We start from the raw sequence: 115,343 nt of genomic DNA, 5'->3' as shown, positions 1-115,343 counted from the left end.
GGCCAGAGCCGAATCTCACAGTCGACGAGCACGACCGACCGCGACAACCCGGTTTCCGAGGGGCTCCTCGAGGCCGTTCGGCTCACCCGCGCGGGCACCGAAACGGTGGACGGCGAGACCCTCCAGCGGTACTCCGCTGAGAGTACGGACGCGGTCGTCAACCAGTCGTACTTCGGCGGGTCGGTCTCGGACCTCCGGATGGCGGTGCTCGTCGACGCCGACGCCGGCCTCGTCCGGGTGATCGACTACGAGTACGAGGTCGAGAGCGACGACGGCACGACCACGCAGTTCCTCCGTATCCGGTACACGGACGTCGGCACCACGGCCGTCGAACGCCCCGACTGGATGAGCCAGGCCGACAGCTGACCGGCGCTACCACCCCGAGCGAGCCCGTCGCGCGGGGCGAGCCGCGTCCTCGTGCCGAGTCCGGGGCTACGACGGCGGAGCCGTCGGACGACGTTCGCCAGCCACGTCGCGCGCGTCGCGAACCACGTGGAACGGGCGCTTCGGCGCGACGGATCAATCTATCTAGCCCGGGGCGCGAGCGGGATCGACTGACGTAGTGAAACCGCTTCTGGTGGAGCGGCCGGTTGTACCGGGCATGAGCCACCTGCTGCCGCGGAAGCCCCCGGTCGAGCGGTCGGACGGCGAGCCCGAGGTCGTCGGGCTCGACGGGGTCGAATCGGGAGCGGTCTTCTCCGCCCTCGCCCCGGAGCTCGCCCGCTCGATCCTCTCGGAACTGTACCGCGAGCCGTCGACGCAGTCGGAGCTGGCCGACCGGGTCGACACCTCGATCCAGAACGTCAGTTACCACCTCGACAGCCTCGTCGAGGCCGGGCTCGTCACCGTCGTCGACCGCTGGTACTCCGAGAAGGGCACGGAGATGGACGTGTACGCCCCCGACGGTGACCCGCTGGTGCTGGTCGCCGGCGACGAGGGGGCGCTCGACGACGCGCGCCGGGCGGTCGCGGACGGCGCCGCGGTCGGCGACCGGGGAGGGTGATCGCGGTGGCTTCGACAGCCGCGGGAGCGACGACCGTCGAGACGGCCGAGGTGACCGACTCCGAGGCGGCCGAGGCGCCGCTCCCGGCCCCCGAGACGCTCGAGCTGGCGACCGACGAGACGCGGCGGACGATCCTCACGACCCTGTGGCGTGCCGAGGGCCCGCTGGGATTCGCGGTCCTCCGCCGCCGGACGGGCGTCGACGGGAGCGGGCGGTTCAACTACCACCTGCAACGATTGCTCGGACGGTGCGTCCGCGACGCGGGCGAGGGCTACGAGCTGACTCCCCGCGGCGAGCGCTTCGTCGCCGCGCTGGCCGCCGTCCCGCCGGTCGCCGAAGCGGGCGACCGGGATCCCCCGGCCGACTGAGCCGGCTGCCCGGCCGCGCTGCGGGCCGAACCCGGTGTCGATACCGTCGCGGTCGACGCGACGACACCGGGCCGACACTCCTCGCATCGGGATTCCAGTTCGGAGCGAAGCGCGATGTCGGGAGCCTCGAATGCCGACTGGAGGGGGGGTGTCCGACGGTCCGGCGCCGTCCCGCTCAGCTGTAGTCGCCGATGTCGACGACCAGCGCCGCGTCGGCGGTGATCCACGCGGCCGTCTGCTCGGCGTCGTCGCGCCGTTCGACGAAGGTGACTGTCTCGGCGTCGGGGACCGCCTCGATCCGGGACGGGTCGTCGGACGTGCCGGGCCGGGGCGACCGGTCGTCGATCCAGGGCGCAGTGCGGTCGGGGTCACCAGGGTCGCTCATGTCCGATTGAAGGCCCGTCGGCATAATAAACCGGGGGCCGGAGCTTCGGGCTCGGAAACTCGGCCCGACGACCTCGGCACGGGGGCCGGCAACGACAGCCCGTCGGCTCCGGAGTCGGGTCGAGTCGGCGGCCGCGACGGCGTCGAGACCGCGTCGGGGCCGAAGCGGGCGGGGACCCGGCTCGGGGCGGCCGCCGGGGGAACGGACGGGGGAACCGAACGACAGCGGGCGTAGCCTGACAGCGGAGCGGGGCCGACCCCGGTGGGGACGGGGCGCCCCGGTGGTGGGTGGTGGTGGGTGGTCCGGTGGGGCGGAGCCCATCGGGTTCGCCCGGCGGAACCGGGTAGGTTCTGCCTCACGGAGGGGTGACGGCGGCCGGATACTGCGCCCGCCTCCGGCCCGGGCGGGTGATCGACGATACTGCCCCGGACGTATTCAATCGGCGTCCAGTGTTTCAGGGGCTGAAACACGCGGGCCGGAGCGGGACCGTCGGGAGCGAGGGTATCGGTAGCGGGCGACAGGTGGACGAGGTCGGTCCGGAGCGACACGCATCCACGGTCGGGGAGTCAGCGCGAGCGGGCCGGCGCCGGCTCGTTCGCGCTGGCCTCGAAGCCGGCGCCGTCGCCGGTGGCCGTCACCGCGAGGCCGTCGTCGGTGAACTCGATGGTCACCGACTCGAAGGCGGCCGCGAACACCGTCCGGTGGTGGCCGTCCGCGTCACAGGCGAGGTCGGTGTCGACGAGACCGGCCTCCTGCAGTCGGTTCAGTCGCCGGTACACCGTCGCACGGGACGCCCCGCACGCGTCCGCGATCGTCCGCGCGGGTTTCGCCTCCGTCCGGATGACTTCGAGAATCGCGCGCGTGTACGCCGCGTCCAGCAGTTCCAGGAGTTCGTCGGTCGAGAGGTCCCCCGACGCGTCGTCGGGCGTCCGGGCGGGCCCCGACCGCGTGGATTCGGTGAGTGACATCGGTCCGTCTCGTCCGTACTGTCTCCCCTCGTCCCCCTCGGTGTACTGGCAACTGGCGTTGTCCGGCCCACTCGCGGAGGCAATACACGTTGTGATGGCAACTGTTCACACGGTCGCCGGTGTCGACCGCACGGTCGGGGTCCCGGCGACGGCGCCTCGGGCGGTCGTACTGTTTCCCGGCCTGAAACACGGTTCGCCCGCTTAGGTACGGGGGCCGCGAACGGCCACCGAATGCAGGACCGTCGACCGTCGCATCCGAGTGGCCGTTCCGCCTCGGGGACCCGCCGACCGCTCGGTCGCCACTGGCTGGACGGCCCCGGCCGAAGCCACGGGGAGCCGGATCCGCCGCCAGACAGGGGTCCACGGACAGACGGGGACCCGCCGCCCGACGGCCCCACCCAGTCCGCCGACCGGGTCCGACGGATCGACGCCGCCGACGCCGACAGGTTCGGCGACCCGGCGGTCCCGGTACCGACCGACGACGCGATCGGGGGCCACCCCGACAGGCAGGTTCTGGTCGTCGGGGCCACCGTGGTCGGCACGGCGCTCGCGCTGGTTCTCCGGCGGGCGGGGTACGACCCGCTGGTCGTGGCGGGGGGCGACGCGTCGCCGCCGTCGGGGGTGACCACCCTGCCGCCGCCGGCGCTCGGAGTGCTCGACGCCGTCGGCGTCGGTGCGACGGTACGGCGCTGCGGCGTCGCCGTACGCGCGGTGTCCGTCCGGGGCGTCGACTCGACGGGGGCGACCGACGCCGCGGACAGCGGGGGGACGACGACGGTCGAGGCGTCGTCGGTGCTCGTCCGGACTCGCTCCCTCCGCCGGACGCTCGAAGCGCGCCTCGGCGACCGCCAGCGCCGGCGCGACACGCCCATCGCAGCGCTCGCCCCCCGCGAGGACGGGGTCGCCGTCGAGTTCGCCGACGGCGTCCGCGAGTGGTTCGACGTGGTCGTCGACGCGGGCGGACTGGATCCCTCGGTTCGCCCTGCCGACCGACCCCCGGTCGAGCGAGCGACGCTGGTCCAGTACGAGACCGCGACCGACGGCGACCCCGACGACGACCGGATCCGGGAGCGGTGGCACGACGGAGCGCTCGTCCAGCGGCTTCCCCGTCCCGGCGAGCCCGGCCAGCGCGTCCGGGTCACGGCGCCGGCCCCGGACCGCGGTCCGGGGGCCGACGAAGTGAGCCCCAGGACGGTGCTGCCGGACGACGCCGGGGTCGCGGGCGAGCTCGACGGTGTCGAACCGACGACCGTCCGGCAGGTCCGGGTTGCCGGCGGACCGCCACAGCCCGGGTCGTGGGGGAGCGGACGGGTGGCCGCCTGCGGGCCGGTCGCCTGTCCGGTCGCGCCGGCGACCGGGTTCCGGACCCAGCTCGGGGTCGAGGACGCCATCGCGTTCGCCAGGGCGGTGACGCGCGCGGACCGGTCGGCGTCGGCGGTCGTCGACGCCTACGCGGCGGGGCGCGCCCGCCGGCTCGCGACCCTCTTCCGGACGGCCGCGGCCGCTCGGCCCGACCACGAGTACCCGGTCCCCGATACCGCGTCGCCGCTGGCGCCGGTCGCCCTCCTGCGGACCGTCCCGCTCGGCCCCGCGCTCTGCGAGCGACTGGCTGCAGTCGGGTCGGACGGCGTCCGGTGACCGGTCGCCGATACCGGGTCGTCGCCCCCGTCACGCCTGCTCGTCCACCGGTGCGGCCGCACATGGCGACCGCCGGTCACGTCTCGGTATCGAACAGCAGCCCGAAGACCTCGCGCTCGGCGATCCGGAGGTGTTTGTTGAACGTCGGCTGCGTGATGTCGAGGCGGTCGGCGACCTCGCTGCCGTCGTTCGCCCGCGGCCACTCGAAGTAACCCGCCGAGAGGGCGGTCCGGAGGACCTCGAACTGCCGGTCGGTGAGTTCGCCCCGGACCCGGTCGGCCAGCTCCGCCGGCGTCCGGTCCCGCTGGCGGTGCTGTCGCCGCGCGGCGAGGTCGAGCGACGGCGCGATCCCCGCCAGCCGGTCGACGAACGACCGCACGTCGGCCTGGCGGGGGACCTCGACGACGACCGTCGCCCCGTCGGGGTCGGCCGTCGCCTCCCGCAGGACGCCGCCGTACTCCGCCAGCGGCGCGCCGAACCACTCGTCGGCCCGCGTCTCGACCAGCGTCGACGACGCCTCCTCGGCCACCACGTCGACCGTCCCGGGCAGCATCCGGCGCGCGACCTCCGGGGCGTCGTCGGGCACGTCCCCCTCGAAGCCGTAGTAGACGCTGACGGAGCCGTCCCCGCGGGAGACGGTCCGTTCGAGGGACACCCGGCAGTCGGCGGCCTCCGCCGCGCGGGCGAACGGGAGCGCGTCGCCCGGGCCGGCGAACTCCAGTTCGACCGTCTCGTCGGACTCCAGCGCCCGGCGGCGCTCGACCGCCACGAGCGCGTTCGCGATCGAGGTGCCCAGCTGCGCGAGCACCTCGCGCTCGCGCTCGCCGAACGCCTTCGGCGAGTCCGTGCCGACGGTCAACACGCCGTGGGTGATCCCGTCGTAGGTCAGCGGGACGGCGCACAGCGACTGGAACCCCTCCGAGAGGCCGCGGCGCCGCCAGTCGTCGGCCGGGCCCGCGCCGACGAGCGAGTCGGCGACCCGCACCTCGTCGCGCCGCCAGGCCGCGACCGCCGGGTGGGGGTCGGCCGTGTCGCCGGCCGTCGTCAGGTCCAGCCCCTCGACGTACCCCTCCGGGGCGCCGACGACCGCGCGGGCGGCCAGCCGGTCCGTGCCGACCTCGACGCCGCCGACCCACGCCAGCTCGTAGGGGCCGGAGCTGGCGAGGCGCTCGCAGACCGCCCGCTCGACCTCGCCGGGGTCGGTCGCGTCCGTGATCGCGGCTTCGACCCGCTGGGTGAGTCGGGCGATCCGGTCGAGCCGTTCGGCCCGCTCGGTCTGCGTGCGGAGCTGCTGCTCGCGCGCTTCGAGTCGCTGGCGTCCCTCGAGGTGGTTGAGCGCCGCCTCCAGCGTCGCCGCGAGGACGTGAGCCGCCTGGACCCGCTCGGAGCCGAGCGCGCCGTCGGGCGAACCCACCAGCAGGACCCCGTGGTTGCCCAGCGCGAGCCCGCGCCACGCCGCCAGGTCCGCCAGTATCTCGGGTTCCTCGTCGCCGCCGCTCCCGCCGGCACCGTCCTCGCTGCCGTCGCCTCCGGCCGTGCCGCGCCCGCCGTCGGGGGCTACGACCGTCCCGGTCGCGAACCCCTCCCAGAGGTGTCCGTCCCCCGGGCCGACGGGGTCGACCGCCTCCGCGTCGGGCAGCGGCTCGGTCAGGGCTTCCGGGCGGAGCACGCCGTCGTCGCCGTCGTAGAGGAACGCGGCGACTGCGGGGAGATCGAGCGTCTCGGCGGCCGCCTCGACCGCGGTCCGGGTCGCCTCCGCCGGGGTGTCCGCGGTCGCCAGGTCGTCGGTCGCGTCGTCGAACGACGCCATGCGGCGCTCGCGGGCCTTCCGGTCGGTGACGTCGCGGCTCACGATCACGATCCGGTCGTCGCCGGTCTCCCAGTCGGTCGGGTAGAAGTCCGACTGCACCCACCGCCGGTCCCCGTCGGGTCGCTCGATGCGGTACTCGTGGGAGTAGCTATCGGCCGCCGTCCCCTCGTCGACGTCGTCGGCGATCCCCGCCACGAACGAGCGGTAGGCCCGCTCGTCGTCGGGGTGGAGCGTCCCGAAGAAGCCGTCCTCGTACGTCTCGCGGATCGCCTCCAGCGACTGGCCCCAGATCCGCTCGTAGCCCGAACTCACGTAGTCGGGCGACTGCGACGCGGCGGTGATCTCCCGGGCGCGGGTCATGAAGATGGCCTCGTCGATGCGGTCGAGGATCGCGCCGAGGCGCCGCTCGGTCCGGCGGCGCTCGGTGATGTCGCGCATGATCGCCAGATACCGGCGCTCGCCGTTGATCGTCGCCGGCGTGTCGTTGACCTCGAGCCACCGTCGCTCGCCGTCCGCCCGCTCGATCAGCCACTCGTGGCTCCCCGGCTCGTCGGCGTCCATCACGTCGTCGATAATCGCCCGGGCGCGCTCGCCGGAGTAGCCCTCCGCCGGGACGTTGACCGCGTCCATCCCGGCCGCGAGCAGTGCCTCCCGGTCGTACCCGGTCAGCTCGCACATCCGCTCGTTGCAGTCGAGCAGTTCGCCGGTGTCGGGGTCGTGGACCGCGATCGCGTCGGTGACGCCGTCGAAGATCTGCTCGTACTCCCGCTCGCGGCGCTTGCGCTCGGTCACGTCCCGTTGCATCGAGAGGACCCGCAGCTCCCCGCCGATCTCTGCCGGCGCCAGCGTGACCTCGAGCCAGATCCGCTCGCCCGAGCGGGTCACACCGCGCCACTCGACGGTCTCGGGCTCGCCCGTCTCGGCGACCTCCCGGATGAGGTCCCACCCCCGCTCGCCGGTGTACCCCTCCTCGGTAGCGCTGAGCCCCTCGATCCCCTGCTCCCGGATCGCCTCGAGGTCGTAGCCGAGCATCTCCCGGTAGGTCTCGTTCACGTCGGTTATCTCGCCGGCCGCCGGGTCGAACACCGTGATCGCGTCGTTGACACCGTCGAAGATCTGCTCGTACTCCCGCTCGCGGCGCTTGCGCTCGGTGACGTCCTGGACGCGGCCGACGATGCGGTCGACGGTCCCGTCGTCGCCCTCGACGGGGAACCGGGTGACCGAGACCCACCGCGTCTCCCCGTCCCGCCGGATCCGGTACTCCCCCTCGTAGGCCTCGTCCGGGTCGCCGGCCTCGATGTCCGCGACCAGCCGCTCGACGTCGGCCTCGTACGCCGCCCGGTCGTCGGGGTGGGCCGCCTCGACGAACGCGGTCGGGTCCGCGTCGAGTTCCGTGACGGGGCGGCCGTAGATCTCTTCGTAGGCGTCGTTGATGTAGCGGATCTCGGAGAAGTCGGCCGCCGCCAGGTAGACGATCTCGTCGATATGCTCGGCGATGAGCCGGAAGCGGCGCTCGCTCTCGCGGAGCTCCCGGGCGCGCTCGACGCGGTCCAGCGCGGTGGTGACGTGGCGGGCGAGGATCCCCGCCGCGTCGAGCGTGACCTCGTCGAACCCGTCGCCGTCCCGGTCGACCGCGGCGAACAGCCCGTGCTCGCCGAGCGGCACGAGGACCGCGTCGCCGGGGGGCGTCCCGCCGTCGAGGGCTTCGGGGTCGTAGACGCCCCGCTCGTCCGTCTCGTACACGTTGTACTCCAGGTCGCCGGGTTCGAGCGGGCGCGGCCCCTCGCCGGGCGCGAGGTCGTCGATCTCGTCGCCGGTCGCGACCGGCTCGAGCACGTCGGCGTCGCCGCCCCCGCCGTCGCCGTCGGCGCCCCCGTGGAGCCAGCAGGTTGGCAGCCACAGGTCGAGCACCTCGGTCGCGGCGTCGATGGCGGCCTCGCAGACCGCCCGCGGGGTCGACGCGTGCTGGAGGTCGTCGGTCGCCTCGTGGAGCGCGCGGATCAGCCGCTCGCGGCGCTTGCGCGCGGTGATATCGCGCTGCATCGAGAGGATCCGGTCCTCGCCGCCGATCTCGGCCGTGGCGACCCGCGCCTCGATCCACCGGCGCTCGCCCGACTTCGTCTCCTGTTGCCACTCGACGGTCTCGGGCTCGCCTGTCTCCATGACGCGGTGGCAGATCTCCCGCGCCCGCTCGGTGGTGTAGCCCGCCTCCGTCGCGCTGAGGGCCGCAAACCCCGCCTCGCGGACCGCCGCGACGCTGTCGTAGCCCAGGCGGTCGAGAAACGTCCGGTTCGCGTCGAGCGGCTGGGCCGTCTCGGGGTCCTGGACGACGATCCCGTCGTTGACGCCGTCGAAGATCTGCTCGTACTCCCGCTCGCGGCGCTTGCGCTCGGTGATGTCGCGAACGCTGCCGAGGACCCGTTCCTCGCCGCGGATGTCGACGACGCTGAGGTGGACCTCGACGGGGAAGGTCTCGCCGTCCGCCCGCCGGTTGCGCCACTCGAACAGCTGCGGCCCCTCCTCGCGGGCCGCCCTGATGCGCTCGCGGGCGTCCTCGTATGCGTGGTCCGCCGCCGCGACAACGTCGACCGTCTCCCCGAGGAGCTCCGCGCGGTCGTAGCCGTTCATCTCGCAGAACCGCTCGTTGGCGTCGGTGATCTCGCCCGTCTCGGGGTCGTGGATGACGAGCCCGTCCGAGACGTTCTCGAAGACGCCCCGGTAGGTCTGCTCCAGTTCGCGCCGCTCGGTGACGTCGGTGTACCAGACGTAGGCGTCGGTCGCCCCGTCGGCGCTGACCGCCTCGTCAGCGTCGGCCGACTCGTCGGCGTCGGCCCCCGGGTCCGTACTGAAGTGGATCACCCTGACGAAAAACTCCCGGGTCCCGTCGGCCGTCTGCCGGGTGATCTCGCGTTCGACGGGCTCGCCCCGCGCGACCGTCGCTCGCAGCCGCTCGTACTCCGCACGCTCGCTCTCCGGGACGACCGTCTCACCGACGCCGGAGCCGACGACGTCCGACGCCGCGAACCCGAACACGTCCTCGAAGGCGGCGTTCGCCTCCCGGATTATCGGCTCTTCGCCCTCGAAACGGACCCGGAGCATCGGGTCCGGGTTGTTCTCGAACAGGGCCGACCGCCGGTCGCGCTCCCGTTCGAGCCGGCGCTCGTACTCGCGGCGCTCGGTCACGTCCCGCGACAGCGCCAGGACGCGGTCCTCGCCGGCGATCGTGGCCGGCGCGAGGTTCACCTCCAGCACCCGGCGCTCGCCCCCCGCCGTCTCGACCTCCCACTCGACGGTCTCGGCCTCGCCGGTCGCGGCGACCCGCTGCTGGACCTCGTAGGCGCGCTCGCCGCCCTCGGCGCCGTCGACGGTGAACCCCGCGACGTCCATCTCGACGAGCGCCGCCCGGCTGTACCCGGTCAGCTCGGCCATCGTCTCGTTGACCTCGACCAGCCGCTCGTCCCACGGGTCGTGGACCGTGATCACGTCGTTGACGTTGTCGAACACCTGCTCGTAGGCGCGCTCGCGGCGTCGACGCTCTGTCACGTCGACGGCCGTCGCGAGGACGACCGCCCGCCCGCCCAGCGTGGCCCGCCGGAGCCGCGACTCGACCCACCGGACCGACCCGTCGGCCGTCGCCACCGGCCACTCCAGCTCGATCGGGTCCGCGCCCTCCGACAGGCTCGTGACGGCGTTGACCAGCCGCTCGCCGTCGTACCCGGGCACGTCGGCCGTGAACGCCGCGAGGTCCGTCGACCGCACCGCCTCGCGGTCCTGCCCGACCAGGTCACAGAACGCCCGGTTGGCGTCGAGCAGGGCGCCGGTCTCGGGGTCGTGGACCGCGGCCACCCCCGCGACACCGTCGTACAGCGTCCGGACCGTGTCGCGGGCGCGCTCACGGTCGACCGCCGACCCGATCCGCTCGGCGACCAGCCCCGGGTCGGCCTCGACGAGCCGCCGGGGGAGCGTCTCCGCCGCCCCCGCTGACAGTACCGCCGCCTCCCGGGCGTCGTCCCACCCGTCCGTCAACACCACGGCCGGGTCGTCGGGTCGCTCGGCCGTCCAGCGGTCGAGAATCGCTTCCGCGTCGACGCCGGTCGCGCCGCCGTCGACGACCAGACAGTCCGCCCCGCGCTCGGCCGCCCGCTCGTCCGCGCCTCCCGAGTCGGCTGCTTCGTCCGCGCTCGCCGCCAGGGCGACGACGTCGTCCACGTCCGCTTCCGCGTCGACGGCCGCGACGGTCAGCGACCGCTCGTCGCCCGCTGCCGCATCCGAGAGCGCCTCCGCGACCGCTTCCCCACCCGCGACCACGGACCGCACGGCGCCGGATCCCACCGGAAACATGGGTACCATGTTCGTCTCGACCGCCGTAAATCGTTCGCGGGGGGCCGGCGTCCGTCGGGATCGGGCGGAAACTCGACTCGCGCGCTGATCGCCCGTGAACCGCCGCTCGGCCCTCCCGGACTCGTGCGGCCCTCCCCGGCGCGACCGCGGACTGTTCCTCGGCCGTGGTCGGCGGCGCCGACCGGTCCACGGCCCGGTCGCTGCGTGCCTGTCGGTCGGCGACCTGCGTCCCCGTGGTGGCGGTATGGGTACTCGACTGACGCCGGAACCGCCGACCAGTCACTGGTCCCCGTTCCGGGAACTATTTACGCCGTGGTCGCGGATGCCAACGTAACCGAGACGCGTTGTCCCCGGGAAGGCCGTACCGGACCCGTCACGAATCGCGACCCGTTCTGTGCAATTGCCGACGGCGTCCGTACGGCCTGCTCTCCTTCGCGGGCGGACTCTGAGATGGGTTCTGGGATCGCTCCGATCGGACCTATCATGGAACTCGAAATCACAACTATCGGCGGCTACGAGGAAGTCGGCCGCCAGATGACGGCCGTCCGTGCCGACGACGACATCGTCGTCTTCGACATGGGCCTCAACCTCTCGAAGGTACTGATTCACGACGACGTCCAGACCGAGCGCATGCACAGCCTCGACCTGATCGACATGGACGCGATCCCCGACGACCGCGTCATGGCCGACCTCGACGGCACCGTCCAGGCCATCGTGCCGACCCACGGCCACCTCGACCACATCGGCGCTATCTCCAAGCTGGCCCACCGCTACGACGCGCCCGTCGTCGCGACGCCGTTCACGCTCGCGCTCGTCGAGGAGGAGATCGACGACGAGGGGAAGTTCCAGGTCGACAACGACCTCGTCGAGATGGAGGCGGGCGAGACGATGTCCATCGGCGACGAGACCGAACTGGAGTTCGTCAACGTCACTCACTCGACCATCGACGCGATCAACCCCGTCCTGCACACGCCCGAGGGCGCCGTCGTCTACGGCCTCGACAAGCGCATGGACCACACCCCCGTCGTCGGCGACCCCATCGACATGGACCGGTTCCGCGAGATCGGCCGCGAGGGCGTCCTCTGTTACATCGAGGACTGCACCAACGCCAACAAGAAGGGCCGCACGCCGAGCGAGGCCGTCGCCCGCAGCGAACTGCGGGACCTCATGCACTCGCTGGAGGACTACGACGGCGGTATCGTCGCGACGACGTTCGCCAGCCACATCGCGCGGGTCACCTCGCTGGTCGAGTTCGCCGAGGAGATCGGCCGCCAGCCCGTCCTGCTGGGCCGGTCGATGGAGAAGTACTCCGGCACCGCCGAACGCATCGGCGCCGTGGAGTTCCCGGACGACCTGGGGATGTACGGCCACCGCAACTCCGTCGACCGGACGTTCGAGCGGATCATGAACGAGGGCAAGGAGAACTTCCTGCCCGTCGTGACGGGCCACCAGGGCGAACCGCGGGCGATGCTCACCCGCATGGGTCGCGGCGAGACGCCGTACGAACTGGACAGGGGCGACAAGGTCATCTTCTCGGCGGGGATCATCCCCGAGCCCACCAACGAGGGCCAGCGCTACCAGAGCGAGACGCTGCTCGGAATGCAGGGCGCCCGCATCTACGACGACGTGCACGTCTCCGGTCACCTCTCCCGGGAGGGCCACTACGAGATGCTCGACGCGCTCCAGCCCGAGCACGTCATCCCCGCCCACCAGGACCTTGCCGGGTTCTCCGGGTACGTCGATCTGGCGACGAGCCAGGGGTACGAGCTGGGTGAGGACCTGCACATCACCTCCAACGGGAACACCATCCAGCTGGTCTGACACCCTCTACCGACCACCTCCTGTGGCGAACGGTGGAGGCATTCACCTCACCTATAGGGATAACAGCGCGAAAGTCCGCCCATTTGAGATGGGAGGTAGCGCGGCCGCTCCGTGCTACGCTACATCCCCGTTAAGCGCGGGGTTGGCGGTCAACGGGTCGTAGACGCTCATGTCCGTGACGACCGAGACGCTGTTCTCCGCGTATCTGGCGGTCCGTTCGAGCAGCGTCACCGATCGCTGGAGGGTGAGCAACGGTTCGGGGCGCTTCGCTTCGAGGTGCTCGTTCGTCGATTCGACCTGCTCGTCGATCTGGTCGAAGGTGTCGTGGGCCCGCTTGATCGTCCGTTGGTCGCGAGTTTCGATACACCTGAATGCGATGTCTGACGCCTCGTCGATCGTGTCGTGGAGTGCCCCGATCCGCTCGCTCATCTCCGGATCTAGCAACTGGCCATCCTGTTTGGTGACGATCGACGCGATATCGCACGCCGTGTCGGCCATCGAAAGAATGTCCGAGGCGATCGACCGGAACCCGATGATCGGGAGCTCCGCTTCCAGACCGACGGCCTGTCTGAGCCGTGGGTTCCGATATGTCGCGAACAAGAGCCGCAGGAACAGGAAGTAGAGTTTTTCGACTTGTCGGTAGCGACCGGCGACGGTACGGGCGGCCGCGGCGTTGCCGTCGGTGAGGCCAGACACCGCGCTGGCACGCATCGACGCCTCCGTCCGGTGGAGCCGCTCCAGTAGCGTCGTGATGTCGAAGTCGCTGGGCGCGACGGAACAGCGAATCGTCACGGAGTCGTCGTTCTGTTCGACCACGTTGAGGCCCATCAATCGTTTCTCGGCCTCCGTAACGCCGTCGCAGTGGGCCAGATCCAGCGAGTCCGACCCATCTATGTGGATCAGTTGACGCCCGAGCACGTACTGGCTGACGAGTACTCGTTCGAGACTGTCCTGTTCCAGTGTCTCTGCGTTGATCCGTGTCTCTGGATCTTCGTCCGCAGGACTCTCGGGGATCAAAAGCAGGGAATCTCCGCTTTTGGATTCCCGAACGATCAACTGGTCGCTTTCATCGATGTCCTGGGCCTGTGCCCACTCGGCCGGTACGGAGACGCCGACCGTCGACGACCCGAGCTTCTGGACCTGTCGTTTCATGTTTACTGATGCATCCACAGGGGGTATCGTTGTTGGTTATGAATAGATCGAATAGTCACTTATTATTTTCTTTAGCGCCCATTTATTGGACAATATTAGAAAATTATGGATATTCTAGCCCATGTCGAGGGATTTTTCGCCGTGACTGTTGTTTCGTTGCTGTCGACTCGTGCCGACGGCAACGAACTGGCTGCTGGCGGACGCGGGACGCGAACCCGCTCGCGGCTGGGCCATCGAAGGGCACTGCGGTGGTGAACGCATTGGATACCGCTACGAGTGGTAGTGGGTAATGAACTCCGTGACCGTCGTAGAGAACTCTTCGGGATACTCCAGGAAGATCATGTGGCCACATCGATTGAAGATCTTCATCCGGATGTCCGCGTTCTCCTGACCGATCATATCGAAGGCAGCCAACGCCATCACTGGCGGCACTGTCGGGTCGTCCCGTCCGAACACGTACAGCACTGGCATGTCGAGTACCCCGTCTTTGATCCGCTGGTGGGCCTCGTTCATCTCCTCGTCGAGCGAGGTCTGCCAGTGTTCCATCTGCCCCTCGTCGTCCATGATCCGGGCCGTCTCGCGGGCCTTCTCCCGCCGTTCCATGTACGCCGCGGTCCGACACCGCCGGTCCGTGATGTACTCCTTCTGGTGCGAGTAGTGGTCGTAAAAGTACTCCATCCACTCGGGGTCGGTCTTCTCCAGCCCGAACTCGTCCATCTCGAAGATGATGTCCCGCCGGTGGTTTCCGTCACCCGCGGCGGGACCGAGCGTCGCGCTGTTGCAGATGACGAGCGAGTCGAACAGGTCAGGTTCCTCGACGGCGACCCGCGTCGCCAGCCCGCCGCCCCGCGACCACCCCGCCATGTGGCACGAGTCGAGGTCCAGCGCCTCGATGAACCCCAGCACGTGGTCGATGTCGGACTGGTACCGGAAGTCCTCGGGGTCGTCGGGGTTGTCGGTTAGTCCGCAGCCGATGCGGTCGACCGCCAGCACCCTGAACTCGTCGCTCAGGTACTCGAACGTCTTCGACCATGAGTTCGCGCTACTCGAACCGCTCCAGTTGTTGCCGTGGATCAGGACCAGTGGGTCGCCACTCCCCTCATCGTAGTAACGCGTGCGGATCCCGTCCACGTCGACGAACTCGGGATCGTACCCGTCGATACTCGCGTCCTCCGGGATGTCGGAGAACATCTCGGCCGTCGTATCAGTGTCCGTCGATGCCATCTTACGAACCGTCCTCCGTTTCCCGAATATGGATTACAGACAACACGGTAATCTCGTTATATTACAAAATACATAGTTCTATGGGCGTATATGGTACAGGATTTTAAAGTATTAATACGCGTCATCCCTTCCGCTCGGGGCGAGTGTACGTCGCGGCGACCACACGCTCCCCTGCTGGCGGGCGGAGGCACGGTCGCGACCCAGTGCGAGCCCGGGGTACAACCCCCGAGAGCCGCTCGTCTTCGGGATACCCGGGTTCGAAGTAGAGACAGTGGTCACGGTCACGGACGTGGCGACCCTCGGCAGCCAGGCCGTCGGCCCGACGCTGACATGTTGATAGATTATAATTGTACCAGGTGTTCCCGACGAATACTGTTCAATAATAGGGTTTCGGATGTGTTTGGATGGTGGATTTAAATAAATCGGCCCGCGTTCCAAATACGAATGAATACCCCCGGTCACTGTGTGCGACATGTATAGGCAGGCGACACCCTCTGCGGGGGTCGCCCCGGACGTGAGACGGCTCGCGAGGCGTCGAGTCGTGTCGGCGTTCAACACCAGCCGAGACCGCGCGAGCGTCCCGGAGCGTGTCCGGAACGAAACGACGCTGAGGGGACACTGATCGAATGGGCGCTCTCTCAGTCTTCACCTCCCGCGCACGGCTGTTCGCGAAGTGGCGGGAGATCATCGACCTCGGGTGGCCGATAACCGTCCAGACGGCCGTTCGAACCGGGATGCGGACGACGGACCTGATCGTCACCGGTATCTTCGGGCCCGCGGCTATCGCGGCACTGGGGCTGGCGAACCTGTACGCGCGGGTAGCGCTGTTCACCGGCATCGGCATCGGGACCGGCGCGCTGTCGCTGTCGAGTCAGGATACTGGCAGTGGCGCCGACACCAACAAGAACGAAGCGATCTCGCAGGCACTCGTACTGGGGTTCCTCGTAGGGATACCGCTCACGGTGTTCGCCGTTGTCCTCCCCCGCCCCGCGTTGAGTATCTTTGGCGCGACCGAAGAGGTCATCGCGCTCGGCGTGCCTTACCTCATGATCGTCCTCGGAACCGCGCCCGCACGGCATGTCACACTCATTGGGGAGAAGGCGCTACAGGGAACCGGGGACACGAAGACGCCGATGTATATCCGCGGTGGGTCGAACGTCGTTAACATCGCGGGGACGGTTTCGCTGGGGCTCGGTCTGGGACCGCTGCCGCGACTCGAGGTCGTCGGCGTGGCACTCTCGACGGCCGGCGCGAACGTGCTGGCCGGTGGGGCGGTAGTCGGATTCATGCTGAGCTCTCGAACCGACGTCGAGCTCATCAGACCGAGGGACCTGGTCATCATGAGACAGATCGTCAAAGTCGGCACGCCGCGCACCGTCCAGGGACTCTCGCGGACGGCCGCCTCCTTCCCGCTGAGCGCGATCCTCGTCGGTTTCGGGGTCGAGATCTACGCGGCCTACCAGGTCGGTCGGCGCGTGGCCCAGCAGCTAACGGGGCCGCTGGCTCGGAGCCTCAACGTCGTCTCAAGCATCCAGATCGGCCAGGCACTCGGGGCTCAAGAGGTCGACGACGTGCGGTTCAACACGGCGGCGCTGGCGTCGTTCGGCGTCCTCACGACTGTCGTCCTCAGCACCGGTGTGTTCCTCTGGAGTGAGGCCCTTGCGGGGTTCTTCGGTGACGACCAGGCCACGCTCGCGGCCGCGACGGTGTTCATTCAGGTGTTCGCCATCGCTTCGGTGTTCCGGACGCTCTCACGGATCTACGCGGGAGCGCTCCAGGGCGGCAGCGAGACGATCAAGCCGTTCCTCGCCGAACTGTTCGGCGGGACGGGGCTACTGCTCGGAGTCACCTACGTTGGCGGTGTCGTCCTCGGCTACGGCGTCCTGGCCGCCTACGCGGGGATCGTCCTGTCGGGCGTGTGTCGACTGGCGCTGGTGTTCGGCTGGTACAGCGGGAGCAACTGGATCGAAGCAGCGCTCGACGGCATGGAGACACGGGGAAGCATCAGCAACGATTGACTCCCCGAATGCACCACCGTCTGCTCGTCGCTCCCGGTATGGCGGCTGTATTTTAGATCGTATGATCGGGTTCATACGCAGTATACACGGGTAGATCTGAAATTCGTCCGTTATCAATCGGGGAATCGATTGTTTTCCTTTAATACATATTAACTATTTGCTGACAAGAGTCATATGGCACCTCCCGACACAGGACGTATGGGATCGACACCCGTAGCGGATGCGTACGTACCGGACCACGTATCGGACGACGACCTCGCTTACTTCGAGAAGGGCGGGATGGGAGACGAGGTCGGCTGGGGAGACAACCCCGCGGTCGTCGTCGTCGACATGACGGACGCGTTCGTCGACGGGGAGTACGCCACCGGCCGGACCGACACCGGTCAGGCCGCGGTCGAGGCCAACGAGCGGCTGCTCGATGCCGCTCGAGCGGCCGAGCTCCCCGTGTTCTACACGACGCCCACGAGCGCCGGCGTCTACCCGGAGGACTACCGCAGTTCCGGTGACGACGACGAGATGAGCGAGGAGTACCGCAAGATCCTCACCGAGGGCAACGTCATCTCCGACCCGATCGCTCCCGAACCGGACGACGTCGTCATCGAGAAGCCAGCACCGAGCGCCTTCTTCGACACGCACCTGGCGAACCTGCTTCACCACTACGACATCGACACGCTGATCGTAACGGGGATGACGACCAGCGGCTGCGTCCGTGCTACAGTCGTCGACGGCGACTCCAGCGGGTTCCGCGTGGTCGTTCCGATCGAGTGCGCCGCGGACCGATCGATCAGTTCACACGAGATGTCGCTGTTCGACATGGATATGAAATACGCCGACGTCAGACCCCTCGACACTGTGCTCGAACGGATCGACGAGGTCGTCGAGACCGAGACCGCCACCACCGCGTAGCGGACACGCAGCAGTCCTCTCGGTTTTCCTGCTATTCGACAGTCTTCTCTTTTTCCCTATGATTCTCTCGGTCGCTATACGTCGTAAATATCGAATAAATACCGCCGAAAATGCGGAGTCATAGAATTCTCCGTCAGGAACATCTCTTATCGATGTATACTGTGACCATGTCATGAAGGACTTTGAGGGTCCTGTGGCGGACTCCGGCCGCCGATCCGGTCGCGAACTCGCCCGCACGGGCGCAGACTGCCCCTGACGGCGGATACGCGACGGTCGACGGCCGGAGACCGGATATATTGTGGAATGACAAACAAACAGTTATCTCTAGATAATATACCTATATAAGAAATTACTGCCGAAATCAATCGGCATATGTCTATGTACTTTGTGCGTTGGGTTGATGTCTGACCAATTCAAGGAGGCCTACGTGCCCGACGAGGTCCCGGAGGAAGACCTGGCGTACTTCGGCAAGAGTGACGACCGGGTCGAGTCACTCCGTCGGGAGTGGGGGGACAACCCTGCGCTCCTCGTCGTCGACATGACGAACGCGTTCGTCAGCGACGAGTACTATCTCGGCCGCTCCGACACGGGCCAGCCGGCCATCGAGGCCAACGAGCGGTTGATCGACGCCGCCCGCGAGGCGGATGTCCCGGTGTTCTACACTCATGGGACCGACGCCGAGCACTTCCCTCCGGACTACCAGGGGACGACGAAGTCGGCGGGCGGGACCGACGAGGAGTTCGTCGAGATGTGGGAGACCGGGAACCAGATCCACGAGGACCTGGCGCCCGAACCGGAGGATGTGGTGATCCAGAAGCCGCGCGCGAGTGCCTTCTTCGACACGCACCTGGCGAACCTGCTCCACCACTACGACATCGACACGCTGATCGTGACGGGGATGACGACCAGCGGCTGCGTGCGCGCCACGGCGGTCGACGCCCATTCGTCGAATTTCCACGTCGTGGTCCCGATCGAGGCAGCCGCCGACCGGTCGGTCATTTCCCACAAGATCTCGCTGTTCGACATGGACATGAAATACGCCGACGTGCTGCCCGTTGACGAGGTTCTCGACGAACTCCGGACGACACGGGCTGTCGCTGACGACTGAGGCCACACCGAGATCCACGGAACGAGCGGCGTGGATAGCTCTTGCTCAATAATTTCCTGTTTTAAAGATATTAATACTATTATTGCCTGTTTGTAGGGAAATTTTAAATATAGGGGTGCAGACTGGGTCTGTGTAGAATGAAAAGTGACCGATTCGGGTTCGAGGTGAACGATAATGAGCAGTGACGGAGACAGCAGCTACGACCGGCGGTCGGTACTCAAGGGCGGTGCCGCTGTCACGGCAGGGCTGATCGCGGGTTGTAGCGGCGGAGGCGGAGCCGGTCCGTCGACGGACGACGGGGCTGGCGGCGACGGTGGCGGCGCCGACACGCCCGGCACCGAGGTGACGAGCGAGGACGGCGAGACGGTGCTCAACGTGATGACGAGCCAGCCGAACACGACGCTGGACCCACACGACACCGGCGGGATCCCGGACTCGCACGTCATCTACCACAGCATCGAGAACCTGATCTTCCGCAACGACGAGGGCGAGCTCATCCCCGCGCTGGCGACCGACTGGGGCCGGGAGGAACCGGGCAGGTTCCGGTTCCACCTCCGCGAGGGCGTCGAGTGGCACAACGGCGACAAGTTCACCGCCGAGGACGTCGTGTTCAGCGTCAACCGGATCGTCGACGACGACGTGGGCTACGCTTCGACGCGCAAGTCGTACATCCCCGGGGTCACCGGTGCGGAAGCGGTCGACGACCTGACCGTCGACATCCTCTCGGATTCGATCAACCCGCTGATCATTCCGGGCTTCTCGGCATTCCTCGGCGCCGCTATCATGAACAAGGAGTGGGTGCAGTCCCACGAACGCGAGTACGTCGCCCAGAACATGGTCGGCACTGGTCCGTTCGTCCTGGAGGAGTACGAGTCGGGCGTCCAGGCGACGTTCAGCCGCAACGACAACTACTGGGGCGAAGCGCCGGACATCGACCGGGCGGTGTTCGACTGGTCCGGCGAGGCGGCGACGCGCGTGAACTCGCTGCTCGCCGACGAGACCGACCTGACGGTCAACATCCCGCCGCAGGACGTCCCGCGGGTCGAGGAGAACGAGGGGACGGCGATCAAGAACGTCCCCAGTACGCGCATCTGTTACGCGTTCATGCGTCGGGGCGTCGAGCCCTTCACGAGCAAGAAGTTCCGGAAGGCGCTGAACTACGCGATCGATGTGGAGGCCGTCATCGACGACGTACTCGCCGGGTTCGGGACCCCGACGGGCCAGCCGACGCTCGAGATGATGTTCGGCTACGACCCGGACATCGACCCGTACCCCTACGACCCCGACATGGCCGAGCAGCTCATCGACGAGAGCGGGTTCGCGGGCGTGGAACTGAACCCGCCCTGTCGCCTCGGACGGTACCTCAAGGGCGAGGAGTGGATGACCGCCTGGACCGGCCAGATGGACCAGCTCCCCAACGTCACCGTCGAACCCAACCTGATGGATTCGGCCTCGTTCACGAGCCGTCTCGGCGCCACGGGCGACCAGCAGATGGACTTCGCCATCTGGGGGTACGGCCAGCCGACCTTCGACGCGAGCGCGACGATCCGGTCGACGCTCACCGGCGACGCCATCGGTACCTTCCCGGACCCCGAGCTCATCGACCTCATCGACCAGGCGGACAGCGAGGGCGACCGCGAGGAGCGCGAGCGCCTCCTCCAGGAGATCAACCAGTGGTGTCACGAGGAGTGTCCGTGGGTGTTCATGCACGGCCAGTCCAGTATCTACGGGCAGAACACCGCCGACTACGAGTGGACGCCGCGGTCCGACGAACTGCTGAACGCCAACTTCATCGAAGCGAAGTGAGACAGAGATGGCAAACGTGACTCGATTCCTGGCCAAACGGCTGGGACAAGGCGTGTTCGTCGTGTGGGGGGTGATCACCGCCGTGTTCGCCCTCCGGGCGCTCTCCCCCACGAATCCGGCGAGACTCGCTGCTTCGCCCGACGCACCGGTCGAACGGGTCGAGGCGATCGCCAACGAACTCGGGCTGAACGCCCCGATATATCAGCAGTACGTGAACTACGTCATCGGCGTCGCTCAGGGCGACCTGGGGTACTCCTACATCACGAGTACGCCCGTCGCGCCGCAGATCTGGGTCCGGATGGCCGCGACCATGGAGCTGGCCGTGTTCGGGATCCTGTTCGCGCTCGTGCTGTCGATCCCGCTCGGCGTGATGAGCTCGACCCGTCGAAACGAGCTGCCCGACTACGTCGCGAACCTGTCGTCGCTGGTCGGCGTCTCGACGCCCAACTTCTGGCTCGGGATCATGCTCGTGTTGCTGCTGTCGGTCCAGTACAACGTCCTGCCGACGAGCGGCCGACCGGTCGGGTTCCTCTCGGCCGTCGGGTCGCTGCTGGCGCTCAACGTCGACCCACTGCTGAGCTGGGCGATCCACATGATCCTGCCGACGGTAGCGCTGGGGACGTATCTCATGGCACTGATGACCCGCCTGACTCGCAGCGGGATGATCGAGGAGCTCGGGAAGCCGTACGTCAAGACTAACCAGGCCAAGGGCCTCCCGGACGTGCTCAACCGCTACAAGCACGCGCTACGGAACAGCCTCGCGCCGGTCGTCACGGTCGTCGGCCTCCAGCTCGGTCGCCTGATCGGCGGGTCGGTCGTCATCGAGAGCGTGTTCGCCTGGCCGGGGATCGGCTCGCTGTTCATCAGGGCGGTCAACACTGCCGACTGGCCCATCATCCAGGGCGTCCTGATCGTCGTCGGCATCGCGTACGTCATCGTCAACATCGGTGTCGACGTGGTCTACGCGCAACTCGACCCGCGGGTGGGGGTGAGCTGATGGCGCTGTTATCGCCACGGAGCCTCTCGAATCTCCGCCGGGAACTGCGGTCGAGTCTGCTCGCGAAGGTCGGCCTCGTCATCGTGGCGCTCATCCTGGTGATGGCGCTGTTCGCGCCGCTGATCGCGCCCTACAACCCGTCCGCACAGGACACGAGCAGGGCCCAGCTTCCGCCCGTTGGCGTGACGACCACCGAGGAGACCTCGACGCTGCGCGACGGCGAGATGGTCACCGTCGACGAGAAGATCCAGGGGACCTGGAAACACCCCCTGGGTACCGACGGGCTCGGTCGCGACCTGCTGTCGCGGGCCATCTACGGCGCTCGGACCTCGCTGATGGTCGGGATCTCGGTCATGCTGATATCGGTGTTCGTCGGGTCGGCCGTCGGCCTGACCGCGGGATACTACGGCGGCCGCGTCGACGACAGCCTGATGCGGGTGGTCGACGTCGTCCTCGCGTTCCCGTCGCTCATCGTGACGCTGTCGCTCATCGGCGTCTTCGGCAACGTTGCGATAGAGATCCCCGACCCCATCGTCGCGCTCGGCTTCGCCGAGGGGATGCCGCCGACCTCGACGCTCCCGGCGACGATCACCCTCGCCATCGCGTCGACCGGGTGGGTGTGGATCGCCAGGGTCGCCCGCGGTGAGGCGATCTCGGTCGCCAACGAGGACTACGTCCGGGCGGCCCGCACCACCGGGCAGTCCAACTACCGGACCATCCGCAAACACATCCTGCCCAACAGCGCGACGGCCATCATCGTGCTCGCGACGATCCAGATCGCGACCATCATCATCATCGAGAGCTCGCTGTCGTTCCTCGGGTTCTCCGGGACGACCCTCTCGTGGGGCTTCGACATCGCGCTCGGTCGGCAGTACCTGGCGTCGTCGTGGTGGATCGCCATCGTCCCGGGCCTGATGATCGTCATCGCCGTCGTCGGGATCAACCTCATGGGCGACTGGCTCCGCGACGCGCTCGACCCGGGAATCGACCAGGGGGGTGCCTGATGAGCGACGACGTGCTCCGGGTCCGCGGGCTGACGACCCGATACTTCACCGCCGAGGGACAGATCAACGCCGTCGAAGACGTCTCGTTTGACCTCGCTGCCGGCGAGGTGTTCGGCATCGTCGGCGAGTCCGGGTCCGGCAAGAGCGTCACCGGGCGCTCGGTCATCGACCTCATCGAGTCGCCGCCCGGCCGCATCGTCGACGGCGAGGTCTGGTACCGGAGCGAGGACCTCGCGTCCGCGTTCGCCGACAGCGGCGACGTGGCGGTCGACGGGGAGTTCGTCGACCTGCGGACGGTCCCACAGGGCGAGCGCGACCGGCTCCGCGGGACCGCGTTCAGTATGGTATTCCAGGACCCGCTGACCAGTTTCAACCCGTCGCTGACGGTCGGCGAGCAGATCGCCGAGGCCGTCGAGAGCCAGCGGCGCGCGAGCGCCAACCCGCGCTCGACCCGCTCGAAGACGAGTGACTACGGGATGCTGTCGTTCCTCACCGACGCAGTCGACCCCCGCAGCGGGTACGTCAGCGAGGAGAGCAGGAACCGGGCCGTGGAGCTGCTGGCGCAGGTCGACATCCCCGACCCGGCGCGCCGCGCCGAGGAGTACCCACACGAGTTCAGCGGCGGGATGCTCCAGCGTGCGATGGTCGCGCAGGCGCTGGCGGTCGAGCCGGACGTGCTCATCGCCGACGAGCCGACGACGGCACTTGACGTCACGATCCAGGCCCAGTTGCTCGAACTCCTCTCCGACATCCAGGACGAGACTGGCATGAGCATCCTGCTCATCACGCACAACCTCGGCGTGATCGCCAGGCTGGCGACGCGGATCGGCGTGATGTACGCCGGCGAGATCGTCGAGCGGGGTCGCCGCGAGGACATCCTCCAGCGACCGGCGAACCCCTACACCCAGGGACTGCTCAACAGCATCCCGCGCATCGACACGGACGCGAGCGACCGGCGCTCGCTCGAACCGATCGAGGGGAACGTCCCGGACCTGAACGACGCGAAACTCGGGGACGAGTGTTACTTCGCCGACCGCTGCCCGAAGCGGGAACCGCAGTGTGTCGAACGCAAGCCCGAGGAGCGGTCAGTCCCCGACGAGCCCGGTCACCGGGCGCAGTGTATCCTGGTCGGCGGGGACGGCCCTCCGGGAGGTCCGAACCGCGACAGGGCCGCGGCCGACGGGGCCGAGACCGACGCCGCGCAACTGGAGGAACAGGCCGATGACTGACGGAGAGACGCTGGTCCGCGTCGACAGCCTCTCGAAGTACTTCGTCGACGGCGACGGGCTGATCGACCGCGTCCTCGGTAACGAGGCCGACGAGGTCAAGGCGGTCGACGACATCTCGTTCGGCATCAGGCGGGGCGAGACGCTCGGACTCGTCGGTGAATCCGGGTGCGGAAAGTCGACGACTGCGGAGACGTTACTGGGGATCCACGAACCGACCGACGGCCAGGTCCGGTTCGACAACGAGGACGTCCACGACATGGACAGAGACGAGCGGAAAGCGTTCACCCGGCGGGTCCAGATCGTCTTCCAGGACCCGTCGTCGAGCCTCGATCCCCGGATGACTATCGGCGAGACCATCCGGGAGCCGCTGGACGCCCACCAGACCCAGACCAAACAGGAGCGGAACGAGCGCGTCGAGGAACTGCTCGAACGCGTCGGGCTCTCGGCCGACCAGTTCGACCGGTATCCCCACGAGTTCTCCGGCGGGCAACAGCAGCGGGTCGGCATCGCCCGGGCGCTCGCGCTCGACCCGGAGTTCGTGGTGCTCGACGAGCCGACGAGCGCACTCGACGTGAGCGTCCAGGCGCAGATACTGAACCTCCTCTCGGACATCCAGGAGGAGTTCGGGCTAACCTACCTGTTCATCAGCCACGACCTCTCGGTCGTCCGCCACCTCTGCGACCGGATCGCGGTCATGTATCTCGGGGAGATCGTCGAGACCGGACCGACGACGGCGCTGTTTGAGGACCCCGCGCACCCGTACACCCGCGCGCTGTTGGACAGTGTCCCGCGCGTCACCGTCGAGGAGGCCGACCGCGATGTCGACACGCTGGAGACCGACGTACCCTCGCCCAGAAATCCGCCGTCGGGCTGTCGGTTCCACACCCGGTGTACGGAGGTCATTCCGCCGGAGGAGTCCGGGATCGACGCCGCGGAGTTCCGGGCGGTGCTCGACCTGAAACTCGCGGTGAACGAGGGCGAACTGGCGGCGGAGCCGCTCCGGGACCTCGCCGAGACGCAGGGCGTCGACCCCGACGACCGGGAGGCGGTCTCGTCGCTGCTGCGGGACCTGTACGACATCCCCAGGCCCCTGAGCGACCCCCACGCCGAGGACGCGGTCGAGACCGCGCTCGGGTTCGTCGCGGACGGGGAGCCCGACCGGGCGCGCAACCTGCTGCAGGCCGACTTCACGAGCGTCTGCGAGACCGAGCCGCCGAGCTCGGTCGCCGTCGGGGCCAACCGGCAGGCGTCCTGTCTCCGCCTGAGCGAGGAGGACGGCCCCCAACTGACAGTCGAGGGCGACTAGGTCGTGCGCTCGCTTCCGTTCGGACGCATCACGTCGGTGTGGAAGCGAGTCGTCTCGCTCTCCTGGCCCATCGCCGCCCAGTCGTTTCTCAGGACCGGGATGCGGACCACCGACATCCTCGTCACCGGTCTCATCTCGCCGGCGGCTATCTCGGCGATCGGCATCGCGAACCTCTTCACGCAGTTCCCCCTGTTTCTCGGGATCGGCCTCGGAAGCGGTTCGATGGCGCTCACGAGTCAGGACACCGGACGCGGCTCGGTCGTGACCAGAGACAGGGCCATCTCGACCGCGTGTACGATGGCGCTCGCGCTCGGGCTCCCGTTCGCGCTGTTCGGCCTCTATTTCGCCGAGGCGGCGATGGCGCTCGTTGGTCCGCCGACCGAGGTGATACGGACGGGCGGGCTGTACCTGTCCGTCGTCTTGCTGACTGCGCCCGCGCGACAGGTGACTCTCGTCGTGGCACGCGCGTTGCAGGGAACCGGTGACACGCTCACGCCGATGTACATCCGCGGGGTCACGAACGTGCTGAACATCGCGGGAACCGTCGGACTCGGCCTCGGTGTCGGCTCGCTCCCGCGACTGGGCGTCTTCGGAGTCGGACTCGCGACCGCGTCGGCGAACGTGCTGGCCGCGTCGATCGCCGTCGGAGTGGTCGTCAGTGACCGGACCGAGATCTCGTTCGTCCGTCCCAACGACGTTCGGGTCGCGATTCAGGTGGTCATCATCGCCGCACCGAGGGCAGTACAAGGGTTCACGCGGACGGCCGCGGACTTCCCGCTCAACGCGATCCTCCTGACTTTCGGCGTCAACGTGAACGCGGGCTATCACGTCAGCCGGCGAGTGTTCCAGCAGGTCTCGGCGCCGGTCGCGCGGAGTTTCAGTGTCGTCACGAGCATCGTCGTCGGCCAGGCCGTCGGTGAGCGCGACCCGGGAAAAGCGACCTTTCTCGGTCGCGCCACCGTGCTGCTGGGACTGCTCGTCGCTCTGGCCTTCGGACTCGTCCTGTACGTCGGTGCCACCCCGCTCGCGAGGGTCTTCTCCGACGAACCCGAGACGGTCTCCAGCGCCGCCTTCCTGATCCGGGCCTGGGGGCTCTCGGTACCGTTCGGGATGGTCTACCGGGTCCTCGCCGGCGCACTCGAAGGCGGGAGCGAGACCCGGATCCCGTTCCTGGCGAACCTGACGGGGCTGGCGGTCTGCATGCTCGGAATCCCATACGTTGGCGGTATCGTCCTCGGCTACGGGATCACAGCTGTGGCCGTCGCCATCGTCACCTACAACGTCTGGCGCACGGCGCTGGTCGGACTCTGGTTCGAACGCGACGGCTGGCTCGACCGTGCCGACCGGATGATGGACGCTCGTGACCCCGCGTCCGGGGATTGACCTGCTTCCGACACCTGACCGAACCACATCTACCCAGTGATCGAATCCCCCATATCTACCCGGTGTTCAAATCTCCTTTACCGTCCACCGGATGTTTTAATTCTATCCCACTAGGGGTTTATATTGTAGTTCGTTCCACGTTAATTCGGATCCTATCCATGAAAGAACGAACGTTTCGGACCGTTTCTGGACATTCGACAGATGCCGATCGGGGACGGGTGTGCAACCCGTGAGCGCCTCCGACAAGCCCCACGTCCACATCGTTGCGACCGGCGGGACGATCGCCAACGTTACCGGGGATTACGACAGTCCCGACGGGTTCCTCACCGCCGACGACCTGATCGACGAGATGCCGAAACTCGAGACGGTCGCGGACGTGACCTCGACGGGGATCTCCCGGCTCGGGAGTTCGTCGCTGACGCCGGAGGTCTGGTACGAGACCTACGAAGAGATCATGTCGAAGGCCGAGAGCGAAGACCCCCCCGACGGGTTCGTCGTCACCCACGGCTCGAACACTTCGGAGGAGACGGCGTACTTTCTGAACCTGGCGCTCGAGACGGACATCCCGGTTGTCGTGACGGCCGCCCAGCGCGGCATCAACAAGACCGGCTCGGAGGGGTTCAAGAACCTCTTCGACGCCGTCCGCACGGCGGCCTCGCCTGACGCCGCCGGTCGAGGCACCCTCCTCGTCACCAACGACGAGGTCCACCACGCCCGCGACGTCTCGAAGCTGGCGAGCAATCGGCCCGACGCGTGGGAGTCCTCGAACTTCGGCAAGGTCGGGCTCGCCAGCCCGGGACAGCCGGTCACGTTCTACCGCTCGGTCGACCGGAAGACCGGCACCGACACCGTCTTCGACATCGACGAGACGCCGCTGGAGGAGTTCCCGCTGACGGACATCCACGTCGTCTACGCCGCGCTGGCCGAGGACAACACGATCGTCGACGCGATCGCCGACGACGCCGCGGGAATCGTCGTCGCCGGGTTCCTCACCGGCGGCGGCGCGAGTCCGGACGGCTTGCCGTCCCAGTCGGAGGCGCTGGAGCGCGCCGCCGAAAACGAGGTCCCCGTCGTCATGTGCACCCGCGGCAGTTACGGGAAGATCGAACCGGACATGGACCGGTTCGACAGCGAGTACGCCATCGGCGGGGACACCCTCCGGCCGCAGAAGGCCCGGGTCCTCCTCGCGCTGGGGCTGACCCAGACGTCCGACCCCGAGACGCTCACGGAGTTCTTCGAGACGTACTGAGCGGGGTCGCCACTCCGGGCGGTCGACTACTGCGGTGGGCACCGCGGCCCTCCCGGAGTGGGACCGACGGCGGAGGCGTGCTCGCCGCGAGCGACCGAACACACTCCCAGTCCGTCGGTTCGAACGCTCGTCATCGGGAACTCAGCGCTCGTCCAGCGGCGTCCCTCGACCCCTTCGAGTCTCCGTCACTTAGCCCTTCTACCACCACACACCGCGGTACCGTTACATCATACCGCCCATGCCGCCCATGCCGCCGCCGGGGCCGCCGGGGCCGCCCTCGTCCTCGTCGCCCTCGGTCGAGAGGTCGCCGGCGGCGATGATGTCGTCGATCTTCATGACGAGGTTCGCGGCCTCGGAGGCCGAGGAGACGGCCTGCTCCTTGGCGTGGGCCGGCTCGACGATGCCGGTCTCGAAGGTGTCGACGACCTCGCCCTCGTGGACGTCGAGGCCGGCGTGTTCGTCGCCGTCCTCGTGGGCGGCGCGCAGGTCGACCAGCGTGTCGATGGAGTCGAGGCCGGCGTTCTCGGCGAGCACGCGCGGGACGAGCTCCAGCGAGTCGGCAAAGGCCTCGACGGCCAGCTGCTCGCGGCCCTCGACGGAGTCGGCGTAGTCGCGGACGCGGCCGGCGAGTTCGACCTCGGTGGCGCCGCCGCCCGCGAGGACGCGCCCGTCGGCGACGGTGGAGGCGACGACGTCGAGCGCGTCGTTGACGCCCCGTTCGAGCTCGTCGACGACGTGGTCGGTCGAGCCGCGCAGCAGCAGCGTCGCACCGTGGCCGCTGCCCTCGACGTAGAACAGCTCGTCGTCCTCGTCGCGGGTGACCTTGCCCTCGGTGATGTCGTCGGCGGAGATCGAATCGAAATCACCCACGAGTCTGGTCTCCAGGATCTCGGCGAGGTGTTCGATCTCCGACTTCTTGACGCGGCGGACGGCGAGGATACCTTTCTCAGCCAGGTAGCGGTGTGCCAGTTCGTCGATGCCGTTCTGACAGAAGATCACGTTCGCACCGGAGTCGGCGATCGCGTCGACGAGCGCTTCGAGTTGCTCGTCTTCCCTCGCGACGACCTCCTGCAGCCGCTCCGGGTCGTCGAGCACGAGCTGCGCGTCGGTGTCCGCCTCGGTCATCTTGATGTCCCTGTCGAGCAGCAGTATCTTCGCGTCCTCGACCTCGCTGGGCATCTCCGGGTGGACGGGCTCCTGGTCGACGACGCCGGCGCGGACGAGCGCCGACTCGGAGACCGCGCGGCCCGTCTGGGTCTGGATGTTGAGGAACTGCAGGTCCGGGACGTGGCTGCCGTCGTCGGCCTCGACGGTGACCGCCTGGATGGCCTCGACGACCAGGTCGACGAGCACGTCCTTGTTGAGCTCGGCGCCCTTGCCGGTCATGGAGGTCTCGGCGACCGACTTGAGGATCTCCTCGTCGCTCGGGTCGACCTCGGTGGCGATCTCGCCGATCTCCTCTTTGGCCTTGCTGCTGGCCATGTTGAACCCGCGGATGATCGAGGTGGGGTGGATGTCCTGCTCGAGCAGGTCCTCGGCGTTCTTCAGGAGTTCGCCCGCGATGGCAACTGCCGTCGTCGTGCCGTCGCCGGCCTCGTCCTCCTGGGCCTCGGCGACCTCGACGATCATCTCCGCGGTCGGGTTGTCGATGTCCATTTCCGTGAGGATGGTCACGCCGTCGTTCGTGACGGTTACGTCGCCGAGGTCGTCGACGAGCATCTTGTCCATCCCCTTCGGCCCGAGCGTCGACTGGACCGACTCGGCGACCGCCCGCGCCGCCGAGATGTTGTGGCTCTGCGCGTCCTTGTCTTTCATGCGCTGGGTGTCCTCGCCCAGAATGATCATAGGCTGACCCTGCATTCGCTGCTGACTCATCAGTGACTGTGCCCTGACTATCCACCCATATTATGACTGTGTACAGACGTATGGGAGGGATCGGGGACAGTATAACGCTGATCCGTGTCTTAATACGCGCTGACTGGCGCAAGCCGGGCAGGACGGAGTCGGACTGTCTGCGTCTGCACTAATCTCACCACGCACACGCCCGGGCTGAACCAGCCAGGACGCTTCGAACGACGAACGCTGTCGAGCACAGTTCCCGGCCGGAACTCGTCCGGGTCGTCCTCTACCCTGGTGCGCCTCGCTCGCCATCGCGTTAAGTTTGGCGTGAATTGTGGTAGACGGCGAAGGCTTCGAGCCACGATTGGGATATCTCAAGCGTGATATGGCTAAAACCACTCGCAAACGATGATTTCACGACCGTGTGTACGCGCAAGCAGGGTCTTGAAATGCGGATCTGGCGCGTCTTGCTGCGGTTGTCGGCGGAGTTGCACGACCTCGGCGACGTGCAAGCGATCGACGCAACCGGCATGGATCGGATCGCTGCCAGCCAACACTGCGCAAAACGGACGAACTACACGTTTGTGGCGGTGAAAACGACACTTCTAAGCGACTGCAAAAATAGTAGATACTCGACATACATTGCTCGATGAAACAACCGCACAATTCCAAGATCGGCTGGCAGATTGTCAAACGCAACCTAGACAAACTGAACATTCTTACCGCCGACAAAGGCTACGATTGGTGGTTACTTCGGCAATGACTGGGCTTAGAAGTCTTCAAACCGGTTATCAAGCACCGCGAATTCGGCTGGCACGGCATCGCTAACAATTTCTTGCAAGATGATACGATCTACCATCAACGCTCGAACGCCGAATCCACATTTTTAGCGCTGCGGCGCAAATACGGCGAGATCGTTCGCACTCGAACCTGATTCGGTCAGTTCCGCGAGCCCGTCCTGAAATGTGCTGTCAGAAACATCGAACTAGTCGTCAGCCACTCATAACCGTGAAATCAAGCGTCTAAACAAGGCCCAAATACTCACGAGACAGGGTGTCGTAGAACGGTCATCACACCAGTGAGAGGGAACTCCGAAGCAGGAGCAGTCGATGCTGTCGTCAGCGTATCATAGAAACGTTCGCACGCCCTGCTGTGGCCATCCACGAACAATCGGTACAGAGAGTGTATACAGCAAAACTTAGTATACGGTTGTTCGATATTCAATTATGGCCGAAACTACGCTCGGCACTATAGACGAACTGCTGGAAGGCGCCTTTGACGATGTTGATGATCCAGATGTACGATACAAACTCAGAAGTGCTCGGCAACTGGTTCAGGTACTTCAACAGCGTCAGGATAGCCTGGATGAAGCCGTTCATGATACTATCGATGACGAGGAAATCATGAGCACTCTCCGTGATCTCGGTTATATCGACTGAGATTTATACGCTGAACAGGCGCAATACCACGGCGTTCACGCCGTGGATACGCGCCGTCACTTGTGCTCACAGTCCACCGTTCAAACGCCGTCCCCGAGTTTCCCATAGTGACGTTTAAGTGATAGGACGCCCTACTGAGGAGGAGGAATCGGTCGGAACGGAGCGGATTCCGAACCGTCCTTCGGAGGTGGTCTGTCCACCCACGTAACGAGGCAATATCCGAAAGAGCGGGCGGTGAACGTCACATCCTCGAAGGGTGTGCCCATGTGCCGACTGCTCAAAGCAAACCAGACGATACCCCCAAGTCCGGTGACGCTTGCCGGCGTCCCCGTGGCAAAAACAACACCGGGACGCCGTACACGGTCGAGGAGAGGGGTAACGGCGGCTTGGCACCGCCAGCAGTCCACCAGTCCGATACCGTGGGACTACCCGTGCCCGAAAGGGCTTGGAGTCCGGTGACTGGACTGCAAACCTGAAACTCCCACCGCTCGGGATTCCTCCGCGGTTACGCGGAGGAGGGTGTCAAGTGGATGCGGAGTACACCAGCCAGCCGGTTCGTAGTGGAACTCGCGAACGCGCATCCGGCGACGGATCGCGGGGGAGACCGCTTCGAACCCGTGGGGTGGCCAGTCGTTCACGCGTCCCGACCGCGTGGTGTCGTCCCGTCGACCGGCCACGGACTTCGGGTCGGTGACCGTCGTCGCCGTCGAACCGGCCCGTGGGTTCACGGGGTGAGCGCCGCGAGAGTCAGTCGGTCAGCATACCCCACGCCTGCGAGAGGACGTAGAGGTACGCCACCGGCGCGCCGACGAACGGCAGGACCAGCAGCGTGAGCGGGACGACCAGCAGGAGCGCGATGAAGAGGTCGGCAACGAACGCCCGGAGTGCGTGGCGGATCCCGGGGTCGGCCAGCAAGAAGTAGTATTGTCCGAGCCCGAGCACGACGGCGCCGGCGCCGAGCGCGGTCGCGCCCCCGAGCAGGCGGTTTCCGCGTCTGAGTTGTGCGCCGTCCTGGAACAGCGCACTCGTCACGCGCATCCACTCCATGGGTGCCAGGTCGTCGACGGCCCCCTGTCGGCGAAGCGCACGTAGTTGCTGACACGCGGCGAGCGTCGTCGCCGCCGCGAGCGCGCAACACGTGAACAGCAGCCCGAGGGCGACAGGGCGGTACTGGAGACCGTAGATCCACAGGCCGGGATCGGCCGTCGCTTCCGGAAACTGGGTCGGTCGGGTCAGCAGCCGGACCACCCCGTCGATCGACGAGCGGTCCTGTGCCAGTCCCCGTTCGAACGCCCGGACGAAGATCCGGAGACGGTCGAGGAACGTCTCCCGGACCGAGCGGCCGACCAGCGGGTCAGTCACCGGAGACACCTCCGTGCGTCTCCGTTCCGCCCTCGTCCGCCGTCGACGAGAGGACGAGCACCGCGACCGCACCGAGGAAGCCGAGGACGTACACCGCCTTCGTCGCGAAAAACAGCAGCAGTTCCGTCTCCACCGCGCGGACGTTCCAGAGCTCGGCGCCGACCGCGAGACAGATGACTCCCAGCAGTGCCGCTCCCGGGAACGACCCGCGGACGCTCCAGAACCGCCACCCGAGGCCGAGCACGCCGCCGAACGCGGTCAGGAGCGTCCACGTGATGACGACGTCGGTCGTCAGCGAGGGGATCGTGAGCGGACCGACGGTCGCGAGCCCGAAGCCGACCCAGACGCTCGTGAGCACTGCCAGCAACCCAAGCAGCTGGAAGAGGAGCCACCATCCCACCGTCTCCACGCCGGGGACCGAAGCGCCACCACCGGTACCACCCGTCGGCCCGGACCGAACGAACGCCGCTACTCTGGCCGGGAGCCGCCGGAGTGCGGCGACTGCCCGCCCGGCGTAGTGTCTGATCTTCAGGTAGGCCCTGACCGAGCCGACCCCCTGGAACCAGCTCCCGGTCAGCGACAGCACGGCCACGACCAGCTGACGGTTCTGGAACGCCCACGGGAGCGCCGCGAGCGACGCCAGGAAGACGACGGCACCCAGCGTGACCGTATCGCCCTCGCTGTGACGCACGTACGCCACCGCCAGGAGGACGGCGCCGGCCAGCATGACCGCCGGGCCGAGCCAGGCCGGCTCGTAGTCGACCACCCAGTCGACGGGAACGATCAACGGGTCACGCATACTCGGCGATCAACTCCCGTGAGATCGCGGCGGTGATGATGCCCAGTCCGACGAGCAGCCCCGACAGCGCCATCGGACCGAGGAAGAACAACCCGACGTAGCCCAGCCCGTCGAACAGCCCGAGCACCAGCGGTTCGAACGGACCGGGAAACAGATCCGCGAGCGAGAGCACCGTTAGTACTGGGATCCCGGCCCCACCGATGAGCGCGGTCGCTCTTGCCTCCGACCGCTGCTCACCGTCCTCCGCTGCGCGATACAATACTGCCGACATCACCACGACGAGCGTCCAGAGAAAGGGAATGGCGAGTGCCCGACACAGGCCGATTGGCGGCCAACACATGACCGTTTCAAGACCGGTTACCACTGAAAAAGATTTGGGGTGCGGGGAGCGGTGTGTGATAGCGTCCAGCGACACTGTCGCCCGCTCGGGGGTCTGATCGCGTTCCACGGCGGCCACGCCGGTCCAGTCTCTCTGTCCCCGACGCAGTGATCCCGGAGACGGGTATCGCGGAATCTATTCGCCCCACATCTCACGCGTGGCGAAACACGAACACCACGTGGGTGCAAGATTTTAAAACCCATCACGCGGCCAAACCCTCGTAGATGTCGAACGACCGACTCGAACTCGTCGACCGGGGGGACGGCGGCGCGGTCCCGCCGCCGCTGCCGCCCGACGACCCCGAGGCGTGGTACGCGCCGGACGTGCGGTCCCAGACCGAAGTCTCGCCGGGGGTCGTCGTCACGATCCGCGAGACCACGACGGGGTTCGACTACGAGGTGCGCGAGCCCGGGCTCACGGACGACGGGCGCGGCCAGCTCGACCGCGTCCTCGACTACTTCGGCGACGCGAGTCTGGAACGACCGCGCACCCGCGAGGGCGCGGCCGAGCGGATGGCCGACGGGTTCGACCCGAAACACCGCCGGGTCATCGACCGACTGGTCGACGCCGCACCCGGCGTCCGTCGGCGGATCGAGTACCACGCACTGGCCGAACTGGGGTGTCTCGGCCGGCTGACGCCGTACGCGCTCGACGACCGGATCGACGTGGCCGACGTGACCGGCGACGGCGTCGTCGTCCACACCGAGCGGTTCGCGCCCGCCGAGACCGACCTGCCGGCCGAGCCCGCGTACCTCGACCGGTTCACGAGCGAGCGGCTGGACCACCACACCGTCGAGTTCCACGGGTTCGAGGTGCCGGCCACAATAGGTTCTTCAGTATCGTAGTTCTGTTCAAAAAGGACCCGTGAATGACGAATTGACATCCACTCGCCGTACGGCGAGCATCCGCTGGTAGTGGCCACCACTACAGCGGCATCTTGCGGGTCTGTGCGCAATTCGTTGGGGTTTGCGAGGCGTCTGTGGTCGAACGCCACTCGTGATTGTCCCACTGGAACCGCACGGGCCGTGCCATCGGCCTGACTATCGGTCGGTTGTCGCTCCATCGAGTCAGCAAGTTCCGAGATGCGGCGAGATCGGCATGGCCATCGAACCCACACGGACAGGTCAGCGTTGATCTGTGACGACAAGTCGTGTCCGTGTTTCCGCAGGCTGGACAGCACTGCGAGGTCCCGGCTTCCGAGCATGATTCGACCGCGATCCCATACTCCTCACAGACGTTCCGCAGTTGGTCGGTGAAGTGACCGTAATTCCAGAAGTTATGGACCATCTCGTTGGTGCGAGGATTCCCTGTTGCTGGAAACTCCGCTGGGAGGTCACCGACAACTACCGTTTGAATTCCCTGGTTCACGAGCCGTTCGACAAGGTCGCGAATGCAGGCGTCGACAGCATGATCACGACGCTGGGATCGCGTTCTGTACAGGCGTCGGATTCGGCGACTGCAACTTTGGTCGTCTTTTAGCTTGCTCCTGAGACGAGCGATCTCTTCGGTCGTTTCACTGAACCGCTCGAAGAGGTCTCGGCCGTAGTAGAGATATCGGCGCCCGGTTGTCGTCGTACAAGCCACGAGTGTATTGACCCCAAGATCGAGTGCTGCGATGCCATCACCAATCGAACTGGGTGGTGAATCCGATGACACTGTAACCGACTGGTAGACTCGGAACGTGTCCTCGATATCGTCGTACTCGATTGTGATCCGACCTGGTTTTCCTTCCCAGTGGGGCTTCCCGCGAACTCCGAGTCGAAGCCGCTCGTAGTAGCCCATCCCGAACTCTTCTTTCAGGTCTTGTCCGACCCGGATATCGAGTCGTGATCGCTTTCCCCATTGGATATCGTACGCGTCGTTTCGGACGTACGTCTGAAGTGCCCGACCGTCTTCCTCGTTGCCCCAGTACCCAGGCGGGGATGGATCTTCAGACGGTTCGTCTAGTAGTCCGAAGAACGACTGCCACGCACTTTCGTTTTGCTTGATCATCGCTTGGGCCGTTGCACCGCCGAGGACGCCGACGTACTCGTCGTAGATGCCTTCGACTGCCCAGACATCCTCATCTTCGAAGAACCGTTGTCGACGTTCGTAGTTGACTTCGTTCCAACACGCGGCGGATGCATCGAGGAATCGTCGCAGTAGCTCTCGATCCGATTCTGTCTGTGGCACTGCTTCGAACGTATTTGTCCGTTTCATTGTTGCGACTCACTTCCGGTTACCGGATCCTCTGATGGGAGCGCCGGCGCCCTTCGTCGGCGCGAAAAACACAACCGTGCCCGTGAATCTGGGTCATCACTCCGGGCCTGGTTGGTCCTGTCTCAATATTTCAATCTTAGGTCCGATCGGCTACTCAGCACCGGAGAGACATCCGGTGTATAACACCACCCCAGCCGTCAACTATAGTATCCGGTAGAATTTTTTACTCAGAGTGCGTTACAGCTACTAATGGATCATCTCGACGAGATCTCCGTCAAGGAACTGCAAGACACCCTCGACAACGTGGATGGAAAGAAACCGACACAACGGCTCTTAGCGGCAATTGCGTACAAAAACGGTGTTTCGCAGACTGAACTAGCCGAGTGGTACGACGTTCAACGACGGACGATCTATAGCTGGCTCAAGCGACTCGACACCGACGAGTCGCTTGAGCAAGCCGTCTCTGATGCTCATCGATCCGGAAGAAAACGAAAGCTCTCAGAAACACAGCAAGAAGAATTCGAACAAACCGTCAACGAGTCTCCTGAAGCAGTCGGGATCGACGCGCCGGCGTGGACGCCGGCGCTCGCTCAAGAATACCTCGAAGAAACGTACGGCGTCGAATACTCGATCCCGAGTTGTCGGCGGTTGCTCAAAGAAGCTGGACTCAGTTATCAAAAACCACGTCGAACAGCCGCCGAAGCCGACGAATCTGACCAAGAGGAGTTCCACGACGAGATCAAAAAAAGCGGCGGGAAATGGACGCCACAGTAGTCTGTATCGACCAAACCAAGAAATCTGTGCAGGTCGAGCCGCGTGCCGCGTGGTTTCCGCGCGGCACGCGGCCGAGCGTCGAACTGTCCGGCCAACGCGACTGGACGTGTCTACTCGGCGCGATCACCGAAGATGGTGACTGCTTTTTCTCACGGTTCACCGAGTACGTTACTGCCGATCACGCGAAACATTTCATTCTCGCGTTATGCGAAGAATTCAAAGAAGACTTGATCGTCGTGCTAGACGGAGCGCCGTACTTTCAGGCGTCGGCCGTCACGGACCTGGCGGCCCGTGACGACCTCGCCTTCGTCACGTTGCCTGCGTATTCGCCGGAACTCAATCCTGTCGAAGAGTGCTGGCGACAACTCCAAGATGCTCTCAGCAACCGGTTCTTCGACTCGCTTGAGCAACTGACCACCGCGATCGATACCGCTCTCGACCAACTGTCGCTCCCAAAAGTGAGTAATTACTCCTGACGAATACTATAGCTGAAAGATCTTGATTCAGCTACGATCTTCAACCGACTCAGTCAGACTATCGACGCCCAGATCAAAGCTACGCGTCGACGGACAAGCGGGTCTCACGGAAAATCGAGCGAGGGGAACACAACGTGTAGACTTCAACGAGCACGGCTATCGAGTTAAACCTCGAATCACAGCAAAGCAGTTCCAGAACTTGGTGAGTAGCGTCCTCACCGTATACGGATAATCAGATAAATCGCGCCGGAAGTCTTGTGGACAGTCTCAACTCTATCGGTCCCGCACAGTAGTTGAGACCGGTCGTCTCAATGCATACGTCTTATAGTGATTATTGTCGCGATGTACCGGTACGACCGCACGACAGCGTTCGGTCGTCCGTCACGGACCCCTGGATGAGGATCTCCGCAGTGGATAGGTCCCGTAACGGACGAAGTTCCCGTTGAAGAAGACGACGTTCTCGTACAGCCAGTACTCGCTCGGAGAGAACGGCTCCGGAAGCGCGCCCATCCAGTCCAAGACATCCCACGGCAGGAAGTCCACCTTGTTCGGCGAAGTGTCGATATCCGTCGCAGCGTTGCCGCCGCCCGCACTCACGACCAGGGTGACGACGGCCGCGTCGGTCGTCGAGGCTATCTGTGCAGTGACGTCACCGTCGTCGTACTGCACCGTGATGTCGCCATCGACGTCCCCGATTGCCAGGTCGAGATCGCCGCCATATACGCTTATATACTCGATTATCGCCGGTTCAGTTATCTCCAGGCTCCCGTCGTCGACGGTTAGGTCAAGACGCCCGTCGACCGGGCCGACCTCGACACTGCCGTCTTCCACGTCGAGAGCGATATCATTCTCAACTTCCGTCACCCACCCGGATCCGTCGTCGATATCGAGGCGTCCGCCGTCACCTCGCGAGTGACCGCGGCTCGTTCGTCGATACGTCGGTGGTCGACTCGTTGGGTTCCACACCCTTCCTCCGTCGGCCGGAACACCCGACAGTACAACCTGTCGTTAAATATCTTTTCGCGCGTCTCAATGACGGCGACGGCGATGTCCGGTACAAGACGCCACCGGTCGAACACCGGAGTGCAATGGTCCCTGACAACTTGCGTGGTGCCCTCGTGGCAGTCACGCTCGGTTCGCTGGTCGCCCTCTCCGGTATCGGTATCGGTGGAGTAGTCGCCGCCCAGCAACCCTCCGACAACGTACCGTCTACACAACTCGCACACGCGCCGTCCGATGACCCGGACGAAACGAATGACTCGTCGACTCCCACCGGTGACGAGGTCGTCGACCGGTTCGAAGAGCGTATCGAGTCGCTCGACTCGCTCGTGATGACCTACGAGACGAACACGACGCTAAACGGCAACACGACGATAACGAGCGAGCGGCGAATGTGGGTCGACTACGAGAACGACCGCGTCCGTACCGAATGGGAGACCAATCGGACGCACGTAATCACCGTTCGCAACGAGAGCGGGACAGTGTCCTACGACGTGAAGAACAACCAGGTCAACCGGTTCAACGTGTCAGCCGACATGGCCCACGCGACACCGGTCGACAGCCTCGTCACCGAGAACGAGATTACCTACGAGGGACGAGACCGCGTCGATGGCGAGGAAGCCTATCGGCTGATGGTGACGCCGACGAACACGAGCGCCTCTCTCGGTTCCGTCAACGTGACCGTCTGGCTGGACACGGACACGTACTTCCCGACTGTGGCGACGAGCGAACTCGACGACGGCGAGACGGACTTCGAGCAGACCACCCGCCTCCGGAACGTCAGTCTGAACGCATCGATCGCCGACGACCGGTTCACGATAGACGTCCCCGACAACGCCACCGAGCCGGAGCCATCGCTCCCGAACGTGACGGAGTACGAGTCCCTGTCGTCGCTCCGGGAAGACACGAACCGGTCGGTGCCCTCCCCCGATGTCCCCGACGCGTACACCTTTGAGGAAGGGTACGTGATTGCGGACGACGACTCCCACTCGATCACGCTCCACTACGCGACCGACGACGACGAGAGTCTCACCGTCGTGAAACACACACCGATGGAGTACAACTTCAGCGAGAGCGACAGATACGAGACGATAGATGTCGGTAACCACACCGGGTACTACACCGAGTACGAGTACGCTGGAAACACGACATCGGTCGTCGTCGTTCCCTGTGAGGACACCACATACCGCGTGTCCGGCGACCGCTCGAAAGACGAGACCGTCGGCATCGCCGACTCGCTCACCTGCGAATAGGCTGCGTCGATCGAGTCGGGCCTCACTGCCGCCTCCAGATACCACTCTTGGGCCCAGTTTTCCTGACTCATGCGTGTCGCTATCGATAGGAGCGGCGTCGACGACTCACCGCTTTCGAGTCATTGCCTGCTTTACCGAGAGGCCAGCAGAACGGCGAAGGAGCTACCGAGGTCGCTCTGACAGCCTCGAACCGATACGGCACCGAGAATTGCTAACTTATAACTGTGTCCCTCGTGCTTCTTGATCGGAGAGTCTCGCTGGTGGGTTATGACGCTGTGAGGCGTCGGTGGTGGTATGCCAGCGATCGATGCGACGGCTGTCTCGAAACAGTACGGCACGGAGATAGCCCTCGACAGGGTCGATCTCACCGTCGAGGAGGGCGAGACGTTCGGCTTTCTCGGTCCGAACGGCGCGGGGAAGTCGACGTTCATCAACGTTTTGCTCGATTTCGTGACACCGACCGAGGGATCGGTCGAGATATTCGGCCACGACTGCCAGCGCGAGGGGGTCGCCGCTCGCGACCGTGTCGGCGTCCTCCCGGAGGGCTACTCGGTCTTCGAGCGACTCACCGGCCGACAGCACGTCGAGTACGCCATCCGCTCGAAAGGTGTCGAGGCCGACCCTATCGAGGTACTGGACAGGGTGGGCATCCGCGAGGACGCCGACCGGAAAGCCAGTGACTACTCCAAGGGGATGGCACAGCGCCTCGTCCTCGGGATGGCCCTGGTGGGCGAACCGGACCTTCTTATCCTCGACGAACCCTCGACGGGCCTGGACCCGAACGGTGCCGCGGAGATGCGCCAGATCCTCCGCGAGGAAAACGAGCGCGGGGCGACGATTTTCTTTTCGTCGCACATCCTCGAACAGGTCGAGGCGGTCTGCGACCGCGTTGGCATCCTGCAGGACGGCGAACTCGTGGCCGTCGACACCATCGAAGGACTGCGCGCCTCGATGGGCGGCGGGACGAAATTGGTCATCACCGTCGACGGCCTCCACAACGGGACCTTGGAGAGTATCAGGTCCGTCGCGGGCGTCGAGACGGCGGTGAGCGACGACGATTCGACGATCGAGGTCACCTGTACGAATGATGCGAAGATGGACATTCTCGTCGAACTCAACGACGCGGGCGTCGAAGTAGTCAATTTCCGAACCGAAGAGGCCTCGCTCGAAGACATGTTCATCGAGTACACTGGTTCGGGACGATGACGTGGCGAGTCGTCGCCAGACAAGACTTCCCGCTCACTGTGGGAGCGCGGTCGGTCAAGCTTCTGGCTGGATTACTGGTGTCAGTCGTCCTCCTCGCGGGGTACATCTACCCGCTGCTCACGAGTGGTCCGGTCACGACGGCACACTTTCCGGGGTTCGTCCACGGGTGGCTCACGACGCTCGTGCCGTTCGTCGGGATGCTCGTGACCTACAACGCCATCGCGGGCCAGCGCGAGTCGGGGTCGATCCGTCTCTCGCTGTCGCTCCCGCAGAGCCGCCGGGATGTTGTTCTCGGGACGTTCCTGAGTCGGACCGCAGTCGTGGTCGGGGCACTCGTCGCCGCGACGGTCGGCGCCGGTGCCCTGGTCGTCTACCCGCTGGGCGAGCTCGCCCTCCTCCCGTTCGTCGAGTTCCTGGCACTGACGGTCACGTTCGGCGTTGTCTGGACCGGATTGGGAACCGCCGTCTCGCTCGTGTCGGCGACGCGGCGGCGCGCGCTCATCTCCGGGTTCGGACTGGTCTTTCTGTTCGTCGTCGTCTGGGACGCGATCGCCGACGCACTTGCACTCGGTCTCGCGGCGGCCGGCCTCGCCGACGGTGGGTTACCCGGACCGATCCGGTTCCTCGTCGGTCTCGAACCGGGTCGCGTCTTCGGTCGCGTCGTAGACGGGTTCGTCACGCCGGGTGCCGGCGTCGAGGGATCGTGGTACCTCAACGAGTGGGTCGCGCTGGTCCTGTTCGCTTGCTGGGCCGTCGGGCCGCTCGGACTGGCCTTCCTGCGTTTCGACGGGAGTGATCTCTCGTGACCTGGCGCGATATCGCGTACAAGGACATCAACGACGCCAGTCGGTCACGTGGTCTCTGGGTCCTCTTTGCCCTCCTGACTGTCCTGTCCGTCGGGTACGCGCTCGCTCACTCGTATCTGGGCGAGGGCACGTTCTCGGCCTTCATTGGCGGGTTGGCTGGCATGGTCGCTGTGACCCTGCCCCTGCTCGCACTGCTCGTCGGGTACAAATCCGTCGTCCACGAGCGCACCAGCGGGACCCTCTTTCTCACGCTCTCCTTTCCCCACTCGCGCCGGGATTTCCTCGTCGGGAAACTCGTGGGGCGGTCGACGGTCCTCCTTGGCCCGACGCTCGTCGCGCTCACCGTCGCGGGCGTCGTCGGTGCCGTCCGGTACGGGACCGACGGGGCCGTCCTCTTTCCCTGGTTCCTGGTCGCGACGGCGTTGTACGGCCTGGCGTTCGTCGGCCTCGCCGTCGGCCTCTCGATGGCGACGACCGTCAACCGGTGGATCACGCTGGGCGCCTTCGGCGGCTACTTCGCCTTGGTGACGCTCTGGGGCGGGTTACACTCGCTGACCCTGGTGATCCTACACCGGTTCGACACCTCGGTCCTCTCGAACATGCCCAACTGGGCGCTGCTATTCCGACTTGTCGGACCGAACGAGGCCTACGACCGCCTCCTCCGAGCCGGGTTCGACGTTGACCTCGCAACACGGTACGTCGCCGACGGTGCCCCTGTCTACGTCGATTGGTGGATGGGGATCGTCGTCCTCATCGTCTGGTTTGTGGTGCCGCTGATGGTGGGCTTTCGCCGATTCGAGTCGTCAGACCTGTAGAATCCTTCGGTCCGGCGTCCCACCGGTGTCAGTCACTCACCGAGTGCTTGTTGACTGTCGAGACGGGTACCTCGTCCCTTGAGGTTAGAGAGAAGTTGATACTCTCTGTCGCAAGCCGACTTCGACGGCAGGATGGGTTGTCGAAACCCAGTGTCGTGGAGTCAGAGACACGCTGTCGGCCTTGATAGGCCCTCGCAGAGTACGTATCGGTATCCGCTACTCGTCGCGGCTACACTCGGGCGACTCGCGGTGTGACCGATATGAAATACATACATCACAACCCCGTGGTCGAATGGCTCGGAACCGACGCCGGAGGGACGCCACGCGGTGTCTGGCTCGGCTTCGCAGTGTGGGTGTTCGGCGCAGCTCGCGGAACCGACCTGGTTTCGATCGGCATCGTCGCTTTCGGCGTGTTCCTCATGTTGCTCGGTGTCGTCTACGCTAATACCAGCGGCGCCGACTGACTGGACAGCGGTTCGCCGTCTTCCGGACTGTCCGGTTTCGATAGTCCTCACCACACTCGAGCACGGGTTAAAACGACCCGATCAGGTCGTACACACCCGTGGCACGGTTATCATCGCCGTCGGGGTCCACCGCCACTCATTCACACTGTTCACCGCTGTCGGGGGCCAGAAACGTCGGTACTGACGAGCACCTTCCAGTCTCCGACTACTCTGCTCCGGCCGACGACTGACTTCTATTCGAATTTTTGAAACTGATCGACATGTAGCGATGATCGTCGCAGGTACACAGTGTTTCAGAGCCAGAGAGCGTGGATAGCACCTATACAATTGCCGGGTGCTGGCTGAAGCATGAGCAGGACCTCGAAAAGTCGGCTGTTGGTATCCGGTGGGAGCCTTCTCTTGGTATTTCAACTAATTGTGTTTCAGCGGGCCCTCAGCATAGTCGAAAACCCCGGAGTTTCAGGCACGTTGAAAAGTGTTCTCAGCGGTGGATTGTTACTTATCGCCACCATCTGTATCGGTAGCGGAGCGTATCTTCGGTATCAGCGTTCCTCGGCTATGTAGGACTTTCACTAAGCGATGGAGGGTTGAAGCACTGGTGTGACGCCCTCGGAGTGTATCTTGAGCCGTGTGAGATACAACGCACGTATCTTGCACGACGGGTATGAATATCCGGGAACAGAATCAGTTGCTCAATCGGGACCTTGCCAGCGGGCAACCTCGCCAGTGGCACCGTCGACAGTCGCGTAGACGACGACCTCGTCGCCCGCTGGCTCTACGGCTGTCTCGAGCGTTGTCCCGGCACCGACCGGCGTGTCACTGGTCAGCGAACCGACGCGGTCGGTGAACAGACCCGGTGCCTCCTGTGGTTGCGCGACGAGTGTCTCGGCGTCCGTGTCTGCAACGACTTCGACCGTGAGTGACCCGAAATCGCCACCGTCAGGTGATTCATACCTAAACGACAGTGCATCCCCCGGAACCGCCTGACTGGCCGCTGTCTCGGACAACTCGTCTGTGGGGACAGACACAGTCGTGAGTTCACCGACCGCACCCTCGCCGTTGACCGCGAAGACGGTCACCGAGTCCCCGTCCGGATCAACTTGGACTGCAACGCGGTCATCGGCACTGACAGACCGCTCCTGTGGCTGGATCTCGGTGTATCCGCCCGAATCAGCCTCTATGCGGATCCCTGCCGCGTCGGTGTCTTCGGTGACTCGCACCCAGAGTTCACCGAACTCCTGACCACGTGGCGGCTCATACTGGAACGTCAGCGCCTCCGGCGACACCATCTCCGCAGCCGCTGCCTGCGAGAGCTCTTGCCCCGTCGGGTCCGCAGTTAGTTGTTCGACATGGTAAGTCCCAGTAGCGGTGACGCGGTTGCCGCTCACCTCGACTGATTGCGAGCCATCGACGGCCGCTGTCCCGAATGAAGTCTCGATCGTCTCTTGCCTTTCCTCACCGAGGTCGGCCGCGGCAAAGGCGAACTGCGACTCGAACGTCTCCCCACTCGTGTCGAAATCCACTCCTGCAACCACGTTTTCACCGGAGCGGGGCCTGAAATGCGGGTCAGAGTTGGGTTGGAAGTCTCCGAACAGTTGCTCAGGTGTTGCTGACCCGAATTGACCGACCACGAGATCACCGGTCCCGGCCTGTTCGAGCAGTTCCATGGCGGTTTCGTCAGTTTCGAAGACGCGGGAACGATTCCCGTCGCCGGCGGCGATCGTCCGGTCGAGTCGGCTGGCGTCCGGCCCAACGATGACTGTCTCGTCTGCGACTGCTACCGCAGGTGGATCGCTCACTGAATCGGGAACTGTGGCGGGTTCGTATCGGTCGTACCCACGGTCCGTGCTGGTTCGTTCGTAGGCAATACCGAACGTTTCGTCTGTGGGCTCGACCAGTCGTTCATCTAGTTGGTTGGTTGCGAACGATCCCTCGGCGATTATAGTCTCGTTAGTGACGGTTACCTCGTGTACCGTCGAGTCGGACGTGACCGTGGGGCTCACAGCATCTGTGAGCCCGGCAAACGAAAGTGATAGCTGGCCGATACCGGCAGCTGCGCCGCCTATTATGAGCGGATACAGAGCCAGCGGATCATCGACGGATAGATCCGACGGATCACCGGAGCCAGCGACGGTGTCCTCGGGGAAAGTGTTCAGGTTAGCGTAGGCAAAAAACAGCCCACTCTGGTCTGTCGTCAACCACCGGCCGTAGGGCAGGTCGCTCGCCGGATCGAACGTGTCCGTCGAGGGGTCGTCGCCCGGAGTGTCGTCAGTGGGAGTGTCGTCGGCCGGAGTATCGTCAGTGGGAGTGTCGTCGGCCGGACCGTCGTTTGCTCTTTGAACGTCATCACCGCTGCAACCGGCCAGTGCCGCTGTCAGGGCGCCTATCCCGAGCAGGAATCGGCGTCGACTCTGACTCGTCTGTGTCGCACTATCATCGTTGTCGTTGGCAAAGCGTGGGGACATACAGGTGAACGCCTCTACAAGGTATACGAGTGCTACTCTCTCATTAGCCGCCGAACAGCGTCTCAGCTTGAGAGACAGTATGTATTTTTATATTATGGGCTGATATCATCTCGTTTTCTGAGCCGGAGACTGATACAACAAGATGATGTCGCTGAATGAACAGACGGGGGTGAGTGATTGGTTCAGCGAGGGCGAAATAGGTCGTACCGAAAAATCGCTACATTGACATCCTCCTCCGCCTGAAGACGGAGGAATCCCGAGGTTGGGATATTACGGTTTGCAGTCCACCACCTCTCGTTGCGGTTGGAATCCGCAGGAGAGGTCATACAGGTAGACTCCGGGCTGTGCCAACCAGCCGGTACTCCTATCGCCACCCAAACCGGGTGCAGACTTGGAGTTACTTTCCTCGTTGATGTTGAGACGGATGTTCTCCGCCCCATTCACGTCCGCGTTGAACGCCACATCACAGGCCTCACACACGTACAGGCCGCGTTCGACACGCTGATTGTCGTTCTCTCTCCCACACACGCAACACGTTTTACTCGTGTCGCGTTCGGGCACTTCCACGACCTCGATACCCTCAACCTTCGCCTTGTATTCGAGAATCGAGGTGAATCGGTCAAACGCCCACCCATGCAGGTCGAGGTTGCCGTGCCGACCCCAGTTCTTCGACTCTCCATCTTCGTCCTCGCGCACGCCCGCCAAGTCTCCAACGTTGATGCGGCCAACGCCTTTTTCCACGCACCGTTCAACGATGTGTTTCGCTAAGGCGTGGAAGAAGTGCGTACGGCGTTCTGACCACTTCGCGTGGAGGCGAGTGGCCCTATCGCCACTGCTGTCGTCGCATTTGGCGATTTCCTTCGGGAAGTAGTAGCCGTCCTGTTTCAGACGGTTGCCGGGGTACAGGTCGGCGTCCTCGGTGCTGTACGCGACGGCGGCGAAGTTGCTGATGCCGAGGTCGATACCTGCCGTCTCGTCACCGGGAGCGGTGGGTGTCTCGATTTCGTCTTTGCAGACGAGGTGGAGTTCCCATCGCTCGTTCTGCTGGTCGTAGACAGCGCGAACCTGTTGCAGGTTATCAACTCCGGCACCGGGTCGAGTCTCGTATTCGACAACCTCGACAGTCACTCGCCGGTTGGTGGAGTGTCGGGGACGGATATCGTGACAGTGGTACCGTCTGACGTGTCGAACGATACCTCGCCGCCGAGCGTACGGGCAGCCCAGGTGAGTTGCCACAGTCCCAGTCCGGTCCCGTGTCGGAGTGGCGCCTCAGTCCCGGTTTCGAGCGCGGCCAGTTCCGACTCGGGGATGCCGGGACCATCATCGATGACCCGCAATTCGCACCCGTCCGGCGTCGACTGAAGCGAGACGGTCACGTCCGTAGCGTGCATGACCGCATTGTCGACGGCGCTTTCTATCGCCGCCTCGAGAGCGACGCCGTCGGTCGTTACCACCAACGACTCAGTCGCCTCGACGGTGACCGGAGCATCGTAGGTCGCGACGGTATCGCGAAGCAGTTCGGCGACGTCGACCGGGGCGTGTTCGCGCGTCTCCGAGAGGAGTTGGTCGATCGTCCGTGCGCGGTCACTCATGCGTGCGATACGACCCGTCGTCTCGATGGCCGTGTCCGCGTGGTCGTCGTCGATGGCATCGAGGTGCGCGTCGAGGACGTCGAGCTGGTTGCGCAGATTGTGTCGCAGAACCCTGTTGAGGACTGAGAGGCGTTCCTTGCGGAGTTCGCGCTCGGTCACTTCTCGGAGACTGACCACGGTTCCAAGACTCCGCTCGGTCCGGTCGACCACTGTCGACACCTGCGCATCGTACTTCCCCGACACGCCTGCGACACTGAGCGTAACCGTCTCGGCTGCTCGCAAACCGTCCACGTCGGTCCCGAACATGTCTTCGACGGTAACGGTGCCAGCTGCGGGGTCCGCCCCGTCCGAAGCGAAGCGCATACGTTCGTTCGCCCGTACGACTCGGTGCTCCTCGTCCGCGATCAACACCAGGTCGTCTGTCTCCTCGACGATATTCCGTTCACCGACGACGCCGACGGTTGGGGCTATGTCGAACGCGTCAAGTCGGAACACCGTGAATCCGAACCCACACACCGCGCCGAGTGATCCCAGTACGTAGGCGGCCCCACCCGCCGTCCGGCCGAGTTGAGCAATGTACGGCATACTGCTCCAGAACAACCACATCGCCGCCGGTGCCCCAGCGAGGGCGACACCTTGCCACACCGCGGTGTGGTCGTATCGGCGCGTCGTCCGGACTACCAACACCATCCCAGTGACGACCAGCGCTAGTGCGTAATACCGGACAGTAATACCGAACAACCCGATAGCCTGTGTCGGCACGCCTGACGCACTGGATAGTATAAACTGGAGTATGAATACGAGAAGCGGGAAGGCGACCAGTATACTTGTTTTCAGGGTCAACGAGACGAACCGGCCGGTGTACCGGAGTGCAAACATTGCCCACAAACCGACGGGGAGTATCCAGACGAACGCCAGCCACCGCCCAACTGCACCCGTAAAGTCAGTTACCGGAACGAATCCGGTGAAGACGCCGACGCTGAGTGCTCCGAGACCGACTCCGACCAGTGCGGTGTATCCCGAGAACCACGCGGCTCCCGGCTTATCGTATCTGCGGGCGACCGTCGCACTAATCGCCAGGAGCCCCGCTGCGCTTGAAATACCTAGGCCCCCGACGATTTTGACGAGCATGAGTTGGACGTACGGTCGTTGGATATCAACGGGGAGTAACCTTCTAAAGGATGTGGTCTCCGAGTAGCGACGTTCAGCCGCTGGAACGAGCGAATGACGACGCTGTCAGGAACCGCTCGGTGAGCCAGAGCGCAACGGGAAACCCAGATACAGTTCGCGGTTACTCCAACTAGTCCGGCATGGATTCATCCTCGGGGTATTCGTCTTCGGTCGTGACTTCGAGGAAGACGTCTTCGAGCGTGTGTTCCCCGTCTATTTCCCTGTCGCCTGTGAGTTCGCCCGGTGGACCGTCCGCGACGATGTCGCCGTCGTAGAGGATACCGACGTCGGTCGCTATCTCTTCGACGACGGGGAGGAGATGCGTCGAGAGGAACACAGTGGTGTCCGCCGCAGCCAGGTTCGTGATAGTCTCCCGGACTGTTCGGGCGGCGCGCGGATCGAGCCCGGACGTTGGCTCGTCGAGAAAGACCACATCTGGGTCGTGCATGATCGCCTGGATCAGTCCGGCCTTCTGTCGCATCCCTTTCGAGTACGTGGCGATCCGTTCGTCGGCAGCGCCAGCCAGTTCGAACCGGGCCAGCAGCGTCTCGATCCGGTCGTCGATGGCTGCTGGAGACATGTTCCGGAGCCCGCCGTGGTATTCGAGCTGTTCGCGGGCCGTGAATTCCTCGTGGATCGGCGGTGATTCGGGCAAGTATCCAATGTGTTCGATGAGCGTTTCGCGGTCAGTGATCGATGCCCCCGCGACACGTCCGGTGCCACTGGTCGGTGGGAGCAATCCCGTCAGCATCCGGATCGTCGTCGTCTTTCCCGCCCCGTTCGGACCGAGAAACCCGTACACTGCGCCCCGTTCGACGGTGAGATCGAGGCCGTCGACGGCCGTCGTCTCGCTGTACGTCTTCGTCAGGTCGCTCGTGCTGATCGCGGGTTGCCTGTCCGTTTCGATGGTGGCTTCTCGCTCGTTCGATGCCGACGTGTCGTTGCTGCTGTTTGTCATTTTTCGGAGATCACTCGAGTTGATACTCTCGAAACCGTTGTACTGCAATCTTTGCGGCGGTTCTCGTGACGGCGACGGCGAGCAAGAGCGCGAGGAGCAGTGACCCGACCCGGATGCTGGCGGTCGGCACCCCGAGAGCCGCGATGCGCTCGGAGACGGACGGTGCCGTCCCCACGAAGGCCGGGAGACTGGCAAGAACCCCGATGGTGAGCACCAGCCCCTGACGGAGAAACGCCGTCGCGCCCAGTTCCCCGTAAACTGGGGCTTCAGTGAAGAAAAACGGGACTGGAGCGTATTCTATACGCTCGACTCCCAGTCCGACCATGGTTGCGACCGACGCGGTGCACGGGCAGATGACACCACCGAGGAGCGCGATCAGGAGCGTCTGTGCGACCCCGACGGAGCCGACGATCCCGAGCACAACGATGACGAGGGCGACGAGCGGTACGCCGACTACTGTTGCAGCGAGGAGCACTCCGCCGACGAACTGCCGCCCGGTAACCGACGTGAACAGCATGGGCAACGTGCGATATTCGGTCCCGATCGGGTCCGATCCGAAGGCGACACCGGCAGCGAGGCCGAGCGTGACCGCGAAATACACCAGTAGCACGGTCCTCCCACCGACGAGCGCGACCAGCGGGAATCCGACGGCGCCCATGAACACGAGCGCATACCCCGTGGACAGGAGCCCCCGTGGGACGCGCCGTTCCATCAGCCATCGCTCCCGAGCGACGGTGTACGTGGCACGCGGGATGCGTTCACCGACGACTCGCTCTACTACCCCTGTTTCGAGCAGTGAATGCGAACCGCGAGAGCCTGTCGAACTGGCAGAATCCTGTTCCCAGATGCGGCGTACGAAGGCTGTCGCTCCGACCGCGAAGACGGGCACTGCGGTAGCGAGAAGACCGAACACGCCCACTGTATGACGGACCGCCTCACCTGTCCCGTCGAACGCGCCGACGAGCGCCATATCCACGAACCACGCCAGCGGCAACGCACCGAAGACTCCGGTCAACGGAGCGAGCGACAGCGACAGTTCCTCCAGGAGCATCGCACCGACCACGAGCGGGATCCAGCCGAAGACGACGAGGAGGTCTCTGTAGTACCGTGCGCGGACGAACCTGAGTGCGACGAGGCGAGCAGCGAGCCTGCTGGTGGTCCCGAGTGCAGCGGCGAGCAGGCCCATACCGACAATCGCGAGGGTGACCGTGAGTACGGCCGTCGGCGCTCGGAGTCCGACGGCGGTACCGACTGCGATGCCGAGCGTCGGCACGGCGAGCGTGGTGAGCAGGCGAGCGTAGACGAACCCCAGCAGGCCGAGCGCAGCCGTTCTGGCGGGGACAGTCGTCAACAGCAGGTCCGGATTTAGCCGCTCGAAGCGAACGTGTGTGTACTTCGAGCTGCGCCAGACCATCCAGACGAACGCGACGCTCACAGCGAGACCCACCAGATCATCCGGAAACGGCTGTCCCGCGGTGATGTCGCGTCCCAGCGAGTATGCGAGCCAGCTGAGGCCGGCGGCGAATCCGAGGAGGACGACGAGGAAGACAGGCTGTCCCATCGACGGGGTTCCGAATTCACGACGATGGCGCGTCCACTCTGCACGGGTGATTTTCGCACCCTGTCGGATATCTGTGGGTATGCGAGTGAGCCGGTCCATAGTGTCTACGAGGCCATCTTTCAGCGGACTCGGTCGTTAGATTCGGCCGCCTCCGTAACCGCCGAATGCACCGAAGTCCATGTCGTCGAAAAACGCCGGTGCGGTACTCTCGGTCGCGTAGACGTACAGCGCCGTCTTGGCGACACCACTGAGCGCTTTCCCGACCAGGAGACCGAAGACGAATCCGGAGCCACCGACCACGACCGCCGCCAGCAGCTGGATCCCCGTGCCTGCGGTCACGACGAACGTGAGGACGCCGAGCGTGAGGCCGGCGAGCGCCAGCAGGAACGAGAAGACGTCGATCGTGGCCATTGCCCCGATGGACTCTCCCCACGTATTTTTGAACGTGGTCGCACTTTCCGAGAACATCTCCGTGAGAGACGGGTCACGGAAGACGATCACGGGGACGACGAAGTAAGTCATCACACTCCATGCCACCGCGAAGACGCCGGCGAGGAGCTGCGCGACGAGGTTGTCCTCAGATTCGATGATGCGGATGATCACGCCGAAGATAGCGGCGACCACCGACCAGGCTAACAGCGGTAGTTTCCGCTGCCAGGCGGCGGCGAGCGCGCCACGGATCGACGGTTCCTCGCCGTGGAAGACAGTCCGAGTCGCTGCGACGAGGGCCGCCGTGAAAAACGACGCGACGAATGTCTCGACGAGATAGGCGAGGAACAATGCGCCGTACAGTACCATGCCGGGATCCCGAATGGAGTCCGTGAGGAGCAGGCTTCCGAACAGCGTTGCGATGAACGCGATCCCGGAGATCCCACCGACGAGCGGGAACACCAACAGTTTCGGATGGACTCTGAGTACGCGACCGCTCCGGCGTGCCATCCCGAATCCGATTTTGAGGCGACTGAACACTCTCATACTGGGTGGGCGTCTCCCGTGGTATTGACAGCTGTCCTCCTGTTCGGAGTCAGAGACGGGCCGAAAATTTTATGTACTGAAACGACAGGAGAGCCGACAGTTCCTCCGGGTCTGAAACATTCAGACCTCAGTTTCCGACCCCGGGATCCTGTTGTCCGCTTCATCACTCACGGGGGACTCGTACCGTACCTGAACGACGGTAGTCCTCATGGAGGCCGTCGAGCCAGTCCGGGATGTGATGAAAGTCATCGTCGGTCCGGACAAGACGGTCGTGGCTGGCGACTTCCATCCCGGCTGTGATAGCATTTGCTTTCCCGGAACACCCGCCAGGGTCGCCGGCAGGGATCAACTGGACGGTCTCTGGGAGCGGTTTTCGGTCCGCGACCGGGTCTTCCTCGCTATCGTGGATAACAAGCAGTTCATTTTCAGGTCCCAACTGTGCGGCGACCCCGTCACAGGCGGTTTGTCTGTTCGACATCCGACTCGAAACGTGAGCGTGGATATGGATGGTAGTTTCTTGTGGCTTCTCTGACTGAAGCCAGGCGGAAAGCCCAGAACGGCACAACCTATATTGACGAAACGAGAGATGGCACACGTACAGTGTCCGACGTGCGGGATCCTGAAGCACTCGCAGACCTGCTCGGTGACGAGTGTGCGCGCACGATTCTCGTCGAGGCGAAAAAAGAGCCTCGCTCGGCGGCAGAACTCAGCGACTGCGCTGGTGTCTCGGAGCCGACGGTCTACCGGCGGCTGGAGCGTCTCCGTGAGTACGACCTTGTTACGGAAGATATCCAGCCAGTCACCGACGGGAAGAATTACAAGCTCTATCGGACAGAACTCGACGGAATCGAACTCGATCTCAGCGAAGACGGCTTCGAGATCACGGTTTCACGTCGGGAACGGATGGTCGACCGCTTCACGCAGTTCGTAGAGGGAAGCTAACATGCTCGATACACCGCTTCAGTTGGTCGATCTCGAAACGCTACGAACGATTCGACAGGTGAGCGAGGTGATTCCGATGATCCTCGGATTGGCGATTAGTTACCTCGCCTACACCGCATACCAGCAAAACCAGAGCCGTCCGATGCTATACATCGCTGCCGGATTTATCCTCGTGTTGTTCGTTCAGGCTCCGCTTGGCTTGGTACTGATTTACCTGCTGGAGCTGCCAACTCCGGTCCTCAACAGCATTATTCAGATCCCTGAGTTCATCGGTCTGGGCCTGATCCTCTATGGGCTGTGGGTGCCACGCCGAGACTAATGTTGGTGGTTCACGTGCGTGTCAATTACGGCCAGACTAACCTGCTCGTGTGGCTTTCCAGACGGATCAGTTATCGCTCAATCTTGTGCAATTAGGGCCACCAGAGGCAAATAGTCCAGAGAGATGCTCTCCTCATCGGATATCGTGTTCAGCATACCATCGAAGCGATTGTCCACCTCGCATCCGGTATCCACGAGAGCTCAGTACAGTCCCGATAGCTACCAGTTCACAGGAAGAACGGTGACGTGCCCGGGGGCTATCTTGATTCAGCGAGAGAATCTCGTCGTTTACCGCGGGCGTGAATCGCGTAAGCGACGGAACCATTATATCGGCGGCGAGACGAGCGCACACCGACCGAGGCGGTCTGCCCGCCCCCACGCCGGGACAATCGGACAATCTCGGGATTCCACCGCTGACCGAAGCAGGCACCCCTGCTGTCGGCAGACGGTGGGTGCGGATCACAGGTACTCCCGAATCCCAGACGGAATAAGGATAACGGGGGCGTGGCACTCCCAGCACACCATCGGTGTGCAAACCCGAGGTTCCCAAACCAGCCGCTCCGGTGCCTGTCGAAGAAAGAATCCACCCTTTCGGTCCGGGAATATCGGGGTGATCAGCGAGTGCTACGACCGCGACGACATCGCTGACCGTCGGTTCACAAACGTCCCCGTGTACGGGGAGAGAAGTATGTTCCCAGCGGGTAGAGTGACACCACGCCCGAACCCATGTGTTATACTGGGTTGACTTCAACGAGTGAAGCCAGGAAAGCCGCCCTTTTTCCATGCGTCCATATCTTCGGGTGTCGATGACCGAAGCAGATACCGACACCAACTTCGAACGAACTGCAGCCCGGTCAGCCAATGACGACCGGCGAACTAATCGCGGTGGAATCACGGGTCGCGTCGTCTCCATGCTGTGGAATCGAACCGAGAGTCGTCCCCGTGCACTCTGGCGGATACTCGGAGTGTACGTTGCCGCGCTCGTGGGCGTGATGCTGCTTCCGGCGCTCGTTCTCGCAGGTACTGAACTTCCACCGTCTGTCAACGGGGCCGCTACCAATCTGATCGGTGCGTTTGTTGGCCTCCTCCTGGCGGTGGGTTTCACGAAGTACATCGACCGTCGGCCGCTGACCGACTACGGACTCGCGCTCAACTCGTCGTTCCTGAAGGACTTCGGCGCTGGCAGCGTCATCGCTCTGGCGGGGATGGGTGTGGCACTCCCCGTGAGCCTGTTCGCCGGGTGGGCGACCGTCTCCGAGGTGTTCTCGGCTGGCGCTGGCGCGAGCGTGTTGCCGTTCGCCGCCGCGTTCGGAGCGTACACCATCCAGTGGGCGTTTACCGCCTTCTGGGAGGAGCTGGTCTTTCGGGGCATCATCCTGACGAGCGCCGTCGAAGGGCTCCGGAACCGGTGGCTGTCCGACCGTGGCGCGGTCGTGGCAGGGGTGATGGCGTCGTCGCTGATATTCAGTCTCGGACACTTCCCGGGGACGCTCGAAAAGTTCGGCTTCCGGGTGGCGTTAGGGCTCCTCCTCGGCGCCGCGTACGTGTGGACCGACTCGCTGGCACTGCCGATTGGCCTCCATTTCCTGGTCAACTTTGCGATGAACAACATCTACGGCCTGGTGAACGTCAGTGAGGCTGCGGAGATCCTGCCGATGCTGATCCGGCCGGCGTTCACTGGCCCGTCACAGTTCGTGCAGGTGTTCGGGTTGGTCAACTTCGGAGCAATCCTCTGTGTTGCAGCCCTCACCGTCGGATACGTTGCTCTCCGGAACGGTGACTTCGGGTCGCGGCTGTCGTCGGCATACATGCAGTGAGAGTGACCTGAACACCTCCGACGTACGACGCGCGCATTGACGTACAACTGGTCGACGAGTCGTCAGGTCGAAGACGTGCTATCGGTGTGCGTGTCAGGGCGTCGGAGAGGCGTGTTACGTATCCCGATTGCGGACTACACGACAACGCGGACAATCAACGGTACGCTCACTATTGACAAACAATACTTGTAAATCTCCTGGGGGGTCGAACACAGACCGGTATGGACCTCGCCGAACGGGACGCGGTGGTGACCGGCGCGTCATCGGGTATCGGGGCGGCGACCGCCAGGCTTCTCGCCCGGCACGGGTGTTCCGTCGCGCTCGTCGCACGGCGTCAGGACCGGCTGGAGTCACTCGCAGACGAGATAGCCGCCGAGACACTGGTCGTCCCGACCGACGTGACCGAGGAGGACGCGGTCGCTTCGATGGCGGAGGAAGTCCGCTCTTCGTTCGACGGCATCGACCTCTTGGTAAACAGCGCCGGCGTCGCCCGCGGTGGCCCCGTCGCGGAGACGGAACTGGATGAACTGCGAACGAGCATTCGCGTCAATCTAGAAGGCGTCATGAACGTGACCCACGCGCTGCTCCCGTGTATACTCGAATCCGAACTGGGTGACGTGATCACCATCTCCTCGCTAAGCGTCCGGTACCCCCAGGAAGGCGGAAGTACCTATACGGCGTCGAAGTTCGGCGTCAACGGGTTCATGCGGTCACTCCGAAAGGAACTGTCGGACGAGCCGGTCCGCGTCACGGTCGTCATGCCCGGCCCGGTCGTCACCGAACTCAACGACTGGGAGCACTGGGACGGACGAGCGATGGATCCGGAAGATGTCGCGGAAACGGTCGTCTTTGCCGCCTCGCGGCCGGCTCGCGTTGAACTCACCCAGATCAGTGTCGACTCGACCGACAAACTGTAGCAAGGCAGAGTGTCATAGAACGGTTGCCACACCCATCTTTTGACCTTCCGAACCGCTCGATACAGAGTATGTAGTCATCATACCAATACGATTCAAGTCAACCCTGCTGCAGTGCTTGTTCAAGGACCCACCAGTCACAATCTTTATTTCCAGATACGAATAGCACCTCGCATGGGAGATACAACGCTCGAAACCATCGACGACCTATTACAAGGGGTTATCGAAGAAACAGATGATTCCGACATCCATTATAAACTCCAGAGCGCCCGCCAACTCATCACAGTCGTACAAGATCGACACGAGCAGATTGGCGAGACCCTCACCAAGGAAGACATTGACGAGGGCACACTCGACACACTTCGTGAACTCGGCTACGTCGAGTGACCCTCGAAAGCCCTCCTATATCTGTTCAAGTTCTCGTAGTATCTTGTGCAAGATTCGCATGCTCACTGAGCAGGTGTTTCAATCCGGACCTTGGCGAAATCAATCCATGTGACTGTTTCTATGCCACGCTCGTAGCAAGGTACTGACCGACGAGGGGGTGTCACTCGCGCGTAGAGAAGGTGGCGCGGATCGGCTCACCGGGGTGAACCGTCGACCCGACGTCGACGGGAACGTCGTCCCGGTCGTGAGTGACCCGACAGTGCCCCGCGATGGTCGCGAGCGCGAGCGTGAGTTCCATCCGTGCGAAACGCATCCCGATGCAGTGGCGTGGCCCGCCCCCGAACGGGAAGTAGGAGTACTCCGGTCGGTCCCCCGGCGGTTCCTCGATACCGTCCCACCGGGAGGGGTCGAACCGGTCCGGGTCGGTCCACCACCGGTCGTCGGTGTGGACGTGGAACTGGGGGAGCACGACGAACGTGTCCGCCGGCACGCGGTACTCGCCGACGACGACGTCCTCGTCGGCCTCCCGGAAGATGGCGGCCGCCGGCGGGTATCGCCGGAGCGTCTCTCTGAGCAACTGCTTCGTGTACGTCAACTCCGGGAGGTCCGCCAGCGTCGCGGTGGCGCCGTCCACGACGTCGTCGACCTCCGCGTAGAGCCGGTCGGCGACCGCTGGTTTCCTGCCGAGTTCGTAGAGTGCCCACGTCAGCGCGGTGGCGCTGGTCTCGTGACCGGCGAACAGGAAGGTGATGAGCTGGCTCCGTAGCTCCGATTCGGTGGGGCCCTCGTCCGACCGCTCGCTGGCGGTGACGAGCGTCGACAGGATATCCTGTCTGTCGCCGTCTGGCTCAGTTTCCGCGACGAGGTCGTTGACGACGGTCTCCAGCTGTTCGACGCCGCGACGGTACCGCCGGTTACCGGGTGTCGGCAGCCAGTCGGGAAGATCCACCGAGACCGGATTCTGACTGCTGCGTTCGCGGATCGCTTCGGCACCGGCCCGGACCGCGCGGCGGTGTTCGTCCGTGTCGACGCCCAGCAGCGTCTTCCCGAGGACCCGCAGCGTGTACGTCGACGTCGCCTCCGTCAGGTCGACAGCCTCCGGAGTCGCCGCCCATTCCTCGGCTATCGCGGCCGCGTACGTCGCCATCGTCTCGGCGTAGTTCTCGATACGCTCCCGGTAGAACAGCGGCTGGAGGCGGGTCCGCTGTGTCTGCCACCGCTCACCGTCGGCCAGTAACAGACCGTCGGAGAGAACGTCCACGCCGCCGGCACGTTCCGGTTTCCGGAAGCTGTCGAATTTCTCGACCAGGACTTCCTCGATAGCGTCGGGGTCCAGCACGCCGACCATGTCGTAGGTGCCCATCGAGAACCGAACCACGTCGCCGTGACTCGCGACGTCATCGTAGAACGCGTACGGGTCGCGGCCGAACGAAACCGCGCTCCCGATGACCGGGAGTCCGGTCCGCTTGGGCGGCAGGGGTCGCTCGCTGTTGCGTTCACTCATATCACTATCTGGCCGACACTGCTCGGTCGACGGACCCCGAGGGGACCGTGGTCGGGACTGGGGCGATACCAGCGAGGGGTTTCGTATCGGGCGAGATCACAGTTCAGAATCCGAGTCATACGTACTTGAATCGGTATCGAGAGTTTCAGACCCAGAAACGAACACCACACCGGAGGTCCGTGCGAACCCTAAACCACTTCACTGCGTCTCATACTGTCGGACACAAGCAATGCCACCGTTCGATGATTGTTTCGGGGTTTTTTGACCGTTCGTCCCCGAACGGCGGAACGCTCTTCACGAACTTGTGTCCGACAGTATCAGTCTCTGAAACGGTGCTGTACGGTACATGCCCCGGTCGCTCGTTGCTTCTTGTATGGGAGATGCAAAGACTGCACCGAAGCCCGTTCGAACCGACACGAAACCGCCGACTGCGAGCCCTGACCCCGTTCCAGCAGTGGTCGACTGGGTCCTGGGTGCCATCACAGCAGTGGTCGGTTTCGCCCTAACCGCGGTCGGTGCTGGAATGTACACGCGGGTCGACCGGACCATAATAACGGAGTTCATCACCGCCGAAAGCACAGAGGTGAACGGACTCACGCCCGCCGAGGCGGTCACCGCTGGGGTGCCGTTCGTCGACTGGTTCTCGGTTGGGGTCGCACTGACAGGCCTCGGACTGGTCGCCGCCGCCGCGGTGTTCGTCCGCGGACGCCGGCGGACCCGCCGTCGGGTCGCCAGCGAGGGCGGAACGACCGCCACGTTCTGGGCCAGCGCTGTCTACGGCGCCGCTGTGACTGCGCTGGTTTCGTTCGTCCATGGGTCGGGGATCGTCGGCGGGGCTCTCGCTGCGTATCTTCACGAGGGCGAGTCCGGTCTGCGGGTCGGCGCCACGACGGGACTGGTCGGCTGGGCCCTGACAGTTCCGCTGCTGGTGTTTCTCGCGGTCGGGTTGCTCGCCGGAGCCGGCGCGGTAGACAGGTTCACGGGCGGCGTCGTCCTCGTCGGCATTACTCTGGTCGGCGAACTCGCGGCGCTCGCGCTCAACGTCGGGTTCGGTGCGCTCGGCGGTTACCTCCCCGACCGGTTCGTCTGACGGTCGACGCCAACGACAGACCTCCCGTCGCCCCCGGCGCTCGTATCGCTATCGAGACGAGGGGAGTTGACGACTCGCCGATTATCGGTCGTCGCCGGTTCTGTCGCGATCCCTGCCGAACACAGCGCGCGCTACCAAGACTACTCGCACAGGCGAAAACTGGGACGATATCGAGACGCCCCACACAGACACCCAGGGCGGGTTCCCGTCGAGGATAGCAACTGCCATCGGCATGCCCTTCTCGAAGAGTACACCCCGTCCGAGAGTGTCAGGACCGCTCAGAACAGGTCGAGAAACCCGTCGACGACGATAGCGCCGAGTTCCAGCACCGCGTCTTTGCATCGTTCGAACCGACCTGGTCGCTCGCTCTCCGTCTTGTCTTCGTGGTCGTTTTTCATGGGTTCTGGGTCCCTCCGAGAGCCGGTCGGATCCTCGGATGTTCGATGATCGTGGTCCGGATCAGGGTTCCCATGTCCGGGGCGTGGACTTCGCTCCGTCGTGAGCGTCTTCCACGTGCGTGCGCGGTTGCCGTACGGAATCGAACTGTCGCGGACAGTGAGGACACGAGATCAGGCTCATGCGTTCCTCCTCGTCCGCGATCTGCCGGGAGTGGATCCATCGACCCCGTCGCGGTCGCAGTGCCGGTCTCGATGAGAGGTGACGCCGAACCCGGTCGTTTCGGGAGCGGCGACGGTCGACCTCTCTCGTGTGGACGCTGCCATACTCGTTCTGTGGGGCGGATCGAATATATGCCACCAGGCAGTGTTTCTCGTCCCGAGACGGCCCGACGAATGGTGGTGCCGAGAGCGGGTCCCAGTCGACGTGCGAGACATCGGGCTAGCGCCGGTCTATACGGGACTCGGGTCGCCGGAGACCGACACACGAGTGAACCAAATGACCGGCGCGGTTGAATCGTCCTCGATGGGATTCCGTCCGCATCGCCGAACAAAAACGGAGGGGGTCAGAGAGGGACCAACAGGGTGACAGGGTGGCCCGATACCGGATCGTCCGGCCGGGGACGGACTCTGTCCAGTGGGTGGAATGAGGTGGGATGGGGTGGGGCGTGTGGTGAGATGGTGGTGCCGGATATTTTTCGTCGGCCGCCTCCGACTGGCGGCTACCTGAATGGATGGCCGGAGTAGTAATCAACGCCCACCCAGTGTTGCTGGGTCTGAGACACTGTCCGAAGAGAGGTTTCCCGGGCATTCGAATCCGGTCGTCCCGACCGCGCTGCTCGTCGTGTCTCCTCGCAGGTCCCACTGGCGAATCAGGGTAGCTGAGAGGTGCGGCCGTGTCACGAGCTCGTACTTGCGTCGAAAACCGTCTCCGTGAGGGAAAACGACACCGGGTACGCTCTCGGCAGAGACGCTAGTTCACTGGCGCTGCGACGTCTCCTCGTACGGCTGGACGACGACGAACCCCTCGGAACCGGTGAATTCCATCTGTATCGATTCGCCGGAGGTCTGTCCGATTTCGAGCGTCTTGTTCCTGGCGACCGACGGCGAAAGGTTCGCACTCCAGGCGACGGTCGCGTCCGGATCCGTGTTGACCGGCGGCGTCAACACGAGCGGGTCGCCGTGTGTCGAGAGGGCTACCGTCCCGGGACCGGTCAGATAGACGTTCGTCAGCCCCCCGGCGGTCGCTCCCGAAACCCCGTCGATAGTGCCGATCTCGTAGTCGACGCGGGACTCGAACGCCAGAACGTCGTCACCGTTGAGCGAGAGCGACTCGTCTGCCGCGAGTTCGAGCGTCTGGACCTTCTTGCCCTGGTCGGCGACGTACACGTGGCCGGTCCCTTCGGCCGCCATGACCGGCGTCCCCTCGCTGGTCACTGCTTCCTTGATGAATCCGGTGACGCCGCCTTCGGCCGAGGATTTCCCAGTGAATGTGATGTCGCCGGTATAACCGATCATCGAGCCGGCTTTCACCATCACGGTGCCGTCAACGGTCACGTCGAGAGTGTAGCTATTTTCCGTCTGAAACGTCTCGTCCGTCTCGGTCGGTGCGTGTGCCGATGTGAACTGGTCGACGTTCATCGTGTCTCCATCCGACCCGACGTCGGCGAACGTCACGTAAACCCCGACAGTGTCTCCGGGCCTGAGACACTTCCCGTCTACTGTACGGTGAGTCAGGACGTGGTCTCCGTCGTCGCCGTCGGAACGAACTCAGAGAGACTCTCGCCGACCCGGAAGTCGACCGGGTCGTCCACGCCAGCGCCACCGACCACGACCGCAAGGCGCTGTTCGTCGGGCGTATCTATCTCGACTGTCTCGGTCACCCGGGATTGGCTATCGACATCGTCGGCCATGTCGACAGTGACCTCGTACGCACCTGACCCGTCCCACACGTCGTCGTGGGTCGCGAAGGGCTGGCCGTCGCCGGTATCGGTACGCGAGGAGATCAACTCGAAGGTTTCGTCGAGACGAGACTCGCCGTCGGGACCCGCAACCGCGACCGAACCAGCGAGTCGCCGGTCGGTCTCGTTGAACACGTTGACCTGGCCGAGGAACTGATACAGGTTCGAGCGCATACCCCCGTCTTCAGGCGGGGGTCAAGCGGACAGTAGTATGAGTCTCCACGGGTCTATCACGGTCTGGATTTCCATCGCTTCTCGTTTTACTTTCACTCCGGATGGCCGAGCCTTATTGCGGTTCCGGCCAACGTAACTGATACGATAAATGGCTGCGGTGACGAAGACGCTGGAACTGCATCTCGTCGACCCCAACGCCCACAAGGAGCGCAAGCTCCGTGAGACCAGAGACGCATACCAGCAGGCACTTCAGACTGCCTTCGACGCCGATTGCACTACGCAGTCTGCCGCCAACGACGTGGTGGTTGAGTACGACCTCTCCGGCTACGCGAAAAACGCCCTCAAGCAGTACGTCCCCCAACTCTGCGGCGACAGTTACGACGCCAGCGAACTCCACGATATCGACGATCACCCGGTGAAGTTCACCAACGAGGGCGTCCAACTCGACCACCACCCACAAAACCACTACGAGTGGTACGCGAAAATCCCGCATCACGACGACTATCACCTCTGGTTGCCTGCCGCTCCAATCCCCGAGCAACGCCCGTGGCTGGAAGCATTACACGCGGGTGATGCCGAGATGGGTGAGTGTCGATTGCTGGAACGCGACGGGACGTGGTATCTCCACGTCACCGCGACCCGTGAGGTCGAAACTCGGTCGGCGGCCGACACGGAACGGACGCCGGTCGGGGTGGATATCGGGGATGCTGCCTTGGCCACGGTGTGTCACCGTGACGAGCGCGGTACCCCGACCGCTCCCGACATTTACAGCGACGAGGCATCGCAGATACGCCACCTCCGCAAAACGTACTTCACGGCCACGCGCCGCCTTCAGCGCCGCGAGAGCGAACGAATCATCGAGGAGTACGGCGACAGCCTCTGGGAGCGCATCGACCAAATCATCCACCGCATCTCCCGGCAGGTAGTCGAACGCGCTCAACAGGTCGACAATCCTGTACTGGTACTGGAGAACCTCCAGTACATCCGCGAGACCACGGACTACGGCGCGTTCATGAACCGGCGACTGCACGGATGGGCGTTCGCCAAACTCCACGCGCAAATCCAGTACAAGGCCACGGAAGCGGGGATTCCCGTCGCGACGGTAAATCCCCGAAACACCTCCAAAGAGTGCCACGCCTGCGGCGAGACAGGAACGCGCCCCGAGCAGACGACGTTCCGGTGTCCGAACGACGACTGTTGGGTTACGGAGTATCAAGCAGACGTGAATGCCGCGCTCAATATCGCAGACCGCTACCGTGGCGGAGAGAGCCAGCCCCAAACTGACCGGAATTCCGGGCCGAAGGCGGCTGGCGATGACTCGGCTACGGATGGGGCCTCATTGACCGGGCCACAAGACAGCTACTCCGAGGGCGAACCCCGCCCGGCGACGAGTGGAACGTATGCGTCTTGAAACCGCAACGGGTCACTAAGACCCGAAATCCCATGGCGGGATTCCACGGCCTGAAGGCCGTGGAGGTGGTCAATTCCATCGGAGTTCCCCAATCTTGTAGCCCTGTTCTTTGAGTTTTCCGAGTGCTGTGATGTTTTTCGCAATCCGCATGACGGTGGGCTGAAGAACTTTCGAGTAGATGTCGGTGAGTGCGTCCCACCAGTTTTTGAGGTCGGGAAGCTCGTCACGAATTTTCCGGACACGCTGTTTAACGGTGCCCTCGTCGTCGGGGAGCTGGTTGAAGCGGTACAGGGCGTGGTTGTAGAGCTGTCTACAGGTATCGCGGTGATAGTCCAGCGTCTCACGCTGGGCTTCTGTGGGTTTGAGGCGATACCTGTAGTTGTAGTTCATAGGTTACGAGTCACGTTCTTCGATAAGTTCGTCCAATTTTTCTTGAACGAACGAGGAGAGATTCAGGTGGTTCTCCTGAATCCACTCTTCTTGGTCTTCACGGATGGTGATTGTCTTCCGTTTCACCGTATGCATATTATATTTATAGTACGTAATATATGTTCGGGTTGCATGGGCCTGTGGGTCAGTAACAGAACAGTGTATGGAAGATGATGACGGCGGTGTATCCCCTCCCTACTGCGCTACTCGGTCGCTTCACTTCCTGCGTTGCTTCTTGAGGAAGGGGGCTTACCGCCTGCTATCAGCTAAAGTCCCCCTACGCAGTGTTTCGGGTCCTGCAACGCCGCGAGCGGGTATACGTGCTTCCGGGCGTGAGAACGTGGTATGAATCGGTCACTCACTGTCCACCGACGCGTTCACGACCCGAACGAACCGGGCGCAGAGCCGCCGGTCGTCACCGACGAAAGTCTGGTCGTTAGGAACTACAACCACGAGACGGTCGAGGTCACTGTCCAGTTTCTCGATCCCGACGACGACATGGCGTTCGACCGCACGTACGCGCTCGGCCCCGGTGACGTCGCGAGCACACCGACCCGACTCCCGCGTGGCGTCTATCGCGTCGTCGCGCGACTCGACGACGGCGCACTCGGCACGGACGGCCGGGACACTGCCGACTGTTTGGTGGGGAGTGACCCGACCGAGACGGCGGTCGTCGAAACCGGAAACGGGGTCGTCAGCGTCACTGAAGGGGTGGTTTGAGCCCGCGGCGTCGAACTCCGACCGGACGGCAGGTCCCCCGCCGGAGCGAACGTGCCTGTCGGAGGGTCGGTGGTGGGACCGTCGTCGGTCGGGCCCCCGGTTGGTTCGTCGTCTGTCGGACTGTCGACAGCGTCGTCGGTTTCACCAGCACAGCAGCCAGTGCTGCCGTCATCGCGCCCATTCCGAGCAGGAATCGGTGTCGGCACTGACTCGTCTGTGTTCCAGTCTCGTCGTCGGCAAAGCGTGTTGGCATACCGGTGAACGCCTCGTTGCGTTATCAGTCCGCCTCGGCGGGTTCCCCGCGGTCGTCAGACTCGTATTCGGCGTCGTGGAGTCGAACGGTCACGACGCTGCCCTCGGGGTCGTTCGTCTCGAAAGCGAGTTCGCCGCCGAGTTGGGTGACCGCCCACTTGACGGTCCAGAGTCCGACGCCTCGCCCGTGTTCGAGCGAGGTTTCGGTCCCGTCGGTCAGGATCGCTCGCTCACGTTCCGGGATCCCGGGACCGTCGTCCGTGATGGCGACCTCGGCGGTGGCCTCACCACGAGACCGCACGCTGATCTCGACACGTGGGGACGACCCGTCGGTATGTTTGACCGCGTTATCGACCAGTTCCGAGAGGAGTTTTCGAACGACGGACTCATGAGACGAGATCTTCACTCCGTCGGGACATGAGAGCGTAATGTCGCTCTCTGGAACGGCAGTCCGGTACTGCTCGACGACGTCCCTCGCGATGGCCACGAGGTCTATGCGCTCGGGGACATCGGTGCTAGCCTGCATGACCTCCTCGGCCTCCCTGGCTTTCTCGCTGAGGTCGACGAGATCGGTTGCGCTCTCGCGTATCCCGGCCCGTAACGTCTCGTCCTCGACGCGGTCGGCGTGGGCGAGGACGACGTCCAGTTCGTTGCGGACGTTATGCCGGAGAACCCGATTGAGCACTGTGAGGCGCTGTTCACGGGTCTGTCGGTCGGTCACGTCCCGGAACACGACGGCCCTGGCGACCGGGTCGCCATTCGTCTCACTGTCATTCCCAGTCGAATCGACGGCCGACACGCTGTACTGGAACTGCCGGCGCCCCTTCGTCGTCCGTAGTGCGACCGTCCCAGTCGCGCCCGCAGAGAGGTTGGTTCCCTCGATACCGTCGATGACCGTCTCGACCGGTTCGCCGACGATGGCGTCCGACGACCGGTCGAACAGTTGCGCCGTCGTCTCGTTGGCGTCGAGAACGTACCCTTCCCAGTCCAGAACGACCACCGCCTCCTGTAGTGCCTCCACGACCCGGGTCCGAGCGACTGATTCGGACCTTGGAAAGCCAGTCATGACCGGATATCGTCGAACCGCGACGGCGAATAGGACACCTGACGTGAGGAAACCGACAGTGACGCCGTCGGCAGCCGAAGCGCTCGTTCCGACCGCACCCCCGAGATAGGGCGCACTGGTCGCCAGTACCAATACTGCTATTTGCAGGTTAGAGATACGGGCGTGCCGCCGGCCGAGGCGGACCAGAACGTACGCCGCGTAGACAAAGAGCGCGAACAGGTACAACACCGCCGCGGCCAGCAACGCGAACAGCACGCCGACCACCGGACTCCCTATCGAGTCGGGAAACTGGAGCGCCGAGACGGTCGCGATAGCACCGCCTAACACTACCGGGAACACGGTTCCGGCGAGCATGAGGGCCCGTCGCCGCGTCAGACCGGTCCCGCGGCCGGCGTACCCGAGGACGTACATCGTCCAGACCCCCGGAACGACGAGTCCAACTCCCAGGAGCGCCAGTTCGAGCGCGCTCGTCAGGTTGTGGCCTGCGACCGCTGCAGCGAGTTCCGCTCCCAGCGCGAGGACTGCCCACGCCGTCATCAAGGCGAGCAACGCCACAAACGTCTTGCCACTGGGCCGGTTCCGAGACTGAAACGCGGTCCAGGTCGTCCAACTCAGGAAAGCCACGGCTGTGCCATCCAGTGCGACCGCTCCGAGCGTACCTGCTAGTGACATCGGTCGGCGACCCTGCCCACCCGTGCGCCCGCCGGCGCGACCACCCACCGTGACCCACGCGGTTCGACGGCGCTCGTCTCTGGAATCTCTCCGGGCGTCGAGGATTCCCGACGGTTGGGTGCCCCTTCGCCGAGGGGCTTCGCGATCGGTGACGCAGTCCTGGGCGAACCGGTGGCCGAGTCGATAGCGCCGCAGTTTGCCTTCCGCAGAGGGGATGGACCGTCCGCCCGAATGCGGCGAGGAATCCAGGCGCGAACCGTCCGGTGGACTCGGGGCAACATGGCCGACGCTCGTCACCCGGAGCACATAAAAACTGAACTGATGTCTCAGGTTGAGCAACACGGACCACCTGGGCTCCCGGGCCGGCTTCGGTCCGCGCGAGAACCGCACTGCCACCTGTATGTGTGTCGTTCACATGCCGATAGCTAGGGTAGGGGTTGCGCGGCGATGCGAAATAGTAGCGTCTGGCTACAGGGAGTGTCGGGTACACGGATCGAGTAACGATGTCACAGTCAGATTCGGTTCGTGCCGCCGCCGGCCCAAATGTCGAACGAACTGCCGACCCACTCGCGAACGACGAACCGCCGGTCGACGTGCCGAAAGCCCTCTCGCTGTTGAGCGACGAGTACGCTCGCGAATTACTGGGCGTGCTCAGCGAGGAATCGCTCTCGGCCCGGGAACTGGTGGACCGTCTGGACATGTCCCGGGCGACCGTCTACCGCCGCCTGGACAGGCTCGAATCGGCCGGAGTTCTGGAGAGTTCGATGCGCATCGACCCCGACGGTCACCACCGCAAGTGCTTCCACGTCATCGTCGAGCGGATGCAACTCGCGTTCGACTCGGAGGGTCTCACGCTCGAAGTCGGTGAGTGACTGTACTTGGAACACGACAACTCGCTCCTCTCTCCCTGTTGCAACCCGGATAGCGCTGACCCGGTTCCCCGATCGGATAGATGGTGGACCGCATCTGGACGAGACGGGTAACCGCGTCTTCGCCAGTCCAGTGAGAAACACGTCTCCGGAGACTGTGTCCTCGCGACGGTCGCTCGACCGGTTCCTCGCCCGGTGGGACCTGTCCCGAAAACGAGCGCCTGTCCCGGTCGACGCACATCGCGGTTCAGTGACGGGTGCGGCAACCAGTTTTGCCGACGCCCCTGAGTCCCACACTCCTTGCGTGCGGGCGGTCGAGGACCGGCTCGCCATGGTTGGACGGACCATTTAATTCTGGGGGTCGATTCACAGGGCCAGCACCCGTCCGGTGGGAGTTTTTCAGTCGAGTTACCACGATACGACCATGGGTCGAACCGTACAGCACGAATCGCCCGAGAACGGTGACCGGTCGCTCGCGAGTCGCGTCTTCGGCGTCGGTTTGCGACGCGAAACGTACGCCAACCTGGCGTATCTCCTCGCCCGCTTCCCGCTCGGGGTCGCCTATTTCGTGACTTTCGTCACCGGCCTCAGCCTGGGACTTTCGCTGGTCCCGCTGGTCGTCGGCGTCCCGATACTGGTCGGCGTCCTCGCGCTCGCGGGGTACGTCGGGGTACTCGAAGCCCACCTCCTCCGCGGACTGCGGGGCAGTTCGGTGTCCTACAACCCCGTCGACCCCGGTGACCAGTCCGTGGGAGCCTACGCGAAGTCGGTCGTGACGAACCCGCGTAACTACCTGCTGGTCGCGTACGCCCTCGCGTCGTTCGTCGTCGGTGTCCACCTGTTCACCGCCATCGCGGTCGTGTTCACGCTCGCACTCGCGCTCGTGGCCGCCCCGGCGCTCTACTGGCTGCCCGGGGTCGACTACCAGCTGACGACTGCGTCCGGCGCCGTGGACGTGGGGCCGTTGACCGTCGATGCCAGCTCCCTGAGTGGGGCCGCTATCGATACGTTCCCGGAGGCGCTGGCCGCCTCACTGCTCGGGGTCGTCGTCTGCCTCGTCGGCCTGCACGCAGTCAACCTGACCGCCCGACTGGTCGGCGGGCTGACCGAACGACTGCTCGGGCAGACCACGCAGTGAGAGCGGGAGCACTGAGCGCGACGATACACCGGTTTCAGGTTCGAGCGTGACGTAGAAACCGGTACACGCATTATATATACATTTTTTGCCAAGACAGACTTGCGAGATGTAGGGTGCGTCTGTTGCGTCCCAGTGGATGCAGAACACGACAGCACCTCCAAATACCGGCTACGCCACTGTCATCAGGGCGACCGGAGAACCATGTGACGTGTTGCTCAACCTGAGACACTCCGCGTCTCGTTATATATTGACGGAAACAAGATATGATGCATTCATGAGGTTACGCAACCACACAAACGGAGTGTCGACAACCCGACGGCAGGTCCTCGCGGTGAGCGGAACAGTCCTTCTGACCTCGGTAGCTGGGTGCAATACTATATTGAAACCAGTTAGAGATGCCACGAGTGATGTGGCACTCGAAGAGGTAAACGTGTTCAACATGGCAGACCGACAGATCAAGGGCTCGATCGAGGTAGTTGATCCCGCCGGAGACACCGCTCTTGAGAAGACGTTCGACTTAGAGTACGAGCAAGACCAGAATAGCGGTGGCGTGTTCGGAGCCACTGGCGAGTATGCGGTCAGCGTCGAACTCACGAATACGGCGATAGAAGAGAATTCGCAGGCAAGTAAGACAGTGGCTATCGACGACACGGACGAAGAGAAGATCGGTGTCGTATTCAATACGAACGAGGAGTACGAACCCATCGTCATCCGTGTTGGCACGACACCGAAAGACTTCCTCGAGGTCGCGAACTGATATTATCGGCCCTGATGCTGTTCAAATATTTGAAAAAGCCTACTAGTGCGCTGCCAACAGTACACTTGATACATATTCAGGCATATTGTCTACAGGCGGAGCGGGCCGAGTGCCTCGGAGATTGACGACCCCACACACTCTATTCGCACTGGCCTCTGTAATTGTACCTAGTACCTGGGCTTTCCGGCCCTCAGGGTAACGTCCTCGATCACGGCTATCCGTCGGCGTCACGAATCATCACGTCGGGAAGGGCCACCATGACCGCCGTGCCGCCGAGGTCGCTGTCCTCGAACGAGAGCGACCCGCCCATCGCCTGAACAGCCCAGTTCGCCCCCCAGAGGCCGAAGCTGCTGGCGTGTTCGAGCGGGTCCTCTTCTCCCGTCTCGATCACCGAACGTTCGTCGTCGGGGATGCCCGGACCGTCGTCGGCGACGACGATTCGGAGTCCGGATTCGCCCCGTTCACAGCGCACCACGACGCGGGGCGACGGGGAATCGTTGTGCTCGACTGCGTTCTCGACGAGGTGTCCGAGCGCGTACCGACACAACTTCGGGTCGAGGCTGACGGTCACGTCCGGGCCCGTGATGCTCGTGTCGGCGTTCGTCTCCGCCGTTGCGTCGGCGACGACGTCGTCGAGCAGAGGGCGCAACCCCGTCGGCGTCCGGTCGGCGACTGACCGCCCCATCAGTTGCTGGACCTGTCGCGTCTCCTCGCTCAGTCTTCCGAGTCGGTCGACGCCCGCTATCGCCTCGGTGAGGTCGGCGTCCTCTGCGTGTGCGCGGATCACGTCCAGTTCGTTGCGGACGTTGTGTCGCAGGATCCGGTTAAGGACTGCCAGTCGCTGGCGGCGTATCTCCCGCTCGGTCACGTCGATGAGCGTGACGGTGTAGCCGAGCGTCTCACCGAACTCGTCGACGAGCGGCGAGACGCTCGGCTCGAACTGTCGACGTCCCGATGTGGTCCGGCAGGTGATCGTCTTGCGGTCGGTCAGCGTGGCGACCGAGTGGTCGGTCACGTCGTCCAACTGCTGGGGGTCGTCGAAGCTCTCGACGGCCGAATCGTTCGAGCGGACAACTCGCCCTTCGTCGTCGAGGACGACGATCGCCTCGTCGGTTTCTGTGAGTGCCGCTCGTTCGCCGAGTCGTCGCGTCCCGGGGAGACGCGTCACGAGGTCGTATCGCGTCACGCCCAGCGCGAGACTCCCCGCGGTGGTGAGGAACGCGCCACCGATCAACACGTCGTTTACCAGCGGCGTCGACGGACGAGTCGTCTGGAACGCGAACACCAGGGCAACGATGGGCAACACGACGGTGACGCCCTGGGCGACCGACAGTCGGTCGTGTCGGTAGGTGGTGACGACGACAGCGATTACAAGTGCGAACACGAAGGTGACGAGCCCGAGCGAGAAGACCGATTGAACGGTCTGTATAGTCTGAACCGTCCCGTCGCTCACCGGGCCGTCCTCCAGGAGCAGGGCCGCGAGAATCAGGCCCGCGGACGTCGCCACGACGGTCGCTCCGGCGAGGATCCGCCGGCGGGTGACCTGCTGTCCCAGCCCGATGTATCGAGTCGCGAAAACCGTCCACGGCACGACGATCAGGAAGTAGCTGATCCAGCTCGCCTGGGAGGTGATGGATGTCCCCACCCCGAGGACCGCGTACGCGACACTGAAAACCGCGAAGGTCCCGGTGAGAACGACGTACGGCCGTGCGAGTCCCGTGTAAACCCCTCCCCGACGAAGGCGTCGGAAGACGGTCACTGTCACGAGCCCGGCGACGACGCCACTCACGGCTGGGGGACCGACCCTGAGAAGCGTCAGAGCGTCGAACTGAACCACCGTACCGGGAACGAGTGTGTCGGCCTGAAAGTTGTTGTGGATGTCACAGCACGGGTCGGCGTCAGTCTCCGCTCGACGACATCTCGTGTCTGGTCCTCACTGACCCTTTGCGACGCTATACCACTCGCCGTCCCAGCTGACGGTGTACTCGACGACGGCCTTGATGCCAGCGAGGCTGTACAGCGGCAACACCGCCGGCATCAGGACGTACCCGACGCCGAGGCCGTCGAGGCGACCGGAGGTACTGTCGTACAGGCGCAGCGACAGGGCCGACCCGACGAGCGTCAGCGCCGGCAGCAGCGCCCAGCCCGCAACGCCGTTGACGACGAGGACGGCCATCTTCGAGACCAGCGACAGCATGAACAGGTTACCCAGCACCGACCCGGCACAGATGACGGGCGAGAGCAGGTCGCGATAGCACCGCGGCGACGTGCAGTCACCGAGGAGCGAGTGAAACACCTGCGCGTAGCCCGTCATCCAGCGCTTGCGCTGGCCCCACCAGTCGGCCATCGTGTGTGCTGCCTCGATAGTCGAGGCATAGGAGAACTGTTCGACGACGTCGAGGTCGGCCTCGTAACAGTCGAACGCGAAAGCGTAGTCCTCGGTGAGCATCGCCGGGTCGTAGCCGTCGACGGCCTCGAACGCGTCGCGGCGCATGACGATCGTCCGACTCGCGGCCATCGTGAAGCCGGTGACTGCGGTGAGAAGCCGCTGACTGAGGTCGCCGAGCACGACCGACTCGTAGTAGGCGACCGTCTCGACGATCCCGTCCGATTCGGGAACCGTCCGCCCCTGAACGACGTCGCAGTCGTCGAGTTTCGCGACCGCGGTCGAGACGAACCGCGGGTCGACACGCTCGTCGGCGTCGAACACCGCCAGATACTCGCTGTCGGTCGTCTCGGCGGCGTAGTTGACCGCGCCGGCCTTGCTCCCCGGATATCGGGTGTTGACGAGCACGTCGACGCGTTCGTCACCTGCGTACTCCCGTGCGCGTTCGATCGAGGGTTCGTCGTCGGGTTCCGCCACGACGAGGACCCGGAGGTCCTCGTACCGACTCTCGAGCAGACTCTCGACGCTCCGGTGGAGCACTGCCGTGTCCTCGTGGACCGGGACGACGGCCGTGACCGTCTCACCTCTTACCGGGAATCGGTCTTCCTCGCCGACCGCGAGCTGTCCGAGCAACACGAGCCCGGAGAGACCGAACAGGCCCGAAAGAGTCAGACAGGCGAAAACCGCCTGGAGGACCACGATACTGCTCCCGCCCAGGACCGCCGGGAGAGAGACGACCATCGAGAGCCCGCCCTGGACGAACCCGACCGTGACGACAGCCGTGACCAGCAATGCGAACGCCCCGACGTCGAGCGCGTCGCGGGCGGTCGACGGGACCAGTCTGCGGAAGGTCGTCGTCGCACGATTCAGTGTCCGTTCGACAGAGGACCGCCGGAAGAGGCCTGACTGTGACATCGTCGTACCAGTACGGTATTCCGGAGACTCCCTGTATCGACAGGCTACTAATCTGAAGCCCTCGCGAGTGCCACTCTAGCTATGCAGAGACAGGGTCCAGTCCGCCGGTCCGATAGGTGATTCTGCTCGGGCGTGGGTGTCTCCGGGTCTGAAACACCGCACCGCCTTTAGTCACCTGCTTACCCGTATCATCAAGTGCATGTCGAAACTGAAAACAGGCGCCGTCGTCGCGGCCGTTGCGACTGTGGCTGTCGTCGCCGCCCGGGCGCTCAAGCACTGACCTGGCCCGCAGGCCCGGTCTCGTCGCACCGTGACGACCGAGTCGAGGTATCGTATGCTGACCGACCCCTGTGACACACGTTCTCTCCTGTTCGCACTTGCGACTCGTGTCCCACCGGACCACCAGGCGTCGTTTCTGCACTGCCGCACATTCTGTCCCCGCGACAGGACTCCCGCCCCCTGGAGATCGCGCCTGAACCGGTCGTCTGCCGTCACCGGGGCCGTTCATCCCGTTCTACGTGTTGGGCGCATCCAGCGTATCTACAGTCGCTAGCAGCCGTCACCGTCCGGGGAACGTCCGTCTAATACTGAAGGGACGAAGAGACGGAGCACCCACGACGGGTTCGTTACAACTCACCGTCAAATCGTACCGTAATCAGAAGTCGGATCCCCCTCAGGGTATCCCGTCAGCAAAACCGGTGAGACGAGTGAATCACCGCTTTTCGAACTCAAGGACGGACGTAGCAACTACGTCCTCGTGCTGACAACACCTCCGTATTCAGCAGCCAGAGTCGGACCGTATCGCGAACCGAACAGTAGATTCGCCGGGTCAAACGGGAGTCCCGTTCTCCGGAATCGACTGGTACGCTCGTCGAAACACGGTCGAACCGTCTGATTTATAAATCAGATGGGGTAGCCACTGCCGGGGGACCCGGTTGGGAGCGTTCTGTGCAGTGGTATTAATTGCGTTCGCGACAAGTGTGAACTGTTCGCATGAACGGGGACCGTGAGGGTTCTGAGCCTGAGCTACTGGTGGCAACAGGGGACCAGTCGTTCGGGAGAGCGGTCGTCGACGCGATCGAGAGAGCGGGGGTGGCGGCGAGCGCAGAACGCGTCGAACCAGGGACCGATGGTCTGACAGGACGCGACACCGGCGAGTTCGATGGCGCTATCGTGGACGGCGAGGTAGCCGAGCCGACAACTGTCGTCGAGCACCTCACCGAGAGGGCGGCGCTTCCGGTCGTCGTCCTGAGCGAGTCGTCCGGGACCGACGACACTGTCACCCGCGCTCTCGAGGCGGGAGCGACCGACGTCTTTCCACGGACGACAGCGCGCACGCAGTACCAACTCGCCATCGAGCGACTGGTCGCCGCCGACTCCTCGCGGGGCACCCGGCCAACAGCAGCGGGTGAAACCACCTACCAGCAGGCCTACGAGGCGCTGTTCGAGAAGATTTCGGAGGGGCTGGTCGTCCACGACCCGGAGACCGGCGTGATCGTCGACGTGAACGAGCGGTTCTGTGAGATGAACGGCTACGAGCGGTCGGAACTGCTCGGCGAGTCGATCGGTATGGTGCTGACGGATGCGGACGGCTACGGACCCGAAGCGGCCAAAGAGATGATCCAGCGGGCGCGCACGGAGGGACCACAGCGCTTCGAGTGGCGCAACCAGCACCGGGACGGCGAAACCTTTCCCGTCGAGGTGGACCTGACGGTGATCGAACTGGGCGACGCGGAACGAGTCCTCGCGAGCGTCCAGGACATCACCGAGCGCAAGCGCCGCGAGCAGGAGTACGAGCAGATCTTCGACGGGGTCAACGACCCGATAGCGGTGTTCGACCCCGACAGTGGCGAGATCATGGATGTCAACGAGCCGTACCACGACATGATCGGGTACGACGACCTGGAGACGATCAGGGGGCTGGGAATCGAGGGGCTGAGTGCAGGCGAGGAGTACACCGGGGAGCGTGGCGCGGAACTCATTCGGGAGGTGAGCGAGACCGGCGATCCGATGACGGTCGAGTGGGAAGCCGAGACGGCGAGCGGTGACCGGCGGTACCTGGACATTACGCTGTCGTCGGCAGTCATCCGGGGCGAGGACCGGGTGTTGACCATCCAGCGGGACGTGACCGAACGCAAGCGCCGCGAGCAGGAGTTCGAGCAGATTTTCAACGGAGTCAACGATGGGATCACGATCCACGACCCCGATACCGGTGAGATACTCGACGCCAACGAAACGTACCTCGATATCTTCGGGCACGACGATGTCGAAACGGTTCGGGAGCTCGGGATCGGGGGGCTCAGCGCTACTGAAGAGGGGTATACCGAGGAGCGGGCACGAGCCCTGATCAACGATGTCGCGGTAAGCGAGGAGCCGAGAACCGTCGAGTGGCAAATCGAAACGATAGATGGCGAGCAGCGGTGGTTCGAATCGACAGTGGCACCTGCGGAGATTGCCGGTGAAAAACGGGTACTCGCCATGCAACGGGACGTTACAGAACGGAAGCGCCGTCAACGGGAGTTCGAACAGATCTTCAACGGTGTCCAGGACGCAATTGTCGTATTGGACCCGGACACAGTCGAGATTCTCGACGCCAACGAGGCGTTTCTGGACATGTTTGGCTACGAAGATATCGACGAGGTTCGCGAGCAGGGCGTCTCCGGCCTCAGCGTCACCGGAGAGGGATACACCGAACAGCGGGGCCGCGAGATCAACCAGCGCGTGGCGGAGAGCGGCCAGCCGGAGACGTTCGAATGGAAGAACGAAACCCGATCCGGCGAACGCATCTGGCTCGGAGTCAAGGTCGCACCGGCCGTCATCGGCGGTGAGCAGCGAACCATCGCGATCCACCGAGATATCACCGACCGCAAGCGCCGCGAACAGCGCCTGAAGGTGTTCAACCGGATTCTGCGCCACAACCTCCGCAACCAACTCGACGTAATCCAGAGCCACGCCGAAGAGTTGGCAGACACGACGACCGACGACCACGCAGAACGGATCGTCGCTGCTGTCGACGAACTGGCCGGGATCGGTCGACGCGCGCGGGACATCGACCGGATCCTGTCAAAGGACAATACGCTGGCGGATGTCGACGTCACCCAGACGCTGCGCGAGACCGTCGAGACGGTAGAACCAACGGGGAGCGACGTGTCGGTGACGACCGAACTTCCGGAAGAGACGCGCCTGCGGACCGACGAAGAAACGGTACGGATGGCGGTCGAGAGCGCGCTAGAGAACGCGTTCGAGCACGCAGCGTCGACCGTGGCTGTTGCGGTCGAGGACCGGCCCGACGAATGCGTTATCACGGTTGCCGACGACGGACCCGGTATTCCGGAGGACGAACTCATGCCGATCGAAGCACAGACCGAGACACGTCTCCAGCACGGGAGAGGCCTCGGCCTGTGGCAACTCCGGTGGTGTGTGGATAACCTCAACGGAGCGCTGTCGTTCGAGACTGAAGCGGGGACGACCGTCCGTATCACGGTACCCGGTCGACGCGAGTCGGGTCGCCCCGACTGATACTGCGACCGTTTTCAGGACGGGTATCAGACACCCCCGGCCCAGCGGATCTCATCGCGGAGACGGATTGTCACGTCGGTACAGAATCGCATTGACCTCCTCCCACCCCTAAACAGTAGTTGCTGAAGTAGCGATCACCATTTGTTTCAAAGTTATGACTCTGAATAGAAGAGTATATTCGCACCCACATATGAAACCACATATAAATCAACGAACTGGTGCAACGAGCAGATCGGGGGAACATCACCGAGAGAATGGTGTCAGAACTCTACATCAGCAACTACTGTGAAGGGGTGGGCTTTCGCCTTGCTACCGCTGTAATCACTATGACACCGGACCGGGTCGTCTCGAACAGTCCGTAACGCCTATTGTCTCAGTTTTCGGTACTTCTAGAGTGTCCGGCTATGGATCAAGGGTGCCAACGTAGTGTATATGACAGCGACGACGATACGCCGACCCATGTGCCGGCGGACCGGTCACGGTCGGCGGCACCGACGGATTACATGTTGGCTCCCCAGATGGAGGGCCGGTGATCTCGATGGGCAGTGACCCGGAAGCGTCCGGCCAGGACGGTCCGGCCACGGTCTCGATCGACGCGTTCCCGGACCCGGTCTTCGGATACGAACACCGCGAGGAGCGCCCAGTCATCACCCAATGGAACGACGCGTTCGAGCGGGCGTTCGCCGGCGTCTCGACCGGGACGCCCGTCCGCGACTGGCTTCTGACGGAGACGGACGCCGACGACAAGACGGTCGAGAGGATCTGCTCGGCACTCGACGACGAGGCCCCATTCGACTCGGCAGTCACCGTCGGGCGGACCGACGGCGGGACGACCACCACGGAAGAGTACCGCCTCAGAACGCTGGACGGGGCCGGCAGTGAGGGTGAGGGTGCCGAGGGATATCTGGTGGCGACAGCTACCGGGTCTCCCGAATCCTCGGGCGTGGAAGTCGACCGGATCGCGAGCATCATCAGCCACGACCTCCGGAATCCCCTCGACGTCGCCAACGCTCACCTCCGTGCTGCCCGGAACTCGGGCGACGAGGAGCACTTCGACCAGGTCGACCAGGCCCACGATCGGATGGAACGGATCGTCCGGGACGTACTGACGCTGGCCCGCGGCAAACACGTGCTCAACGTCACCCCCGAGGTAGACGTCGAGGCAGTGGCACGAGACGCGTGGGCGACCGTCGAGACTGGGCCGGCGTCGCTCGCGGTCGGCGACGACCTGCCGGAGACCGACGCCGACCCCGACCGCCTGCAACGGCTGTTCGAGAATCTGTTCAGAAACGCCGTCGAGCACGCCCAGGACCCGGAAGAGGAGAATACGACCGGTGTGGGCGGTCGCGACGAGTCGTCCGCCTCTCGCGGCGTGGAGGTCACTGTCGGTCGAACGGACGGCGGGTTCTTCGTGGCCGACGACGGCGTGGGGATCCCGACGGACGAACGCGAGCGCGTGTTCGAACCGGGCTACTCCGCGAGTGGGACGAACAACGGGACCGGGCTCGGACTGACGATCGTTGAGCGCATCGCCGAGGCACACGACTGGACGGTCTCGCTTGCGACCGGGTCGGCCGGCGGCGCGAGATTCGAGTTTCAGCCGTCCTCGGACGGCGACTGACCGCGTGTCGAGTGCACACGGACCAGACAATGACACTGGATGACCGACTGCAAGCGGCCCCGATAGGGGTCATCGAGACGAGCACCGACGGACGCGTCGTCGACGCAAACGAGGCCGCGGCGACGACGCTCGAAACGACGCCGGAGTCGCTTCGCGGAACCGATATCCGAGATGAATTTCCGAAGTCGGCCGCCGGTACGCTCCGGGCGGCGTTCGCCGGGGATTCCGTGACCGCCCGCTCCTTCGAGGAATACTACCCCCGGATCGACCGCTGGCTGAGTGTCGACGTTCGCGTCGGCGAGACCGCCCTCGTGTACATCCGCGACCGGACCGAGCGAAGAGAGGACGCGGAGCGCGTCGAACGGCTGGAACGGCGACTCGAACGGGTACAGGACATAAACGGACTGGTCGCGGCGGTGTTGCGGCGGGTCATCGACGCGTCCGACCGGACGGCAGTGGGCCAGACCGTCTGCGAGCGACTGGGCGGGACCGACCGCTACCGGTTCGCGTGGGTCGGCGAACGGGATTTCCCGGACGACAACCTCCGGACGCTCGCCGCCGCCGGCGACGCACCGGATCTGCGAACCCAGATCGGCGATGCGCTCGAAGCGGAGGGGACACTCCCCGAACAGACAGCGCTCGAAACCGGAGAGACGCAGGTCGTCGCGACGATCGCCGAGGACGAGACTGCCCCGCGCGGCGTCCGGCGGGCAGCGTTCGGCCACGGCCTCCAGTCGTGTCTCGCGGTCCCGCTCGCCTACCGGGGCACGACCTACGGCGTGGTCTCGGTGTACTCGGGGCGCGAAGACGGGTTCAGCGACGGGGAACGTGCCGGACTGGAGACGCTCGGTCGCGTCGCTGGCTTCGCGATACGGGCGCTCCGACAGGAGGACCTCCTGGTCGCCGACACCCTCACCGAAGTGACCATCGACGTCGGCGACGAGTCCGTGCCGCTAGTCCGGGCGGCCCGCGAGGCCGGATGCCCGATTGCACTGGACGGCGCTGTCCCCCGCGGTGACGGCGCCGTCGTCTGCTATCTCGACACTGGGCTGGCGGGTGACGATACTGGCGCGACTTCAGGGGGGTCCGATGGTACGGTTTCGGAACTCGAAGACGTGCTGGCCGACGACGAGGCAGTGACCGACGTACGCCGGATCGAGGACGAGGGGAGTCCGCAGTTACAGGCCACGCTCGACGGCGAGACGCCGGTCACCACGCTCGTCGCCTGGGGAGCAACCGTGATAAGTGCCGAGTATACCGCCGACTCCGGTCGACTCGTCGCCGAGGCACCGCCCGACGGGGACGTTCGGCGACTGGTCGAGGCCGTCGACGCGACGGCCGCGGAGACGGACCTCGTGTCCAAAGCGGAGACGTCGCGGACGTCCGACTCCTCCGAGGCGTTCCGGAGCGACCTCGACGAACGTCTGACCGACAGGCAACGGACGGTGTTGCGGACCGCACACCTGTCAGGGTACTTCGCCTCGCCGCGCGGGAGCACGTCCGAAGAGGTGGCGGAGACGCTCGATATCGCCGGTTCGACGTTGTTGTATCACCTCCGACGGGCCGAACAGGAACTCGTCAGCGCGTACTTCGAAACCGACCGTGAATCGCCTCCCACAGACGGCTGAGGTCAGTACTCGTTGCGGTCGATCCCGTCGAACGACGACAGCATCTCCTCCGCCTCGGGCAGGAGCGACCGGACCCGTTCCTCGACGACCGAGAGACGGGCTTCGATGTCGGCAAGTTTCCCATCGTCTTCGACGTCCTCCGCTGGCAACTGCGCGGTGACGACCGCCCGGGTCGACTCGATGCGAAAGTACTCGCCCAGCAGTTCATACGCGAGCACCTGACACTGCTGATCGACGGCGGCGATAACGTCCGTCCGGTCGACCGGCTTCGAGAGGTAGTCGTCAAAGGGCATGTCGAGGACGTCCAGGTCGGGGTCGATGGCCGTCACCATGATCACCCGTGTTTCGAGTTCGCGCTCCCGGATGCGCTCTAGCACTTCGTCGCCGGACATCCCCGGCATGTGCCGGTCGAGGAGGACCACGTCGGGGACGCGCCCGTCGCCGACGGTGTCCAGTGCCGCCTCGCCGCTGTACGCGACGGTCACCTCCGCGACATCTTCGAGGCGCAGTGCGTACGCGTCCGCGACCGTCTTCTCGTCGTCGACCATCAGAACACGCGGTTCCGACACACGCATCCCATCGCTCATGTCGTCTAAACATTGTGGCGCGCACCTACTAATATCCCGGTCGATCGCTATCCCGCCGCGTCCAAGAGCCCAGTGACGATTGAGATTCCACTGAACGTGAAAAACAGGCAGATAGCACAGATTCGCAGTATTCCGGCCGACCAGAGACGAGGCGTCGGCAGCCTCTCGGCCGTGCCCATCGCGACGAAACCGCCACCGAGGAGTGCGAACCGCGGGTCGAGCCACGAGCCCGAAAACACGACACTCCCGGTCACGAGTCCGACCATCAGCAGGCCAGACGCCGTGGCCACCAGCGCCCATCGACCGCCGGCCGGTTCCCGGAACAGGTTAGCCGTGATAGAGATGCAAGCGCATACCTCCGCCTTTAGGCGGAGGTCGAGCGACACTCGGCCCGTTTGTCGATGGAGTTAAGCCCGTGGCCCCTGTCAACACGGATGCTACGGAGTCGGTGAGATGCCGTCCCCGAACCACAAGGGGTGGCGAACCGGCGGTGGTTCGCACGGCGATGACACGGACTCCGATGGGGCCTCATTGACCGGGCCACAGCCCTACGAGGGAGACAAACGAGAGTTCCCCCGGTGTGTCGCCGGTTCCCTCCGAGTGCGGGTTGGAACCGAAGGATGTCAACCGCCCGAATCCGATGGCCGGATTCCTCCGCCTTCAGGCGGAGGAGGAGGTCAATTATGAAATGGCCGTAGCAGACCTTCGAAGCCAGAAGACTGTCGATGACGGAAAGCTATAGTAGCTCTTGAAAGACATCGCACATCTGATCGCATGATTACGTGCGATCGAGTGTACAGACGCTTTCAAGAGCTACTATAGTCTCGCACATCCCACCGCGAGAGCGCTCGCTCCCGGAGGACGAGCAGTCCGGGGAGCATGACCACGACGGCGACGAAGGCGAACAGAATCGCCATGCCTGTGACAATGCCAAAGCGTTGCAGCGGGGGCGAGAGCGCAAAGGCGAGAACGCCGAAGGCGGCAGCGGTCGTGGCGGCACTGGCAAGCAAGGTCCCACCGGTGCCGGTAATCATCCGCCGGACTGCCGTCGTGAGCCGGTCGCGTTTCTCGCGCTCGTCGACGAAGCGCTCGCCAGCGTGGATGCTGTAGTCGACGCCCAGCCCGATGGCGAGGCTGGTGATGACGGCCGTTTCGCTGTTGAAAGCGATACCGAACAGCGACATCGCGCCCAGCAACCACGCCAGTGAGACCACGACCGGGAGGAGGACCACCGCGCCCAGCGATAACGACCGGTAGCGTGCCCAGAACAGTCCCGTCAGAAAGAGGAGGATGACGACGAGCGTCACGGCGAAGGCCTCGACCAGCGTCTCAAGCAGGGCGTCCTGGATGACGGCAGTCGTGACCGTCCCGCCGGTCGCAACCGCGCTGATACCGGTCGCGTCGGCTTCGATTCGGTCGGCGTACGCGCGGGTATCGGTTGCGATGGTCTGTGCCGATTCGCTACTCCGGACCGAGATGAGGAGTCGTGCGGAGGTGACGGTGCCGTTGTCGGCGCGACTGAGCACCTGGCTGGCGGCCTGCTGGTCGGTCGCAAACAGCGCGCTGTACACTGACGAGACGTTCGAATCGGGCAGCCCGTCACCGTCCGTGTCGTGGCTTGCGACCAGCGTGGCAAAGGTCTCGTTGTCGGCCGCAACGTCCCGAATCACCGTGTGTGGCCCGTCGACCGCCGCTCGTCCGTCGGGGCGAAGTTGGACGGAACTGCTCGATTGGACACCCTCTCCCGCGTCATCAAGTGCCTGCAGGACTATGGGGTCGGAAACAGTGCCGCGTATCAGTATCTGGGACTGACCGCCCTCTCCCCGAAGCTGAAAGTTGTTGCTGAGATAGTCAAAATCCTCGGCGATAGTGTAGGTATCCGGAGCCAGCCCACCCGGCAGGTATTCAGTCCAGTCGGGCGCGTCCTGCGGGAGGAAATCGGCCTGATTGAACTCCGTGTCGATGCCCGTCGCGCCGTAGGCACCCGCCGAGGCCAGGAGGAGCGCGACAACAACGATAGCGACCGGCGCGCGGGTCGTGAATGCGGCGAGGCGTTCCAGTGCCGCGTTTGCCCGCCCGGTTTCGACACCGAAAGCGGGTTTCCGTCGGCTTCGACCCAGCCTGTTCTCGACGAACCCGTCGACCTCGATTTTCAGCGCCGGGAGGAAGACGCCGAAGGCGAGGAACGTGGCGAGGATGCCACCGGCACTGAGGACTGCGAAGTCCTGGATCGCCGGGAGCGGACTGACGACGTTCGAGAGGAACCCGACGGCCGTCGAGACGGTCGCAGCGACCAGTGCCAGCACGACGCTCCCGACCCCCAGGGTCATCGCGGTGCGGATAGAGCGGTCAGGCGTCTCCTCACTGTCCCCGTCGAGTGCCCCTTCGCGGGCCTCACGATATCGCATCACGACGTGGAGCGCGTAGTCGATACTCAGGCCAATGAGCAGGAAGGGTACGGCGATGAGGATGACGTTCATCGGGATAGCGAGCCACCCCATGAGACCGGCGAGCCACGCCAGCACGATACCGATACCCACGAATGCGAGCAGGATATCGAGCAAGTCTCGATACGTGATACCGAGAACGAGCACGATGAGTACGAGTGCAAAGGGCGTGATGATGGCAAAACTGTCGCCGGTCGCTCGTGAGGAAGCGTCGTCCTGAATCCCCTGTCCGAACACGAATGCGTCGTCGAACCGGTCCTGTGCCAGCCGATCGATGGCCACCTGTGCGTCGTACGCGGCCTGCGGGTTCTCGTCTTCCCCGCTGTTGTCAGCCTGTGCTACGAGGGTTAACCGTGCCGAGGCAGTCGTCGACCCCGGATCGTAGCTTCGGGGGAGGAAGTTGTAGGGGTCCTGCTGGCCAAGCGCGTTGCTCTCCGGGTCGAGAAGCTCGGCGAGTAGCTGTTCGACCGCCGCATCGTCCCGTGATTCGAGCGCGTCGATTTGCGCCGACAGCGACGGCTGGCTAGTCGGTGGCTGTCGTGTGTCCTCGGCAACGGCTGCCGTCGCAACGATATTCTCGATGCCGATGAATCCCGGCGCTGCCAGCGTCGCGTTCAGCGTCCCGTTTTCGCGTATCTCCTGCTGGAGATACAGACCCTCGAGCAGTGAATCCCGGGTCAGCACGTCGCCGCTCTTGTTGCGGACGACCAGTTGGGCAGCGACGCCTTCGTCACCCCCGTAGTTTTCGCGCACAAAATCCTGTGCGTCGGTCTCCTCGGAATCGACTCCGAACCCGCCGATATCCTGCTCGCCCGCCCCCCCAAGCGCAGTTCCCGCCGCGACGACCGCTGTGAGTGCCACCATCGTAATGATGACGAGTTTGCTGTGTGTCACAATCCGTTCTGCGTACCAGCGCGAACGCGTTCCGGCCATGTTCAGCTCTCACTTCTCTCACGAGATGGCACTCGCCCGGTGGGGGACCGCTCTCTGAGCTTGGTTCCATCCATCTGTGAACCCTTATTATCCAATCCCCACTCTCCCGGAGATATTAAGTGTTTGTAGATATCTACTATATTTACTTCTATTCTCGACAGCCAGCGTCATCGGACCGGAGGCCAATAATGAAAGCAGGTCGCAAGCGACTACAGAGGGACAATGAGTGAGCGCGAGGCGGTCGAAGCGTTGCGAACGCTGGGGCTCTCCAACTACGAGGCGCAGGTGTTCGTCGCCCTCCAGCAACTCGGAAGCGGAACCGCACAGGAGGTGAGCGAACTCTCGGAGGTGCCCCGGTCGCAGGTGTACGGTGCGGCCGACGATCTGGCAGAGCGGGGTCTTGTCGAAATCGTCCGGTCGTCACCGAAGGCGTACCGTCCGGTCGAGCTATCGACGGCGCGTGCGCTCCTGACCGAACGCCTCGAACGGGAGAAGTCACGGGCGTTTGATTGTCTTGAATCCATACGTGCGACCGAGACCGACCGTGTGGACGGACAGGATGTCTCGATGCTCCGCGGCCGACAGCCCATCGACGAACGTATCACAGAAATAATACTATCGGCCGACCACACCGTCGTCTTCGTTTCGCCGACGGCAGGGGCGACGACCGACGCCATCGCGGATGCGCTCCGTGATATAGGGACCGACGGGGCTGACGTGACCGTCGTGACCGCCGATCGGTCACTCGATGACCGCTTCACTGGCGACCCTGTGAACGTCTTCGTCATGTCCGAGGACAACCCCGCGGATTTTGCCGGACGGGCGCTGATGATTGACGACCGTACGGTATTACTCGCCGCCGAAACCGATAACGCGCCCGTCCAGGAGGAAGCCCTCTGGACCGGCGACTCCAGTATCGGCCGTATCCTGGCAGCCTTCATGCGCTCGGGCATGGAATCCGGCCGCGACCGACACCGGAAGTGACGTTCTGAACTCGACCGAAACGGATACTGATGTCCTTGAGGCCGTCGAGGCCGTGTGATACCGACGACTTGCGGAGCGGTCCCGAGTGAACCGAGGAACTGCCTACGACAGCGCTTCGAGCGAGACTCGTCCGTCGTCGACATCGACCGTCAGTCGGTCGCTCCCGTCACCGATGCGTCCGCGAAACTCGTTCCCGGCGGACTCGACCTCGTCGAACACGTCGCCGTCGAGTTGTACTGTCCCATCGTTCTGAGTACAGACGACTGTGGCGTCGAGCGACGGCGACAGCCGAACCGTCACGTCACCGTCGTCCGCTCTGACGACCGAGTCGTCGGCGACCCTGTCGACAGAGAGGTCTAGGTCCCCGTCGTCTACCCGGACCTCACCGAGCGTTGCCGGTTCGTTCATCGTGACCGCACCGTCGTCCAGTTCGGCGCTGAACCTGTCTACCTGAGCGACCGTGACGTCTCCGTCGTCACCATCGACGCTGAGTTCGCCCTCGAGCGGGCCGATGTCGGCGTCCCCGTCGTCTATCGAGAGTGCGAGTTCTCCAGAGACGTTCCTCACGGTGGCGTCGCCGTCGTCCACGTCGAGTTCGGTCACCCGGACGCCCGTCGGAACTCGTACCGTGAGCGATTCGAGCCCGCCGCCCCCAACGCCGACGATGGGGCCGGTGGAGCGCTCTTCGCTGATGTCGAGTCGTCCGTTCGTCACCTCTCTCACGACCTCGATGTCGCTCAACTCTGTCTGTCCGACAGCGTACTTCGTCGCCTCGATCCGAACGTCTTCGCCGTCCCAGGCTTCGACCGTCGTCTCACCGTCGTCGCTGTTTACCGCGACGGTCTCGACATCGGCGCTCACATCGTACTGGACGTCAGTCGTCTCTCGCTCGGTGTCGCCGAATCCCGCACAGCCCGCGAGCGCGACGGCGCCACCGAGGCCGACGCCTGTGAGAACCTGTCGGCGTGACACGTCGGGTCCGGTGTGTGACTCTTCGTCGGCAGTCCGGTCAGACTGGCTCATACCTGCCCGTTATCGGAGCCATAAGAAAGAACGTGAATCACAGTCTCAACGCCAGAAACTGTCTGTCTGAATATATTTTGTCCCGCGGTGAGCGCCGCCGCCGGCTCTTGTGGGGCGAGTGAGGTGTTACGTCGATGCCACCGATGCCCCCGAGTGGGTCACAGATTACTCAACCAGTTCGATACCTACCTGGGGTCGGCTGGACTGGAAAACGGAGGGCGCAGGGATGTCACAGGGCGGGTGGCCGGATACTCGGCCGCCTCCAGCCACGGGCGGGCAGGATGGGTGGAATCGGCGGGCAGGGGGTGGTGGGAGTGTCGGATACTTTTCGAGGGCCGCCTCCGACCGGCGGCTACGTACACATACTGGCGGCTGGATAGTGACATCCTCACCCGCCGTGAACGGCGGGGCTTCCTACAAGGGAAGTCTCGCTACCCGAGGAGGTTTCGGAACTGTACGCCGAGAGGGTCGTCTGTCGGGGTTCCCGACTCGCCTCCCGGTGTCCCATGGTGCTGTCACAAGCACTCCCGTCCCGTGGGAAGTCATCGCCTGCCGGTTTCAGCGGCAGGCTCTCTCCCCACGGGTCGAGGCGGTCAGCGATGTTGACCGCCGCGTTCAAATCGGCGTGGTACTCCGTGACCCAACAGCCCTCGTTGGTACACCGGAACTCGTCGCCGTCGCGGTGCCCGACGTGCCCGCACGCGTGGCACGTCTGCGACGTGTAGGCCGCTGTGACGTACTCAACGGGAACCCCGGCCTCGAGGGCTTTGTCCTCGATACGGCCCTGCAAACGGGCGAACGCCCACGCATGGAGGCGGCGGTTCATCCACTTTCCGTAGGCCAGCGACTCGCGGATGTAGGTCAAATCTTCGAGGACGATTACCGGGTCCTCGAACTGCCGGGCGTACTCGACGGCCTGCCGAGACGCCTTCTCGACAATATCCGTGAGTGCGTGCTGGTAGTGAGTGAACCGCTCGTCAACCCGCCACTCGGCGGCCCCGCGCTCTTGCAGGCGCTTCAGGGTCGTGTGCATCTCTTTGCGGAGGTGTCGCGCCCGCCCGCCGTCAACGAACAGCGGGTCAACCGGAGCACCCTGCTCGACGGCACAGCCGACGAGCAACGACGACTCGCCCACGTCGAAGCCGACCGGCGTGGGGTCGTCGGGCGTGTCCGGGTGCTCAATCTCGTACTCGACGGTGACGTGCAACGTCCATGAGGAACGGTGCTGTCGCAGGCGGAACTCGCCCACGGTCACGTCACCGTCGTACAGTCGGTCCCACAACTCCCGCTGGTCAGGGTTGATTCGCAACGGAATCCAGAACGAGGTGCCACGCCCGGCCTGTGGCACCCGCCAGCAGAACTCGTGGGCGCGGTCGGGCGAGTGGTCGAGATGCCATCCTCGGTTCGTGAACCGAACGGGGTGGTCCTCGGCCAGTTCCTCGGCGTCGTAGGTGCGCCGGAGTTGCGGGACGTACTGTTTGAGCGCGTCCTTCGCATACGAGGACAGGTCGTAGTCGGTCACGATGTCGTTGACCGCCGTCTGCGTGTCGGCCCCAGACGCGAAGGCGTCACGGAGCGCACGGCGGTAAGTCGCCTCAGTACGCCGAAGCCGTCGCTCTTTGTGCGCCGTGGGTGGCGCGAGCGTGGCTTCGAGTGTCTTGGTGGCGGTCGTCGTGGCCGACATTCGACAGTCGAACAAACACACTCAACACACTTAAGAATCATGTTGACTACATACAAACGTGAGCAAAGAGATTCGCTTCGAGGTGGCAGACGACCAGTTCGAGCGACTGAAAGCGGTAAAAGACCGGCGCGGCTACACTTGGAAGGGCCTCATGCTGGAAGGTGTGGACGCGCTCGACACCGACGACAGAGACGTGTAGGACAGACGGCCAGCAACAGTCGTGGTGGTCGTACAGGGCGGCAGACGCGATTCCTCCGCGCCGTGAACGGCGCGGTTTCCTCGCTACTCCAAAGATGAACCGCCGGTTGCACAAACTTCCGTTCCACAAGTTCGAGACATTCGTGTCGTACAAGGCGACGTGGCGAGAGATTCCGACAGATACGGTGGATGCGTACTACAACTCGAAGACGTGTTCGTGTTGTGGTGAGCATGGCAGTCGGCAGGGACGCCGGTTCCGCTGTACGAACGACGAGTGTGACGTGGTGCAAGACCACGCCGACCGGAACGCATCGGTGAACATCGCGTGGCTCGAGAAGGCGAAACTCGACGGCAACAAATCGAATTACCGGACTCACAAAACCCAGCCGCAGGTTCGGTTGGTGCGTCTGTCCGGGTCGGGGCGCGTAAGCCGCCCAACCTCATCCCGCTCGCTTGCCGAGCAGGGAGTGCTAGCGCACGGCTGAGGGAATTACAAAAGCCTCGGGCCACCGCGCCCGAGGCTGTTTACCTATTCTGGAACACACGGACACCCCGAATCAACACTCCCAAACCAAATAGCGCGACTATGCCTTGAGCCGCAAGCGGTTCGATTAGCAGCGCAGCACCCAAGATACCGATGCTGGCCAAAATCAAACCAAGTGCGCCGTACCCTTTGATCGGTTTGTTCATGTGACAAATTTGTAGTTTCTCATATCGGAGTGTCGTTTATACATCTCACAGCTCCGTATGGTCTCCGCGTACGAATCACAACTGGCTGTTTTTCGCCCAGTCTCATAACTCGTCGCACAAAGTTTCGCTCTCTGAGATTGCGCTGTGGAACGTCCGCTATGACATCGATGACGCCGGTAGTGACTGTGGTTTTCGGACGCACAGTCGTTCGAAGGCGAAAGCAGGAAACGGGCTTTCCGGGCGAAGCCGTCGTGCAGCGAACAGCAGGCGGGAGTCACCCGATCTGGGCGTCGCGGAAACGGAGATACCCGGCCGTGACGGGGACGAACAGCCAGGCCAGTAGGACGAGAATCGGTAGCCAGACCGATGCGAACGGGTCGGTTCCGAAGAACTGCCCCTCGACGGTGGCCCGGTAGGCGGCGTTCGCGGCGCGGTTGGGCGGGAACAGTCCGACCAACTGTAACCACGCCGGTTCGCTGCCGGCTGCTATCAGTCCCAGTTCGACGGCACCGTACTGGATGGCGGTCTGGATAAGGTTCCACAGCGCGACCAGGATCATGTAGGCACCGACGGCGACGGCGGTGGCACGACTGTCGCTCGCACTACCGGCTGAGATGCCGACGCCGAGAGCGACGAACGCCACACTCATGAGGCCGAGAAAACCAATAAATGAGGCCAGTGAGCTGAACGACCCGCCCAGAATCGTGAGGACGACGAGGCCCGTCGCGAGCCCACCGACGAGGGTGGCCACGAGCATCAGGGCCGTCCGGCCGATCAACTTCCCGAGGAGAACGTCTCGGCGCGACGGCGGCAAGCTCAACAACATCCGGAGCGAACCCGACTCGCGCTCGGCGGTGATTGCCCCCTTGGCGAGGATAAGCGCGACGATGGGAAGCATCGTCACGGCGAGCTGGAACGAGAGTGCGAACACCTCACGGGCTGCCATGCCGCTGGTGGCTGCGAGCAATCCCGTGATCCCGGCCGTCGACAGCAGGACGATCCCGGTGACAACCCACAGCATCTTCGACCGGCCGGCGTCAGCCAGGTCCTTCCGGGCGATGGTGCGGACGCTCATCACGCGACACCTCCCGGGACGACCGATTCGGGCTGACTGTCCGTGGTGTCTTCACCGGTATAACTGGCGAACAGGTCCTCGAGCGATGATTCCTCGATGCGCACGTCGGTGACCGTCGTTATCTCGCGGACCCGGTCGATGAAGCGGAGTTTGGCCGCCGGTTCGAGACAGGTTCCCCGGACGGATCCATCAGCCACCTCGATCTCGCGGACGTTCGGGAGGTCACCCAGGTCGCGCTCCGGGGTGCGGTCTACGTCGAGTGTCACCTCGGCCCCGGTGTCGAGTTGCTGTCTGAGCCGGTCGATACTGTCGACGGCGACGAGCGCTCCCTCGTTCATGATACCGACCCGGTCGGCGACGGCTTCGACCTGTTCGAGAATGTGACTCGAAAAGAACACCGTCACGCCGCGCTCGTTTTCCGTACGGATGATATTTCTGAGTTCCCGGGCCCCGTTCGGGTCGAGACCGCTGGTCGGTTCGTCGAGGATGAGCAGGTCGGGATCCCCGACCAGCGCCATCGCCAGGGCGAGTCGCTGGCCCATCCCCGTCGAGTACTCTCCCGCTGGCCGGTTCGCGTCTTCGCGGGAGAGTCCGACCCTGTCGAGTAGCTCGTCCGGGTCGTCGTCAGCGTCCTTCAGTTCGGCCGCGAGTTCCACGTGTCGCCGACCGCTCAGTCTGTCGTACAGTCCGTAGTTCTCGGGAACGACGCCGATCCGGTTGTGGAGCGTCTCGCGGTCCTCCGAGACGTCCAGTCCGAGCATTGAGGCCGTTCCACTCGTCGGTTTCACGAAATCCAAAAGCACGTTGATGGTCGTGGACTTTCCGGCTCCGTTCGGGCCCAAAAAGCCGAATATCTCGCCCGATTCGACGGTCAGGTCAACGCTATCGACAGCGGTCACGTCACCGAATCGTTTGCTCAATCCCTTCGTTTCGATCGCTGGGTGCGTCATCGTAACGCCTTCACCGACGACCGGAGATACATTAAACCGATAATCAGTGTCTCCGGGTCTGAAACGCTGCTCTCACACTCGAACCTGACGGCACTGGACGCTCCGGTGAACCACGTGACGTCACTTACCTCGGCAACCGAACCGGGATTCCGACAGCTGTCACCGTGGCGTCGAACATGCACACTCCGGCCGCCACAGCGCATCGCGGGACGGTTGGAATCCGGCAGCGAAACGCGTGTCTCACTGCTGACTGGAAGCGTTCCTCGTCCGTGTCTTGTCCCCGCCGTCACTGCATGTCGGACACGTCGACGAGGAGGTCTGCGTCCGCGGTGATCCAAGCGGTCGTCGCTTCGTCTTCGTTGGGGCGCCACGCGAACGTGACGGTCCCCGAGTCCGGGTCGGGTATCACCTCGACGCTGGGGTGATCCCGGAGGGCACCCTGGGTCGAAGGGCTATCAATCCACGGGACAGTCCTGTCGGGGTCGCTACCATCGGGCATATTTGCAACGGGGGACGGTGAGATCATATAAAGGGTCACAGGATTGCAGGCTCAGCAACCGGGCACACGCCCACAATCGCGTCGACCCCCTTGCAGTTACGCCCTGTAACAGCGAGTCGATCCCAACCGGGGGAAACGGAAACACATCGAAGTGCACCCGAGAAGGCGATCTCGAAGCGGGCTCCGAACGGGTATGCGGACGCAGACAGGTCCCGTGCCGGGCGATTACTCGCCAACTTCGAGACTGACTCCATCGGAGTGGAACATGAGTTGCATCCGGTCGACGACCACGGAGAATTGCTTCCGATGGTGGCCCTGCGGGTCGACCACCATCGAACTCTGGATGACGCCGGCGGATTCGAGTCTGTTCAGCCGGCGATAGACGGTCGCACGGGACATATCTAGCCGGTCGGAGAGCGCCCGCGCCGAGAGCGAATCGTCGGCGAGCAGGTTCAGCATCTCTCGGGCGTAGTCGTCGCTCAACAGCGATAGGACTTCGCTCGTGTCGACTGTCCGTTGATCGGTACTCCCGGGGCCGGTGGCACCGACCTCGGACCGCTGGAACGCGTGGGCCGAATCTGACTGTGACATCGTTATGTCTACGATGTAACGGACATCCCCTGTAGCCAGATGCTTCTATTTCGCACGGCCTGGAACAGAGGAGTCTAGCTATCGGCATGGGACCTATAGTATCCGGTAGAATTATTTACTCAGAGTACGTTGCAACTACTAGTGGATCATCTCGACGAGATCTCCGTCGAGGAACTGCAAGACACCCTCGACAACGTGGACGGAAAGAAACCGACACAACGGCTCTTAGCGGCAATTGCGTACAAAAACGGTGTTTCGCAGACTGAACTAGCCGAGTGGTACGACGTTCAACGACGAACGATCTACAGCTGGCTCAAGCGACTCGACACCGACGAGTCGCTTGAGCAAGCCGTCTCTGATGCTCATCGATCCGGAAGAAAACGAAAGCTCTCAGAAACACAGCAAGAAGAGTTCGAACAAACCGTCAACGAGCCTCCTGAAGCGGTCGGGATCGACGCGCCGGCGTGGACGCCGGCGCTCGCCCAAGAATACCTCGAAGAAACGTACGGCGTCGAGTACTCGGTCCCGAGTTGTCGGCGGTTGCTCAAAGAAGCTGGACTCAGTTATCAAAAACCACGTCGAACAGCCGCCGAAGCCGAAGAATCTGACCAAGAGGAGTTCCACGACGAGATCAAAAAAAGCGGCGGGAAATGGACGCCACAGTAGTCTGTATCGACCAAACCAAGAAATCTGTGCAGGTCGAGCCGCGTGCCGCGTGGTTTCCGCGCGGCACGCGGCCGAGCGTCGAACTGTCTGGTCAACGCGACTGGACGTGTCTGCTCGGCGCGATCACCGAAGATGGTGACTGCTTTTTCTCACGATTCACCGAGTACGTTACCGCCGATCACGCAAAACATTTCATTCTCGCGTTATGCGAAGAATTCGAAGAAGACTTGATCGTCGTGCTAGACGGAGCGCCGTACTTCCAGGCGTCGGCCGTCACGGACCTGGCGGCCCGTGACGACCTCGCCTTCGTCACGTTGCCGGCGTATTCGCCGGAACTCAATCCTGTCGAAGAGTGCTGGCGACAACTCCAAGATGCTCTCAGCAACCGGTTCTTCGACTCGCTTGAGCAACTGACCACCGCGATCGATACCGCTCTCGACCAACTGTCGCTCCCAAAAGTGAGTAATTACTTCTGACGAATACTATATCCACAACCATCTTCTGACAGCGAGGTAATCCCGGCGTTCACGCCGGGCGGGAATCGCGTAAGCTCTGTGTCGCAACCCACCGGCTACACGGCTGCCGACTCCCAGATGATGTTCTACTACATGAATGATTTTTATACTTGCCCAAACTCATATGGCAACTGTGGAGCTTCGTCGGACTGCCGTCGTGAAACTCGACGTAGACGACGACGCTCACCACCTTCTCCAAGAGACGATAGGCCGCTTCAAACAGGCCGCTCAGATAGTTGCAGACGACGGCTGGAACGGCACAGAAGACGGCTACATCGTCACGTCGAAATCCAAACTTCACGACCGTACCTACGAGGAAGTACGCGAAGCGACCGACGAACTCAACGCAGACCTCGTGTGTGCGGCCCGGAACCGAGCTGCTGACGCACTCGATTCTTGTGCCGAGAAACGAAAAGACGGGGAAAACCCCTCGAAGCCACAGTTCACGTCGGATTCGGTCGTCTACAACCTGAACGCGATCACCTACTACGACGACTACACCACGCTTGCCACTGTGGACGGACGTATCGAAGCCGAGTACGCCCTGCCAAACGAAGACGTACCACCGACGACGTACTTCTCTGCGGAGTGGGAGAAACACGAAGCCACGTTGCATCACCGTGACGGCGACTACTACCTCCACATCGCTGTCGTGAAAGAGACGGAGAAAGAGCCGGAAGATGCCGAGAACGGAACGGTTCTCGGCGTAGACTTGAATGTGGATGGACACCTTGCCGTCACTTCGAGTGGCGCGTTCATCGGCAACGCCGACTACCTCAACCACAAACGCCGAGAATACGAAAAGCGGCGTGGGCAGATGCAACAGGCCGGAACGCGGTCGGCCCACTTGACGATGCAATCACTCGGCGGGCGATTCGCCCGCTGGAGCGAAGACTACCTGCATCGCGTCTCGAAGGCACTCGTGCAAGAGGCTCTTGCCCACGACTGTACGCACATCGCGTTCGAGAAGCTGAAACATATCCGCAAACGCATCTCGAACGCGAGCAAGTTTCAACAGTGGGCGTTCCGCCGCATCCAAGAGTACACCGAGTACAAAGCCGCCGAGTACGGGATTGCGGTCCAGAAAGTCACGCCACAGTACACCAGTCAACGGTGCAGCCACGTTGACTGTAGCTTCACCCACGAGGACAACAGAGACGGCGACGAGTTCTGTTGTCTTAAATGCGGGCGTGAGTCCCACGCCGACTACAACGCTGCGAAGAACATTGCTCGAAAACTACTCCAGAACTGGCACAAGTCTGGTTCTGGAGGGGCAACCAGTCACCTTGCCCTGAAGTCGGGGACGCTGAACGTGAACGGCACTTTCACGCCTACCACGGTCTAGTGGTCAGAACGGGAGTCCACCGACAAGCTCCGCCGTTCATGGCGGAGAAGGTGACTTTGAGGATCCTGCCCGGGCGTTCGTCGCTGTAACCGAAGTGGATCGGTCGGCCAGGTGGCATCTCGTGGATAGTCGCTGTTTCGCCCACCAGACCCACAACCTGAAACGGTCGAAGGTTCTGTTTCGCGTGGTGAAGTCCTGTACCTCGTATTCTATCCAGAGATTCCAGACTATCGCCCACGTATTTCACCCGACTTTCAGTTTCGCGGAATCGATGCTCCTCTCGCGTCGGAAACGGTGAACGACGTCTGAAGTGTTCGTGCCGTCTGGTGCCCCCCGGACTGTCGACCCTCAACGGGGTACCGGTCCCCGGTGACGATTCGCGCTCGGGGCACCTCGCAGACAGTCCCCGGTGGGAGACAGACGGGACCGTCACGTTGGGTCCGAGACCGGCGTTTTTTACCGAGTGCCGGGGAACAGTGTAGCGATGGTCTCCACCGTCGACGGCCTCATCGCTGTCGGAATACTCGCGGGCGGCGCACTCTGCTGGTTCGGCTATCGGGCCTATGCCCTCTCGGAGCGACTGGGTCGGCAGTCGTTCATCGCGTTCACGACGATACTCGGGACGGGATGTATCATCGCCGGCGTCAGCGGCCTCGCGCCGTCATTGTTTCCGGTCGATGCGGTGGGCTCGTCGTGGGCACAGCTCCCCTTTCTGTTCTGGCTTCTCGCGACGTTGCCCTGGTTCGTGTTCGCGGTTCAGTATACGGGGACCCGAACGCACATCAGCCCCCGCACGCTCGGACTCCTCGCGTTGCCGTATCTCGCCATCGTAGTTGATCTGCTCCTGTCGATCCTCGACATCGGCGGGTTGCCCCTGTTCAACGTCCTCGGTTCGGTCGTGTTCATATATATCATCTCGCTCAGTATCGGCGGCGTCTACCTCCTCATGCAGAACACGTACTCGTACGGGCACACCGCCGTGTGGCAAGGCGTCGCCCTCGCTGTCGTCATGGTTGGGTCGCTCATGATCTGGAACCTGATGGGCATGCAGGCGAACGATACAGTCAGCCAGGCCGGGGCGTACGCGGCCGGGGCGCTCGTCGCGGCGGCGGGCGTTGGAACTGCGTGGCAGCGCTACGACCTCTTCGATTCGACTCCCTCTATCGGCACTCTCGGCGAACGGGCGCTTACTGGTGAAACCGACGACCTGATGTTCGTCGTCGACAGCGAGGACCGTCTCATCACGATCAACGAGACGGCCATCGAGACGCTCTCGGTCACGCGGTCCAACGCTCACGGCTCGCCGATCAGCGACGTACTGGGTCAGGACAGCGAACAATTACGACGGGTCGAGACAGTGACGGTACAGACGACCGAAGGGGTCCGGCAGTACGACCCACAGGTGTCGCGAGTCGGTGACGGTCACGACAACGACATCGGCGCGACGCTTAGCCTTCGGGACGTCACCGACCGCAACCTCCGGGAACAGCGACTCGCAGTCCTGAACCGGGTCCTCAGACACAACCTGCGCAACGAGGTCGACGTCGTGAAAAGCCATGCCGAGAAACTTGGCCGGGACGACGAGGCGGTCGACCCTATCATCGACGCGGCGGACAACATCGCGGCTCTCGGTCAGCAGGCTCACCGGATCGACCGGTACGTCTCGGAGTCAGCAGAGGATGTCACCGTCGACTTGGACGCGCTCGTCCGGTCCGCCCTCGAAACTGTCGACGCCGACGAGGCTGACGTGACCGTCTCGGTCGAGACGCCGACGTCGGCGACACTCACGACGAACCGTCGGGCCCTCGTGGGCGCGCTCGAAAGCGTCCTCGACAACGCCGTCAGGTACGCCGACTCGGCTGTGAATGTCACTATCGACGCACGATCGGACGGGTACGTCGTCCGCGTGTCCGACGACGGTCCGGGGATCCCGGACAGTGAACTGGAGTCCCTGGACGCGGGAACGGAATCGCCGCTCCAGCACAGCACCGGGCTCGGACTCTGGCAACTCAAGTGGGCCGTCACGACGCTGAACGGCGAGCTATCGTTCGATACGACCGACGGAACGACCGTCGAAATCACCGTGCCAGACCGGGTGGACGAGCGCGCAGCATCTTGACGGGCTGGTTCACCGGCCAGCACTGCCGCGAGGGCGCCAAAAAGACGTTCGAATACGCCAGTGTGGAGGACGAACGGACCGACCGAGGACAGGAGCGGATCGGACTGCTTGGGTCCGTCCTCACTGCATATCTGACCCGCTGACGACGATATCGGCGTTGGCAGTGACCCACGCAGTCGTCGTTTCGCCGTCCTCCGGCCGTCGCCACGCGAACGTGACCGTCTCGGTGTCGGCGTCCGGGATCCCCTCGACGCGCGATAACTTGGGACGGGCGTCAGTTCGAGAGCGGTCGTCGAACCACCCGGCGGTACGCTCGGAATCGCTACCGTCGCTCATGTGCGACACGAGTATCCCACAGGTAATAAAAAGGCACGCTCTTGGGAAGTAGATTGTTGATTGCGAGAGCAGCGGCTAAAAGTCGAAGAGGGCAAGGGCACCGCGCCAGCGGTGCCCGATATGTTCCCTGTGAGCGGCTCTGGTGAATCACTGGACAGCGTCGGCTTCGACCGTCAGAACTAGTGGAATGAAGCGGGAAACCGCCGATGATCCATGTCGAAGATTTCCCGCTTCACGAAGAAAGCGGTTCAGTTAGCTAAAAATGCTGTCGGTGGCCGAGGCGAAGTCGCCGCCCCCGAAGGGGGTGGCGGCTTCGCCGATTATGCCGTCGTATCGCTCCATTGTCTTCGAGTTTACTTGGAGAAGTCCTACCGAGAGGCGTTGGATCTGCTGAGTGAGATGCCACATATTCTCGGGGAGATCGGCCTTGAACCGGCCGATCTCCCCGACCACTCGACGCTAGTGAAGTGGTTTGACAGAATCAAGACAGCGCTCTGGCGAGTGCTGCTGCGCCTCTCGGCGCAGCTGCACGACCCGAGCGGTCACGCCGCCATTGACGCGACGTTTTTCGACCGCGAAAACGCGAGCAAGCACTACTGCCGTCGGACGAATTACCGCGTTCAGACGCTCAAAACAACAGCTCTCGTCGATACAGAAACTCAAGCGATTCTGGACGTTCACTGTACGACCGAGAAACGTCACGACACACAGCTCGGCTGGCAGGTCGCCCTCCGCAACGCGGGCGACCTCGCCAGCCTCGCTGCGGACAAGGGCTATGACTGGATGGAGTTACGCGAAAAACTCCGCGAAGAAGACGTAAGACCGCTGATCAAGCATCGAGAGTTCCGGCCCATCGATCACGCGCACAACGCGCGGATCGATGGGCCTCGCTACCGTCAACGAGCAATGTGTGAGACCGTTTTCTCGACGATCAAGCGCACGCTCGGCGACGCCGTGCGTGCGCGAACTTGGTACGGCGAATTTCGAGAACTCGTCCTGATGTGTGCGGTTCACAACATCAAGCAATCTCTAAAACAGTGAAATCAAGCTATGTCTGGCGATTCACCACGACCCTGTGAGCCGATTCGTCTCAGAATCGGCTGCAGCGGACCTGCTCCAACGGGTTCGCTGGCGTGATGGTGTCGAGTACCCCCGCTGCCGTTCTGACCTGACGGTCAGAAACGGCAGCTATCGGGTGTATCAGCGGTATCTGTGTAAGAATTGTGGTCGCACGTTCAACGATAAGACCGGCACGATCTTCGCCCATTCGAAGCTAAAGCTCAAAGAATGGTACTTCACGATCTACGTGTTCTTACGGTTTAACACGAGTCTTCGTCAGATCGAAGCGGAACTCGATCTTTCGTACAGGACGGTAAGACGGCGCGTCGAGCGCTTCGCCAGAGCGCTCGACGCGCCTGCGATACGGCTGTCCGGGCCGGTTGAGATCGACGAAGTGTACGTTTCTGCCGGGCTGAAAGGCCGCGAGCGCGACTCTTGGTCGCGCTCGCGTGGGCTGTCCACGCGTGGCCGAGGATCGTACGCTGGCGACAAACCGCCGGTGTTCACGCTGGTTGATCGCGGGTCGGACGATCGGTACGTCGTGCCAGCGAAATCCGCCGACGAATCGACCGTTCGACTCCTGCTCGCCGACCACGAACAGGAGTCGTTGACTGTCTATACGGACGGATTTCGGGCCTACGACCCGCTAGAGGACGACGATGAATTCGAACGCAAATACGTCGTCCACGGCAATGGTGAATACGCTGATGGCGAGGTACACGTCAACAGCTGCGAGAGCCACGCGTCGCTGGCGCGACGGTGGCCCTCGCCCCACCGAGGAGTCTCGAAAGACAAGCTCACACCGTATCTCAGAGCCTTCCAACTCCGCCGTGAACTCTACAGAAAACCAGGCGATGAAGCACTCAAACACGCTCTCGACGCCGCACTCTGAAAATCAACAACGTGCTTCACAAGAGCGTTAATCGGAATCGGACCGACTACTTCGACAAGCTGCTTCGCGTCAGCAAGGATGGCGCGTGGGAGGGGTGGATGCTGTTCGCGTTGACTGCGATCAGCGAACAGGCAGATGATGCTTACGAGTGTGGGCAAGAACTCCTCGAACTCCGTGCCACATATCTCGAGCAGTACGAGGGGTATCCAGCTGTTCGCGACGTCGTGACGCATCTCTTCGAAGAGCCGTATCTTACAGGCGGTTCGCGCTCAGGAAGCGACTGGTCGGTCGAAGAAAGCTGTCTACAACGCCATCGATATGTTATCCGAAGATGGGGTCATCGACGAAATCACTGGAAAAGACCGCGGCAAGGTCTATCGAGCGCCTGAAATCCTCGCAATCGTCGAATCACCCTAGAATCGTCCCACTCCACTCTGCAACGGTCAGTATAGGTGGCACAGGTATCGGTCAGTACTGACACACAAATTCTTCGCTCACTCCGATATTCGAGTGAATAACGCACCAACGATGACGGCTCCAATCATAATCCCGCCAATCCATCGGATGATGCTACCGTAGGAGAGCAGTGGCAGCGCAACGAGTGAAATGAACGCCAACGATAGTCGAACTAATTCGGAACCTTCGACAGCGATATAGACAGTTCCAGCGATTACAAGGCCAATCCCTACCGCGGCGAGGAGCGAAGTGAACCCGAATGAATCACGGAATATGAGGCCGACAATCGTAAACAAGAGGCCAAGAAGGACAATACTTGACTCGGGGAGCGAGGGGGTACTTCTGTTCTTTTGGAGGGCATCCATGGAGTCTATCTCACATCTAAACTACTTAAATCTCTACCGTTCAGTTCGCCTCGATGATCGTGCGGTCGGCGTCACTGAGCGAGAGTTCCGCCAGGAACTCTCGTCCGGTCGGGCCGAACAATTCGCTGTCGTAGGTGTTGTCGGTGCGAGTGAGGACTGCTCTGACGCGGTTTTTCTCAGCAGTCCGCTCTTCGACCAGTGACTTACGCGTCCGGACGAGATCCCGCAGGGTGCGGATCTCGTCCGGCGGGACGTAACTTTCAGCGAGCATGTCCGCCCGAAGCATGTGCGCGAGTTTCTTCGCATCGACGCGATCTGTTTTGACTGTCGCGTCGGCGATAATCCGGTTCTTTGATGGATTCACCAGGGTAACGTCGAGATGCTCGTCGAGCATCTCGTAGATCGGGCGGTAGTTGCCCGAGGCTTCGATGGCAGCGTCGCCACCAGCGTACTCTTCGGCGAACTCGTCAAGGCGGTCGTTTGGCAAGCGAATCTCGTCTTGCAGGTTGCCGTCGCCGTTGACGACGGCAACCTGCGAGTACTCTTTGTGGGTGTCGATGCCGAGGTACATGCAACGCCTCCGTTGGGGCTGAGCGTGCGTGAATCGGAAAGACGCCTATGCGTGCTCTGTGGCACAGTATTCTTCTTCCTTCCACGGGCTAGGACCGGTCGTTCTAGCATGCTTTGAAGCATTAGTTCACACTCGGTCTCTGCCAACCCCTGTTGTCCTGATTCACGCGCCAGGGGCTTCAAGGCAGGATTTTGATAGAGTCATTCTATGACACCCTGGATGAGTGGAAGCAAGTGTAGCGAGCGACTGATTCAGGAGAGTGCCTTGTTGAATCCGCCGACGGCGTAGGGATCATTGCCTGAGAGCCTGTTCGAGGTTGTAGACGACGGCGGTCAAGACGAGCTCACGGAACTCACGGTACCAGGCGCTCCGCCCGACAGGGGCGCCGAATCGTCCCTTGATGGCCGAGAAGCCGGTTTCGGCCATCCAGCGCTGGCCGTAGAGTTCGCTGTCCAACCGGGCGTTGTGGGCGTAATCGTAGCGGAAATGTCCGAAATTATCAAAGGCGGATCGGAAGTGAACACCTGCGGGACCGCCCGTCTCAAGTAGCCTGATCGACGCTGAACTGATGCTAGATGTCGTCAGGTCCACCCTACAGCCACGACGACGACGTAGGCAAAGACGTTGTTCAGTGCGTGCATCAGCACCGCTCCAGAGAGGTTATTGTACCGGAGGCGGAGCACTGCGGGGAGGAAGCCCCAGACGGAGATGAATATCGTCCCGGCGACGCCGAAGTTCGGCAGGTGGATCAGCGCGAACAGTGCGGTCATCAACACAGTCGCACTCACCGGACCGAACCCCCGGGAGGTGAGCGCTCCGAGGACCAGTCCCCGATAGAGGATCTCCTCAGTGATCGGAGCCAGAACTACCGCACCGACGAGGATGGCCAGAAACGCTCCAGGATCGGACAGTGAGTACGAGAGGCCCTGCAACTGGTAGCCGAGCATCGCGCTCAGTTGCGCCGTGACCTGGTACACCCCGAGTCCGATAACGAACGCGACTAGGGCCGCGCCCGCTTCTCGCGCGGACGGCCGACGAAATCTGAAGACAGTCGCTCGCCGGTCAGGAGTCAACAGTCCGTACAGGAGTGCGACTACCAGCAGGTTCACGATCCCGTAGAACAGGTACCCCGAGACAAGCGAGTACGCTTCCGACGGCGTCTCGGTGACAATACTGTGGACCGCGTACAGGAGCGACACCAGCGGCACCGGGAGTAGCGTGACCACGAGCACCGTTCCGAGGCGGTCTCCGACGGACTCACCGATCCGTACCTGGGAGACGAGACTGTCGGAGTTCGTCGTTCCCGTCATCGTTCTCCCCCCACGCTGCTGGACCCACGCTCGGAGACGGTTCCGTTGTCGCGCGCTCTGTCCCGTTCGCGACTGCACATATCGGTAGTGACGTCGTGACCGGTATGAATCGGGACGCAGCGTTTCAGCGCCTGAAACAATCGGTCGATGGCGATGTTGAGTGCCGTTCGATGTCTAAGGATGAGGCGACACGTCAGTCGATCGGGGCCACCGGGGTGCATGTGGGGTGGCGGGATTCGACATCCAAAAGCCGGGAACGGGTGGAAAGAGAGGGTGGTGGGATGGGGTGGGGCGGAGTGGGTGGCGGCACCGGGCGACGCGTCACAGTGGGTGGAGCGTGTGGGCAGGGGTGCGGCGGTGCCGCGAGCCGACAGGCAACTGTCGAACGACGACCCGAGTGGGTCGGCGCCTCAGTGCCTCGGTGGAGGGCGCGTGTCGACAGGGCGGCTGTCGGCACTCGATACGACGGGTGGCAAATGAAAAGGGATGTCGGTCGCTACAAGCCGTCTTTGAGTGTGAGGCGCCCACACATCTGTCGCACGGGAGCACGTGGTGTGGCCCCAGTGAGACGGGGCGGCCTGCCTGCCAACGAGAGTCTGGCCACCGACAGCAGGGCGACTCTTGTCGAGTCCACGGGAGTGGTCCGTTCGTGCCTCGGTTCGCCCACTCCCTCTTCGAACGCGTTACTTGTTACCAAACATACGATTTACAGGTGTCGAGACAGAGATGGGGGTATGTTGCCGGTGGGAGCTCGCACGGTCTGCTCTGCGGTGGGAGAGCCATCGCTCGGTCGTGCTCTGTCTGACTCGGTGAGTGAAACCGACCGTCCCTTCGAAGCGGAGATGATCGAACCGGAGGAAATGACTGCGGAGGGGTGTTCTGCCCGAGACGGCGACTGTTTGGTTGTCGATAGCGGTGTCCCGGGGGTCGACGTCGACGAGATCATCCAGCGGTGGACCGCCGAACGTCCGGACTCTCCGATCGTGGTGCTCGTCGACGGGTGGGATGCCGACCGAGTGGCGGATGCGCTGTCGGTGGGCGCGACCGAGACACTGCCACGTGGACTCGTCGATACCAACCCGAGCCTACTCACTGAACGGGTTGCCGCTACCGTGGAGCGCGAACACGCCCGAACTGGGATCCGGGAGTTGTATGACAATCTCGACGGAATTGTTGTTCTTCACGACCCCGAGTCGGGTGAGATAGTCCATGCCAACCAGTCGTTCTGTGACCTGCTGGGATACGACCGCGAGCGACTCCTCTCGATGGGGATGGGCGATTTCGTCGCCGACGTTCCCGGCCACGACCACGAGCGGATGACGAACGTCGTCGCGAGCGCCGCTGACCAAGAGGAGTCGATCGAGGTAGAGTGGCCGGTGACGACGGCCGACGGTAGAGTCCGGTGGATCGAGTCGCGACTCCGTGTGATCAAGATCGGCGCCCGGGAGGTCGTCCTCTCGACGTCGGTTGACGTCACGGAAGAGCGCCGCCAGGAGCGTAAGTACGAGCAGGTCTTCGACAACGTCAACGACGTTATCTCCGTCCACGACCCGTGGGACGAGGAACTGGTCGACGTCAACGAGACGCTGTGTGACCTGACCGGCTACGGGCGCGAGGCACTGATCAAGATGGACATCGGTGGGTTCAGCGTTTCCGAAGAGGGGTTCACAGACGAGCGGGCCTACGAGATCCAGCAACGCGTCGCCGCAACCGGTGAGGGTGAGACTGTCGAGTGGATGATCGAGACGGCAGCGGGGGAACGGCGCCTGCTGGAAGTAAAGCTCGCGCCGGCGACGATCGCAGGTGAGGACCGCGTGCTCACACTCTCGCGGGATGTAACTGAACGCACCGAGTACGAGCGCCAGCTCGAGCGCGAGCGCGACCGCCGGTCGGTGCTGTTCGAGAACAACCCCGACCCGGTAGTTAGGGTGCGATTCGAAGACGGCGACCCAATCATTCGGGAAGTCAACCCCGCCTTCGAGGAGGTGTTCGGGTTCCCGCCAGACGAAGTCGTCGGGTCCACCGTCGCCGAGGCGGTCGTTCCGGAGGCGGAACGCGAGGAACACGACCGCTTCAGTGACAGAGTCGCCCGGGGCGAGTCGGTGGAGGCGGAAGCCCGACGACAGACTGCCGACGGGATCCGCGAGTTCCGCTTCAGGGTCATCCACTTCAGTACCGACCTAACTGCCGACGAAGCGACCGACGCGTACGTCTGGTACACCGACATCACCGAGCGGCGGCGCCGCGAGCGCGAGTACGAACAACTGTTCAACGGCGTCAACGACTCGATCACCGTCCACGACCCCGAGACTGCGAAACTACTGAACGTCAACGAGACGTTCTGTGACCTGCTCGGCTACGGCCGCGAGGAGATCATCGACATGGGGATCGAGGGCTACACCCTGAGTGACGCGGACTACACGATGGAACAGGCTCGGGAGTTCGTCAGCGAGGTGGTCGATTCCGACGAGCCCAGACAGACCGAGTGGGTCGTCGAGACCAGCGAGGGGGAGAAACGGTGGCTCGATGTCAAGGGGACGACCGTCGAACTCGGCGGAGAGCTCCGGTACGTGTCGATCAACCGTGATATCACGGAGCGCAAGCGCCGCGAACGCGAGTACGAACAGATCTTCGACGGCGTCAACGACTCCATCGTCGTCCAGGACCCAGAAACGGCCCAGCCGCTCGACGCGAATCAGACGTTCCTGAACAGGCTCGGCTACGACACCGTCGAGGAGATCCGCGAGGCCGGATTCAACGAACTCAGTGCGAGCGATGCGGGGTACACCAGGGAGCGAGCACAGGAAATCTGCCAGCGCGTGATGGAGACCGGTGACCCGGAGACCATCGAGTGGCAACAGGAGACAAGATCCGGAGACCGGCGCTGGATCGAAGCGACGGTCGACGCAGCCGAGATCCGTGGGGAGGACCGGATCCTCTCGATGCAACGGGACATTACCGAACGGAAACGTCGTGAGCGGATGATCCGCGCGCTTCACGAGGCGACCGACGATCTTCAGGAAGTGGAAACTCCTGAGGCGGTCTGTGCGGCCGCAGTCGACGCCGCGACGGAGGTGCTGGACCTCTGGCTGCCGACCTGCTGGCTCCACGAATACGGGGAGTCCGCCCACCTCAGTCCAGTCGCCAGCGGTGAGGAGGCGGATTCCATCTCACCGGAGGACCGACCGCGCGCACTGAGCCCCGACGACTTCGAGTACGGCGTCTACGAGGACGGCGAGAGAGCCGTGTGCGACCCGACGGAGCTCGATGGCGGGACGCCGCCGGGCGACGCGGTCCTTTTTCCGCTCGGCGACCACGGTCTGTTCGGCGCTGTCGAGCGCGACGGCGCGTTCGACGACGTCACCCTTGACGCCGCCGGTATCCTCGCTCGGCACGTCACGGCGGCGCTCGACCGCGTCGAGCGCGCCCGCGAGCTACGCGAACGGGACCGACGCTTCCGGCTCATCGCCGAACACATCGACGAGATCATCTACGTGGCGACGGCCGACTTCTCGGAGATCCTCTACATCAATCCGGCCTACGAGGAGATCTACAGTCGACCGGTCGACGAACTCTCGGAGGACCCCACGTCGTTCGTCGAGGCGGCCCATCCCGACGACCGGCCGGAGTACGAGGCCGACGTCGAACGACTGATCGAGGACGTCGAGGCGGGGGACCCACAGGACGCCTACGAGGGGGAGTACCGGATCGAACGCGACGGGGAGACGCGGTGGGTCACGGTCACCCGATTCCCCGTCAGGACTGAGGGTGAAACCGTCGACCGGATCGTCGGGCGCGTGGAGGACATCACCGAGCGCAAGCGCCGCGAACGCGAGTACGAGCAGATCTTCAACATGGCCGGCGACGGGCTCGTCGTCCACGACCCCGACTCGGGGGCGGTGGTCGACGCCAACGAGCAGGTCGCGGACCTGCTCGGCTACGACCGCGAGGCGTTTCTCGACCGGCCGCTCTCCGAGTTCCAAGCGACGGCCGAGGGTGTCAGCGGCGAGCAGGCCAGAGAGATGATCCTGGAGTCGGCCCGAGAGGGCGGACGGGAGTTCCAGTGGCCGCTGGAGACAGCCGACGGCGAAACCGTCTGGGTCCGCGCTCGACACGAACTCGGGGAGATCGGCGGCGAGCGACGCATCGTCGCCCTCCTGCACGACATCACCGAACGGCGACACACCGAGCGCCGGCTCAGCGAGATCCTCAATCGGATTGACGACGCGATCTTCATGACGCGGGCCGAAGCGATCACCGCCGCGTCACAAGATCCGGATTATGTGAGTTCCGGGTACGAGGACATCTGGGGACAGTCGCTCGAAACGATCCGTGAGACGTACGACGACGGGTTTTTCGGCACGCTTCACCCCGATGATGCCGGCGAGTATCAGTCGTTCGTCGAGGGCATCGTCGACGACATCGAGGAGGGAACAGCGGCCGACAGCTACTCCCGCGAGTACCGCATCGAGCGCCCCGACGGGGAGGTGCGCTGGGTGCAGTCGGACTACTACCCGACCGAATGGGCGAGCGGCGAGCCGCGAATCGTGATCGTCAGCCGTGATATTACCGACCGCAAGTCACGCGAGCGGCGCATGGCGTCGTTCGAGGACGCGACGGACGATCTCGCGACGGCGGACACCCCCGAGGAGGCGACCCGGACGGCCGTCGAGGCGGCCACCGACACCCTCGACCTGCCGGCCGTCGGGGCCTTCCTCTACGACGACGAGAACGGCGTCCTCCGGCCTGAAGTGCTCACCGGCCAGCTCCCGGCGGACGTCGCGGCCGACCCCATCGGACCGGGAGACGGGCCGCTCTGGAAGGGGTTCGCCACTGGCACGATCGTCGCTTCCGACGGCGGCCACAGCGAATCCGGGTTCGTCGGAGCGGCCGACGACGCGGAACCACCGGGTGCGCTCGGGGATCTGACAGAGTGGCGCGCGCTCGCGCTGGGCAACCACGGCGTCCTGCTGGTTGGGTCGCCCGACAGCCAACTCGGCCCGGAGACTGTCCAGGCGGCCCACGTTCTCGCGGCGACACTGGAGGCCGCGTTCAACCACCTCGAAGGGGAACAGCGACTCGCCGCCCAAGAGGAGCAACTGCGCACGCAGACCGAGCGGGCCGACCGCCTCGACCGGATCGCCCGTCTCACCCAGCAGGTCGAGGCCGCCATCACGGAGGCGTCGAACCCGGGTGAGGTGGAACAGGCGGTCTGTGACCGCCTCGCCGGCTCAGGCCCCTACGATTTGGCGTGGGTCGGCGGTCTCGACGTCGGGTCCGACAGACTGGCGGCCCGCGCGGTCGTCGGTGCGTCGAACCAGTACGTCGACGCGCTGGACCTGACGACGACGGACGAGACGGCGGACCCACACCCCGCAGTCGACGCCTGGCGGACGGATGAGGCACGGGTCGCGGACTCGCTGGTTGCCGACGGACCGGCCGGCGACTGGCGCCGCCAGGGACTCTCCGAGGGGTACCAGTCGCTGTGTGCCGTCCCGCTCACCTACGACGGGATCACACACGGCGTGCTGACCATCGGGACAGACTCGCCGAACGCCTTCGGCGACCGGGAGCGGGACGTCATCGCGCAACTTGGCACCTCGATCGCGAACGCGATAGCCGCCATCGAGCGACGGCGCGCGCTCGAATCCGACGAGACCGTCGAACTGGAGTTCACGGGGTCCGGCGAGGCGCTCTCGTTCGCCCGTGCGGCGTCAGCGGCGGACTGCCGCGTCAGACTCGAACGGACCGCTGCCCGGCAGGACGGCCCCGTGAGCGTCTACTACAGTTTCGAGGGCGATGTCCCCGACGACGTCGCCGAGATAGCGACTCGGCGATTACCTGGAACGGTTGAAGTCGTAGCCGAGGAGTCGTCGTCGACACTTGTCGAGGCCCGCACCGACGACTGGTTCGGCGCACCGCTGGCAGAGTACGGCGGCGTACTGCGGGAGGCGTCTGCCGAAGCCGACGAGACGACGATCCGCGTCGAAGTGCCACGGGAGGCCGACGTCCGGTCGTTCGTCGAGCGACTGGAGGAGATTGCGCCGTCGCTCGAACTCGTCGCACAGCGCCAGCACCGGCGACGGGACCGGGCCCCGGCGGAGATCAGCGACCAGGTCAGAGCGGAACTCACTGACCGGCAGTTCGAAGTCGTCCGGACCGCTCTTTCGGCGGGCTACTTTGAGTGGCCACGCGAACACGACGGCAACGAAGTCGCCGCACAACTGGATATCACGCAGCCGACGTTCAACAAGCACCTCAGGCTCGCCCAGCGGAAGACGTTCGGACTCCTCTTCGAGGCCGACGCCTGAGATGTGGCATTCGGACCGGTTCAGTACACTTTGAATCCCTCTCGCTGGATGGAGTCCATCGGGGTCCCGAGAAACGAACCGAGCGTCACCACCCGGAGCGCACCGAGCGAAGCGAGCGGCGGTCGCGTCGAGCCCGGCAGCGGGTATTGGTGGTCTGTTCCGACGGATTCGACCCTGTCCCGGAGCGTCGTGAGACGGTCCGCTCGCCGGGACGAGTAGGTGTCGACAATGTCCGAGACTGGTTGGGTCGTATCGTTCAGTTCCGTCACGAACGCTATCGCGTCCTCGATACCGATTGTGACGTCGAACCCACTCGCTGGCGCGACCGGGCACGCAGCGCGACCACAGAACGCCACCTGACCGGACCCCCACCAATCCGCGACCGCGTCCGACGCCCTCATGTGCTGGATTCTCGTCGATTCGAACTCAGCCCCTTCGGAGACGAGGTCCGTCTCGCTCGGGGGTCCCGTTTCCGGGTTCACGTCGGCGAGTACTCGCTCGATATCCGAGCATGGTGTCGTAATTCGGAGGGTCCCTCCGGAATCATCCTGTGACTGAAACGCCTGAATGAGAGCGTCAGAGCGCCAGTGATCCCGTATTCCAGCTTGAGTGAGAGTGACGGTATCGAGGGGGAGTTCGTACTGAGCGAGCGGGTCGGACGCCGGTGATTCTGCTCCGGTTGGGCGAAGTGCATCGCCACCACCACCGGCGTCGACGACGACGTCGAACCACTCGTGGATGCCGTCTCTGAACTTGACGACCAGTCCACCGTCCCGTCGCGAGACCGTCTCGACCGCTCGATCACCGCGGTGCTGTTGTTCGGGGAGTCGCGTTTCGAGCGCGCGACGGAGACGGTCCGTTCGAACGACCAGTGGCATTGTCTCCGCTTGCTCAGTGCCCATCGAGAGGACGGTCGGGTCACTCTGTGAGGTCGATACGTTGACGAACACGCTCTCGACGGTGGTCCCGCAATCCCGGACGGAAGTGCCGACACCGACAGCGTCGAGAGTACGGACCGCCGGTGGACACAGATATGTGGTCCGAGACGAGACCGGAGGAGCCGTTCCGTTCACGACCAGTGGGTCGTAGCCCGCATGCCGGAGGAGAAGCGTGAGGGTCAGTCCCACGACCGTGTCGCCGACGACGAGTACCTGTTTGTCGGGACGCTCTGTGATCACGTCGTCAGTGGGGACCCAGTCAGGCGTCGGCAGGTTTCGGACATCGGATCCTGTCCGTCGCTCGTCCACCTCGCTCGCGACGTTACGTGGACTATGAGTCGCTCGTTCCGACGCAGTGTTCGACGTATCGTCACCACAGTCGGTAGCAGAATGGTCCCCCGGACGGTCTGTCCGGTGATCGGACCAACCGTCGTGACTCCTTGGACCTGAACGACCTCTTCGACCGGGACTCGAGTCCCGTCGGTCGGCCGTGTCGGAAACCGGTGGGTGGCGCCGAGAGACAGACGCGACATCACTCGGACGGGATAGGCTACGATCGCTCATTTACGTAGGACACCCTTCGCAGGGGACGTGCCTAAGAACTCGACTCGTGTTTCAGGCGGGGAAACAGTCGGCCGTACACCGGGACATTCCGGCCGACAGGACGACGAACTGCCGCGACGTGAGAGGATGTCTCGGCACCCGATCGTGAAGTCGATGGCGGCTACACGCCGGACGGGTCGACCCCGTCCGACCGCGCTGGTTGCGACGCTTCCGACCGCTCGACGACCGGTGTCAGGTCGGTATCGAGCGCCCAGGAGCGGTACGCGAATGTCACACCGAAGTACACGACCAGTACGGCGACCAGAGCGGCGACCACTGCTGTCCCCGACCAGGTCCAGACGTCGGCGACGAGGGGCCACGTGTTCCCGACCGCGTGCAACAGTGCCACGAAGTACACGTTGTGGGTCAACTCGTAGAGGATTCCGACCCCGAGGCCCGAGAGCCCGAGGAACGCCGCGGTCCCGACGATCCCGGACGGAGACGCGCCCTGGACGATCATCGCAGGGGTGTGCAGTGCGCCGAAGACGACGCTCGCGGCCAGGATACCGAGTCCGATACGCGCCCGGCTGTCGTCGCCGAGCAACGCGATCACCTTGGTCTGGAGGTACCCGCGGAAGACGAACTCCTCGACCAGCGCGACGACGAGGAAATCGAACGCCAGCGAGGTGAACAGCGTGAACGGAACGTCCGGCCAGCGGGCCGGCATCTCAAGTATCAGTCCGAACCCCCACTGGTTGCCGAGAGCGACCGCCAGTCCGGCGGCGACGACGTTCAGCGCCGCCCACAGACCGAAACCAGCGAGAAGTGCAGGTCCGAGCAGCCGCCTGGAGAGCCCGATTTCGCCCGGGCGGACGCCTTCGACCCGGAGCAACAGCAGCGCGATTCCCGCGAGCACTCTGAACTTGACGGTCCCGCCAGCGGGGCCGATCCACGCGGGAAAACTGACGTCCGAGACGGCGTTTCCGACCATGATCGCGACGACGGCCATCGCGGCGACTGCACCGCCGAATCCGACGAGCGTTCACAGTCCGCCGTCGAACGTGATACGTTTATCCGACGACGGGTCGGTACTCGGAGAATCCACCGTCATCGGTCCACCTCCGGTACAGCGGTTGATAGCCGACGAATCGTCGGGGACCGTTCGACGGTCGATACGTCGTGTGAACCAGCGAGCGAGGCGTGCCCGAACAGTTCCATACGGGGAGCGTCCCCACCCACCCCAAAAGAGTGCCCTGCAGTGTTTCGCTCGCTGAAACCCGGAACCCCCCTTTTCTGGGGTGGAAAGCCGACAGTCGGACATGAGCATCCGGGACAGATTCTCGAACTCGGAAGACGACGTGACGTGTATCGGTTGCGGGGCGACGGTTCCACGCTCCGAAGCGCGCGAGTACGACAAACACGGCGACCGCTGGAGTCGCGACGGCAAACGGTTCGAGTACCTTTGCAAGCCCTGTTACCGAGAGTGCTGTCATCAGCCGCGGGACGAACTCGAATCGACGCTCGTCGACGCCAGCGCCGGCGAAGTTGACCGGGACGGGTTCCTCAGACGGTACTTCGAGATCGTCGCCGAAAGCGCCGCTGACGAGTGAAAGCCGGTCACGATGTCGAAAACGGGTCAGCGGTCGACTTCGCCCATGATTACGTCGAGACTGCCGAACGTCGCAATGAGGTCCGGAACCGTACCCCCCTCGACCAGTTTCGGGAGCACCGAGAGGTTCGAAAAAGAGGGACCCCTGATCTTGAACCGTGCCGGAGTGTCGGTGCCGTCGGACCTGATGTAGATGCCGAGTTCTCCTTTGGCGGCTTCGACCGCTCGATAGACCTCGGTGTCGGGGTTGGGTCTGAGCGTACGCGGGACGTTCGCCTGGATATCGCGGTTGTCTTCGGGCCAGTCTTCGAGCAGGTCGACGCACTGTTCGACGATGCTGGCCGACTGCTCCAGTTCTTGGAGGCGAACGAGCACGCGCGAGTAGTTGTCGCCCCCGTCTTCGGTGACGACGTTCCAGTCGAGTTCGTCGTAGTAGCCGTAGGGGTCGTCGCGTCGCAGGTCGTAGTCGATGCCCGACCCTCGGGCGACCGGCCCGGTACAACCGTACTGTTTCGCGACGTCAGGGTCTAAGACGCCGGTGTCGACGACCCGGAGTTGGAACACCTCGTTGCGCGTCAGCAGGTCGTGATACTCGGCGATTTTATCCGGAAGACCGCTCAGAAAATCCCTGACGTCGGCGACGAACTCGCTGCGCGGGTCCGGGAGGTCCCACGCGACCCCACCCAGTCGGAAGTAGTTGAACATCATGCGCTGGCCGGTCAGGTCCTCCAGCAGGTCGAGCACCAATTCGCGGTCCCGGAAGGCATACATGAAGCTGGCGCTGAACTCGCCGGTGACGTCGAGCGCGTACGTCCCGATGGAGATGAGATGCGAGGCCATGCGACTCAGTTCGGCGCCCATGGTGCGGAGCACCTGGGCGTACTCGGGGACCTCGATGTCGGCCAGGTCCTCAGCCGCGCGGGCGTAGGCCCACTCGTTGAGCAGTCCTGACGAGACCCAGTCCCACCGGTCGGGATAGGGCATGATCTGATGACGATAGGTACACTGCTGGCACATCTGCTCCTCGCAGCGGTGGATGTACCCGATATCAGGGTCGAGATCGACCACAGTCTCGCCGTCGAGCACCGTTTCCAGGTGGAGGACACCGTGGACCGACGGGTGTTGGGGGCCGACGTTCAGAAACATCGTATCCTGGTGGCGATTGTCGTCCTCCAGCGGGTTCGCGTGTTCCCGTAACGTGACGATCTGGGGCTGTGTGCCGTCGAACTCCTCGCGGAGCGGGTAACCCTGCCACGTCTCGGGCAGGAGGATCCGGCGCAGATCGGGATGGTCGTCGTACTCGATGCCGAGCAGGTCGTAGGCCTCGCGCTCGTGCCACTCGACCGTCTCGTATACGGGGGTGCCGGACTCGCTCACGGGGTCGTCGATCGTCGTCGGGACCACGACCGACACCTCCTCTGTCGGGTCGTCGTACTTCCGGAGGTGGTAGATCGTCTCGAACCGGTCAGCGTACTCCTGGGCGGTCACACATGAACAGTGGTCGAATCCCGCCACCTCTCGGAGCGTCGAGAGTGCGTCAACGACGTCGTCCGGTCGGATCACGAACCCTTCGGCGTTCAGGTGGGTCTCCCGGTCGAGGACTCTATCCCCGAGCAGGGCCGCGAGTTCGTCGTCGTCCAGTTCTACCGACGAGTCGCCAGCGGTGTCGGGTACCAGATCTGACGTTTCCCCGGAACTCACAGCTCGTCACCTCGGTTCCCGCCGTCAGCACCGGAACAGATTGCCTTGATCATACTCCTTCGTAGCGACAGGGGCGTGATAACGACCGATTCCGTGTTTCACCGCCTGAAACACGGGTGGGTCAGCAATGTCCGATCTCCCCCGTAAACCGCAGTGGATCACACGCACAGGCGTCGCGGATTTCAGAGACAGAAACACGGCAGTCTGTTTTTCGGGACCGCTGGTCGATCCCCCACATATGTCGACAGGTTCGGATATCGTCGTCCACGATGCGACGGTGCTGACGATGGACGGTCGAGACGAAATCTATCGGGACGGGACAGTCGTCGTCGGGGACGGCAAAATAACGGAGGTCAGGGAGTCGAAACCGTCAGATCCTGCTCTCACAGCGGAGACGGTCATCGACGGGAGCGACAGACTGGTCATGCCGGGACTCGTCAACGCGCACGCCCACCTAGAGATCTCGGCGCTCATCGGCGCGTTCAGCGAGATGGGATTGGGCGAGATGTTCGCCGACATGACCGCGCTCTGTGAGCAACTCGGTCGCGGTGAGTACGAGTACCTCGTCGAGGCGAGCGTCGAACTGGCCGCGCTGAACTTCGTCCGCGGCGGCGTCACGACCGTCAACGCGATGGACGCGATCCCCCGTCACGGGGCGGAGGCGTTCGGCGAGGCCGGACTCCGCGGCTTCTTCGGCCCGTGGATCAGCGACCTGTTCTGGGACATCCCGGAGGACGAACAGTTCGAGCGCGCTCGCTCGTTCATCGAGGAGTACCACGACACGTACGACGGCCGCATCAGAGCGACAGTCTGTCCGCACGACGACTGGTCGTGTTCGCGCGAGGTGTGGGAACGCGCGGCCGACCTGGCCGCGGAGTACCCGGAACTGCCCGTCCACACGCACCTGCTCGAACTCGAAGAAGGCAACGTCATGAGTCGGGCCAACGACGCGGCGGATTCACTCGCCCTGCTCGACGACGTCGGACTCCTCGACGACCGACTCGTGGCGGCCCACTTCCGGGTCGCCGACGAGGCAGACATCGAACGCGTCGCCGCCAACGACGCAGCCATCGCACACTGCCCGTCGATCTTCTGCTACTGGGAACCCGACGGCGAGACCGACTGGACACCCGTCCCGACGTTACTGGACGCGGGCGCGACGGTCGGCCTCGGACTGGACGACCACTACTGGCACGACTCGACGGACCTTCTCGGCGAGGCCAGACAGGCGCGGCTCGCGGCCAATCTCTCTTTCGGCACGAACCAGTTCGAGTCGATGGACCTCGTCCGGATGCTCACGGTCGAGGGTGCCAGAGCGCTGGGCCTCGCGGACGAGATCGGCAGTATCGAACCGGGAAAGCGGGCCGATCTCGTCGTACTGGACCTCTCGAAACCGAAGTTCGCGCCCCGGACCAACGTCCCGGCACTGGTCGCCAACACCGCCACGGCAGCGGATGTCGAGACGACGATCGTCGACGGAGAGATACTCATGCACGACGGAACGGTCCGTACGATGGACGCCGACGCGGTCTGTGACCGCGCCGAGCGTGCCGTCGATCGGTTCGGGGAGGACATCGGCTGGGAGATGAGTGTCGAAGGGAGCGACCCTCCGGGGCATCTGCAGACAGTCCGGGACCTTCCCAAGCGCGGACCGGCACATCTGCTGGCTCGTCTCGGCTGGCAACGCGTCAAAGAGTCGCTGTAGTTCCACAGACTAGGCGACAGAAACTGTCGCCGAGAGGCCGCTGTAGCGCAAGTGTGTCACAAACGAGTCTCACGACCCCGTTTCAGACAGTGAAACACAGGACGTGGTTCTATGTCCCGGCCTGACGAGGGTGTAGACATGAGTAGCCCGACGGAAACACACACGAACACCGCCGAACAGGACGTCCTGATAGTCGGCGGCGGGATCGCCGGCCTCGCGCTCGCTGACTATCTCCGGCGGCAGGGACGGACTCCGACGGTCGTCGAACAGGCTCCCGGGTGGCGAGACGGTGGTTACGGGATCGGTCTCTGGGAAGACGGGCTGGCGGTCCTGCGAGACCTCGGTCGACTCGACCACGCCCGGAACCTCGCCGCCGACCCCGACGGGTTCGCGGTTCGAGCCGGCGGAGACCTGCTGACGCGGACGACGATTCCGCCAGACCGGACGCTCCTGCTGGCGATCCATCGCGGCGACCTCCACGCCGTACTGCGTGAAGGCGTCCCGGAAGACCGGGTCCGGTTCGGGACCTCGCCGGCCCGCATCGACGAACGGGACGAGGACGTACGCGTCACCTTCGAGGACAGGACGACCGAGACGTACGACCTCGTCGTCGGCGCGGACGGCGTCCACTCGACGGTTCGCGAGCAGTGTTTCACCCGGTGGACGAAGCGCGAACACGACACGTACGTCTGGTCGCTGTGGGCCGACCAGGACGTCGACGTCGGCAGCGACATGGTCAGCGTCTGGGGGCGAGGTACCGAGGGGTTCGTGGCCCGCGTCGGCGACCGGGTCGGGTTCAATCTCGCCGCCCGACTCGACCAGCGCCCGGACCCACCAGCACGAGCACACCTCCGTGCGCGAGCGGAGGCGATCGGGTGGAAACTGCCTGCGTTGCTGGACGGGACCGACGACGACCCGTTCTTCGACAGGGTCCGCGACGTGACCTGTGAGCGGTGGCACACCGACCGGGTCGCCCTCGTCGGCGACGCGGCCCACGCTGTCCACCCCATTTCCGGGATGGGCGCCTCGCTCGCGCTGCAGGACGCGCGCGTCCTCGCACAGGAACTCGCGACCGCACGCCCAGGGGACCCGAGCGGCGCACTCGAACGCTTCGAACAGCGCCGCCGGGACGATGCGAAACGCGTGCGACGCGAGGCGCGGTTCGAGGCCGCCGTCACGTTCCTCGAATCTGAGTCGGCGCGACAGGCCCGCAACTGGGTCGTCGAACACACGCCGCTGTTCGACCTATTTATCGAACGACAGGTAACGGAGGGCTGAGGGGTGCTTCAAGCCTCGACTTGCAAGTTCATCGCTTCATCAACGGATAGATGGCACCAACTCCTGATAGAAACAGCGTGCAAGACACAGAGGATGGGTGCAGCACGGAGGATACGTTTGATTCATGCCGAACGGACTGAAACAGGCAGTAGGAACGTCTACGCATGAATTGTTTAACCTCGGTTGAGGTGCGTGTCTAAACAGAACGGCGTTCATTCTCGATGTGATCAACGTAGGTATCAACCACGTTCTGAATGATGGTTTCGCCGGCTTCAGCGGTTGCTTCAGCCGGATCGCCAAGCACACCGTTTTCGGTGATGGTTTTGAACCCTTCGCTCAGAAGACGAGCGGTAGAGATCTCCCCTTCAGGGCCGGACTCGATGTTCTCAACCCTTACAAGATCCTCATTCACCGCCAACACCACTGCCGTCTCGGCTGCACCGGCATGAATTACGTCTTGATCGTATTCGATCCCCGCCTCGCTGAGGCCATCGTTCAATAACTGCATATGCTCATCGAGGTCAGCCAAGGGAATCACAGTGGCTTCGATTTCCCGAGCGACATCAGGTGCGACAGTCTTGACCGGGCCGAAATTCCCGCCGTGCGTCGGGACTAAGACGATATATTCGAAGCCGTGATCATCGAGCGACCGGCAGTATGCCCGGATCACATCCATCAGTGTCTCGGGTGGGATAGTGATCGTGCCCGGGAACTCCATGTGATGTCCCGAGCAGCCAGGCCGGATCGTCGGTGCAGCAAGGGCATCCTCCAATTTCTCCGCGATCCGCCACGAGAGTTCGTCACCGTCCAGTGTGTCCATATTCAACGGGAGGTGGGGGCCGTGCTGTTCGATCGAGCCGACGGAAACGATCGCCGTCCGTTTCCCGTTTGCCAGCGCCGATTCGACTTCTGGCCATACCATCTCCTCAAGGAGTATTGACCTGCGAGAAGGCATGCAGTTTGTGGTGCTCCCGCATAGCTTAAAAGTCCTGTCACACAGGATGAAGGTGACTCGGATCGTTCCGGGCGCAGTCGAGATCGGTGTCCCCTGTATCGAACGCTTCCAGCACCCGAGGTCTGGAGCGGCTGCCGTGCGAGATTCGCGCGTTCTATTCAGTAGACTTCCTAATTCCTATCAGATACCGTAGCATTTGACCGATCAATCCAGCTTCATCTGTCGGTCTTTGACCTACTAGTAGTCTCTGAATGTGGAACGCCGTTTCCCGAGAAGTCCCTCTACAGCTGTGCGGCCACCACATTGAGTTTCTACTAGCAGAGATTCGACTGAGCTGGTAGAGGCTAGTCTGCTCAGTACAGGCGATAGCTGTTGCAGTGAGCGGTCGCGGTGCGGTTGGCGCGCGCTGGAGCGCGCTTTCATGCGCGCGACAGCAACGTGCGAGGGATGAGCGAGTGAGCGGCGCGAACGAGCGAATCGGCTGGGGAGGTGTGTGACCGTCTGCGGTGCTGTGCGGGGCGGTTGCTGTCCTGGCGGACTGAAAGGGCGAGGCGCGCTCGCGTTTATGTAGTCGTCTGAGCGGGCCACTATCTGAGCGACCGCAGGGAGCGAAGATATCCCGCTCAGCGACCGCGAGCGTGCCGAGGGCTTTCAGCGCCTGCCGTCTCCTGCGGTACTAACTCCAGCTAGCGAGCACACCGACGGCTTTCAGCACTTGCTGTCGGTTGCGGTCGCCCTCGTTTCTTCCACGAAGATGGGCCGTGTTTAGACGCTAGTAAGAGCGGCTAAATGTCTAACTTACTAGGAAGTGAAGCGGGAAAAGCCGGTTGTGTCATCCAAGCTGGCCCGCTTCACTGATCGGGTTGTCTCGCTTGC

At 63.8% G+C, this 115,343-nt stretch carries 86 protein-coding genes and 7 pseudogenes (1 of these 93 running past the window's edge); 50 read left to right on the top strand and 43 right to left on the bottom strand.

All coding sequences use genetic code 11. The annotated features are described in order from the left end of the window. The 3 genes from ACMGFG_RS12725 to ACMGFG_RS12715 form a co-directional block, all read left to right on the top strand. Nucleotides 1–366: the 3' end of a DUF7537 family lipoprotein gene (locus ACMGFG_RS12725; RefSeq protein WP_436930699.1), read on the top strand. Its footprint begins 537 nt before the window's first position; 366 of the gene's 903 nt are visible here — the last part of the coding sequence; its start codon lies off the left edge, out of view; it ends in the stop codon at nucleotides 364–366. A 235-nt stretch (nucleotides 367–601) separates the two neighbouring features. After that, a complete protein-coding gene (locus ACMGFG_RS12720; protein WP_436930698.1) occupies nucleotides 602–1,003 on the top strand; it encodes an ArsR/SmtB family transcription factor in 402 nt (133 codons plus the stop codon). A 5-nt stretch (nucleotides 1,004–1,008) separates the two neighbouring features. Continuing rightward, complete coding sequence (locus ACMGFG_RS12715) at nucleotides 1,009–1,371, top strand: DUF7347 domain-containing protein (protein WP_436930697.1); 363 nt, start codon at nucleotides 1,009–1,011, stop codon at nucleotides 1,369–1,371. A 175-nt stretch (nucleotides 1,372–1,546) separates the two neighbouring features. On the opposite strand, the gene ACMGFG_RS12710 is transcribed toward ACMGFG_RS12715, so the two are convergent. Both ACMGFG_RS12710 and ACMGFG_RS12705 read right to left on the bottom strand, forming a co-directional pair. Then, nucleotides 1,547–1,756, bottom strand: a complete 210-nt coding sequence (locus ACMGFG_RS12710; RefSeq protein WP_436930696.1) for a hypothetical protein — start codon at nucleotides 1,754–1,756, stop codon at nucleotides 1,547–1,549. Between the two features lie 566 nt (nucleotides 1,757–2,322). Next, a complete protein-coding gene (locus ACMGFG_RS12705) occupies nucleotides 2,323–2,724 on the bottom strand; it encodes an ArsR/SmtB family transcription factor (RefSeq protein ID WP_436930695.1) in 402 nt (133 codons plus the stop codon). Between the two features lie 231 nt (nucleotides 2,725–2,955). Between ACMGFG_RS12705 and ACMGFG_RS12700 the strand changes: the two genes are divergently transcribed. Next, nucleotides 2,956–4,362, top strand: a complete 1,407-nt coding sequence (locus ACMGFG_RS12700) for an FAD-dependent oxidoreductase (RefSeq protein WP_436930694.1) — start codon at nucleotides 2,956–2,958, stop codon at nucleotides 4,360–4,362. 76 nt (nucleotides 4,363–4,438) lie between these two features. On the opposite strand, the gene ACMGFG_RS12695 is transcribed toward ACMGFG_RS12700, so the two are convergent. Beyond that, on the bottom strand, nucleotides 4,439–10,513 hold the full coding sequence (locus ACMGFG_RS12695; protein ID WP_436930693.1) for a PAS domain S-box protein: 6,075 nt from the start codon (nucleotides 10,511–10,513) through the stop codon (nucleotides 4,439–4,441). 483 nt (nucleotides 10,514–10,996) lie between these two features. Here ACMGFG_RS12695 and ACMGFG_RS12690 point away from each other — a divergent pair, with 483 nt between their 5' ends. After that, nucleotides 10,997–12,334, top strand: coding sequence for an RNase J family beta-CASP ribonuclease (locus ACMGFG_RS12690; RefSeq protein WP_436930692.1), 1,338 nt, complete (start codon nucleotides 10,997–10,999; stop codon nucleotides 12,332–12,334). A gap of 114 nt (nucleotides 12,335–12,448) precedes the next feature. On the opposite strand, the gene ACMGFG_RS12685 is transcribed toward ACMGFG_RS12690, so the two are convergent. After that, complete coding sequence (locus tag ACMGFG_RS12685) at nucleotides 12,449–13,486, bottom strand: AbrB/MazE/SpoVT family DNA-binding domain-containing protein (RefSeq protein ID WP_436930691.1); 1,038 nt, start codon at nucleotides 13,484–13,486, stop codon at nucleotides 12,449–12,451. A gap of 270 nt (nucleotides 13,487–13,756) precedes the next feature. Next, nucleotides 13,757–14,710 (bottom strand): alpha/beta fold hydrolase, encoded by a 954-nt coding sequence (locus tag ACMGFG_RS12680; RefSeq protein WP_436930690.1) that lies wholly within the window; start codon nucleotides 14,708–14,710, stop codon nucleotides 13,757–13,759. Between the two features lie 626 nt (nucleotides 14,711–15,336). Between ACMGFG_RS12680 and ACMGFG_RS12675 the strand changes: the two genes are divergently transcribed. The 10 genes from ACMGFG_RS12675 to ACMGFG_RS12630 all read left to right on the top strand — a co-directional run bounded on the left by ACMGFG_RS12675 (nucleotide 15,337) and on the right by ACMGFG_RS12630 (nucleotide 27,716). After that, the gene (locus ACMGFG_RS12675) at nucleotides 15,337–16,728 is read left to right on the top strand and encodes an MATE family efflux transporter (RefSeq protein ID WP_436930689.1); all 1,392 of its coding nucleotides are present in this window, start codon (nucleotides 15,337–15,339) and stop codon (nucleotides 16,726–16,728) included. A 198-nt stretch (nucleotides 16,729–16,926) separates the two neighbouring features. Then, nucleotides 16,927–17,634, top strand: a complete 708-nt coding sequence (locus ACMGFG_RS12670; RefSeq protein ID WP_436930688.1) for an isochorismatase family protein — start codon at nucleotides 16,927–16,929, stop codon at nucleotides 17,632–17,634. Nucleotides 17,635–18,034: 400 nt separating this feature from the next. After that, nucleotides 18,035–18,742, top strand: a complete 708-nt coding sequence (locus tag ACMGFG_RS12665; RefSeq protein ID WP_436930687.1) for a cysteine hydrolase family protein — start codon at nucleotides 18,035–18,037, stop codon at nucleotides 18,740–18,742. Between the two features lie 174 nt (nucleotides 18,743–18,916). Next, nucleotides 18,917–20,548, top strand: coding sequence for an ABC transporter substrate-binding protein (locus ACMGFG_RS12660; RefSeq protein ID WP_436930686.1), 1,632 nt, complete (start codon nucleotides 18,917–18,919; stop codon nucleotides 20,546–20,548). Between the two features lie 7 nt (nucleotides 20,549–20,555). After that, nucleotides 20,556–21,545: an ABC transporter permease gene (locus ACMGFG_RS12655; RefSeq protein WP_436930685.1), complete on the top strand. Its 990-nt coding sequence runs from the start codon at nucleotides 20,556–20,558 to the stop codon at nucleotides 21,543–21,545. Beyond that, nucleotides 21,545–22,549 carry an ABC transporter permease gene (locus tag ACMGFG_RS12650; protein WP_436930684.1) on the top strand — a complete coding sequence of 335 codons (1,005 nt, stop codon included), beginning with the start codon at nucleotides 21,545–21,547 and terminating at the stop codon, nucleotides 22,547–22,549. Before ACMGFG_RS12655 ends, ACMGFG_RS12650 begins: the two co-directional genes overlap by 1 nt. Further along, nucleotides 22,549–23,778 (top strand): ABC transporter ATP-binding protein, encoded by a 1,230-nt coding sequence (locus ACMGFG_RS12645; protein ID WP_436930683.1) that lies wholly within the window; start codon nucleotides 22,549–22,551, stop codon nucleotides 23,776–23,778. Before ACMGFG_RS12650 ends, ACMGFG_RS12645 begins: the two co-directional genes overlap by 1 nt. Then, complete coding sequence (locus ACMGFG_RS12640) at nucleotides 23,771–25,084, top strand: ABC transporter ATP-binding protein (RefSeq protein ID WP_436930682.1); 1,314 nt, start codon at nucleotides 23,771–23,773, stop codon at nucleotides 25,082–25,084. Before ACMGFG_RS12645 ends, ACMGFG_RS12640 begins: the two co-directional genes overlap by 8 nt. Before the next feature lie 36 nt (nucleotides 25,085–25,120). Then, nucleotides 25,121–26,467 carry an MATE family efflux transporter gene (locus ACMGFG_RS12635; RefSeq protein WP_436930681.1) on the top strand — a complete coding sequence of 449 codons (1,347 nt, stop codon included), beginning with the start codon at nucleotides 25,121–25,123 and terminating at the stop codon, nucleotides 26,465–26,467. Between the two features lie 229 nt (nucleotides 26,468–26,696). Then, on the top strand, nucleotides 26,697–27,716 hold the full coding sequence (locus ACMGFG_RS12630) for an asparaginase (protein WP_436930680.1): 1,020 nt from the start codon (nucleotides 26,697–26,699) through the stop codon (nucleotides 27,714–27,716). A 222-nt stretch (nucleotides 27,717–27,938) separates the two neighbouring features. On the opposite strand, the gene thsB is transcribed toward ACMGFG_RS12630, so the two are convergent. After that, nucleotides 27,939–29,591, bottom strand: a complete 1,653-nt coding sequence (thsB, locus tag ACMGFG_RS12625) for a thermosome subunit beta (RefSeq protein WP_436930679.1) — start codon at nucleotides 29,589–29,591, stop codon at nucleotides 27,939–27,941. 374 nt (nucleotides 29,592–29,965) lie between these two features. Here thsB and ACMGFG_RS12620 point away from each other — a divergent pair. Next, nucleotides 29,966–30,561: pseudogene (locus ACMGFG_RS12620) on the top strand (transposase); the annotation flags it as partial. Between the two features lie 220 nt (nucleotides 30,562–30,781). Further along, nucleotides 30,782–30,994 carry a hypothetical protein gene (locus ACMGFG_RS12615; RefSeq protein WP_436930678.1) on the top strand — a complete coding sequence of 71 codons (213 nt, stop codon included), beginning with the start codon at nucleotides 30,782–30,784 and terminating at the stop codon, nucleotides 30,992–30,994. Between the two features lie 747 nt (nucleotides 30,995–31,741). Here ACMGFG_RS12615 and ACMGFG_RS12610 read toward each other — a convergent pair. From ACMGFG_RS12610 to ACMGFG_RS12600, 3 genes are read right to left on the bottom strand one after another with little or no spacing between them, the layout of a single operon-like run. Beyond that, the gene (locus ACMGFG_RS12610) at nucleotides 31,742–32,356 is read right to left on the bottom strand and encodes a hypothetical protein (RefSeq protein WP_436930677.1); all 615 of its coding nucleotides are present in this window, start codon (nucleotides 32,354–32,356) and stop codon (nucleotides 31,742–31,744) included. Next, nucleotides 32,349–33,155 carry a hypothetical protein gene (locus ACMGFG_RS12605; protein WP_436930676.1) on the bottom strand — a complete coding sequence of 269 codons (807 nt, stop codon included), beginning with the start codon at nucleotides 33,153–33,155 and terminating at the stop codon, nucleotides 32,349–32,351. Before ACMGFG_RS12605 ends, ACMGFG_RS12610 begins: the two co-directional genes overlap by 8 nt. Then, nucleotides 33,148–33,495, bottom strand: coding sequence for a hypothetical protein (locus ACMGFG_RS12600; RefSeq protein ID WP_436930675.1), 348 nt, complete (start codon nucleotides 33,493–33,495; stop codon nucleotides 33,148–33,150). Before ACMGFG_RS12600 ends, ACMGFG_RS12605 begins: the two co-directional genes overlap by 8 nt. 263 nt (nucleotides 33,496–33,758) lie before the next feature. Here ACMGFG_RS12600 and ACMGFG_RS12595 point away from each other — a divergent pair, with 263 nt between their 5' ends. After that, nucleotides 33,759–34,379 (top strand): hypothetical protein, encoded by a 621-nt coding sequence (locus tag ACMGFG_RS12595; protein ID WP_436930773.1) that lies wholly within the window; start codon nucleotides 33,759–33,761, stop codon nucleotides 34,377–34,379. Nucleotides 34,380–34,459: 80 nt separating this feature from the next. On the opposite strand, the pseudogene ACMGFG_RS12590 reads toward ACMGFG_RS12595, so the two are convergent. Beyond that, nucleotides 34,460–35,733: pseudogene (locus ACMGFG_RS12590) on the bottom strand (RNA-guided endonuclease InsQ/TnpB family protein); the annotation flags it as partial. A 249-nt stretch (nucleotides 35,734–35,982) separates the two neighbouring features. Between ACMGFG_RS12590 and ACMGFG_RS12585 the strand changes: the two are divergent. Then, nucleotides 35,983–36,983, top strand: a protein-coding gene (locus tag ACMGFG_RS12585) for an IS630 family transposase (protein ID WP_436930674.1) whose coding sequence is annotated in 2 segments (ribosomal slippage) — nucleotides 35,983–36,475 and nucleotides 36,475–36,983 — 1,002 coding nt in all. Because the reading frame shifts where the segments join, the coding sequence is not laid out codon by codon here. Nucleotides 36,984–37,364: 381 nt separating this feature from the next. On the opposite strand, the gene ACMGFG_RS12580 is transcribed toward ACMGFG_RS12585, so the two are convergent. Continuing rightward, nucleotides 37,365–37,847 (bottom strand): hypothetical protein, encoded by a 483-nt coding sequence (locus tag ACMGFG_RS12580; RefSeq protein ID WP_436930673.1) that lies wholly within the window; start codon nucleotides 37,845–37,847, stop codon nucleotides 37,365–37,367. 224 nt (nucleotides 37,848–38,071) lie between these two features. Here ACMGFG_RS12580 and ACMGFG_RS12575 point away from each other — a divergent pair, with 224 nt between their 5' ends. The 5 genes from ACMGFG_RS12575 (at nucleotide 38,072) to ACMGFG_RS12555 (ending at nucleotide 42,526) form a co-directional block, all read left to right on the top strand. Beyond that, nucleotides 38,072–39,235, top strand: a complete 1,164-nt coding sequence (locus tag ACMGFG_RS12575) for a DUF4367 domain-containing protein (RefSeq protein WP_436930672.1) — start codon at nucleotides 38,072–38,074, stop codon at nucleotides 39,233–39,235. Between the two features lie 294 nt (nucleotides 39,236–39,529). Next, nucleotides 39,530–40,441 carry an ABC transporter ATP-binding protein gene (locus ACMGFG_RS12570; RefSeq protein WP_436930671.1) on the top strand — a complete coding sequence of 304 codons (912 nt, stop codon included), beginning with the start codon at nucleotides 39,530–39,532 and terminating at the stop codon, nucleotides 40,439–40,441. A gap of 77 nt (nucleotides 40,442–40,518) precedes the next feature. Beyond that, nucleotides 40,519–41,247: an ABC transporter permease subunit gene (locus ACMGFG_RS12565; RefSeq protein ID WP_436930670.1), complete on the top strand. Its 729-nt coding sequence runs from the start codon at nucleotides 40,519–40,521 to the stop codon at nucleotides 41,245–41,247. Next, nucleotides 41,244–42,062, top strand: coding sequence for an ABC transporter permease (locus tag ACMGFG_RS12560; RefSeq protein ID WP_436930669.1), 819 nt, complete (start codon nucleotides 41,244–41,246; stop codon nucleotides 42,060–42,062). Before ACMGFG_RS12565 ends, ACMGFG_RS12560 begins: the two co-directional genes overlap by 4 nt. A 251-nt stretch (nucleotides 42,063–42,313) precedes the next feature. Beyond that, complete coding sequence (locus tag ACMGFG_RS12555) at nucleotides 42,314–42,526, top strand: hypothetical protein (protein WP_436930668.1); 213 nt, start codon at nucleotides 42,314–42,316, stop codon at nucleotides 42,524–42,526. Nucleotides 42,527–43,218: 692 nt separating this feature from the next. On the opposite strand, the gene ACMGFG_RS12550 is transcribed toward ACMGFG_RS12555, so the two are convergent. The 7 genes and pseudogenes from ACMGFG_RS12550 to ACMGFG_RS12520 form a co-directional block, all read right to left on the bottom strand. Next, nucleotides 43,219–44,991 carry a hypothetical protein gene (locus ACMGFG_RS12550; RefSeq protein WP_436930667.1) on the bottom strand — a complete coding sequence of 591 codons (1,773 nt, stop codon included), beginning with the start codon at nucleotides 44,989–44,991 and terminating at the stop codon, nucleotides 43,219–43,221. Nucleotides 44,992–45,261: 270 nt separating this feature from the next. Next, a pseudogene (locus tag ACMGFG_RS12545) lies at nucleotides 45,262–46,107 on the bottom strand (RNA-guided endonuclease TnpB family protein); the annotation flags it as partial. A gap of 8 nt (nucleotides 46,108–46,115) precedes the next feature. After that, entirely contained in the window at nucleotides 46,116–47,714 is a 1,599-nt protein-coding gene (locus tag ACMGFG_RS12540) for a sensor histidine kinase (protein WP_436930666.1), read from the bottom strand. A 169-nt stretch (nucleotides 47,715–47,883) separates the two neighbouring features. Beyond that, nucleotides 47,884–48,711, bottom strand: a complete 828-nt coding sequence (locus ACMGFG_RS12535; RefSeq protein WP_436930771.1) for an ABC transporter ATP-binding protein — start codon at nucleotides 48,709–48,711, stop codon at nucleotides 47,884–47,886. A 10-nt stretch (nucleotides 48,712–48,721) separates the two neighbouring features. Beyond that, nucleotides 48,722–50,371 carry a hypothetical protein gene (locus tag ACMGFG_RS12530; RefSeq protein WP_436930665.1) on the bottom strand — a complete coding sequence of 550 codons (1,650 nt, stop codon included), beginning with the start codon at nucleotides 50,369–50,371 and terminating at the stop codon, nucleotides 48,722–48,724. Between the two features lie 36 nt (nucleotides 50,372–50,407). Beyond that, entirely contained in the window at nucleotides 50,408–51,247 is an 840-nt protein-coding gene (locus ACMGFG_RS12525; RefSeq protein WP_436930664.1) for a DUF6159 family protein, read from the bottom strand. A gap of 181 nt (nucleotides 51,248–51,428) precedes the next feature. Next, nucleotides 51,429–51,725: pseudogene (locus ACMGFG_RS12520) on the bottom strand (glycosyltransferase family 2 protein); the annotation flags it as partial. Nucleotides 51,726–51,847: 122 nt separating this feature from the next. Between ACMGFG_RS12520 and ACMGFG_RS12515 the strand changes: the two are divergent. From ACMGFG_RS12515 to ACMGFG_RS12495, 5 genes are all read left to right on the top strand, one after another. After that, nucleotides 51,848–52,189: an ArsR/SmtB family transcription factor gene (locus tag ACMGFG_RS12515; protein WP_436930663.1), complete on the top strand. Its 342-nt coding sequence runs from the start codon at nucleotides 51,848–51,850 to the stop codon at nucleotides 52,187–52,189. Between the two features lies 1 nt (nucleotide 52,190). Further along, nucleotides 52,191–52,508: a DUF7521 family protein gene (locus tag ACMGFG_RS12510; RefSeq protein WP_436930662.1), complete on the top strand. Its 318-nt coding sequence runs from the start codon at nucleotides 52,191–52,193 to the stop codon at nucleotides 52,506–52,508. A gap of 805 nt (nucleotides 52,509–53,313) precedes the next feature. Continuing rightward, nucleotides 53,314–54,324 (top strand): CPBP family intramembrane glutamic endopeptidase, encoded by a 1,011-nt coding sequence (locus tag ACMGFG_RS12505; protein WP_436930661.1) that lies wholly within the window; start codon nucleotides 53,314–53,316, stop codon nucleotides 54,322–54,324. Between the two features lie 221 nt (nucleotides 54,325–54,545). Continuing rightward, the gene (locus tag ACMGFG_RS12500; protein ID WP_436930660.1) at nucleotides 54,546–55,241 is read left to right on the top strand and encodes an SDR family oxidoreductase; all 696 of its coding nucleotides are present in this window, start codon (nucleotides 54,546–54,548) and stop codon (nucleotides 55,239–55,241) included. A gap of 171 nt (nucleotides 55,242–55,412) precedes the next feature. Next, on the top strand, nucleotides 55,413–55,625 hold the full coding sequence (locus ACMGFG_RS12495; protein ID WP_436930659.1) for a hypothetical protein: 213 nt from the start codon (nucleotides 55,413–55,415) through the stop codon (nucleotides 55,623–55,625). Between the two features lie 160 nt (nucleotides 55,626–55,785). On the opposite strand, the gene ACMGFG_RS12490 is transcribed toward ACMGFG_RS12495, so the two are convergent. Further along, complete coding sequence (locus ACMGFG_RS12490) at nucleotides 55,786–57,129, bottom strand: cytochrome P450 (RefSeq protein WP_436930658.1); 1,344 nt, start codon at nucleotides 57,127–57,129, stop codon at nucleotides 55,786–55,788. Nucleotides 57,130–57,475: 346 nt separating this feature from the next. On the opposite strand from ACMGFG_RS12490, the gene ACMGFG_RS12485 reads away from it, so the two are divergent. Continuing rightward, nucleotides 57,476–58,219, top strand: coding sequence for a DUF5518 domain-containing protein (locus tag ACMGFG_RS12485; protein ID WP_436930657.1), 744 nt, complete (start codon nucleotides 57,476–57,478; stop codon nucleotides 58,217–58,219). 1,373 nt (nucleotides 58,220–59,592) lie between these two features. Here the strand turns inward: ACMGFG_RS12485 and ACMGFG_RS12480 are convergent. Both ACMGFG_RS12480 and ACMGFG_RS12475 read right to left on the bottom strand, forming a co-directional pair. Continuing rightward, a complete protein-coding gene (locus ACMGFG_RS12480; protein WP_436930770.1) occupies nucleotides 59,593–60,255 on the bottom strand; it encodes an AIM24 family protein in 663 nt (220 codons plus the stop codon). Between the two features lie 92 nt (nucleotides 60,256–60,347). After that, complete coding sequence (locus tag ACMGFG_RS12475; protein WP_436930656.1) at nucleotides 60,348–60,749, bottom strand: hypothetical protein; 402 nt, start codon at nucleotides 60,747–60,749, stop codon at nucleotides 60,348–60,350. A 148-nt stretch (nucleotides 60,750–60,897) separates the two neighbouring features. On the opposite strand from ACMGFG_RS12475, the gene ACMGFG_RS12470 reads away from it, so the two are divergent. After that, nucleotides 60,898–62,160 (top strand): RNA-guided endonuclease TnpB family protein, encoded by a 1,263-nt coding sequence (locus ACMGFG_RS12470; RefSeq protein WP_436930655.1) that lies wholly within the window; start codon nucleotides 60,898–60,900, stop codon nucleotides 62,158–62,160. A gap of 75 nt (nucleotides 62,161–62,235) precedes the next feature. Here the strand turns inward: ACMGFG_RS12470 and ACMGFG_RS12465 are convergent. After that, a pseudogene (locus ACMGFG_RS12465) lies at nucleotides 62,236–62,550 on the bottom strand (helix-turn-helix domain-containing protein); the annotation flags it as partial. Nucleotides 62,551–62,934: 384 nt separating this feature from the next. Between ACMGFG_RS12465 and ACMGFG_RS12460 the strand changes: the two are divergent. Then, nucleotides 62,935–63,309, top strand: coding sequence for an Ig-like domain-containing protein (locus ACMGFG_RS12460; RefSeq protein WP_436930654.1), 375 nt, complete (start codon nucleotides 62,935–62,937; stop codon nucleotides 63,307–63,309). A 277-nt stretch (nucleotides 63,310–63,586) separates the two neighbouring features. Here the strand turns inward: ACMGFG_RS12460 and ACMGFG_RS12455 are convergent, their stop codons facing one another. Continuing rightward, complete coding sequence (locus tag ACMGFG_RS12455; protein ID WP_436930653.1) at nucleotides 63,587–65,299, bottom strand: ATP-binding protein; 1,713 nt, start codon at nucleotides 65,297–65,299, stop codon at nucleotides 63,587–63,589. A 503-nt stretch (nucleotides 65,300–65,802) separates the two neighbouring features. Between ACMGFG_RS12455 and ACMGFG_RS12450 the strand changes: the two genes are divergently transcribed. The 3 genes from ACMGFG_RS12450 to ACMGFG_RS12440 all read left to right on the top strand — a co-directional run bounded on the left by ACMGFG_RS12450 (nucleotide 65,803) and on the right by ACMGFG_RS12440 (nucleotide 68,063). Continuing rightward, nucleotides 65,803–66,171, top strand: coding sequence for an ArsR/SmtB family transcription factor (locus tag ACMGFG_RS12450; protein ID WP_436930652.1), 369 nt, complete (start codon nucleotides 65,803–65,805; stop codon nucleotides 66,169–66,171). Nucleotides 66,172–66,592: 421 nt separating this feature from the next. Next, nucleotides 66,593–67,306, top strand: coding sequence for a sensor domain-containing protein (locus ACMGFG_RS12445; protein WP_436930651.1), 714 nt, complete (start codon nucleotides 66,593–66,595; stop codon nucleotides 67,304–67,306). 409 nt (nucleotides 67,307–67,715) lie between these two features. After that, nucleotides 67,716–68,063 carry a hypothetical protein gene (locus tag ACMGFG_RS12440; RefSeq protein ID WP_436930650.1) on the top strand — a complete coding sequence of 116 codons (348 nt, stop codon included), beginning with the start codon at nucleotides 67,716–67,718 and terminating at the stop codon, nucleotides 68,061–68,063. Nucleotides 68,064–68,277: 214 nt separating this feature from the next. On the opposite strand, the gene ACMGFG_RS12435 is transcribed toward ACMGFG_RS12440, so the two are convergent. Together ACMGFG_RS12435 and ACMGFG_RS12430 are read right to left on the bottom strand one after the other, a co-directional pair. Then, nucleotides 68,278–69,708, bottom strand: coding sequence for a sensor histidine kinase (locus ACMGFG_RS12435; protein ID WP_436930649.1), 1,431 nt, complete (start codon nucleotides 69,706–69,708; stop codon nucleotides 68,278–68,280). Nucleotides 69,709–69,996: 288 nt separating this feature from the next. After that, nucleotides 69,997–71,364 carry a glycosyltransferase family 2 protein gene (locus ACMGFG_RS12430; RefSeq protein ID WP_436930648.1) on the bottom strand — a complete coding sequence of 456 codons (1,368 nt, stop codon included), beginning with the start codon at nucleotides 71,362–71,364 and terminating at the stop codon, nucleotides 69,997–69,999. Nucleotides 71,365–72,537: 1,173 nt separating this feature from the next. Between ACMGFG_RS12430 and ACMGFG_RS12425 the strand changes: the two genes are divergently transcribed. The 3 genes from ACMGFG_RS12425 to ACMGFG_RS12415 all read left to right on the top strand — a co-directional run bounded on the left by ACMGFG_RS12425 (nucleotide 72,538) and on the right by ACMGFG_RS12415 (nucleotide 78,132). Next, nucleotides 72,538–74,883, top strand: coding sequence for a PAS domain S-box protein (locus tag ACMGFG_RS12425; RefSeq protein WP_436930647.1), 2,346 nt, complete (start codon nucleotides 72,538–72,540; stop codon nucleotides 74,881–74,883). A gap of 538 nt (nucleotides 74,884–75,421) precedes the next feature. After that, a complete protein-coding gene (locus tag ACMGFG_RS12420) occupies nucleotides 75,422–76,504 on the top strand; it encodes a sensor histidine kinase (protein ID WP_436930646.1) in 1,083 nt (360 codons plus the stop codon). A 29-nt stretch (nucleotides 76,505–76,533) separates the two neighbouring features. After that, nucleotides 76,534–78,132, top strand: a complete 1,599-nt coding sequence (locus tag ACMGFG_RS12415) for a bacterio-opsin activator domain-containing protein (RefSeq protein WP_436930645.1) — start codon at nucleotides 76,534–76,536, stop codon at nucleotides 78,130–78,132. A 2-nt stretch (nucleotides 78,133–78,134) separates the two neighbouring features. Here the strand turns inward: ACMGFG_RS12415 and ACMGFG_RS12410 are convergent, their stop codons facing one another. The 3 genes from ACMGFG_RS12410 to ACMGFG_RS12400 all read right to left on the bottom strand — a co-directional run bounded on the left by ACMGFG_RS12410 (nucleotide 78,135) and on the right by ACMGFG_RS12400 (nucleotide 82,099). Continuing rightward, on the bottom strand, nucleotides 78,135–78,719 hold the full coding sequence (locus ACMGFG_RS12410; protein ID WP_436930644.1) for a response regulator: 585 nt from the start codon (nucleotides 78,717–78,719) through the stop codon (nucleotides 78,135–78,137). A gap of 47 nt (nucleotides 78,720–78,766) precedes the next feature. Beyond that, nucleotides 78,767–79,105 (bottom strand): DUF8011 family protein, encoded by a 339-nt coding sequence (locus tag ACMGFG_RS12405; protein ID WP_436930643.1) that lies wholly within the window; start codon nucleotides 79,103–79,105, stop codon nucleotides 78,767–78,769. A gap of 420 nt (nucleotides 79,106–79,525) precedes the next feature. Further along, complete coding sequence (locus ACMGFG_RS12400) at nucleotides 79,526–82,099, bottom strand: efflux RND transporter permease subunit (protein WP_436930642.1); 2,574 nt, start codon at nucleotides 82,097–82,099, stop codon at nucleotides 79,526–79,528. Nucleotides 82,100–82,321: 222 nt separating this feature from the next. Here ACMGFG_RS12400 and ACMGFG_RS12395 point away from each other — a divergent pair, with 222 nt between their 5' ends. Then, nucleotides 82,322–83,083 carry a TrmB family transcriptional regulator gene (locus ACMGFG_RS12395; RefSeq protein ID WP_436930641.1) on the top strand — a complete coding sequence of 254 codons (762 nt, stop codon included), beginning with the start codon at nucleotides 82,322–82,324 and terminating at the stop codon, nucleotides 83,081–83,083. Nucleotides 83,084–83,185: 102 nt separating this feature from the next. Here ACMGFG_RS12395 and ACMGFG_RS12390 read toward each other — a convergent pair whose 3' ends face one another. Further along, nucleotides 83,186–84,106, bottom strand: coding sequence for a DUF4097 family beta strand repeat-containing protein (locus ACMGFG_RS12390; protein WP_436930640.1), 921 nt, complete (start codon nucleotides 84,104–84,106; stop codon nucleotides 83,186–83,188). Nucleotides 84,107–84,494: 388 nt separating this feature from the next. Next, a complete protein-coding gene (locus ACMGFG_RS12385; RefSeq protein WP_436930639.1) occupies nucleotides 84,495–85,790 on the bottom strand; it encodes an RNA-guided endonuclease TnpB family protein in 1,296 nt (431 codons plus the stop codon). Between the two features lie 58 nt (nucleotides 85,791–85,848). On the opposite strand from ACMGFG_RS12385, the gene ACMGFG_RS12380 reads away from it, so the two are divergent. Together ACMGFG_RS12380 and ACMGFG_RS12375 are read left to right on the top strand one after the other, a co-directional pair. After that, on the top strand, nucleotides 85,849–85,989 hold the full coding sequence (locus ACMGFG_RS12380) for a hypothetical protein (RefSeq protein ID WP_436930638.1): 141 nt from the start codon (nucleotides 85,849–85,851) through the stop codon (nucleotides 85,987–85,989). Between the two features lie 94 nt (nucleotides 85,990–86,083). After that, nucleotides 86,084–86,473 (top strand): annotated as a pseudogene (locus ACMGFG_RS12375) (transposase); the annotation flags it as partial. 479 nt (nucleotides 86,474–86,952) lie between these two features. Here the strand turns inward: ACMGFG_RS12375 and ACMGFG_RS12370 are convergent. From ACMGFG_RS12370 to ACMGFG_RS12355, 4 genes are all read right to left on the bottom strand, one after another. Next, entirely contained in the window at nucleotides 86,953–87,753 is an 801-nt protein-coding gene (locus ACMGFG_RS12370; RefSeq protein ID WP_436930637.1) for an ABC transporter permease, read from the bottom strand. Further along, on the bottom strand, nucleotides 87,753–88,703 hold the full coding sequence (locus tag ACMGFG_RS12365) for an ABC transporter ATP-binding protein (protein ID WP_436930636.1): 951 nt from the start codon (nucleotides 88,701–88,703) through the stop codon (nucleotides 87,753–87,755). Before ACMGFG_RS12365 ends, ACMGFG_RS12370 begins: the two co-directional genes overlap by 1 nt. A gap of 286 nt (nucleotides 88,704–88,989) precedes the next feature. Beyond that, nucleotides 88,990–89,202: a DUF7511 domain-containing protein gene (locus ACMGFG_RS12360; RefSeq protein ID WP_436930635.1), complete on the bottom strand. Its 213-nt coding sequence runs from the start codon at nucleotides 89,200–89,202 to the stop codon at nucleotides 88,990–88,992. A 225-nt stretch (nucleotides 89,203–89,427) separates the two neighbouring features. Then, nucleotides 89,428–89,793: an ArsR/SmtB family transcription factor gene (locus ACMGFG_RS12355; protein WP_436930634.1), complete on the bottom strand. Its 366-nt coding sequence runs from the start codon at nucleotides 89,791–89,793 to the stop codon at nucleotides 89,428–89,430. A gap of 141 nt (nucleotides 89,794–89,934) precedes the next feature. Between ACMGFG_RS12355 and ACMGFG_RS12350 the strand changes: the two genes are divergently transcribed. From ACMGFG_RS12350 to ACMGFG_RS12340, 3 genes are all read left to right on the top strand, one after another. Beyond that, a protein-coding gene (locus ACMGFG_RS12350; RefSeq protein ID WP_436930633.1) for an IS630 family transposase occupies nucleotides 89,935–90,935 on the top strand; the annotation gives its coding sequence in 2 pieces (ribosomal slippage) (nucleotides 89,935–90,427 and nucleotides 90,427–90,935; 1,002 coding nt in all). A gap of 163 nt (nucleotides 90,936–91,098) precedes the next feature. Beyond that, nucleotides 91,099–92,319 carry an RNA-guided endonuclease InsQ/TnpB family protein gene (locus tag ACMGFG_RS12345; protein WP_436930632.1) on the top strand — a complete coding sequence of 407 codons (1,221 nt, stop codon included), beginning with the start codon at nucleotides 91,099–91,101 and terminating at the stop codon, nucleotides 92,317–92,319. Nucleotides 92,320–92,803: 484 nt separating this feature from the next. Further along, a complete protein-coding gene (locus tag ACMGFG_RS12340; RefSeq protein ID WP_436930631.1) occupies nucleotides 92,804–94,438 on the top strand; it encodes an ATP-binding protein in 1,635 nt (544 codons plus the stop codon). Nucleotides 94,439–94,558: 120 nt separating this feature from the next. On the opposite strand, the gene ACMGFG_RS12335 is transcribed toward ACMGFG_RS12340, so the two are convergent. Continuing rightward, nucleotides 94,559–94,774 (bottom strand): hypothetical protein, encoded by a 216-nt coding sequence (locus ACMGFG_RS12335; protein ID WP_436930630.1) that lies wholly within the window; start codon nucleotides 94,772–94,774, stop codon nucleotides 94,559–94,561. Between the two features lie 213 nt (nucleotides 94,775–94,987). Here ACMGFG_RS12335 and ACMGFG_RS12330 point away from each other — a divergent pair, with 213 nt between their 5' ends. After that, the gene (locus tag ACMGFG_RS12330; RefSeq protein WP_436930629.1) at nucleotides 94,988–95,815 is read left to right on the top strand and encodes an IS5 family transposase; all 828 of its coding nucleotides are present in this window, start codon (nucleotides 94,988–94,990) and stop codon (nucleotides 95,813–95,815) included. 19 nt (nucleotides 95,816–95,834) lie between these two features. After that, nucleotides 95,835–96,725 (top strand): IS1595 family transposase, encoded by an 891-nt coding sequence (locus tag ACMGFG_RS12325; RefSeq protein ID WP_436930769.1) that lies wholly within the window; start codon nucleotides 95,835–95,837, stop codon nucleotides 96,723–96,725. 494 nt (nucleotides 96,726–97,219) lie between these two features. On the opposite strand, the gene ACMGFG_RS12320 is transcribed toward ACMGFG_RS12325, so the two are convergent. The 4 genes and pseudogenes from ACMGFG_RS12320 to ACMGFG_RS12305 all read right to left on the bottom strand — a co-directional run bounded on the left by ACMGFG_RS12320 (nucleotide 97,220) and on the right by ACMGFG_RS12305 (nucleotide 99,427). Continuing rightward, nucleotides 97,220–97,546 carry a hypothetical protein gene (locus tag ACMGFG_RS12320; RefSeq protein ID WP_436930628.1) on the bottom strand — a complete coding sequence of 109 codons (327 nt, stop codon included), beginning with the start codon at nucleotides 97,544–97,546 and terminating at the stop codon, nucleotides 97,220–97,222. Between the two features lie 43 nt (nucleotides 97,547–97,589). After that, nucleotides 97,590–98,117 (bottom strand): annotated as a pseudogene (locus ACMGFG_RS12315) (IS110 family transposase); the annotation flags it as partial. A gap of 291 nt (nucleotides 98,118–98,408) precedes the next feature. Next, nucleotides 98,409–98,708: a hypothetical protein gene (locus ACMGFG_RS12310; protein WP_436930627.1), complete on the bottom strand. Its 300-nt coding sequence runs from the start codon at nucleotides 98,706–98,708 to the stop codon at nucleotides 98,409–98,411. Next, entirely contained in the window at nucleotides 98,699–99,427 is a 729-nt protein-coding gene (locus ACMGFG_RS12305) for a CPBP family intramembrane glutamic endopeptidase (protein ID WP_436930626.1), read from the bottom strand. Before ACMGFG_RS12305 ends, ACMGFG_RS12310 begins: the two co-directional genes overlap by 10 nt. Nucleotides 99,428–100,539: 1,112 nt before the next feature. On the opposite strand from ACMGFG_RS12305, the gene ACMGFG_RS12300 reads away from it, so the two are divergent. Next, nucleotides 100,540–105,738: a PAS domain S-box protein gene (locus ACMGFG_RS12300; protein WP_436930625.1), complete on the top strand. Its 5,199-nt coding sequence runs from the start codon at nucleotides 100,540–100,542 to the stop codon at nucleotides 105,736–105,738. Between the two features lie 20 nt (nucleotides 105,739–105,758). On the opposite strand, the gene ACMGFG_RS12295 is transcribed toward ACMGFG_RS12300, so the two are convergent. Beyond that, a complete protein-coding gene (locus tag ACMGFG_RS12295) occupies nucleotides 105,759–106,985 on the bottom strand; it encodes an FAD-dependent oxidoreductase (protein WP_436930624.1) in 1,227 nt (408 codons plus the stop codon). A 415-nt stretch (nucleotides 106,986–107,400) separates the two neighbouring features. Next, nucleotides 107,401–108,228 carry a CPBP family intramembrane glutamic endopeptidase gene (locus ACMGFG_RS12290; RefSeq protein WP_436930623.1) on the bottom strand — a complete coding sequence of 276 codons (828 nt, stop codon included), beginning with the start codon at nucleotides 108,226–108,228 and terminating at the stop codon, nucleotides 107,401–107,403. Nucleotides 108,229–108,538: 310 nt separating this feature from the next. On the opposite strand from ACMGFG_RS12290, the gene ACMGFG_RS12285 reads away from it, so the two are divergent. Next, nucleotides 108,539–108,829, top strand: coding sequence for a DUF7562 family protein (locus ACMGFG_RS12285; RefSeq protein WP_436930622.1), 291 nt, complete (start codon nucleotides 108,539–108,541; stop codon nucleotides 108,827–108,829). A 26-nt stretch (nucleotides 108,830–108,855) separates the two neighbouring features. On the opposite strand, the gene ACMGFG_RS12280 is transcribed toward ACMGFG_RS12285, so the two are convergent. Continuing rightward, a complete protein-coding gene (locus tag ACMGFG_RS12280; protein WP_436930768.1) occupies nucleotides 108,856–110,505 on the bottom strand; it encodes an NADH-quinone oxidoreductase subunit D in 1,650 nt (549 codons plus the stop codon). A 262-nt stretch (nucleotides 110,506–110,767) separates the two neighbouring features. On the opposite strand from ACMGFG_RS12280, the gene ACMGFG_RS12275 reads away from it, so the two are divergent. Further along, a complete protein-coding gene (locus ACMGFG_RS12275; protein WP_436930621.1) occupies nucleotides 110,768–112,234 on the top strand; it encodes an amidohydrolase family protein in 1,467 nt (488 codons plus the stop codon). A gap of 138 nt (nucleotides 112,235–112,372) precedes the next feature. Then, the gene (locus tag ACMGFG_RS12270; RefSeq protein ID WP_436930620.1) at nucleotides 112,373–113,512 is read left to right on the top strand and encodes an FAD-dependent oxidoreductase; all 1,140 of its coding nucleotides are present in this window, start codon (nucleotides 112,373–112,375) and stop codon (nucleotides 113,510–113,512) included. A 196-nt stretch (nucleotides 113,513–113,708) separates the two neighbouring features. Here the strand turns inward: ACMGFG_RS12270 and ACMGFG_RS12265 are convergent, their stop codons facing one another. Continuing rightward, nucleotides 113,709–114,467, bottom strand: a complete 759-nt coding sequence (locus ACMGFG_RS12265; RefSeq protein WP_436930619.1) for a creatininase family protein — start codon at nucleotides 114,465–114,467, stop codon at nucleotides 113,709–113,711. Nucleotides 114,468–115,343: the final 876 nt, after the last annotated feature.

Origin of the sequence: Halosimplex halobium, assembly GCF_051414055.1 — an archaeon.
GTDB lineage: Archaea > Halobacteriota > Halobacteria > Halobacteriales > Haloarculaceae > Halosimplex > Halosimplex halobium.
The sequence above is the reverse complement of the archived record's forward strand: the minus strand, read 5'-3'. Positions and strand labels throughout refer to the sequence as shown.

What these genes read in the sequence shown, in the direction of transcription:
- ACMGFG_RS12475 (WP_436930656.1), bottom strand. Translation starts at nt 60,749, where the DNA reads ATGCGCTCGAACCTGTATCAGTTCCTCGGCCAGGTCAACGTGTTCAAC.
- ACMGFG_RS12270 (WP_436930620.1), top strand. Translation starts at nt 112,373, where the DNA reads ATGAGTAGCCCGACGGAAACACACACGAACACCGCCGAACAGGACGTC.
- ACMGFG_RS12500 (WP_436930660.1), top strand. Translation starts at nt 54,546, where the DNA reads ATGGACCTCGCCGAACGGGACGCGGTGGTGACCGGCGCGTCATCGGGT.
- ACMGFG_RS12605 (WP_436930676.1), bottom strand. Translation starts at nt 33,155, where the DNA reads ATGCGTGACCCGTTGATCGTTCCCGTCGACTGGGTGGTCGACTACGAG.
- ACMGFG_RS12445 (WP_436930651.1), top strand. Translation starts at nt 66,593, where the DNA reads ATGGGTCGAACCGTACAGCACGAATCGCCCGAGAACGGTGACCGGTCG.
- ACMGFG_RS12320 (WP_436930628.1), bottom strand. Translation starts at nt 97,546, where the DNA reads ATGGATGCCCTCCAAAAGAACAGAAGTACCCCCTCGCTCCCCGAGTCA.
- ACMGFG_RS12290 (WP_436930623.1), bottom strand. Translation starts at nt 108,228, where the DNA reads ATGGCCGTCGTCGCGATCATGGTCGGAAACGCCGTCTCGGACGTCAGT.
- ACMGFG_RS12685 (WP_436930691.1), bottom strand. Translation starts at nt 13,486, where the DNA reads ATGAAACGACAGGTCCAGAAGCTCGGGTCGTCGACGGTCGGCGTCTCC.
- ACMGFG_RS12675 (WP_436930689.1), top strand. Translation starts at nt 15,337, where the DNA reads ATGGGCGCTCTCTCAGTCTTCACCTCCCGCGCACGGCTGTTCGCGAAG.
- ACMGFG_RS12690 (WP_436930692.1), top strand. Translation starts at nt 10,997, where the DNA reads ATGGAACTCGAAATCACAACTATCGGCGGCTACGAGGAAGTCGGCCGC.
- ACMGFG_RS12430 (WP_436930648.1), bottom strand. Translation starts at nt 71,364, where the DNA reads ATGTCACAGTCAGGCCTCTTCCGGCGGTCCTCTGTCGAACGGACACTG.
- ACMGFG_RS12330 (WP_436930629.1), top strand. Translation starts at nt 94,988, where the DNA reads ATGTCGAAGATTTCCCGCTTCACGAAGAAAGCGGTTCAGTTAGCTAAA.
- ACMGFG_RS12665 (WP_436930687.1), top strand. Translation starts at nt 18,035, where the DNA reads ATGTCTGACCAATTCAAGGAGGCCTACGTGCCCGACGAGGTCCCGGAG.
- ACMGFG_RS12660 (WP_436930686.1), top strand. Translation starts at nt 18,917, where the DNA reads ATGAGCAGTGACGGAGACAGCAGCTACGACCGGCGGTCGGTACTCAAG.
- ACMGFG_RS12575 (WP_436930672.1), top strand. Translation starts at nt 38,072, where the DNA reads ATGGTCCCTGACAACTTGCGTGGTGCCCTCGTGGCAGTCACGCTCGGT.
- ACMGFG_RS12275 (WP_436930621.1), top strand. Translation starts at nt 110,768, where the DNA reads ATGTCGACAGGTTCGGATATCGTCGTCCACGATGCGACGGTGCTGACG.
- ACMGFG_RS12355 (WP_436930634.1), bottom strand. Translation starts at nt 89,793, where the DNA reads ATGTCACAGTCAGATTCGGCCCACGCGTTCCAGCGGTCCGAGGTCGGT.
- ACMGFG_RS12650 (WP_436930684.1), top strand. Translation starts at nt 21,545, where the DNA reads ATGGCGCTGTTATCGCCACGGAGCCTCTCGAATCTCCGCCGGGAACTG.
- ACMGFG_RS12670 (WP_436930688.1), top strand. Translation starts at nt 16,927, where the DNA reads ATGGGATCGACACCCGTAGCGGATGCGTACGTACCGGACCACGTATCG.
- ACMGFG_RS12700 (WP_436930694.1), top strand. Translation starts at nt 2,956, where the DNA reads ATGCAGGACCGTCGACCGTCGCATCCGAGTGGCCGTTCCGCCTCGGGG.
- ACMGFG_RS12305 (WP_436930626.1), bottom strand. Translation starts at nt 99,427, where the DNA reads ATGACGGGAACGACGAACTCCGACAGTCTCGTCTCCCAGGTACGGATC.
- ACMGFG_RS12400 (WP_436930642.1), bottom strand. Translation starts at nt 82,099, where the DNA reads ATGGCCGGAACGCGTTCGCGCTGGTACGCAGAACGGATTGTGACACAC.
- ACMGFG_RS12420 (WP_436930646.1), top strand. Translation starts at nt 75,422, where the DNA reads ATGGGCAGTGACCCGGAAGCGTCCGGCCAGGACGGTCCGGCCACGGTC.
- ACMGFG_RS12490 (WP_436930658.1), bottom strand. Translation starts at nt 57,129, where the DNA reads ATGAGTGAACGCAACAGCGAGCGACCCCTGCCGCCCAAGCGGACCGGA.
- ACMGFG_RS12640 (WP_436930682.1), top strand. Translation starts at nt 23,771, where the DNA reads ATGACTGACGGAGAGACGCTGGTCCGCGTCGACAGCCTCTCGAAGTAC.
- ACMGFG_RS12550 (WP_436930667.1), bottom strand. Translation starts at nt 44,991, where the DNA reads ATGTCCCCACGCTTTGCCAACGACAACGATGATAGTGCGACACAGACG.
- ACMGFG_RS12645 (WP_436930683.1), top strand. Translation starts at nt 22,549, where the DNA reads ATGAGCGACGACGTGCTCCGGGTCCGCGGGCTGACGACCCGATACTTC.
- ACMGFG_RS12615 (WP_436930678.1), top strand. Translation starts at nt 30,782, where the DNA reads ATGGCCGAAACTACGCTCGGCACTATAGACGAACTGCTGGAAGGCGCC.
- ACMGFG_RS12485 (WP_436930657.1), top strand. Translation starts at nt 57,476, where the DNA reads ATGCCCCGGTCGCTCGTTGCTTCTTGTATGGGAGATGCAAAGACTGCA.
- ACMGFG_RS12395 (WP_436930641.1), top strand. Translation starts at nt 82,322, where the DNA reads ATGAGTGAGCGCGAGGCGGTCGAAGCGTTGCGAACGCTGGGGCTCTCC.
- ACMGFG_RS12385 (WP_436930639.1), bottom strand. Translation starts at nt 85,790, where the DNA reads ATGTCGGCCACGACGACCGCCACCAAGACACTCGAAGCCACGCTCGCG.
- ACMGFG_RS12345 (WP_436930632.1), top strand. Translation starts at nt 91,099, where the DNA reads ATGGCAACTGTGGAGCTTCGTCGGACTGCCGTCGTGAAACTCGACGTA.
- ACMGFG_RS12535 (WP_436930771.1), bottom strand. Translation starts at nt 48,711, where the DNA reads ATGACAAACAGCAGCAACGACACGTCGGCATCGAACGAGCGAGAAGCC.
- ACMGFG_RS12415 (WP_436930645.1), top strand. Translation starts at nt 76,534, where the DNA reads ATGACACTGGATGACCGACTGCAAGCGGCCCCGATAGGGGTCATCGAG.
- ACMGFG_RS12720 (WP_436930698.1), top strand. Translation starts at nt 602, where the DNA reads ATGAGCCACCTGCTGCCGCGGAAGCCCCCGGTCGAGCGGTCGGACGGC.
- ACMGFG_RS12495 (WP_436930659.1), top strand. Translation starts at nt 55,413, where the DNA reads ATGGGAGATACAACGCTCGAAACCATCGACGACCTATTACAAGGGGTT.
- ACMGFG_RS12340 (WP_436930631.1), top strand. Translation starts at nt 92,804, where the DNA reads ATGGTCTCCACCGTCGACGGCCTCATCGCTGTCGGAATACTCGCGGGC.
- ACMGFG_RS12265 (WP_436930619.1), bottom strand. Translation starts at nt 114,467, where the DNA reads ATGCCTTCTCGCAGGTCAATACTCCTTGAGGAGATGGTATGGCCAGAA.
- ACMGFG_RS12510 (WP_436930662.1), top strand. Translation starts at nt 52,191, where the DNA reads ATGCTCGATACACCGCTTCAGTTGGTCGATCTCGAAACGCTACGAACG.
- ACMGFG_RS12540 (WP_436930666.1), bottom strand. Translation starts at nt 47,714, where the DNA reads ATGCTCGTCAAAATCGTCGGGGGCCTAGGTATTTCAAGCGCAGCGGGG.
- ACMGFG_RS12370 (WP_436930637.1), bottom strand. Translation starts at nt 87,753, where the DNA reads ATGAGCGTCCGCACCATCGCCCGGAAGGACCTGGCTGACGCCGGCCGG.
- ACMGFG_RS12505 (WP_436930661.1), top strand. Translation starts at nt 53,314, where the DNA reads ATGACCGAAGCAGATACCGACACCAACTTCGAACGAACTGCAGCCCGG.
- thsB (WP_436930679.1), bottom strand. Translation starts at nt 29,591, where the DNA reads ATGAGTCAGCAGCGAATGCAGGGTCAGCCTATGATCATTCTGGGCGAG.
- ACMGFG_RS12705 (WP_436930695.1), bottom strand. Translation starts at nt 2,724, where the DNA reads ATGTCACTCACCGAATCCACGCGGTCGGGGCCCGCCCGGACGCCCGAC.
- ACMGFG_RS12480 (WP_436930770.1), bottom strand. Translation starts at nt 60,255, where the DNA reads ATGAACGTCGACCAGTTCACATCGGCACACGCACCGACCGAGACGGAC.
- ACMGFG_RS12655 (WP_436930685.1), top strand. Translation starts at nt 20,556, where the DNA reads ATGGCAAACGTGACTCGATTCCTGGCCAAACGGCTGGGACAAGGCGTG.
- ACMGFG_RS12710 (WP_436930696.1), bottom strand. Translation starts at nt 1,756, where the DNA reads ATGAGCGACCCTGGTGACCCCGACCGCACTGCGCCCTGGATCGACGAC.
- ACMGFG_RS12285 (WP_436930622.1), top strand. Translation starts at nt 108,539, where the DNA reads ATGAGCATCCGGGACAGATTCTCGAACTCGGAAGACGACGTGACGTGT.
- ACMGFG_RS12695 (WP_436930693.1), bottom strand. Translation starts at nt 10,513, where the DNA reads ATGTTTCCGGTGGGATCCGGCGCCGTGCGGTCCGTGGTCGCGGGTGGG.
- ACMGFG_RS12390 (WP_436930640.1), bottom strand. Translation starts at nt 84,106, where the DNA reads ATGAGCCAGTCTGACCGGACTGCCGACGAAGAGTCACACACCGGACCC.
- ACMGFG_RS12335 (WP_436930630.1), bottom strand. Translation starts at nt 94,774, where the DNA reads ATGAGCGACGGTAGCGATTCCGAGCGTACCGCCGGGTGGTTCGACGAC.
- ACMGFG_RS12530 (WP_436930665.1), bottom strand. Translation starts at nt 50,371, where the DNA reads ATGGACCGGCTCACTCGCATACCCACAGATATCCGACAGGGTGCGAAA.
- ACMGFG_RS12360 (WP_436930635.1), bottom strand. Translation starts at nt 89,202, where the DNA reads ATGCCCGATGGTAGCGACCCCGACAGGACTGTCCCGTGGATTGATAGC.
- ACMGFG_RS12600 (WP_436930675.1), bottom strand. Translation starts at nt 33,495, where the DNA reads ATGTGTTGGCCGCCAATCGGCCTGTGTCGGGCACTCGCCATTCCCTTT.
- ACMGFG_RS12595 (WP_436930773.1), top strand. Translation starts at nt 33,759, where the DNA reads ATGTCGAACGACCGACTCGAACTCGTCGACCGGGGGGACGGCGGCGCG.
- ACMGFG_RS12450 (WP_436930652.1), top strand. Translation starts at nt 65,803, where the DNA reads ATGTCACAGTCAGATTCGGTTCGTGCCGCCGCCGGCCCAAATGTCGAA.
- ACMGFG_RS12455 (WP_436930653.1), bottom strand. Translation starts at nt 65,299, where the DNA reads ATGTCACTAGCAGGTACGCTCGGAGCGGTCGCACTGGATGGCACAGCC.
- ACMGFG_RS12410 (WP_436930644.1), bottom strand. Translation starts at nt 78,719, where the DNA reads ATGAGCGATGGGATGCGTGTGTCGGAACCGCGTGTTCTGATGGTCGAC.
- ACMGFG_RS12470 (WP_436930655.1), top strand. Translation starts at nt 60,898, where the DNA reads ATGGCTGCGGTGACGAAGACGCTGGAACTGCATCTCGTCGACCCCAAC.
- ACMGFG_RS12680 (WP_436930690.1), bottom strand. Translation starts at nt 14,710, where the DNA reads ATGGCATCGACGGACACTGATACGACGGCCGAGATGTTCTCCGACATC.
- ACMGFG_RS12460 (WP_436930654.1), top strand. Translation starts at nt 62,935, where the DNA reads ATGAATCGGTCACTCACTGTCCACCGACGCGTTCACGACCCGAACGAA.
- ACMGFG_RS12570 (WP_436930671.1), top strand. Translation starts at nt 39,530, where the DNA reads ATGCCAGCGATCGATGCGACGGCTGTCTCGAAACAGTACGGCACGGAG.
- ACMGFG_RS12365 (WP_436930636.1), bottom strand. Translation starts at nt 88,703, where the DNA reads ATGACGCACCCAGCGATCGAAACGAAGGGATTGAGCAAACGATTCGGT.
- ACMGFG_RS12525 (WP_436930664.1), bottom strand. Translation starts at nt 51,247, where the DNA reads ATGAGAGTGTTCAGTCGCCTCAAAATCGGATTCGGGATGGCACGCCGG.